Here is a 115,343-nt window from a genome sequence, read left to right on the forward strand (position 1 = left end):
ACCTTGAATAAAGGCTTTCTAGCACTTTTTACTTTTTCAACTGTCAAACTCGGGATAATTTTATGATATGCAACTATAATTTTAAAATTATTTTATTATGGTTTTATTATACTAGTAAAATAAAATAATCTTACCTATACATGAACAACTTCATTTGTACAATCTTTAAAGGAAAACAAACCCTATTAGAACATGAATCCGCCAAATGGCTATCTAAAGAAACTTTAGATTTAGTAGACTGGCTACCTGCAGATTTAGGATTAATAGCTAAATTAAAGAAAATATTATAATCCCATACAACATTTTATTCATACTAAAAACATCTATTTTTACTTTATATAATGCATATACAGCAATTTTCATACAATCCAACTGTCAAAAAAAGAATAGCTCAAACGAACTATCCTTTCTTTGGTTGAATCCAATATATACTTTCTGCGACACGAACCTTCAAGCCATCCATTATCATTTCTTTTTGTTGAAAGTTAGCCAAAACATTCAAACGATTCCAGAAAGTCCTTTCGCAAGTGGATTTCCCATCAATAAAACATTCCATTTTGCGTCTCCCTCGAGGACTATCATAGAATATTCTGAATCCGCTTACAAGTCTTGATTTTTTTTATTTTTATGATTCCTTATTTTACTGAAACAACTGTATATCCAGCATTTGTAACGGCATCAATCAACGTTTGATCTGTAACGTTTTCTGTACAATTTAATGTAGCTGTTTTTTCATCTAAACTAACCACTACATCACTGACACCCTCAATCTTACTTAGGGCATCCTTTACGTGTGCCACACAATGCATGCACATCATACCATCTACTGTTACTACTTTTTTCATTTTCTTTTCCTCCTTATATTCAACGGGAATATAACCCGCATCTTTAACCGCTTGCTTTAAAGCAACTTCATTAACACTTTGCACATGATCAATATCAGCTTTACCCAAGTTATAATCCACATGCACCTCTCTTACATTTGGAACTTTCTTTAAAGCATTCTCAACCAACCATGCACAATGACCACAAGACATACCATCAATATGCATTGTATACGATTCTAATTCTTCACTTTGAATGTTTGGCTTAAAGAAACGTAGTCTTAATGCGTTTGTGACAACACAAACACTACTCAAAGACATACACGCCGAACCAATCATTGGTGATAATCGAAGTCCAAATGCCGGATACAATAATCCTGCCGCAACTGGAATACCTAGAATGTTGTAGAAGAAAGCCCAGAATAGATTCATCTTAATATTCTTGATGACATCACTTGATAAATCAATGGCTGTAACGACATCTAACAAAGAACTCTTCATTAAAATGACATCTGCACTATCTAACGCAATATCCGTTCCGGCTCCAATTGCTACACCAATATCGGCACGCATTAAGGCAGGCGCATCATTGATACCATCACCCACCATCATAACCTTCTTACCTTGTTCTTGAAGCTTACGAATCACACTCTCTTTATCTTGCGGCAATACATCACTAATCACTTCATCCACACTTAAAGATTTACCAATCGCATTAGCCGTCTTTTGATTATCCCCCGTCAACATAACCACATGCATATTCTTCTTTTTAAACTGCTCTAAAGCAGTCTTGCTTGTAGAACGAACTGTATCTGCCACACTGACTAGTCCAATAACCTTGTTATCTTCGGCAAACAATAGTGGTGTCTGACCTATACTTGCATAGATATCTAAATCTGACAAGACTGTTTGATTCAGCTCGATACCATTCTCTTCAAACAATCTTTTATTACCTGCCAAATACGTATGGCCATTTAGCCTTGCCTGGATACCCCTACCAGAAATATTTGTGAAGTTTTCCGGTTGTTGAAGCTTACTATTTTTATCTTTTGCATACTCTACAATGGCCTGGCCTAAAGGATGTAAAGAACCACTCTCTAAGCTAGCCGTAATCGAAATAAAATCGTTTACACTTGTATTTGTATATAGCTTAATGCCTTGCACACTAGGCTTACCCGAAGTAATCGTACCCGTCTTATCCAATACAATCGTATCAATCGAATGTAACTGTTCTAAAATCGCAGCTGACTTAATTAAAATACCATTCTCAGCAGCCTTACCCGTACCTACCATAATCGCAACAGGTGTCGCTAAACCTAAAGCACAAGGACAAGAAATAACTAATACACTAATCGCATTGGACAAGGCAAACTGAATAGTTTGACCACTAATCAGCCATGCAATTCCTGTAATAACAGCTATTATAATAACAACCGGAACAAATACACCGCTCACTTTATCAGCCAATCTTGCGATTGGTGCTTTTGAATTTCCTGCATCATCCACCAATTGAATGATTTTCGCTAACGTAGTATCTTGACCTACCTTTTCAGCTTCAAACTGAAATGTACCATTCTCATTCATTGTCGCTGAGATAACAGAATCCCCTATATTCTTTTCCACAGGAAGACTCTCACCTGTAATAGCCGACTGATCCACATAACCCGTACCCGAAATCACTCTTCCATCTACAGGAATTCTTTGTCCCGGACGAATCAAGACAATATCATGTTTTTGAATACTTTCACTTGATACAACAACCTCTTTACCATCCTTTAAGATTGTTGCATTCTTCGGAGCCAAATCCACCAATTTATCTAAGGCATCACTCGTTTTCGCCTTGGATCTAGACTCTAAATACTTTCCAACACTGACCAAAGTCACAATTGTTGCAGCAGATTCAAAGTATAAAGAATGCATAGCCATATGTGCCATTTCCATATTTTGCACACCAAAATAATAGGCCATCTGATAAATACCAACTAAACCATACACAAAGCTTGCCCCCGAACCTATCGCAACTAAAGAATCCATATTGGGTGCTCTTTTTATCAAAGCCTTAAAGCCTGTAATAAAGAAATGTCGTTGAATAAACAAAATAAACAAACATAGAATCAACTGTGTTAAAGCTGAAACCATCATCCATTCCATACCCTCTAGAATAGGAAGTCCAACCATGGGTCCCATCGCAATCAACAGTAACGGAATCAATAACACTAAACTTAAAATCAATCTTTGTTTGGCATTTTTTTGATCCAATTCCACTCGATTCTGTCGATCCTGCCATTCCTTACGAAAACCAGCCTGCTCACTTTGACTAGCTCCATGTACGCTTGCTCCATAACCAATTTGATTCACCGCATCACAAATTGTCTGTTCATTCACTTTATCTTTATCAAATTCAACCTTCATCGAATTAGACAATAATGAAACATCACAACTTGTAACACCATCCAGCTTACTCACTGCTCGAGTTACATTGGCTTGACAAGCCGCACAGGTCATACCTGTCACATCAAATTTCTCTTCCATTAAAACCACCTACTTTAACTTCTTTACTAAATCCATAACCTCACTCATGATTTCTGCATTTCCATTCTGTACATCCTCAACAACACACGTATTCAAGTGTTCTTGCAAAACAATATATCCAAATGCCTGCAGAGCACTTTCTACCGCTGCTACCTGCACTAAGATATCGCCACAATAACGATTCTCCTTCAACATATTCTCAATTCCATTGAGTTGTCCAACCATACGATGAAGACGATTCGATAATTGCTTAATTTCCTGTTCACTTCTAGGTTGATGCTTTTTATGACAACACGCACTCATTGACCTCACCTCGAAATAATAATATACCCCCTATAGGTATATTTCAAGTGATATGATTTGTGGCATAATAAAAGAAAGGAAATAAGCATATGAAATATAATTATTACGTGTACCTGCCAAGAATTGGAACGGTTCTTGTGATGTTTTTAACGTGCTGTGCACTCTTCTCAAAAGAAATATTTTTCAATATAATCTATCTGATTTTTGTCGTGCTCTTTAGCCAAGTTTTATTTATATATGAAAAAAGACTATTAAAAAACAATGAACCACAATACGAAAAAATAAGTTTTCGCGATTCATTGTTGATGTATCCGATTCTATTAAAAATTGAACTATTCCTATTTGCGATTGTCAGCCTCTTTAGTGTACTGATTCTTCTATGCATCAATAAAACCATTATGGCATTGATCACATTTGGAGTTATCACAATTATTATTTCACTCTATCTAAACATGCGAAGACACTAGTCTTCCTTTTTTTCTGCCTGACGCAACATACGATATCCAACACCCACATGCGTCTGAATATATTTCGGATTCGAAGTATCCGGCTCAATCTTTTTACGTAAAGTTGCCATAAACACTCTTAAGCTTGGGGTCTCTGTACCCTGAACACTGCCCCATACTTCTTGCATGATATAATTATGTGTCAACACCTTATCTGTATTCTTTGCCAAAACACATAATAATTTGTATTCAATAGGTGTTAAGTGAATCTCACGTCCATTCTCATATACACAGCCTTGGGCATAATTGATTGTAAGATTTCCATTCTCATAAACACTCTTATTGACACTTGTGGTCTGGCTATTATTTAATCGACGAATCGTTACACGAAGTCTAGCTAACAATTCATCAACTGAAAAAGGTTTTGTCAAATAATCATCAGCACCAAGATCAAGAGCCTTTACCTTATCTTGATCTTCACTTCTTGCCGAAACCACAATAATTGGAATATTAGACCATGAACGAACCTTTTGAATCACTTCCAATCCATCCATATCTGGCAATCCTAAATCAAGAAGCATAATATCTGGATTGTAAGAAAGGACACTCATAATGCCTTGTTTAGCCGTCTTCGCCAAGCGAAACTGATAATTTTCCATTTCCAAAGTTGTCGTAATTAAATTTCCTACCGCAACATCATCTTCAATTACCAATATCTGAACTTTATTCATACAATTTCACCTCTACTGCTTCCAACAAGAATTTAAAACAAGCTCCATGCGGATTTACATTCTCTACCCATATTTGTCCACCATGCGCTAAGACTATCGACTTACACAAAGATAAACCTAGACCCATACCTCGTCTTGTATCTCCACTATGATTATTCTCCGTATAAAACATTTCAAACAATTGATCTGGATGTAAGACACCGTTTCCATCATCTTGGACCTCAATTAATATCTTATCTTTCATTCGCTCTGCACTTAAAGTAATATGCGAATTTTCTGGCGTATATTTGATCGCATTATTCATTAAATTGACTAAAACCTGAATAATTAAGCGCGCATCCATATTCGCCATCAACAAATCATCCTCTAGATGCATACTGATATGATGCTTACGTTTATTACGTCCCAAATGATGAATGGCCTCTCTAAAAATATCCTCAATCATTTCTGGCTGTTGATTTAACTGCATCGTTCCATTTTCAATACGTGTTATAAACAATAAATTTTCAACTAAATCATACAACCACATCGCATCATTATAAATATCTTGATATAATTCTTTCCTTTTTTCCGATGAGAACGCATTCTCATTTTCCATTAATAAACCTGCATTTCCAGAAATAGATGTCAATGGTGTTCTTAAATCATGTGAAATCATTCTTAATAAATCTGCACGTAAAGCTTCCTGTTTGGCTTGCTGCTCAATCTTTAGATTTTCTAAACGAATCATTTCCTTCTCTAAAGCCATACCACACTCATCTAATATCGCAATCCAAAGATTCTTTTCAAACTGATCGATCTTATCCTTTAACACAATACCCACAACACCCAAGACATCATGCATTCCATTAATAGGTAAATATAAACACATAGAATCTCCATGATAGCTTGTTGTTTTTCCAGCCTCCTGCTTATTTTCATATACCCAAGCCACTATATTTGTCTCGATAGGACACTGCCCTAATAAAATAGGTTCATCATTGTGCGGATATAATATTAAATCTGTATCTAACAACTTATGAAGTTGCTTCAACATGGAAACATAAATTGCGTTCATATCATTGGCCTTCTGCAGCATTTGCGACATCTCCAACAACACCTGTGTACGATAGACCTGTTTTGCATTTTCAAAAGATTGCTTCTTCACACGCATCGTTAATGTACTTGAGGATAAAGCCACTACAAACATAACAATATACGTTGTGATATAGCTTGGATCACTCAACAAAGAAAAGTAGGGGTGTGTAAAGAAAAAATTAAAACAAAGTACAGAAAATAAAGAAGCTAATAAGCTATAGATATATCCACTTGTCCAAATAGATACAATCACAATACCTAAAATATAAACCATAATGGACGTAGTAATCATAAACTGAAAGTGCATAAACATCTTACTGATCAATGTACAAACAACTAAAACGAATAATGTCTTGATTGTGTCCCTTACAGAAAAAGTAAAACGGCTCAAATCAAGATGGAAAATACGATGATAATCCTGGGGGTAATTCACAGAATAAATGTCAATATCATCTAATTTAGAAAATGCCTGCTTTGCAAGACTCTTTTCTAAAACCACACAGTTTACCTGAGATACATGAACATATTCTACAAGCTGACGAATAGGATCTTGTCCATAAAGGATTGTAACCTTGGCCCCTTTATCCTCGGCATATTTAATATTTTGTTGCAGCTGACGCTTCGAAGCCACACTCAAATTTTCATATTTAGCTGTCTGCACAAAAACAGCACTCATAGATGCATGATTTAACTTTGCGATTTGAGCTCCCCTTTCAATTACTCTAGAATTATATTGGGAAGCCGACAAATAAATTAATACATTAGCCATAAGGCTAGTATAACACATGCATATAAAGAATCATCCATCTTAACATTGTCTTAACATAGTGTTAAAATACTTTATGAAATCTTAACATAGTCTAGTGTAGAATGTTTTAAGATATAAGGATAGGAGCTAATTATGTTTAAAAAACGTATAAATCGCATCACACCTGGACAAATGATCATCCTCAGTTTTGCGACTATGATATTCATAGGTGCCTGCTTACTCATGCTTCCATTCTCTACAAACAATGGAAAGGGCGCCCCTTTTTTAGATGCTTTATTTACTTCAACTAGTGCTTCATGCGTTACTGGATTAATCATGCATGACACTTCACAATACTGGTCTCCATTTGGACAGTTCGTCATTTTAGCATTGATTCAAATCGGAGGTATGGGTGTTATCACAATGGCCATTCTGCTTTCTGTATTGGGAGGTAAAAAAATCGGCTTTAAACAAAGATATTTTATGCAACAATCCATTTCGGCACCAAAACTAGGTGGAATCATTCGAAATACAAAATGGATTCTAAAAGCAACGTTATTTGTCGAAGCATTCGGTGCTATTCTATTAAGCCTACGCTTCTTACCTCGCTTTGGACTGGTCAAAGGTTTATGGTATTCCATATTCCATTCGATTTCTGCCTTTTGTAACGCAGGCTTTGATTTAATGGGCACAAAACAAGCGTATTCATCTCTAACTGGATACGCAAATGACATCTTAGTATCCAACGTCATTGCCGCTCTTATCGTACTTGGTGGTCTAGGCTTCTTTGTTTGGAAAGATATTGTTCAACACAAGTATCATTTACATAAATATTCTTTACACTCTAAAGTTGTATTATTTACCACAGTCATTTTATTAGTATTAAGCACAATCTATTTTTATATCAATGATTTCAGCCATTGGAACATGAGCCTAGCTAATCAAATCAATGTTTCTATTTTTCAAGCCGTATCCCCAAGAACAGCCGGCTTTAATACCATTGATTTAAATCAAATGACACAAAGCAGCATATTATTTATGACCATTTTAATGTTAATTGGAGGAAGCCCACAGGGTACTGCCGGTGGTTTTAAAACAACTACACTTGCCGTATTGATATTAAGTATTCGTGCTGTATTCAATCATAAACAAAACCCACAATGTTTCGGAAGAAGAATTTCCATGGAAACATTAAATAATGCAACAGCTCTATTTATGTTGTTTATGGTTCTATTTGTCACTGGCGCTCTATTAATTTCAGCCTTTGATCAATTACCCATTCTTGACGCCCTATTTGAAGCGGCATCCGCCATTGGCACAGTCGGATTGACATTAGGTATTACACCAACTCTATCAACTGCTTCTCATTGTATTTTGATTTTTTTGATGTTCTTTGGAAGAGTCGGCGGCTTAACACTACTTCTCGCCATCTCTAAACATCAGGTTATCGCAAACGCAAATCTACCACAAGAAAATATCACAATTGGATAACAGGAGGAAAATATGAAATCTGTATTAATTATTGGGATGGGACGTTTTGGACGTCACATGGCACAAAAGCTATATGATTTAGGCCATGATGTTTTAGCCATTGATAAAAATGAAGCTAAAATCAATAAAGTTCTTTCTTATGTCACTAACGCACAAATTGGAGATTCTACCGATGATACCTTCATTGACTCTTTAGGTGTATCTAACTTTGATCTATGCGTCGTTGCGATTGGAGATGATTTTCAAAGCTCACTTGAAACAACCGCACTATTAAAGGATTATGGTGCTAAGCTAGTGGTTGCCAGAGCTGTACGCGATGTACATGCTAAATTCTTATTGCGTAATGGAGCAGATGAAGTTGTATATCCCGAAAAACAAATTGGTAACTGGGCTGCCGTACGTTTCTCAAGTGAAAACATCTTTGACTACGTACAGTTAACACCAGAATATTCTATTTATGAAATTGCCGTACCAACCGCATGGATTGGTAAATCTATGTTAGAACTGGATATTCGAAGAAAATACCACATCAACATTCTAGCCACAAAAATCAACGGAATTCTAGACCCTCTTCCTAGTGCTGAACATACTTTCCAGGAATCCGAAAACATTCTAATTCTTGCCCAGAATTCAGACGTTCAAAAATTCCTTCGTTTTTAATGAAATCTTAACATGACGCCTCATTCTTTAACACCGTTTGTACACAGAAAATTCTACAATAAAGGTGTAAGAAAGAGGCGATTATTTATGTTAGGAATTTTATCAATAGGATCCGTAATCTACATTTCTTTCTTAGTCCCACGACTTTTAAATCACATCTTAAATATCACTCACCATTAATGTATGCCACGAGCATACCAATTATCCCCATTTCTTTGATACAAATATATTTAGGAAAGGGGATTTTATTATTATGAAAACTTGGAAATTAGTCAGTGGAATCATTTCCATTGTATTAAGTGTATTTGTCGTATTCCAAAGTATGATGGCAGGCCTTGCCAATGCACTAGAAGCCAACGAACAATCCAGTGGAAGTGCTGGACTTGTCGTGAGTATATGCATGCTTTGTGGAGGAATTGTATCCATTGTATCTAGAAAGAACAATTCAAAAGGAACAAATATTACACTTATTATTCTATTTGGCTTAGCTACATTAACAGGCTTTGTACTTGCAGGAAACTATTCTGATCTATACATTTGGTCAGCATGGTGCTTAATCAATGCAGTACTTGCCTTCATCTCATTAAGAAAAGGTATCAGAAATTAAAACTGATACCTTTTAAAATTGATAACTAACACTAACGACTCCTCCCCGCAAAATGGTTTTATATTTTTATGACATGACTATTCTTCTATGATTTCGAATAAATCAGGCGGGTACAAATAATCATCATCTGAATCGTCGACTATACGATACCAATTTTTCTCTACTGATAAAACTTTATAAATTGCTCCTTCTGTCAAATCTATATCATCTAGATGCGCAATATATCTAACCACCCCATGACCTTAAATCAAACCTTTCAAACATTTTGGCATTAAACAGTTAATCACAATAAATCCTTTGTTTTTCGAACCAAGTATAACGGAAGATTTGTAAAGCCACCATCCTTACGATACCCACGCTTAGAAAAACGATATGCATGTTGAGGTGCATTATTTGCGACATATGTCTTAAAAGAATTGGCAGATCTATCCTCACTACCCTTTACTTCAATCGGAATAATTTCCATTTTATTTTGAACCACAAAATCAATCTCACCATTTTTATCCGAATAATATCTAGGTTCAACTTCAAATTGGCCTTGAAGTTGTTGTAAAACATAGTTTTCTGTCAACAATCCTTTAAATTGATAATCTGTTCTCAATAATATCGCACTATTATCCACGCCCGACATTTGTTTAAGAAGTCCTGTATCAAACACAAACAGTTTAAACTGATTCAATTTATCAAAAACAGATAATGGATGTTCCATCTTAGATACATTATATACACGATTCAACATACCAGCTGACACAAGCCATTCGATTGCTTCTTCAAAATCTCTAGCTCTAGCTCCTTTACGAACAGCACCATACATAAACTTCTCGTTGGGTTTCGCAAGTTGAGAAACAATACTTCTGAATACCATCAAAATACGTCCACTATTCACTTTTCCATTATGCTTAGAAAAGTCATTTTCATAAACCTCAATCAATTCTTTTTGTATCTTGGATACCATGGCAGGATCTTTATACTTGATCCATGAAGATACACATTCAAGCATACCACCAATAATAAGATAATAATTATAAGCATCTAATAAACGTTGATGGAAAATTTGTTCAATAACTTGTTCTTTTTGAATACTCTCATAATATGCATATAACCCAGAATCTATCGCATTTAAAAACTCATCAAACGTCAACGGATAAATATCTAAAAGATTAACCATACCTACAGGATATGATTTTTGCTTAGCCAATAATGTGCCTAAAAGACTACCTGCCGTTATCACATGATATTCATTCGCTTTTTCTTTAAAATATTTAAGCGTATTTAATGCTTCAGGACACTCCTGAATTTCATCAAATATAATCAAAGTTTTTTCAGGTTCAATTTTTTCATCACTGATCATAGAAAGAAGTTCGATAATACGATTTGGATTTTTATTAGTTTCAAAAATAGATTTTAGTTCATCCTCCTCATCAAAGTTAAAATAAACATAATTATCATAATAATTCTGACCAAATTCTTTCATCAACCAAGTCTTACCAACCTGTCTTGCTCCTCTTAATACCATAGGTTTTCTCTCAGGACTATTTTTCCATTGTCAGGACTATTTTTCCATTGAACTAGCTTTAAAATCGCATTCCGCTTCATGAAACCACCTCTTAAATTTAAGTTAACACATTTTTCTGTGATTTTAGGTACCTTTTTTACACATTTTTCCTCTGCATCAAAAAAGACAGCATTTAAGCTGCCTATCTTACCATATCACGAGTAATGTCTTTTAAACTCTTAGCCCCACACATCTCCATTGTATCTTGAAGTTCACTACCAAGTTTATCCACTAAGACTTGAATACCTTCTTCTTTTGCTCCATAAATCGCATTCACAAATGGACGAGCCACAATAACGGCATCGGCACCTAATGCCAAAGCCTTAAAGATATCAACACCATTGCGAAGTCCTCCATCGACAAAGATCTTCATACTGCCATCTACAGCTTTTACAATTTCTTCTAATACTTCCGCTGTTGCCGGACATTGATCTTGGACACGACCACCATGATTTGAAACCACGATTGCACTTGCTCCTGCTTCTTTTGCCTTTAAAGCCCCCTTAACCGTCATAACACCCTTCACAATAAATGGTACAGGTGTATTCGAAATAATTTCTTTTAACTGCTCTGTATTCATTCTTCCTGCAGGAGGTATACACCCCTTTAAGAAAGGAAGACCCGCTGCATCTACATCCATCGCAATCGCAAACGCATGACTATCAATAGCCAAGTTTAATTTTTCCAAATATGTCTCTAAGCTCCATGGCTTAACAGTTGGAATACCATGCCCATGATTTTCTTTAATAATACGCGTCGCATTGATCATAATACTTGGATCCTTGCCATCTCCTGTAAATGCACAAATACCCGCATCCATACATCCTTTAACTAAGACATCATTATAACTTGTATCATTAAATGCATCGGAATAGTGCATCGAAACCGCTCCAACTGGACCTGCAAAAATTGGATATTTAAATGTTTTTCCAAACAACTCTAATTCTGTACTCACAGGTTCATTATCTGTAATTGTATCCATATTCACACGAATATTTTTCCACGCATCATAGTTACGCATCGCAACATCTCCAATACCCTTAGCGCCAGGTCCTGGTACAGTGTTACGACAAGCTTTTCCATCACAAACAGGGCAAGACTTACAAAGCTTTGTTCCCATAACATCACGACTTTTTTCCATCAATTCCTTATAATTCATCTCAAATTCCTCCACTTGTTTATTCTAAAATAAGTTATATACAATTTCCAGTTTTCTTTTCCCAAAGATTCGCTATCAATAAGCCAAGCATTCCCGCCACTAATTTTACAACTACAAACCAAGTCACACTATTAGGGTTGACACTGGCAATAAAGCCTAACTGCCCTCCAAACACAAAAGCTCCACTCAACGAAAAGACAGCATTTAAAATCTTACCTTTTCTATTCATCTTTCCAAATAACGGCAACATCGCAATGCTTGTCCCAAAAGACAGAATAATTCCCATTACTGAATATTTATCAATATTTAATATTTGTCCAATTCTTTCAATCTGACTCGAAAACTTTCTTAATATAATCTCACAAAACACCAAAGAACCACACACAATAATGCTCATCTGAAATACAATGCGTAAAGCATCATTGATCAATGTTGCGTTTGTGAAGTTCATATTGAAAAAGAATGTTAGACATACTAAGAAAAAGAAAATATATCCGAGTATTTGTACGAGCTTAGAAAATAATGTCAATACGACAATCAACGTTTGAAAAGAAATAAAGAATAACCCAATCAAGATGGCACAAATAATGATAACCGGTAAAAATGACACAATAAAATTAGGAATCTGTAATACGATTCCTGCAACAATCAATACAGGGAGTAAGCCTAAAATTCCATAGATTATACCTTTTAAGTAGTGATTCAAATCGTCTTTATCAAGCTCATTTAAAAAGATGGGTAATTGAAAGCTAATCAAGCATCCTAAAGTAGACGTTAATAATACGCCACAGAAAATCAAGATATTATCTACATGCGTCATAGACTCTATAATAGAATATCCACCAAGATCTGGTGCCAACAAGCTAGAAATAATCATCTCTTTATTTTCAAAAAGATTGGCATGGCCATTCAAGAATGCGATGGCGATACAATAGAAACCTCCTACGCTCATCATAAAATCACCCATTGTGATAATGCCTCGATCAAACGAACTTGCCAGTCCTAAGCGGTTATTTAACATCTTATCAAGCAGGCCTAAAGCGGCAAAACATAATAATATAAAAATAATTGGATTCATGCCTTCATTCTATTATAAGAATTAAAAAAAGTCGAAGAAAATTCTTCGACTAATGTGCATTACTTGCTGCAACCTTAACTCGAGACCATAAATCTGCGATAATCTTACGTGTTGCTTCATCATATTGGAATACCTCATCTTTATCGTAACCAGCACGAGGTGTATATGCGTTAATACCATCATAATCTCCACCTTTGCCACCAAGTTCTTCCATAACTTCTTTATTTGGTGAAGTATATCCAACATAACTTGAATTATCCATAGCTGCATCATAGCTTGTAATATAACGAACAAATTCATTCGCAAGCTTAGGATTCTTAGCATTCTTTGGAATAACCATCGCATCTGACCATAGGTTTGTTCCACTCTTTGGCATATAGAATCCCATCTTATCATTTTCTGTCATGACATAAGCTGCATCTCCAGAATAAATCAATCCAAGAGCCTTTCTAGCCTGTGCCATATTATCAATGATTTCATCTGTAACAATTTCTGGATCCATTGTCTGAACACAATTTACTAACCAGTTATATGCCTCATTCAATTCTTCCTCACTTGTTGTATTCATAGAATATCCTAAGGCCTTTAAAGCCATCATAAATGAATCTCTTTCAGAATCATATAAATAGATGTCACCCTTATATTTTTGATCCAAGAAGATATTCCATCCTTCGTTTTCCAAGTCTTCTTCCGATACTTTTGTCTTATCATATACAATACCAACAGTACCCCAGAAATATGGAATTGAATATTCATTCTTTGGATCATAAGGAAGTCCTTTGATTGCATCTGTCAATTCACTCAAGCATTCCTTACGTGTTTCCGGCTCTAATTTTTGCAGCATCTTCTCCTGCATCATTCTTTGAATCATATAATCACTTGGAACTAATACATCATACGCATCCCCATTGGCAACCTTGATATACATCTGTTCATTTGAATCAAAGTTATCCATGATAACCTTAGCCCCTGTTAATTCTTCAAAGCCAGAAATAATATTTTCACCTGTATATTCACCCCAGTTATACACATGTAAAGTCTGTCCTGCATATGGTTGAGAACCCGCTGATCTATTAAGACCAAATAAAGAAGCCACTAAACCAACTACGACAACACCAACAACAGCCCATTTCCAAGGTTTGTTTTGTTTTGAAGGACTTGTCTTTTTACGAATAATAGGCAAGATATTCACAATTGTTAGTGTGATTGTGATCAACAACACGACCAATGTACTAATCGCATTCACACTCGGATTGATACGCTTAGACATTGTATATACCATAATACTCAAGTTTTTAACACCTTGACCCGTTACGAAATATGAAATAACAAAATCGTCAAATGACATAGTAAACGCAATCAAAGCACCCGAAACAATACCCGGCATAATCTGTGGCACAATAACCTTAATTAAAGCTTGCCAAGGAGTCGCCCCTAAATCCATTGCCGCATCAGCTAAGTTTGGATCTAAGGATTTGATTTTTGGCATAATACTTAAAATAACATAGGGAATACAGAAGGCAATGTGTGCCAATAATAATGTCACAAAACCTTTTTCAATTTGGAATGTGATAAATAGAAGCATCAAACCAATTGCGGTTACAATTTCAGGGTTCATAATTGGAAAATCATTGACCTGACTGACAAAAGCACGCAATACTTTTTTTGACTTTGATAAACCAATCGCTGTAATTGTACCAACGATTGTAGAAATTACAGTCGCCAATAAGGCAATCACAATTGTCACATACAAAGATTCCATCATACCGTGATTTTTAAGCATAGCCTCATACCAACATAATGAGAAACCTGTAAAGTGTGTTAATGATTTTGAACTATTGAAAGAGAATACAATCATGAATAAGATTGGTGCATAAAAGAACACCAATAATAAGGCCATGCCTACTTTACCTAATACTTTTTTATCCTTCGACATGTCTATTTCTCCTCCTTATTACGCTCTTCAAGCTTTCTTACAAGCATCATTAGAAGCATCATAATCATCGCCATGATCATTGAGATAGCTGAACCAAAATTCCATTCTCCAACGGTAATGAACTGATTTTCAATCACGTTACCAATTAAGAAGAATTGTCCTCCTCCCAATAATTTAGGAATGAAGAATGAACTTACGGCAGGTAAGAATACAAGTGTAATACCTGAAACAACACCCGGCAATGAAAGTGGGAAAATAACCTTCCAGAATGTCTGAAATTTATTTGCACCTAGATCCTGTGCTGCTTCCAATAAGGATTTATCCATTTTTGTCAAAGCTGTATTGATCTGTAAAATCATGAATGGCAAGAAGTTATATACCATACCAATCAATACGGCAGCTTCTGTATACAATAATTCTGTATGAATTCCAAACAATCCTAATAAACTGCTGATGATTCCATCACTCGATAAAATCCCAATCCATGCATAAGTTCTTACAAGCATATTGATCCATGTTGGAAGTGTAATCGCAAGAACTAGAATTTGTTGAATTTTAGGACTATTTTTCGAAATAAAATACGCAATAGGATATCCAATCAACAAACAAATAATTGTTGTCTTCACGGCAATCCATAGTGAACGCCATAAAATCAATAAGAAATCTTTGTCTGTAAAGAAACGAATATAGTTATCCAATGTAAGCTTAAAATGTACAATACTGTTGCCTTGCTGAATGATTGAATAAAACGCAATCAGCAACATCGGAAGCAACAACATGATACAAGCCCACACAATATAAGGGATTGCTAATTGTTGAAATTTTTTCATCGTCTAAAATCCCATCTTTTCCATGACATGAATATCTTCGGCAAAGAAAGTAAGTCCGACCTCTTTTCCTTCCTCTACATAATCTGTTGTATGAATTTTAAATTCGCGTCCTGTCGTCCAGAAAGTCACCTTATAAACACCTTCCGTAATTGTTTCAGGATCAAAATCATAATCCACATCCAAATCAACAGTTTCATTTTCATCATCCAATTTCCATCCCTGTGCATTAGCCCAAGTCTTTAAATCTGTATCAATTGCCATTGATTCCTTGATTTCATCGACTGTTTTAAAGAAGTTGAACGCAGATACGGCTTCATTTGCCTTTTTATTTTCAACAACTCTTTGATCAACAACCCAAATCTTACGTGTAATTGACGTTTTATTATTTGTAGAGAAAGTAACCGTATATTCTCCTACCTCTTGTTTCAAGTCTGTATCAATATCGTGGATAGAAATAAATTCATCTGTTTCAGGATTCCAAGCCTGTGCATCGGCACGCGCAATGATTTCCTTATCATCGATATCCTTCATATCTTCTAAGTCTAGATAGAAGTCGTTGGCAGAAATCTTTTCTTTTCCATCTTCACTTGTGATCGCATAGTTCTTGTTTACGTGCATATTTACCGTAACATGCGTACCAGGTACAGTTTCTACCATAATTTCATAGTGCACACCCTTAAACAATACACTTTCAACTTCACCTGTCATCTTACCATCTTTTACGTCTACAATATCAATGTCTTCTGGACGAATCACAACATCAACTGGTTCATTTTCTTTATAACCCACGTCTACACAATCAAATGTAATATCATCAAAACGTACTTTCTTATCGCAAATCATACGTGCAGGAATAATATTACTTTCCCCGATGAACTTCGCAACATATTGATTGACTGGCTCATTATAAATATCTTCTGGACTTCCAACCTGCTGAATTTCCCCATCCTTCATGATAACGATCTTATCAGACATTGTTAAGGCTTCTTCCTGATCATGTGTAACGAAAATAAATGTGATTCCAACTTCTTGTTGAATCTTTTTTAATTCATACTGCATCTCTTTACGAAGCTTTAAGTCTAATGCACTCAATGGTTCATCCAACAATAACACACTTGGCTCATTCACTAAGGCACGCGCAATCGCAACACGCTGCTGCTGACCACCAGACAATAAAGTAACATCTTTATTTTCAAAGCCTTCAAGCCCAATCAACTTCAACATCTTCATGACCTTCTGATCAATGACGTCCTTACTCATCTTTTTAATTTTTAATCCAAACGCAATGTTGTCATACACATTCATATGTGGAAATAATGCATACTTTTGAAAAACTGTATTCAATTCACGTTTATAGGCAGGCACCTCACAGATATCTTCTCCATTTAAGATAACTTGTCCTTCACTCGGTTCTAGAAAACCACCCAAAATACGTAATAACGTCGTTTTTCCACATCCACTAGGTCCTAGTAATGTGACAAACTCATTTTCATATATATCTAAATCAATACCCTTTAATACAACTTGTCCATCAAATTCTTTTACAATGTGACGAAATTGAATTAACTTTTTCTTTTCTTGTTCCATTTTGCTCTCTCCTCATGATTTAAAATACAGGCGGTGTAGAAACCCATAATATTTTGGCCTCTGCACTCGAAACATTCTCTAAATAATGCCCTTCCTTACCTGTTATATAGAAGGTTTCTTTTGATTTGACTTTTAGCCTTTTATTACCAACAACCAAAACAACACTTCCCTTTAAAACATAGCCAAACTCCTCACCCTCATGAGCCTTGACTTGTGCGGATTTAGCACCAGGTTTTAAAGTCAACAAAATAGGTTCCATCTGATTCTTTTGTGCATTTGGAATAATATATTCCGTTATATAGTCTTCTTGTTCATTCACAAAGAAATCCTGCACATGAAAAACAATTTGTTCTTCCTTACTTGACTGAAAGAAATCAGCTAAATTGGTTCCTAGAGCCTCTAATATATTTTCTAATGCCGAAATATTGGGACTCGTTAAATCTCGTTCTAATTGCGATAAAAAGCCTTTCGTCAATTCGCTACGATTCGCAAGTTCTTCCAAGGTCAACCCATTCTGGGTTCGAAGCTCTTTTAGTTTTTTGCCTATCTTCATCCAATCACCCCATTTGTTTTTTATACTAAACTTTTTGTTTCATTAAAAGAACAAATCTATTATATAGGAAACCTATAATTATGCAAGAAAAAAAGAGCATTTTTTATGCTCCATTTGTAAAATATTTTTATCATGCTTGTGTCGAATTATCCATCTGAATATTTTTGATTACTTCTGTTAAATCAGCTTCATTGATTGCTCCATCATAGAAATCATTCAACGTTTCAATCAAACCCTTATCATCTGGTAGAACCGTTTCAAATACTTCCTTCATATGTTGAGCTTCTTGATCAGACCCGGCAAATCTTACTGTCGCATGAATCAATGAAGTGTAAATGACATTCACCAACATCAAATGATACTTGTTGTTGTAGCCTTCATTACGATTATCAATCACTGTGTGCTCATCAATTAGAGCTGTACCTTGATATTGAGCTAGAGTAGGAAACTCCAAATAAAGCCCACGAACCATTTTGTACGTCATTAGCTTCAAGGCGTATACACACGCAAACTGTTCTAAATCACCTAACATATGTAAACGATTCTCGCTATCACAAACTTTTTTAAAGTTAATATCTAGTAGCCTTGAGATCACATCGCTTACACATTCAAGATTGGTTTTACACACCACTTCCTGACGACCATCTAAATCGGTTGTGATGACAAACAAATCGCCTTCTCGATCATAAAATATATTATCTGGATGTCTTAAATTTACCATTCAATCACCTTTTAACGAATAAAATTCGTACCCTTTCTCACTTCTTTTTCAGGTAAGCCATACGTTTCTTTACCTAAGGCAATACTCTTCATTAAAAACGTCATATTACGAGCTAAAGCACGCATTGTTTGTTTACCCTCTTCATCTTGATCAGCTTCTGATGCATTATTTCCATGAATCGAATTCCAATATTGACTGGATACAACTGGCATACCACTAATTGTAAAGTATTTATTTAATTCATCAAAAGTAGCACTTGCTCCACCACGACGGCAAGATACAACGCTTGCGCCAACTTTCATCGTCTTATCAAAACGAGTACTATAGAATAAACGATCTAATACCGCAATCAATGTGGCGTTTGCACTGGCATAATACACTGGACTTGATACAACCAAGCCATCTGCCTCTTCAAATTTAGGTGCAATCTCATTGACAATATCATCAAATATACATTTACCTAACTTAGCACATGCTCCACAAGCTGCACAACCTCGAACAGCTACATTTCCCACTTGTACAATTTCAGTTTCAACGCCATTTTCTTTAAACACAGCTTCCATTTCGCGTAAAGCCAAATCATTTACACCACTTGAATGTGGACTTCCATTTAACATTAAGACTTTCATTATTTTTCCTCCGAAAAACTCTATCTCTATTTTATCATTTGCGTCAACATGATAAAATGGTAGTTATGAAAAGAATAGTGACTGGAATATTAGCGCATGTCGATGCCGGAAAAACAACGTGCATTGAGAGCATGCTTTATACATCAAAAACCATACGAAAGCTAGGTCGTGTCGACCATCAGGACGCCTATCTAGATTATGATAATCAAGAAAGAGAAAGAGGCATCACAATTTATTCAAAAGAAGCCCATTTTCATTGGAAAGATAGTGAAATCTACTTAATTGATACGCCAGGACATGTCGATTTTTCAAGTGAAATGGAAAGAAGCCTACAAGTACTAGATTTAGCCATTCTTTTAATTAATGGCCAAGATGGCATTCAATCTCATACATCGACAATTTGGAAATGCTTAAAACACTACAAGATTCCTACATTGATTTTTATCAATAAGATGGATATTAGCTATAAGACAAAAGAAGAGCTCATGAACGATTTAAAAATGCATTTCTCATCGAACTGCATTGATTTTAAATGCAAAGATGCAGAAGATGAACTATCCACGTTGAATGAAGACATCATGAATCAATATCTAGAAACAGAAGAAATTGATACCTCCCTTCTTCAACAAGCCATTTTTAAAAGAGAATGCTTCCCTGTATTCTTTGGTTCCGCATTAAAAATCCAAGGTATTGAAGATTTAATGGATGCGATCACCAATTTATCCTTTACTCAGGAATATTCTAAGGAATTTGGTGCTCGTGTATACAAGATTTCAAGTGATGATCAAGGCAATCGACTAACGCACGTAAAAATTACGGGTGGGGTATTAAATGCCAAAGATAAAATTGACTCAGATGAAAAAGTAGATCAGATTCGTTTATATAATGGAAAACAATTTGAAATGATTCAAACTGCCTATCCAGGTATGATTTGTGCATTAAAAGGATTAAACAACTATGAAGTAGGACATGGCTTAGGTTTTGAGTCTGACACAACCAAGCCATTATTAAATGCCTATATGAACTATCAGCTGCTTCTACCCGATGGCGTCGATGCTCTTACTATGATGCGCTACTGTAGTGTACTTGCCCAAGAGGATCCACAGCTTCAGATTGAATATGATGAGCAGACGAAACAAATCTTTTTGCGTTTGATGGGATCTATTCAGATGGAAATTCTTCAAAAAGAAATCGAAAAGAGATCTAAGGTCAAAGTTGGTTTTACAACAGGCAAAGTCTTATTTAAAGAAACCATTCAGGATACAGTTATTGGTGTCGGTCACTTTGAACCTTTAAGACACTATGCCGAAGTCCATTTAAAGCTTGAACCATTACCCAGAGGAAAAGGACTTGTGTTCGAATCAAATTGTTCAAATGATGAACTAGCTTTAAACTGGCAAAATCTGATTTTAACGCATTTACAAGAAAAACAACACAAAGGCGTATTAACCGGATCTCCTATTACCGATATGAAGATTACTTTAGTTGCTGGTAAAGCCCACCTGAAACATACTGAAGGTGGTGATTTTCGACAAGCTACCTATCGTGCTGTAAGACAAGGCTTAAAGGAAGCACAATGTGTATTACTAGAGCCTTATTATAGTTTTGAATTGATCATTGAAAATCAATATGTTTCAAAAGCACTATTTGACTTAGAAAATAAGCATTGCACCTTTCAAATTGAAGAGGACATGAACAATCTTGTTCATATTAAAGGAAACGGTCCCGTACGTGAATTAATGGATTACCAAAAGGATGTTATTGCGTATACAAAAGGTAAAGGTCAATTTATTTGCGAATTAGAAGACTATCACGAATGTGTAGACCAAGACAAAATCATTGAAGAATCAAATTATGATAGTGAAGCCGATTTAAACAATCCAACCGGATCTATTTTCTGTGAACATGGAGCTGGTTATTTTGTGCCTTGGGATGAGGTCAAAGAACATATGCATATTCAAATCAAGGAAGCTAGCTCAACTTCCTATACTTCTTATATAAAACATACAGTTCGTGAAGAGGAATTAAAGAAGGTATTTAATTCTTTAGGTGGAAACAATAAGAAAGCTGAAAAGCCAATCAAGAAAAAAGCTAAAGTAGATTTAAATCTAAATCAAATTCATATTGAAGATAAAAAACCAGAATGCTTAATGATTGATGGATACAATATGATTTACGACTGGCAAGACCTAAAAGATATCGCCAAAGTGAATATTGAATCCGCTCGAGATGAATTGATCAGCCGCATCTCTAATTATCAGGGATATAAACGCATCAAAGTCATCTTAGTATTTGATGGATACCGCGTTAAAAACAATGTAGGCTCTCATTTTAACCAGGGGAACCTAGATATCATTTACACAAGATACAATCAAACAGCGGATAGCTATATTGAAAAAGCTGTCCATGATTTAAAGAAGAAATATGAATTATCGGTTGCGACAAGTGATGGCTTGATTCAAAATGCCATTCTTGCCAATGGCGCAAAAAGAATCTCAGCTCGCGAACTTGAGATTGCCGTAAAAAACGTAAACAAGCGTGCACTTTCATACCTAAAAAAATAGTTTATGATATAATAGCAAAAAAAGATGGAGGAATTTGATTTATGACAAGAAAGATTGCCATTATTGGAGCCGGTCCTGCTGGCTATACACTAGCTCAAGAATTAGTTAAGGCAAAGAATGATTATCAAATCGATATTTTTGATAAAGAAGCTGAAATTGGTGGAGCCATTTATACAGGCATTCCTGAATATCGTATGCCTAAAGCATTCTTAGAAAAAGCTTACAATGGATTAGTAGAAGCTGGTGTTCAATTCCATTTCAATACATTTGTAGATCAGGCTATGTTCAAAGAACTACAAGCAAACTATGATTATGTGGTTGTTGCCATTGGTGCTCAAATTGAAAACACTTTTGGTTTTGAAACTGGAAATGGTGTCGTAGCCGGATTAACATTACTTTATGATTTAAATATCAACCATAAACAAGAAGAATTTAAGAAATATAAAAAGGCTATCGTATGGGGTGGTGGAAACGTAGCGATGGATTGTGCAAGATCATTAGTTCGTATTATTAATGATGTGACAATCGTATATCGTAGATCCCTTCAAGAAATGCCAGCAAGTCCTGCAGAAATCAAGGCTTGTGAAAAAGAAGGTGTTAAGATTGCATTTTTAAACAACATCAAAAACATTTTAAAGGACGAAAATGGAAATGTATGTGGTGTTCAAGTTGCCAAGATGGAACTTGGAGAAATGGATGAATCAGGAAGAGCAAGCTGTCACGAAGTTAAAGATTCATTATTCACAATGGATTGTGATCTAGTTGCGATGGCCATTGGTCAAAAGGTAGATTTCACACCATTAAACAACGACTTAAAAACAACCGACACACACGCCTCTACATTAGATAATGTATTCATTATTGGAGATGCCTTTACAGGGCCAAAAACAATTGGTAGTGCTGTAATGGAAGGTAAAAAGATTGCCAAAGAAATCATAGGAGCGAACTAATCGTTCCTTTTTTTGTGTTTTAATGTCTTTTTCACATTGACCATTTAAAATAATAAAGCAGCAAGCATATGTATACTCCTGGGAATGGATTTATCATTGCATTTTAATGACAATCTTAGAGTGCGTATAAGAACCTCTAGCGTTATTAGGAGGTGGTAGTCATGAACAATTACGAAGTATTAATATTACTAATTTCAGTATTGGCAATATATACGACACTAATTGGTTTTGTGGTTCAGCTTTTGGTTGAATTAATCAAACAAAAATGAATAAACAAAATAAAAACTACCTACGCCAACTCTTCCAAAGTTTGTAGGTAGTTTTTACTACATCATAATCTCTTTTCAAATCCACCATCAATTTCCTGATCCTCACTAATCGTCACAAAGGCCTTTGGATCAATTTCATTGACAATCTTTTTGAAGTTACGAATTTCATACTTATTTACAGCACAAAATAAAATATACTGTTCTGTATCTGTATAAGCACCTTTCCCCATCCAATACGTTACTCCACGACCGGTTCTTTCCATGATTACATTCTTCATGTTCTCTTTCTTTGTGAAAATCAATACAGTCATATTGATATTCTGATAGTGGATACGATCACTAATAAAATAAAGAATAGCCACAAAGATAATAGAATATAGTGATGTCTGTAAATCAAAAATAAAGGCACAAATTGTAAATAAGATGGAATTAATAATAATCGATAGCTTTCCTACAGAAAAACCTGGTTTTATCTTTGATAAACAAACTCCGGCAATATCCATACCACCACAACATCCACTGCTCTGTAAGGCAAGTCCTACTCCAATACCACACATTAAGGCTCCAAAGATACAATTTGAAAGCATGTCTGGCATAATCACAAAGGATTGTTTTGGCAAAATAGATAATGTAATGGTTTGAACCACCAAACTAATGACAGTCTTCATACAAAACTCTTTATTCATGATTTTAAATCCCATCACAAATAAAGGAATATTAATCATAAAGTTGATGATACCCACCAAGTTCATATGCCCAAGACTTGGAATCATCTTTACAATAAAATACTCAATAATCTGCGCAATACCTATGGCACCTCCAAAATTGATTCCGTTGGGTGTCACAAATAAATAAATTCCTAAAGAAAGCAAGATACTTCCTATAATTAACTCAATATACTTTTGAATATTTTCTCTCATCTTAATAAATCCTCTAAACAATAGGCATTATATCATTTTTACATATTTTTCGAAGATATTTTCGATTAATATGCATATTTTTCTTATTTATCTGTAATTTGATAGTATAAATGACGAATTGCCATGACAGGATGATAAAACAACATTCTAGGTCCTGAAAAACGCATCACCTTACGAATCTCTTCTCTTTTATCTTTCTTGTAACAATGCACCTTGCATTGCGAACAAAACGTTTTCGTTTCCATAAATGGACATTTTTCAATGCGCATCTTGGCATATTCATATAATTCCAAGCATTCTGGACACAATTCTTTTTCTTTATGTTTCTTTCTACAATACAAGTGTATCATCTCATACACTGTACGCATTTCCTTTTCACACTTATCCATTAGCTGACTCTTTCAGATTCCATATGAATTATACGATCACAATGTGATAAAGTCGATTCTCGATGGGATACAAAAATAATTGTCTTATCTTTTCTTTCTTCATAAATTGATTTTAAGATAACTCCCTCATTTAAGCTATCCAAGTTGCTCGTAGGCTCATCCAATAAAACAAGTTTCGCATCATGTAAAAACATACGAGCCAATCCTATTCTTTGTCTTTCTCCACCAGATAATGAACTACCCAATTCTTCAACCATAGTTTTATATCCGTTTGGCAACGACTGGATATACTCATGAATATTCGCCTTCTTACAAGCAGATTGAATTTCTTCTTCACTCGCATTTTCTTTGGCAACTCTTATATTATTTTCAATCGTATCATGAAAAAGAATCGTTTCTTGCGTTACATATCCTTCATTCTTTCTCAAATTTGAAGTATTCAAAGATTGAATATTTAAATCATCCACTAAGATATTTCCTTTTGAAACATCCCAAAACCGCATCAACAATTTCAATAATGTACTTTTTCCACTTCCACTCTTACCCTGAATTCCAATCACTTCATTTTCTTGAATACTTAAATTCATATTCTTTAAGATTTGTTCCTCTTCATACGCAAAGTCCACAGAAGATACATCTACCATTTTAAAGTCTGTCTCTTTTCCATTATTTACTTCTTCAACCATAGGTGTCTCATCCAAAAGTGATATGACTCTTTGTCCAGCTCCAATTGTCTGTGATAAAGTTGAACCCAAGTTTGCCAATGCGATGACAGGACCAAAAGAAGAAATTTGCAGAACACTCGATACAATCATTGAATCCATCGAACTATTCAAATATAAATGAATCAAACACAACCCTAAAGATAGTAAAACCACACAAAAATTTGTCAAGGAAATCGTCTTCGCTTGAAAATACTTTAATTTCTTCTCTCGCTTGGCCAAAGAAGAAGTTTGTTTATTCAAACCCTCTAAACGACGATTCGTATCCATGTACTGCATACTTTCCTTTAAGCCACGCATACTCTCTAATACATAACTATTTAGATTAGCGGCTTCTTTACGATACTCTACACCAATCTGTCTTGATTGTTTGGAAATATAAATAGGTAAAACAACACCCACTGTAATATAAGCTAAAAATGAATAAAATCCATAAATCCATCCAAACTGCACTTGAATACTCACACAAATTAGACTTGTGATAAACGCAATACAAATTGGAGAAATCGTATGTGCATAGAACACTTCCAACAATTCAATATCGGAAGTAATTAAAGATATTAAGCTTCCCTTATCTTTGACCTCCAATTTTGCAGGGCACAATTTTCTTAATGCCCCAAACACTTGATCACGAATGCGAGCCAATAATTTAAAGGCAATATAATGATTACATGCCTGTTCTGCATAGCGTAAGATACCACGTAACAGTGCACACACAAATAATAAAATTATAATGGTATGAACACTTAAAAGTGTTTGATATCCCAGTAAAGAAACAAGTGCCATACTTGAAAGAACGGGTATAAAGATAGCACACAAAAAGCCAGCCACTCCCATTAGAATGGCACAAATCATATATACGGTTAAGGGAAATACGAGTTTAATTAAACGTGAAAATATTTGAACCGTACTCATATTAGACACCATATCTTTCTAATTCTTTTTGCGCATTGAATAAATCACAATATACTCCATCTTGTTGAATCAACTCTTCATGCGTTCCACTCTCTACAATATTTCCATCTCTCAAACAATAAATTTGATCGGCATTGATTAAATTGGCCAGACGATGCGAAATACAAAGTACAAGCTTTTCTTTTGACAATTCATATAAAACTTCCATGATTTTATTTTCACTCTCCACATCAATATTACTAGTAGCTTCATCCATGATATAGATGGGTGAGTTTTTCAGTAAAGCCCTGGCCAAAACCAAACGTTGTCTTTGTCCACCCGACAAGTTTTTTCCACCCTCTAAAATACGCATATCCAGTCCACCTTGTTCATTCACAAAATCTAAGATACCCACCTTTTCTAATACACGATTCATCTCTTGTTCTGATACTTCTTTAGCCATTCTCAAATTATCTTTAAGCGTCCCACTAAATAGATAACTTTCTAAAGAAACTAAAGTCATATATGGATAAATATTAATATCTTTAATGTCATAGTCAGATAGTTTTAATTCACCACTATAATTTGTATATTGGCCCATTAGTAAAGCTGCAATCGTACTCTTTCCGCTTCCACTTTCACCAACAAAACCAATCATTCCTTGCTTAGCTTCAAAATGAATACCATGTAAAACTTCCTGATTGGTATATCCAAAATGAAGATTCGATGCAGAAATCGAGTACTCATTTATATCCACATTTTGTTTTTCTTTCATATTCTTTTCTAATATCGCAAACAATTTATCGCTCGCAGCCATTCCATTCATCGCAATATGAAAATAAGATCCTAATTGTCGCATCGGAATAAAGAATTCAGCCGAAATCAAAATAATGAATAATGCTTGAAACAATGTGATTGTTCCTTTTTGAAATCCTGTCAACGCAAATACAATACCCAATGCGCTTCCTCCATAGGCAACTAAATCCATAACCGTAATTGAATTGAGCTGCATCGTCAAAACACGCATTGTGATTTTACGAAAATTTTCACTTTCCACATTCATCTTTTCATGATAACGGCCATCCGCTTCATAAATCTTAAGTGTAGTTAACCCCTGAAGATTCTCTAAAAAACTATCCCCCAGCTTTGTATATTGTCCCCAATAGCGATTTAATAATCTTTTCGCAAACTTTTGAACAAGAACAATCGACATCGGAATCAAAGGAACACAAACCAGTAAAACGAACGCTGCCTTTATGTCCATAAATGCAATTACAACAAATAATGTTACAGGGGCAATTAAAGAATAGAAAAACTGCGGAATGTAATTCGCAAAATATGTTTCTAATTGTTCAACACCTTCACTAGCTAGTTGTACAATTTCAGCTGTACTCCAATCATTTGTATAGCTATTTCCAATTTTAGATAACTTTTCGTATAAACAACTACGAAGTGTTTCCTTAACAATATGACTTGACTGATACGACATTTCAATTGCCTTCTTATTTACAATATATCGAAGTATTAAACATACAAAAATAACTAAAAATAAAACATATCGATTCACATCTGATTTTGTGATGAGCAAACATAAGCTTGCCGTTGAACATACGTTACAAACAAGTCCAATCCATTGATACATCACATTCTTTTTTATATATGGAATACTTTCTTTTACAGAAAATAATAACTTTTTATTAATCATAATTCACCTCAGTTAGTTGAAACAAATTGAGTTTACAATAACTAATTATGAATGTCAAACTAAAGTTTCATGTAACTAACCATGCAAAACAAAAACAACTAGATTCCTCTAGTCGTTAATTTCAGATACTTTAATTGTTTTAATGACAGGCTGCTTACTTTCAGCTATTGTACCATTATCATCCATCGGATCTGCATCTTCACAAATCTTGTCTACAACCTTCATACCCTTTGTGACATGTCCAAAGGCTGCATATTGACCATCTAAAGAGTCTTGGTCTTCTTGCATAATAAAGAATTGTGAGCTGGCCGAATCATAATCAGAGCTTCTTGCCATAGAAATAACACCACGCTTATGTTTAATATTATTCTTAACCCCATTATCTTTAAATTCACCCTTAATGGTTTTATCCGATCCGCCTGTACCATTCCCGTTAGGATCTCCACCTTGAATCATAAAGCCTTTAATAATACGATGAAATGTCAATCCATCATAGAACCCCGATTCGGCTAAATCCACAAAGTTTTGTACCGTAATAGGAGCTGTTTTTCCATCTAACTTAACCGTGATCGTACCATAATTCTTCACTTCAATTTTTGCGATATAATCTTTTGTTTCTTTTTGACATCCAAATAAAGATATACATAAGACTAAGGAACAAAGTATAGTTAATAACTTTTTCATCAAATTCACCTCATTTGTATTTTACCAACCCAGACAAAAAGGAGCAAGACTGCTCCTTAACGATTTGATTTTTCAATCCATTCCTTTGTCTTCATGACCTTATCTGGGAATGTTTTAAAATCCTTTAATTTCCAAGTCCAGTTTTTATTCGAAACTGTTCCTGGTGTGTTGATTCTAGCCTCTTCTTTAAATCCGCAAATATCCCAAATAGGAAGAATAACAGTATCGGCATTACTATCCAATGCATATTGACAAAGCATTTCATTAAAGGCCCGGCTTGAATATCCTTGATTTTTGAAGAAACGACGTAAACTAATACGTTTATTCGAATCATATGTATGATAATCCTCATTGCATGTCGCATTATCATGTGTTCCCGTATATAATACAGAATTCTTCTTTGCCTTTTTCTTTAATTGTTTAGCTTCCATTCTAAACAATAAAACATCCATACCTGGTATTCCATAATCTTCTTCAAGTTCAATAACTTCAGGACGAATCAAACCTAAATCTTCAGCAACAAGAACAATATGTGGACAAGCCTTTAAAATCGCATCAATCAACTTGTGGGCTGGACCTAGTATCCACTTGCCTTCAATTGCGGTAGGACAAGTTTCTGGAATCTTCCAGAATGTATCAAAAGCTCTAAAATGATCAATTCTTACCATGTCGTAACAGCGATTCATCCAGCTCATACGATTGCACCAGAAAAGATATCCATTTTTTTCCTGGGCATCAAAATCATAGATTGGCATTCCCCAGCGTTGTCCTGTTTCACTAAAGTAATCAGGCGGGCAACCCGCAATATATTCTGGCTTTCCTTCTTCATCTAATAAGAAAGCTTCGCGATTACACCAAACATCTGCACTATCCAAATCTACATAGAATGGTATATCACCCATGATTTTTAAATTTCTTGCGTGAGCATACATTTGAATTTCATCTAATTGTTTATAGAAAATAAACTGCAAAAATTTAATATAAAAGATTTCATCTTGATAATCATCTAAATCAATATCTCGGTTTTTAGGCCAATCCTTATATTCATCTTCCCACTCAAACCATGGAGCTCCATTATAAAAACCTTTGAATAAAGAATATGCTGCCCAGTCTTCTAACCAGAATGCATCGCGCTCAAATGCTTCATAATCCTCTTTAAAAGAGTTAAATTCCTTTTTAAAAACTTTAAAGGCCTTTTGAAAATAGGATTCCTTAAATTCACGAATCTTATCATATTCAACAAAGTCTTTAAACTTATTACAATTCACAATTGAACTTTGTGTTAACAACCCCATTTCACACAAACGATCCAAATTGATATAGATTGGGTCTCCGGCAAAACTAGAATATGTCTGGTATGGAGAATGTGTTGGGCCTGTCATTTGTAGAGGTAATATTTGCCAGATAGAATACCCCGTATCCGCAATAATATCAATCATTCGAATTGTTTTTTGCCCTAAATCACCAATCCCTTGATTTGCAGGGACAGAGAAAACAGGACATAAGATGCCTGCACTTCGATTCATTTTATCACCATTTGTAATCCCTTTCATTACTTCTATTTTAGCACATTTTTATAAAAAAAGGCTATATAATTCAAAAAATTATATAGCCTTATTCCATAGAAAATAAATCTTTAAGCTCCTCTTTGGATAAACTCGCAATTCCACCCTTTGAATTCTCTACAAATACATCGCTCATTTCCTTTTTTCGTTTTTGCATCTCGTAAATTTTCTCTTCAATCGTATTTTTCATCAATAATTGATAAACTAGAACATTCTTCGTTTGTCCAATACGATAAGCACGGTCTGTCGCCTGGTTTTGGGCACTGACATTCCACCATGGATCAAAATGAATTACAGCCTGTGCCTTCGTTAAATTTAAACCTGTCCCTCCTGCTTTTAGAGATATCAAGAACACATCTGAATCATCACTTTGGAAAGCATCTACCTCTTCTTTACGCTTCTTCTTATCGACAGCCCCTGTAATCATATGATATTTGATTCCTCTATGATTAAACTCCTCAATAAAGGAATCGAAAATACTTGTAAAACTAGAAAACAATAATACTTTTTTTCCATTTTCCTTTAATGTCTCAATCAAATCCAGACACATCGTAAATTTAGTACTTTCCCCTTGATAATTTTCATACAACATTCTTGGTTCGCAACATATTTGGCGAAGACGCGTCATCATCGCAATAATCAAAATAGAATCAACTTGTTCTAATTTCAACTGTTCCTGCAACTGTTCATTGACCTGTGCAAGATTCGCAAGATATAACTGCTTTTCATCTGGACTTAAATTTAGCCACATATCTTTTTCTACTTTATCTGGCAAATCCTTTAATACTTGTTTCTTTGTTCTACGAAGAATAAATGGAGATACTAACTTTTGAAGCTGAGACTGCCTGTCATCATCGCCCATCTGAATTGGTTTCTCAAAATTCTTTGTGAAATAATTCAAGCTATATAAATATCCCGGCAATAAGAAATCAAAAATACTCCATAACTCACTTAAACTATTCTCGATTGGTGTTCCCGTTAATGCCAAGCGATGTTTACTCTTCAAAGATTTGACACTTTGCGCATTCTTCGTCTTTGGATTTTTTATAAACTGCGCCTCATCCAATACAATATATTCAAACTCCATAGGCATATATAGCTCAACATCTCTACGCAAATAATCATAGGTTGTGATATATAATTCATGACTTTCTTGAATGATATCTTTACGAACTTCCTGCATTCCCGTAACACATACGGCATCCACACCAATATGGAACTTTTCAATTTCAGACATCCAGTTATACATCAAACTGCTTGGACAAACAATCAAACTTGGCTTATCTTTAGAAACATATTGTTCATAAAAGACAAGTACCTGCAAAGTTTTTCCAAGTCCCATATCATCCGCAAGAATACCATTCAAATTCATATTCTTTAAATCATATAGCCATTGAATTCCCTGTTGTTGATATGTTCGCAACAAAGATTTATGTTCCGATTTCAATTGAATCGTTTGTTTTTTTACCTTCATTAATCGATTTGTATATTCATTGACTGAATCATCATTTCGAACATCCAACTCCGAATCCACATCCATCAAATGAAAAGCTTGATAAGCTGGCTTTTCAATTGTTTCTTTTTTAAAATCTTTTGATGTCAAATTCATTGTAGAAGCAAGTTCATCCAATTGTTCCAAACCCGTATTCTCTAGATCAATCATTTCACCATTCTTTAATTGATAAAACTTTTTCTTTTTTCGATATGCATTTAAAATATGTGACAACTCATCCACATTGACATTACTATCCAGTTCCATTTTCAATAAATCATTTTGAATATAGACCTTTACACTTAAATTCATGCTACGACGATTCTTTAAACGTTTCAATTCCTCAGACACATATACATCTGCCTGTTTTTGAATCAAAGGAATTCCATGGTCTAAGAAATTATAAAGAGCATCACTTCGCCCTTTAAATACAGCTTTATTATCTTCAATCTTTACAGCATAATGCGTAATAATTGCTTCAATACTCGCAATTTGATTTGAGTCTGTATTTGTGAAAAAACTCTTCTTTTGATTATTCTCTAGATATGTACCCCATACGATCATATTTGCGTTTTCTAAATCTGAATACACACGAATATCCTCAATTACAGTCGCATATTTTTCTACATCTACATTCGTTTCTAATTTAATATAATCTGTATATGGCTGTATACACTGTAAGTAAAAAGCTCTAAAATCATTCTTTTTAATTAACCACCCATCACTCTGCTGCAAATTATAGGCTAGTGATGCGAGTAAGCCATCTGAGTCTAATTTAAATCGAATAATTTCTTTATAATCCACGACATAAAGATGTTTTTTTCCAATCAAAAAACTATCATCTAAATCTGTCGTTATTTCGAAACAATCCTCATGCTCTACCAATTTTAAAACCAGTTTAATATCTTTTTCAGATATTTTAAATTCTGTATATTCCTTTGGCAAAGATGCATTTAAATCATAAAAATCATCCATACATTCTGGATAGATTTCACCATCCTTTTGCCATTCTTTTGTGAATGCATATTTTAATAGGAAATCATAGATTTTTTTACTTGGCTCATCCAAATCATCTGGAGTTAGATAAATATTCACATTCTTACCAAAGCGTTCAAGTCTTTTTTCAAAGAATCCATGTAGTAAATCTTGGATGTTTTTTACCACATAAGCACGACTGACTTGAATCTTTAGTTTAAATGCAGCCTGATCATAATAATACGAATTTGTTTCATGCAGTGTCAAACGAATCAAACCCTCATTTTCTTTAAAGAAATTATTTACTTTATCGTCTTGTTTATCCTTTAAAAAATCAAAAGCAACCTGATTAAAATTATCAATTCTACGACGCTTGCGTTCTAATTCTTCCTGACGTTTCTTTTCCTCCATATACTGTTGATAATTTACGCGAAACGGAAAAACCTGAGGATTGATTGTATTGATGGCGCGAATCACACTCACTAAATGAACACATCCCGTATGTGGATTTTGCGTGCATGTACAGTTTGTAGTTAAAACAGTTCCATATTCATTCACTCTAAAATTTATAATTTCTTCATTCCAACGTGTCTGAATAACCGCCTTTACATCATAATATAAAATTTTATCATGCACTCTTTCAATTGAAATACGCTCGATTTTTCCTGCATAAAACGGATCATTCGCCTCATAATAGATCCATGAATTTTTTATAAAACGATTTAAAGATTCTTCATAAATATGCATATACTTCTCCACCTAACTTAACCATTATTATATCATATTTGACATTAGAATTCTGACTTGTTAAAGTATCAGAAAATAGAAAGAAGACATATTATGCATACAAAAACATATACTAACCTGCCACAAGAAGCGAAAGAAATACGTATCGAAGTGTTCATGAAAGAACAAGGATTTGAAAATGAATTTGATGATATTGATGATATAAGCCATCACATCGTAGTATTTGACAATCAAAAGCCAATTGGAACATGTCGATTCTTTTTAGAAGATAATCACTACACAATTGGAAGAGTTGCCATATTAAGTAAATATCGACACAAACATATCGGATATATGTTACTTCAAGCTGCTGAAAAAGAAATCCAAAAATTAAATGGAGACTTAATTGTAGTGCACGCACAAGTTCGAGTCAGTCCATTCTATGAAAAACAAGGCTATATTCAATTCGGTCAAATTGATGAGGATGAAGGAGTTCCACACAAATGGATGAAAAAAAAGATACAGCATTAAGCTACTGTATCTAAAATTTCCTTCATCTTTTTTGCGAGTCCCTTCGTCTTTTCAATTGATAAAGAACAAATCGCAACACGAATACCCAAATTTACTTTAACTGTAAAAATATTATTTTCCATCAATGCCTCATGGAACTTATCACGCGTTTCATTATCCATAGATAAAGTGACGAAGAATCCTTCTTTATAAGGATAATGCTTTAAACCTACTTCCTTAGCTTCCTTGACAAAGATATCTCCACGTTCTTTTAATAAATTCACATAGTGTAATCTTTCTTCATCATATGCAGCTCTATGATTGTCTAATACATCCACAAATGTAGCCATAGCCCCATTATTTATGTTTGACCAAGTTGCACGCGCATCCTTTTCAAACACAATCTTTACTTGTTGAACCGCTTCTTTTTCTTGTCCTAAAACAATGGCAGCTCCACAACGAAGTCCATAGCTTGTCATAGATTTTGATAGACTGAACGCTACAATTACGACAAAGTTCTTTTCAATTTGATCAAATTGCGCAAAATATTCCTTTGCCTTTTCTTGTCTAGAAGAAAAATCAATATACGCAATATCATCCAATAATACTACGGCATGTGTTTTTGAACACTCATTCAAGAACGTAATTACTTCTTTCCATTCCTCTTCACTTAAAGAATACCCTGTAGGATTGTGACAAGGATCATTGATCACAATGACTAAACGATTTTGTTTTTCCATCACATTTTTACATGCTGATTTAAAAGAGTTTAAATTAAAGTGATCTTCTTCAAATAAACTATATTTTTCCACATTCAAATTGTGCATCTGCGCCATTAGTGCATAAGATCCCCATGCGATTTCTGGCAAAACAACTGTCTGTCCTTCATCTAAACATTCCTGTAAAGTCATACCTACAGCACCTGTTCCACCTGGAGTTGCGATAACTTCATGTTCTAAATGTGAATTTCCATTTAACACCCAATCATATACTTTTTGTCTAAAGTCAGGATTCCCTGTAAAACTAGCTGCATAAGCTGCCAACACTTTATTATCCAAGTTTTTTAATGAACTAAATACACTATCTAACGCAACCAAAGTTCCCTCTTCATCATATAAAGATCCAATTGTCGCATCTACAACATTTTCAGCTCCAACCTTAGCCTTTGCCTCCTTTGCCTTGGCAACAATTGAGAATACAGTATCTACGATTGGTGTTTGGTTTACACTTTCCTTCACAAAATTCATACTTATTTTTCCTCCTTTAAAGTATATGCTCCCAATACTTTTACACTTTCACATACAGATTGAATCTGACGAATACAATCATCAGCCTTTGCCATATTTCCTTCAATTTCGACAAAGAAGAAATATTCAAAAGGCTTATTTTTCATCGGTCTAGACTGAATACTTTCCATATTCAACCCATTCTTGGCAATGCAGTCAATGATTTTGGCCAAAGCGCCACTCTCATGTTTAACAGATAAAACCATGCTAAAGCGATTGCCCGTTGTCTGTGGCTTTAATCCAATCACCAAAAAGCGAGTAGTATTTGATGCATTTTCCTGGATATTTGTAGCCAATACCTTTAATCCGTACAGTTCCGCATTTTCTTTAGCTCCAATCGCCGCTTTATGAATATCCTTCTGCGCTGATATATATTGAGCTGCCATAGCCGTATTAGGATAGGCTACCGTTTGAACATTTAATTCCTTTAAAAATTCTTTAGACTGTGAAAGTGCTTGATCCTTTGAATAGACCCACTCCACATCTTTTAATGTACTGCCCGGAATTCCAAGTAAACATTGTTCAATCTTTTGATCATAAATTGACTGAATATACACTGGATATTCCATTAATAAATCTAAGACTTCTCCAACCAATCCAGAATTCGTATTCTCAAAAGGAATCACACCATATTGTACATCTGAATGGACAACCATTTGAAAGACTTCCTCAAAACTAGAAACACCCACCTTTGGATTGGAAGGAAATAATTTTTCACTCACCATATGTCCAAAGGCACCTTCAACTCCACAATATCCAACTTTATCATGAGACTGCAACGTTCTTTGATAGGCTTTCGATTCTTTCATAATGAACTTTATAAAAGACTCATAATATTCTTTATAATCCGGATTTTGAATAAACTGCAGATTCTTTTCAATTACAACCTGCTCTCTACCTGAATCTAGAATTGGTAAATCATTTTCTATTTTATACGCAATCACATCCTTAACAGCATCCAATCGTGCTTCATACAGCTTGGCCATTTCACGATCGATCGCATCAATTTGTGTACGTGCTTGTTCTAACTTATTCATTAGTTCACCTCGTGAATATCATACCATAGTTTTCATATATTTTCTGAAAATGAATGTATCTTTATTAGATCCATATATTAAAATTAGAAAGTCAAACGACTTTCTAATTCATAATACTTTCAAATTCATCAATTAAAGAATCAAACAATTCAATCGCATCCTCCACAGGTTTTGGACTTGCCATATCGACACCGGCCATGCGTAATAATTCAACTGGAGACTTTGTACATCCTCCTTTTAAGAAGGACAAGTAAGCATCGATATCGGCTTGTGTTCCATGAAGCAATTTCTGTGATAGAGCCATAGCTGCACTAAATCCTGTCGCATATTGATATACATAGAAATTCATATAGAAATGCGGAATACGAGCCCATTCCATGCTGATTTCATCATCCACAATTACATCTTCACCATAATAGAACTTATTTAAATCTGCATATATCTGATTCAATGTATCACTTGTCAACACTTCATTATTGGCTGTTTTTTCATTGATGATCTTTTCAAATTCTGCAAACATACACTGTCTAAATAATGTCGTTCTAAATTGTTCCATAAAATGATTAATTAAATACGCTTGGAATTTAGGATCCGAATTTTGTTTGCGCAAATAATCCATCAATAAAGCTTCATTACATGTACTCGCAACTTCAGCCACAAATATTCTATAATGACGATCTAATGGAGCCTGGTATTTAGTTGACATATATGAATGCATCGCATGTCCCATTTCATGAGCTAAAGTAAATTCTGTATCTAGAGAATTCGCAAAGTTCATCAACACAAAAGGATGTACTCTTTGCCCACTAGAATATGCGCCTGATCGTTTTCCTTCATTCTCATATACATCGATCCAACGTGAATTCAAGCCGCGTTCATAAACCTTGGCATATTCTGTTCCATACAATTGAATTGAATGTAGAACATCTTCTTTTGCCTGCTCAAAAGAAACAGGAACATTACACTCATTGACCATTGGTACATATAAATCGTACATATGAAGCTTCTCTTTTTTCATCACTTCTTTACGTACTCGCATATACTTATGTAAAACATGAATATTTTTGTGTACCGTTTCAATCAATTGTTCATACACTCCTGGTGAAACATTATTCGCATCCACTGCACACTCTAAGCTTGATGCGTATTTGCGTGCTGTACTATTAAATTTCAATTGATTTGTCTGCCCATTCAAGCAAGCAGCCAATGTATGAATCATTGAACCATAGCCTGCATAGAAATTACGATAGGCACTCTCTCTTAACACTTCATCTTCCTGCTCTAACATATGGATAAATGTACCTGTTGTTAAGGTGTGTTTATTTCCTTTTGAATCAATCGTATCCGCAAATTTTAAATCTGCATTATTCAACATACCAAAAATAGAGTATGGCGTATCTGCCATCATAGAGCTAGATGCCATTAATTTTTCTTCACTCTCTGATAATACATGTTCTTTTAAACGACATACTTCTTCTAGATATACACGATATCTTTCTAAGATAGGTTCCGCCAAATAAAAAGCTTCTAAATCTTCAATACTCATGATTTGCACACCACTAAAAGAAAGCTGTGTAGAAATTTCTACAGCTATTGAATTGGCCTTCCCTTTTAATCCTTGATTATGTGCATTGGCAGTATCCTGATCTGATAATAATGAGGCATACCCTAAACAATCATCTAATAAACAAACTAATTTTTCATATCCCTTTAAGAATGATAATAAGTTTGCTGCATCATTTAATTTTCCATCATATACGCAAAGCTCATTCCCTAATTTTTTACATGTGTCTAAACAAGCTAAAAATGCAGCTTCATCTTTAAATATATCTTCTGTTTTCCAAGTATTTTCTACCTTTTGTTCATTACGTTTCACAATAAACAACCTCCATTAATACGTTTATTGTAGCACATATTTCCCCTTTTCAAGTCTTATGATTCTTTTATCCTCACAAAGTTTCTTTAACACTCTTTGTAGCTGTCTTCTACTACAATGCAGATTACGACAAGCTACGCTGACATTATCTAACGTGAGATGTAACTCCATATAATTCATGACCTTCTCTTCAACACTTTGATTCATAATTTCATTTGTGGACTTATTATGCAGTTTATCCACCAATGAATCCAACAAAAAATGAAGAAATTTCAGATCCTGGTTTAATCTCAATTGATTTTCCTCAATTGATAATGCGATCGTAAAAACTTTTGTATTGGCTTGGGCAAAATAAACAGGCTTTTCATGACGAACAAACTCCACATCTCCTAGTACACAAAGTGCATTGGTTTGTGACACAAAAAGCTGTTTTCCATTTGAATCAATGGAATAAATAGACACTTCGCCTTCTACTACAAACTGAATCTCTTTTGTGTCTTTCAATGGATGAATCATCATTTCTTCTTTTTCATATTCCATCAAATAAAAAGGATAAGAAAAATCAAAATAATCTTGTATGTGATATTGATTTACATATTTTTCTACATTTTTTGAATCATATACTCGTTTCATGGCTTTATTGTGCCATATGTCACAAGCATTTTCAAATGACTTTGGTATACTAGCTAAAGAAAGAAGGTAATATATGAACAATAATGAATTATTTGAAAATGCAAGCATCCCTAAAGCCTATTTCACAATGGCTTTACCAGTTGTCTTCAGCATGGTAATTTCTTTAGTATACAACATGGCAGATACATATTTTGTAGCTAAGACAATGAACACAAATCTTGTGGCCGGTGTCTCTTTATGTGCCCCCATCTTTACTTTCATGATCGCACTAGGTGACATCTTTGGCATTGGTGGCAGTTCTGTCATCTCTAGATTGTTTGGTCAACAAATGAATAAAAAAGCTAAGAATGTGAGTGGATTCTGTTTCTATGCATCCATTCTCTGTGGCATTGTTGTCACTACTTTTATGTTTATCCTGAAAGATCCTATGTTAAATTTTTTAGGTGTTAATAAAGAAACATGGTTATATGCAAATCAATACTACAATATAATTGCGCTAGGCTCCACCTTTATCATTCTTTCTTTAACTCCTAGTAACTTGATTCGTACGGAAGGCTTGGCAACCCTATCTATGGTTGGAACTGTCTTTGGTTCGATTCTAAACATCATTTTAGATCCCGTCTTTATCTTTAGCTTCCATATGGGTGCACAAGGCGCTGCCTTGGCATCTGTAATTGGATATATTATTTCCGATTTTCTTTTGATTTATTTCACAAAGACAAAGGCAAATCGTTTAAGTGTTTCCTTTAAAGATTGCCATGTAGAAAAAAAAGAGTTCTTAGATATCTTTACCATTGGAATTCCTGCTTCTATCACAAATTTAATGTCGAGTATTGGTATAGCTTTGACAAATCGCTATTTAGTTGTGTTTGGCAATGAAAATGTTGCCGCAATGGGAATCGCCCTAAAAGTGAATATGATCCTGTTATTGATCATGGTTGGATTTGCGTTTGGTGCACAGCCACTTTTAGGGTTTAATTATGGAGCCAAAAACACAGAGCGCCTACGTGCATTCATTAAGTTTGACATTTTTATCGAAGTCACATTTGCGCTCATTACTGCCATTATTCTAAGTATTTTTGCTCCATATATCATCCAATCCTTTATGAATGATGCACAAATTATTCAAACAGGAAGCCTTATGTTAAGACTGCTTGTTCTATCTAGTCCGTGTGTAGGTATAATTTTAGTCTTTACAACTCTATTTCAATCGGAAGGAAAAGCACTTCCTGCCTTAATTTTATCCATTTCTAGACAAGGTGTTATTTACGCAATCTGCATTGTCATATTGTCTAAATTATTCTCCTTCCATGGAATCTTGATTTCTCAGGCTGTAGCCGATGTAGTAACATCTATAATTTCGATTCTTATTTATTCAAAACAAAAGACTGTAACAAGATAAATTCACTTTGTTACAGTCTTTTCCACATTATTTAATACTATCAACTAATTTTTTTACCAACTCTACGTCCACTACATCATAATCATTTTCATGTGGACTTTCTAAGTAACTATAAGAAACGTCATTTTTAGTTGTCGTAGTATCCGTCTTATAGTTCTTACAAGAAGAATGTACCTGATATACCCCTGTATAATTCATCATTATTCTTGCATTCTCTGCATTCATTCCACTTCCTGGAAGAATCTGTATCTTTTCTCCATATTGATTATTCAATACCTTAATCAAATCAATACCTTCCATAGCTTTTTGTTTTTGTCCACTTGTTAGTACTCGATCTACACCTAATTCAATTAATGTTTCAATAGCTTCAAACGCATCCGGCGTTACATCAAAAGCTCTATGAAATACGGCTTCTTTTTGATAAGAATGCACCAAGTCTACCATTTCCTTTGTATATTCTTTATGGATTGAGCCATCATTTCGTAAGAAGCCAAACGAGATTCCATCTGCTCCATTTTCTAAAAGAATCTTAGCATCCTCAAAGATGATATCCACATCTTCTTTTTCGTAACAAAAACCAGCAGCACGTGGACGTACCATACAAATCACAGACAAGTCTGTTTCCTTTTTAACACGTACTAAACTAGCTACACTAGGTGTAAGCCCACCAACACTTAAAGCACTGTTTAATTCAACCCTCTTTGCCTTACCTTTATATGCCGCAATACAATCTTGGTAACTACCTGCACATATTTCAATTATTCTTTCCATTCGCCAACCTCACAATACTTAATGCGTATATTTTCGCATTTAAAATCAAATCACTACGATCCATCCACTCATTTGGGTTGTGACCAATACCTTTTTGACCAGGAAAACTAGGTCCAAAAGGAACAATATTCGGCATAATTTTCGCATACGTTCCTCCTGTAGTTGTAACGGGTGTACCATTCATTCCAGTCACATCTTCATAAGCAGATTGAAGTGTCTTACACAAGAAGCCATTCTTATCAAAATACACTGGATCATAATTATGTATACATTCTAAATGTAATTTTTTACTTAATTTTGATTTGATTGCCTTCTCTATTGTATCATTACTCACACTTGCAGGATAGCTAAATGAGAAATCAAATCCTAGTTTTCCGTTTAAATCCACCAATCGCTTATTATTTAACTGTATCCTTCCAAATTCAGGGTCCTCAATATTCAGTCCTAGCTTATTCGCATAACCATTATCCGATAATATGTAATCATTAATAAATTGATTGAATACGACCGAATTTTTAACATCCGTACTTATACGATAGGTGCTTCTTCCTCTTTCTGCATATACCACAGGATATTTACAATCGGGTGTCCATCCCATGATAGGTGGTTTTCTTACTTCAAGATAATGCTTTAAATCATTAAATCCTGTTTCTTCGTTCGTACCAAATAATATATGTACTGGATATTTCAATTCTATACCTAATTCTTTAATGGCATATAATGCATATAAACAAGATAGAGTTGGACCTTTATTGTCTAAGATACCTCTTGAATAAATTCTTCCATTCTCATCTTCATAAGCTGAAAATGGTGGATGATTCCATCCATCGCCAACAGGCACAACATCTAAATGTCCCATAATGCCAATATAGTCTTCACCTGTACCATACTTAGCAATTCCAACCATGTGATCAACATTTTCTGTTTCAAAACCTAGTTCACAAGCTAATTTCAATGTTTCTTCTAACGCCAAATTCACGCCTTCACCAAAAGGCATGCCAGGTTTAGCTTCACTTTGGACACTATCAATTTGAACAATTCTTTTGATTCCTGAAATCATCTCATCACTAATTTCATCGATTTTTTTCAATAATTCCTCTTCCATCTTATTTCCTTACTAATGGAGCTGTGCGCGTTGCCATATAATTGTCCATCCATTCTTTACTGGCAACTTCAAATGTACATTTACCTTCTTCATCATGATTGACTAAATATACTGTTGGAGCTTGTTTTTCAGTTGCTACCACAAAGCTAAAGCCTTCAATATTTGTAGCGCAGCCCCATTCTCCTTTATTATTCATCGCAATCAAAGACATATCTCCTGCTTTTCCTCTTCTTCGTTTCAAATCCAAATCAAAGTCATGTACAGCTTTTTCACATGCCTCTTGCGGGTGCATGCCATCTTTCATCAAACGAACAATTTCATAAGAAACACATCCCTTCATAACATCTTCACCCAAGCCTGTAGCACTCGCTCCTCCGACAAAGGAATCCACATAGAATCCTGAGCCACATACAGGTGAATCCCCTAAACGTCCTGGATGTTTCATAAATAAACCAGATGTACTTGTAGCACTCGTCATGTGTCCTCCACAATCTAGACAAACCATCCCAACTGTATCATGTCCAGAGTATGGCTTTAATTCTGTGTTCACAATTTCCTTTGTGCGATTGTGATAATGAATTTTTGCCCGATCAGTCAATATCGTTTTTCTTTCAAAACCATGTCTTGAAGCATATTTCTCAGCTCCAGTACCCACTAGAAAATTATTGACATCGTAGTGCATAAGACTGCGTGCAATACTAACTGGATTCGCAAAATCTTTAATGCCTCCTACACAGCCAAATTCTAATGTATCCCCATCCATAAAGGCTGCATCTAACTCTACTTCCATTTCTTCATTTGGAAGTCCTCCATAGCCTACACTTTTATAGTATTCAAAATCTTCAACAGCTTTGATAGCTTCTTCAATTGAATCAGCTGCATTTTCTTCATTTTTTAACATAGAATCTGCCTTTTGAATACCTTCTAATGCCATTCTCCATGTTGCGATAATTCCATACATACTAAATCTCCTTACTTTGTTAAATTAAAACTACACGTTACAAGTTCCATTACTTTTTCATCACTTATAGTATCGTCAAGTACGACCGATATCCACATTCTATGATTCATATGATAAGCAGGATAAATGCCCTTTATTTGATGTAATTCATCTCTTTTTGCCTCATCTATCTTTACATTCATAATGTTTAGCATATGACTATCTCCATTTTTTAACAGAACATCTAACGAAACATACATAATCAGTGAAAACCATTTATTATTGTCTAAATGACGAAACACTCCATTGTCATCCTTCCATGGAAAATCTGGTTTTATTCCATAGGTTTCATATATTAAATTTGTTATGCGATTAGCCTGATTACACGCAAAGAATACGTCTCTACAACATGCATCCGCAATTCTTTTTAATATATCCTTATATGCTTCACGAACTTTATAAACATACTCTCCATCATAGGATTCAATTCTTAATGGCATGTATTCTTCATTGCTAAAATTATCGATAACCTCTCCCTTTATAGTGCCTAAACTAGACACATATAGAATGGCTTTAAAATTTTCATTCATAAAGTCTTCACTATATACATATTTATCATTTTCAAAAGAAAAACCAATTGTTTTAAGTTTCTCAAAATCAAATTTCTTCTTTAAAAAAATTTCGTCTTCAATCTGTATCATAATGTATCTTCCCATTCAAAATTTGATTTTCCTGCTCCAAGTTCAAAAAAATATTTCCCTATACCTAAATCCACTTGAGAGAGAGTTCCATTTTTAACTTTTAAACTCACTTTATTTCCCTCACCATTTACTATATATGGCTGTCTATTTAATGCACTTGGTGCTAAAAGTAAAGCCTTGATTCCAGACGTAAACCATTCCGGAGCATCTCCTTTGTAATGGCTCACTTGATCAGCTGTCTTTGATTTATGTGGAACACCTTGCGTCTTTCCATATCCAATCGCAATCACACCATTCACTCTTACAGCTTTATTATCTAAATGTTTAAGAGCATTCTTACCATTAAACATGCCGCCACACCACCATGTATTTAGTCCAAGGCTTTGGGCATATAAGATCAAATCTGCACCACAATAGCCTATTTTTTTATCTAAATCTGAATTATCTTTACCAGCTAGAATGATATAGTTTTGTACGCTGTTATTTGACATCAGCCTAGCCAAACTAGAAAGCCCATCTGAGTTATTGGTAATAAGTTTAAATGTTAAATTATACACGCAATTATTTCGTTCAATACGATCATTCAACAAACCAATTAAATCCATATCTAATGGTTTATCTAAATATTTCCGTACTGTGTGTCTTTTTTCCATCATCATTTTTCTCCTAAAACAAATCTAACATTGTATCCAAATACATTTCTTCACGAACATGGATCTGATATTGTGGTTTTACCATATAATAAAGAATAAACTCTAATAATAGAGCATTTCCTAAGTCTCTTCCTTCGATTTTAAAGTTTGAAAATCCCACAGGAACATAAACTTTTAAAATATCGTCCAAACTAATAAATCCCGGACTTTCCATAACTCTAGAAAAACGATATCCTTCATTAGAATGAGGTGCTTTGCATATATAATCTGTACAATCGATGCCTAGGTTTTGTTTAGAAACAGTCTTATAACATTCTTTGCGATCTTTACAGCCATACCAGCAGCATTCATTACATAGAAATTCTACCTTTTGTTTATATACTTCAGAAAGTGAGTTTAACTTCTCAAATTGCTTATTCAAGCGAAAATCAGGTACTACATACTTAAAATCCGGATTTTCTACTTCTTTTTTAAAATCATTGAAATCGGTTAATACTTTTGTGGTTGAAGATACAAAATATAGATTCGGATATTTCCTTTTCAAATATTTCATCAACAAATCCGAATGAATAATGATTCCATTATTCTTATCTAAATCCAACAATCGACACAATTCATTGCATTTTATATCGGATAAGTGTTTTTCTTCAATCAAAGAATTACTAAATGTAAGACGCGAAGATATATTATATTCTTTCATCAAAGCGAATACATTTTCTGGTTCACTATCTTCGTAGCTAATGCGTCCTCCTGACCATATACAATTAGATGGCGAGCCATAAATAGAGCCAATCTTACACCAGTCATAGAAATATTCTCGTTTATTTTTAAATAGGGGCAAAAACTTTTTATAGAATTCATAGAATTCAAATAAGCCCGGTAAATGATAATATACATTCATATTTTTAACCTTATTCTTTAGAACGAATATATTCCATTGATGCATATAATGGAACATTTTCCATCCATCCTTGTTTCTTATAGCCTAACATTGAAAACCGTACAGGACATAACGCATGATCAGCATCATATACCGTTTTTAAACTTTTTGATTTAACATTCTCTTCTGCTTTTACTTCTATTGGATAAACCACATCTTTTTGAACAAGAAAATCAAGTTCTAGTGTAGAATTTTCTTTTGAATAATAGTACAAAGTCTCCTTATTCGCAATTAGTTCTTGTGCAACAAATTGTTCAGTAAATGCACCTTTATATTCAGAAAAAAAGTTTTCATCTGTTAGAACTTCTTTTGCGGATACGTTTGCCATAGCTTGCAACAAGCCTAAGTCTAACACAAACAATTTAAATGCATTAAAGTCCTCATAAAATTTCAATGGCTTTTCTATTTTATTCACGCGATTTACTTTATGTATTAATCCTGCATGAATCAACCAATCAATCGCATCCTCAAATTCTTTTGCACGACCACCCTTTTTTAATGCGCCATAAACAAATTTTTTATTCTCTTTTGATAATTGCGAAGGAATTGATCTCCAAACCATTCTTACTTTCGCTAAAAGAGCAGGCGGAATATGTTTAGCAAAGTCTTGTTCGTAATCTTCTAAAATTGTATTTTGTATACTTCTAACTTCTTTTAAATCATAGTTTAAAAAATAAGAATCTACCACTTCCGGCATTCCACCCACATAGTAGTATTGGCGCAATAAATCTGTATATGTAACAGATAATGATGAAATTGCTTCCCATCTATGCGACTCTAATAACTCTAAAAGGTGTACTTTACCAGATGCTTCAATAAATTCTGAAAAAGTCATCGGATACATTTTTAATCGATCTACCTTTCCTACCGGGAAACCAGTCCCTCCATGAAGACTAACTCCCAAAAGACTACCTGCAACTATGATATGATATTGCCTCGCTTCCTCACAAAAATATTTTAATGCGGTTATCGCGAGGGGCACTTCCTGTATTTCATCTAATACTATTAAAGTATCTTCTGGAACAATTGTTTCGTTTGTGATTGCACTAAAAGAACGAATCAATCTTTCTATATTAAAATCAAAAAACAATGACTTCATTTCTGCAATACGATCACAATTTATATACGCTACATTTTTATACTCATTTATACCAAATTCTTTAATAACCCAAGTTTTTCCAACTTGTCTTGCTCCATCAATAATAAGGGGTTTTCTCAATTTATTTCTTTTCCATTGCAATAAGTCTTTATATATGCTTCTTTTCATCTATATCACCATCCTTATTTTACATTTTTATGAGGGAATATTCAATTTTGATTACATTTTTATGAGGGAATAATTTAAATTAATTACACTTTTATGAGCGAATAATTTAAAATAATCACACTTTTATGAGCGAATACAGAAAAAAATCCAACCTTTCGATTGGATTTATTGAATCTGTGATTTTAAATACGCAAAGATGAATTCATCAAGATCACCATCTAATACCGATTGAACTTGACTTGTTTCAAATCCTGTACGCACATCTTTAACTAAGCTATATGGATGCATGACATAACTTCGAATCTGGCTACCCCATTCATTAGCGGACTGCACCCCTTTGATTTGGGCAATCTTCTTTTCCTGCTCTTCAATTTCTAATTGATATAAACGAGATTTCAAGACACGCAAACATTCTTCTCTATTTTCATGTTGACTGCGTCCATTCTGGCATGTAGCTACAATACCCGTAGGTTTATGTACCATACGAACTGCACTATCCGTTTTATTGATATGCTGTCCTCCAGCGCCTGAAGCACGTTTTGTTTCAACAATTAAATCTTCTGGTTTAATATCAATTTCAATTTCATCATTAAATTGAGGCATAACATCTAAGCTCGCAAAAGAAGTATGTCTTCTGGCTCCTGAATCAAATGGTGAAATACGTACTAAACGATGTACACCTTTTTCAGATTTCAAATATCCATATGCCTTATCTCCTTCGACAAGGAAAGTCACACTTTTAATACCAACTTCATCCCCTGGTAAATAGTCTAAAACTGTTACTTTAAAGCCATGCTTTTCTGCATATCTTGTATACATACGATAAAGCATACTTGCCCAGTCACAAGACTCGGTTCCACCGGCTCCTGGGTGAATTTCAAGAATCGCGTTATTTTGGTCATATTCATGACTTAATAAAACTTGAATCTCAAAATCTTCAAACTTTTTATCCATATCCGCATATTCTTCTTCAGCAATCATCATTAATTCTTCATCAAATTCCACCTTTAATTCATCTGCTGTTTCATTTAATGAAGTTAATTGTAAATCTAATTCTTCATATCGATCCACAATGTCCTTTAATGCGTTTTTGGCACGAATCACTTGTTGTGCTTTTTTCTGATCCTGCCAGAAATCCGGTTCTAAAGTTTGTTTATCATACTCTTCAATCTGCTTATTTTTACTAGATAAGTCAAAGTGACTCACCTAAAGAATGCAATTTCTCTAGGTGAGTACTCACTCCTTGTTTCAATTCATATAGTTCCATTACGCAGCATGCTCCTTATGAATACGTACCTTCAATAAGAAGAATGTAATTTCACGATCAATTCTTTGATTCATTTCTTCAAACATATCAAAACCTTCTTGAACATATTGTTGTAGAGGGTTGTTTTGAGCATAAGAACGCAAGTAAATACCGCTACGCAATTTATCCATCATATCAATGTGATTAATCCAGTTACGATCAATATTACGTAATACAACTGTTTTTTCAAATGGAAGGAATTGACGTTTAACATCTTTGATTTCTGCTTCATATTCATTCCAAATCTTATTTACACAATATTCTTTTGCTTCTTCATAAGATTTTCCTTCAAGCTCACTAGCTCGGATTGCCTTATCTTCAGCCATACCCATCATTTCAATTGATTTTACAACACCTGCAACATCGATTGTTTGTTTCTTTTGATCCGATAAATTCGCTTGTAAAGTTTGTTCAATTGTTTTTTCAAATACAACATGAACCATATCATGTACTTCATCTGCTTCTAGAATACGATTACGTTGTGCATAAATAATTTCACGTTGACGACGCAATACATCATCATAGTCTAACAATTGTTTACGCATATCAAAGTTATATCCTTCAACACGCTTTTGTGCCATTGTGATTGATTTCGTAACAGCCTTAGATTCGATTTGTTCATCACCCATTTTTTCAAATAGTTTTTGAAGCTTGTCACCACCAAAACGAACCATCAATGAATCTTCTAAAGATACATAGAAACGCGAGAATCCAGGATCCCCTTGACGACCAGAACGTCCACGCAACTGGTTATCAATACGGCGAGATTCGTGTCTTTCACTACCAAGCACAGCTAAACCACCTAATTTACGTGATTCTTCTGTTAATTTAATATCGGTACCACGACCAGCCATATTTGTCGCAATTGTGACTGATTTTGGACGACCTGCCTTTGCGATAATTTCGGCTTCGCGAGCATGGTTTTTCGCATTCAATACTTCATGAGGAATATGTTCCTTATTTAATAATTGAGAAATAACCTCACTTGTTTCAACCGCAATTGTACCAACCAATACTGGCTGTCCTGTTTCATATAAACGTTTTACTTCACGTACCAATGCAGCATATTTATCTTTTTTATGTGCATAAATTTCATCTGGTAAATCTTTACGAGCTACCGGACGGTTTGTAGGAATAACTACAACCTTCATGTTGTAAGTAGATAAGAATTCTTCTTCTTCAGTTTTCGCAGTACCAGTCATACCCGCTAACTTTTCATATAGACGGAAGAAGTTCTGGTATGTGATTGTTGCCAATGTAGAAGTTTCTTCTTTAATAGGAACGCCCTCTTTTGCTTCAATAGCCTGGTGTAAGCCATCTGAATATGCACGCCCCGGCATCATACGACCTGTAAATTGATCGACAATGACAATTTCCTTTTCATCACTAACAACATATTCAACTTCTCTCATCATAATATAGTTGGCTTTTAAAGCTTGGTTAATGTGGTGAACAAGTTGAGTATGTTCAATATCATATAAATTCTTGATTTTAAAGAATTTTTCTGCTTTATGAACACCATCTTCACTTAACATGATTTGACGTGTTTTTTCATCAATATCATAATCTCCAGAAATTAAAGTTTTTTCATGAGTAAACTTATCTGTTTCATATTCTGGAGCCACTAAAGTCTTCACAAAACGATCTGATTGAATATATAAATTTGCGGTTTGTTTTTTACCACCTGAAATAATCAATGGTGTACGACTCTCATCAATTAATACAGAGTCAACTTCATCAATTACTGCCATGTGAAGTCCACGCATTACACGATCTTCAACTTCTGTAACCATGTTATCACGCAAGTAATCAAATCCTAGCTCAGAGTTTGTAGTATATGTAATATCACATGCGTACGCATCACGTTTTTCTCTTGGTTTTAAATCACGTGTGTTTACACCTACTGTTAACCCTAAGAAACGATAGATTTCACCCATCCAAGCCGCATCACGACCAGCCAAATATTCGTTGACGGTAATGACATGAACGCCTTGTCCAGCAAGTGCATTTAAATATACACACATTGTGGCAGTCAAAGTCTTACCTTCACCTGTTTTCATTTCTGAGATATCACCTTTATGCATGGCAATAGATCCCATAATCTGAACTTTATAAGGTTTTTCGTTAATAACACGATATGCAGCTTCTCTTGCAGTCGCAAATGCCTCAGGAAGTAAATCGTCTACAGTTTCTCCATCCGCAATTCTTTTTCTATATTCATCTGTTTTTGCACGCAATTCATCATCTGAAAGTGCCTGCATTTCTGGTTCATATTTTAATACTTTATCTGCAATTTTTTCTAACGCAGATAATTCACGTTGTTCTTCTGAAAATAATTTTCCAAAAATTCCTGCCATAATATAAGTTCTCCTTTTTAAAGACTATACTATATTTTACCATAGAAACGACGCGATAAATAGGGCCTTACCGACAAAAAAAGAGAATTTTACATTCTCTTACACTATTTTTCTTTCGAACGGATCTGAACTCATACCCTTTTCTAAAATTTCTTTTGCCCATTCCTTAGCACCAAACAAAGAATGATCCTTATAATTTCCACATTCCTTTTCTTCTGTACCAGGAACATCTTCCCATTCTGTTGTTGTGATAAGTTCTAAAGCTTCTTTTACGGCAATCGCAACATCTTCACTTGAGTGTTTTCCCCATGCTAAAAGATGAAATCCTGTACGACATCCAAATGGTGAACAATCCAAATACCCTGAAATCCTTGGACGCAAATACAATGCGAATAAATGCTCTAATGTATGCATAACTCCGGTTGGAATTTCTTGTCGATTTGGTTGACACAAACGAACGTCAAAATTCGATACGATATCTCCATTCGGTCCTTTTTCCTCACTAATCAAACGAACATAAGGTGCTTTTACTTTTGTGTGATCTAAAGTAAAGCTTTCAATTTCTACTTTTTCCATAAATACTCCTTTACTTGTTTCAAAAACGGCATAAACGCACTTGGTAAAGCGATATGCTCTTCAATTTCCTTGACTGATTTATAATTTGAATCTTCCCTATCTACTATACACAACGTAGCAACCATATGCCACTCTACATGTGAAAAAATATGTATATAAGGCTCTAATTCAATACTTTCTATAATCTTCTCCGGTTTAATTTCATCAAAACCATAAAGTCCAGCTAACAAGCCTGTATCCGCTCTTTTAACTACATGGATCTTATCTTTATACACCAATATATATAAGTGCTTATATTCTATTCTTCGAGCTTTTTTCTTAACCTTGTAAGGCAGACTTCCAGGATCTTTGGCATCACAATACTTTTGAATCGGACACAGTTCACACCTAGGATTTTTAGGAATACAGACAAGTGCCCCTAATTCCATCAAAGCTTGATTATAATAAGAAATATCTTCTTTTGAAGGAAGACTTTCATCCACTAATTTCTCTATTTTCTTCTTTACACTTGTTTTAGTAACATCTTCATGAATATCATAAATTCTAGAAAAAACGCGAATCACATTTCCATCAACCGCACTCACTCTTTGTCCATACGCAATAGATGCGATAGCTCCCGCAGTGTAAGGTCCTATCCCTGGTAATTTTAATAATTCTTCTTTTGTATAAGGCAGTTTCCCACTATATTTTTCCACACATTCAACGGCACATTTCTTGATGTTCTTACATCGCGAATAATATCCAAGTCCTTGCCATAGCTTAGTTAGCTTTTCATCATCACAATTTGCAACACTATGAATATTGGGTAATTCCTTTATCCAACGTTTGTAATAGGGAAGCATAGCCTCAATACGCGTTTGTTGCGCCATAATCTCACTAATCCATATTTCATAAGGATCTTTTTTTAAACGAAATTCTAAAGGACGATGATTTTGGGCATACCAATTGATTAAATCTTTTTGAAATTCTTTCATAATCAAAAAATAAGCAGGGAATTAAACCCTGCTATAAATCCATTGGCAGTTTCCTGTAATCTTTACATCACCGCTATTCGCATCAACAAATACTGATTCGCCCTTATTTACTTCTAATGTTGTGCCTTCATTTTCAATTGTAGCACTACCTTCAATCAATAAAATTGATCCAAAGCTCTCATTATCCACATGAAGTGTTGTTGTACCATTCAATGTAGATTCATAAGTTGTAAAGTATTCACAAGATGCCAAGCGTACTGTATCACAATCTCCAACTTTTTCTTCAGGACCACAAGGCTTGAAATCCGATTCGATTGGAGTCAAGTTTGAAACATCAATTGCCTTTTGAATATGTAATTCACGAGGTTTTCCATCTTTTCCAACACGGCCAAAATCATACACACGATACGTTGTATTTGAGTTTTGTTGGATTTCACAAATCTGAATACCCGCACCAATCGCATGGATTGTACCAGACTTGATAAAGAAAACATCTCCTTTGTGAACAGGAACAGCCTTCAATACCTCTAATAATGTATTATCTTGAATACGACGTTCAAATTCTTCTTTTGAAATTTCTTTATTTACACCAAAATACAAGAATGAATCTGGCTCACAGTCTAAAATATACCACATTTCAGTTTTGCCATATTCATGCTCAACACGCAAAGCATATTCATTATCAGGGTGCACCTGAATAGATAATGGTTGTTTCGCATCAATAAATTTAATTAGTATTGGGAAGAATTCAAAAGTATTTCCTTTTGTTCCTAAAACACTCTTACCTTTTTTCTCAAGATATTCAGGAAAAGATAAGCCTTCATACTCACCACTCGCAACAATACTTGGTCCATCTGGATGTACAGACAATTCCCAACTTTCTGCAACTGGATCCATATCTGTCTTTTTACCATATTTTTCTTTTAATTTCGTTCCACCCCAAAGATAATCTTTAAAAGCAGGATTTAATTTAATAATTGACATACTTATGTACCTCTTTTCTAGATTTATTATAGCTAGCCACCCAACACTTGTCTACATTTGTGCAAGCAACAATTTTTGACTAATTACATGTCTATCCCAAATATTAAAAATAATCAGCTCTCATATCATTTATGCTTTCATCAATAGCTTTTTAATCGATTCTTCACTTACCGAGAAGATCGATGCGATAGCTGTAATTCCAAATCCCTTGTCCATCATTTTTTGATACATCTCAAGTTCTTTTTTCTCGCTGCCTTGTTCGATTCCTTGTTCGATTCCTTTTTTAATTCCTTCAGCTTCCCATTCCTTTGACTTTACTTCCAGCCATCTCTTTTCAGCTTCACACATCTCAATCTTCTCCTTTTCCTCTAATTCCTTTAAATCCAACCATTCTACATCCGTCAATGTCTTCACTACTTTTAATACACTGCTCTTTACAAGTCCAAAGCTATTACTCTTTCCTTCATAAATAGACTGATCATAAATACTTCGACATATGTAGAATAGATTATGCACGTCTTCTTCATTAAAATTATATGAAGTATTTCCTGTGATTTCAATCAAATTCATTTTGTAGTCATGGAAATAGGATTTGAACCTTTCATCCACCTCGACTAACTCAGAAAGCTGTCTAGCTGCATTCCATGGCTTTTCTCCTGTATAAAATACTAGAATGTGTACCATGGGTAGTTTTTCTTTAGCCTTATTCTTCTTTGACTTCTTTAACATTCTGTCATACGCTACATACTCATATGTTGCTGCTCTTACAACCATGGACATATCCACACGACTTTGATTCTCAATAATGAATGCACTATAAACATTTCCATCATTGTACTTACGAATCACATCCACATGCTTTTCTAGATCCATATTCGAATCATTCATCTCTGAATCAAGTTCCATACAGTTTTCAGGTTTAAGAACTCTTTCTCCATTAAAAAAGTACGCATTAAAGAAATCGACAAAATAGGCATTATTTTCTAGAAACTCCTTCATTGTTTTGTCTTTTAATTTCATCTTTTCTTTCCTCCATATTCTTAAACGCTTTTTGAGGAGGTTTTTTTAGAAAACATACACATTTTGATAATTTCACATAATTAATTCTGATTTCACAATATTTACCAAAGTTATACTAAATTTATGACAACATGGAATGTTATTCTATAGATGTCTTAAAGATAAGACAAATGAATATAGAAAATAAACCAATATTCATATCTCTCTCCTAAAAAAAATAATAATAAACAAAAGAGAAGCCATTCTAGACGCCAACACTAGAATGGTTTTCTTTTATGCTTCAAATTCTTTTGTATATTCATTATCAATCGCAAAGGAATGATCCATTGGACCAGAACCCTTACCTAAATCCAACATCGCATTCAATGCTCCGGAAATATAATCTTTTGCATGTTCTACAGAAGCATCTAAATCAAACCCCTTTGCAAGGTTTGATGCGATTGCACTCGATAAAGTACACCCTGTTCCATGTGTATTGGGATTATTAATACGCTTACCTTTAAACCATGTATATGAATTGTTTCTATACAATAGATCATTCGCATCATTAATTTGATGTCCGCCCTTAACTAAAGTAGCACATCCAAATGTTTCGCTTATCTTCTTAGCCGCTTCTACCATAGTCATTTCATCCGTGATTTTCATTTCAGAAAGTACTTCTGCCTCCGGAATATTTGGTGTAATCAATGTAGCTAAAGGCAACAATTCTTTTTTCAATGTTTCAATCGCTTCCTCACTAATCAATCTCGCCCCACTTGTAGCTACCATGACAGGATCCACCACAATATTTATCGCATCATATTCCCTTAACTTTTGTGCAATCACCTCAATTAATTTTGAGCTTGAAACCATTCCAATCTTTACCGCATTCGGATAAATATCCGTAAATACTGCATCTAGCTCTTGTACTAAAAATTCAGGTGTTACATCCATAATTCCGGTTACTCCTAATGTGTTTTGAGCTGTCAATGCTGTTATAGCACTTGTCGCAAATACATGGTTTGCGCACATCGTCTTGATATCTGCTTGAATACCAGCTCCTCCACTCGAATCACTTCCCGCAATCGTTAATGTACTTTTCATTTAAAACTCTCCAATCTTTTATTTTAATCACTTTAAATCCAGCTTTTTTTGCTGCACTTATACAATAGTCTGCATCTTCAAACACAAAAATGTTTTCTGGTTTTTGTTTCAAGATATCTGCACAAGCCAAATAAAAATCTGAATCGTCTTTTGCCTTATTTACTTTAGAACAAGTCACAACGGCTTCAAAATAATCTAGAACATCTAATCGCTTTAATGCCACTTTTACAAGTTCTTCATCACAGCTAGTCCCAATCACATTGACTGAATCATAATTTGAAATAAATGTTTTAAAGCCAGGCATTAACTGAACTTCAAACTTATAAAAATCTGATATTAGATCCAACACCTCTGAAATAATCATGTTCTCGGATTTATTAATTTTATAATGATTCTTCAAATACTTTGCACTCTGCTCTAAACTCATATCTGAAACAATTTGATTTAAATTTACCTCCGGAATCAAGCCAATACCTTGTATATATCGACTTGCCAAAGTATTCCACACTTCCATTGAATCAAGTATTGTTCCATCCACATCAAAAATAGAATAATTCATTTTCTCTCCATTAAAAAAAACTGCAGAAAACCAATCTGCAGCTCACTATCAAAAAAGATATTTTCCCTACGTTGGCATTATCCAAATCAGGTCATAGGGTCTAGGACAAACCTACTCTCAGCCTAAAAGCTCCCCTTTTTTAACAGTAATATTATAAGTCTTTCGTCGCAACTAAATCAACACCCGTACCACAAATATCCGAAACAATCACATCTTCACGATGTACTGGTGCCTTAACAACAACATGATTCAATTCTTTCATCACATCAAAAATCTTTTCTTTGGGAATATCCCCATTTGTCTTAACACTCAATCTTTCAATTTCCGCACCCACAATTTTCACAGTACTTGTAACAACACGAGTTGGATGTGTACACTCTTTTTTTCCATAAACAGCACCCCTAGGACAACCATTTCCTGTTACTTTATAATCCTTTTCTTCATCAACTCTTAAATGGCAACCTTTAGGACACGTTATACAAATTAACTCTCTCATTATGCACCCTCCTCAACAGAAACAACCAATTCTTTATTTGATTTTTCTAATAACATTTTAGGAATAGATACCTTCTCCATTTCACTAGGAATTACATGTTCTTTTTTGAATTTTGCAATGATTGTATCTCCATCCTTCACAACAATATTCACATTTTGCGTTGGTCTTCTTACACGGAATGAAAGCTCAACACTCTTTTCTACATTATCCTTACGAATATATTGAGGAACTACATACGAAATATTATTTCCATTTACCGTTCTAACAACATTCTCTTTAGATACTTCACCTTTTAAAATATATTGACCCGCACCCATGCCAGCCTTTTCACTTTCAGAACTTACAAAATCCACTAAATCATGCACATGCACTACATTGCCTGATGCGAATACGCCATCCATAGAAGTCTCCATATTTTCGTATACAACAGGGCCATGTGTTCTTGGATCCATTTCAATGCCTAATTCATTCGACAACTCATTTTCTGGAATCAATCCAACTGACAATAATACACAGTCACAATCAAATTCCATCTCCGTTCCTTCGATTGGATTTCGATTTTCATCCACCTTAGAAACCACAACCTTTTCCACTCTAGACTTACCCACAATATCCGTAATCGTATGACTCAAATACAAAGGAATATCATAATCGTTTAAACATTGTACAATATTCCGATTCAAACCATTTGAATACGGCATAACCTCTACAACAGCCAAAACTTTTGCGCCTTCTAAAGTCATTCTTCGAGCCATGATCAAACCAATATCACCACTACCCAAAATAACAACTCGTTTTCCAGGCATATACCCTTCAATATTCACATATCGTTGTGCTGCACCAGCCGTAAATACACCAGAAGCTCTAGTTCCTGGAATCGCAATTGCACCACGCGTTCTTTCACGACAGCCCATATTTAAAATAATAGATTTAGCCTGAATCATTAAATATCCATGAATACTACTTGAACAATACACCATTTTATCTGGCGTAATCTCAATTACCATTGTATCCAATAAAATATCAATATCTGTCTTATTTACTTCATCAATATATTTACCCGCATATTCAGGACCTGTTAATTCTTCTTTAAAATGATGTAACCCAAAGCCATTATGAATACATTGATTTAGAATACCACCTAATTCCTTATCTCGCTCAATAACCAAAACAGAATTTGCACCATTTTTCTTTGCCGCAATCGCACTGGCAAGACCAGCAGGACCACCGCCAATGATTACTACATCATAATTATTATTCATCGCCATTCTCCTTTGTTCTTCCGCACAAAATATAAGAACCATTCTTATCTAACATGATATCAAGTTGACTAACACCCAACTCTTTAGCTAGAATTTCCTGTACTCTAGGTCCACAGAACCCCGATTGACATCTTCCCATGCCTGCATTACATCTACGTTTGATTCCATCTAAACTAACTGGTTTGGGACTGCGATGAATCGCATCAATGATTTCTCCCTCACTGATAGTTTCACAACGACAAATAATACGACCGTATTCAGGATGCTTCTCAATATATTCTTTTCTTTGTTCATGTGACATTTTCTTAAAACGAACTACTTTTCTTGTAGAAACATAATCCTTTTTTAAATTTAAGAAATAATCTTTTTCCTGCATCATTCTAACAATATCTAAAGCCGCTGCACTTGCACTACTTAATCCTGGACTTGCCATACCTGCAATCGAGAAGAAATTGTGAACATCTTGATCTTCTCCAATAATAAAATCACCCGCATCACTTCGTGCTCGCAAGCCTGCAAATGTTCGAATATTTTCTTGAAACTTGATATTTGGCACAGATTTAACTGCATTTTCACGAATTATCTTTAATCCATATGCCGATGTTGAATAATCATCCGAAACTGTATTTGTACTTGTAGGACCCACAATCAGATTGCCATCCACTGTAGGAGCCACCAACACACCCTTACCAATCTTAGTTGGACATTGGAAAATTACGTGATGAACAAGATTTCCCTGTGATTTATCTAATAAATAATATTCTCCCTTATTTGGCGTGATTTTATAATCTGGATTTTTGACTAAACCAGCCACACGATCACACGTAACACCTGCACAATTGACTACCAATGGAGCTTTATATTTTTCATTCACAATAAAGATATCTCCATCTTTTTGAATACTTTTAACTTCTTCATTTAAATGAAGTTCTACACCATTTTTAATTGCCACTTCACTTAATGCGATTGCAAACTGCCAAGGATTAATAATACATGCACTTGGTGCATATAAAGCGCTTGTACAGTCTGGATTTAAATTAGGTTCCATAACAGATAGCTCTGGCTGTTTAATAATACGCTGATTCTCAACACCATTTTCTACACCGCGCTTATATAGCGTTTCAATGGTCTTATCATCCTCTTCACTAAATCCAACGACCAAAGAACCAATATTCTTACATGGAACATCTAAATCTTTACATAAAGTAGGAATGATTTTATTACCCCAAATATTATATTTTGCCATCAAAGTATTTGGCATTGGATCATAACCCGCATGAATAATGGCACTATTGGCTTTAGTAGTTTCGTCAGCCACATCATTATTCTTTTCCAGCCACAATACTTTTCCACTATATTTACTTAATTCAAACGCTAAAGAGCATCCACTAATTCCCGCTCCAATTATTATACAATCATACATAGTTCGCACCTCTTTCAAACTAACGATACGCTTATTTTTATTCCTTTTCAAACGCGCAAAAACTGGCAAAGTTATTAATCATAATATTGATTAATAACTAGACAACGAAATAAAATGGTGTAAGATTAAAATAGATATTGATTAATGCTTTGATTAGTAATCGATTTATTAATCAAAATAAATCAAAAGAGGTTTTATTATGGGAAAAAGAAATAAAGTAACTACACGTGATATTGCTCTGGCTACTCATGTTTCGCAATCTACCGTTTCAATGATTTTAAGCGACAACAAAAATGTTTCATTTAAAGAAGAAACAGTAAAGCTTGTAAAAAATACAGCGAAACAAATGGGATATAAAAAGCCTGTTGTAAAGAAAAGATATTCCAATTCAAAGAATACTATTGTCGTAATATGTGCTAACTTATCAAATTCATACTATTCTATGGTCGTATCCAGCATTATCCAGCAGGCTAGTAAAACGAAGACACAAATTCTGACCATCTCCACCCTGCGCAAAGATGAACTTGAAAAGCATGCCATAACACACTTGAAAACAATCAAACCTACTGGCATCATTCTTTTGTATCCTCCTAAATTTGTCGATGAATGGAATCAGCTTTCAAAACAAATTCCATGTATCATCATTGGTGACAAGCCAAAGAATTTAGATTGTGATTCCATTGAACTTAATAGTTTTAAATGTGGTAAACTTTTAGGTTCTCATTTAAAACAATTAGGACATAAAAAAATAGCTTACATCTCCAGTCCTTTAGATACAACTGAAATTGGCAGAAACGAACGATATGAAGGTGTGAAAAGTATTCTTCGTGACACTCAAGTATTCTTTAGTTCTTCTAAGCAATTTGAAATGTATGCCATTGAAAAAAGAGAATATGAAAATGGATACCATCTCACTAAACAAATTCTAGACAATCAATTTGATGCCTATATTGGAAATAACGATATGACGGCTCTAGGAATTTTAGCTTGTTTAAAAGACAATAACATCAAGGCAAGTGTGGCAGGTTTTGACAACATTCCAGAGGCCAACTTTCCTCAAATCCAATTAACAACTGTAGATCATGGTGGCTGTGAAAAAGGAATGGAAGCTGTAGATATTCTTTTAGAGCAAACAAAAAGCGAACGAAAACGTATCGTCCATATGGAATATGAACCACAGTTAATCATTCGCTTATCTACATTTAGTCGCAAGAAATCATCATCTCAATAATTTTATCATTGGTCTGAAGCATACCTTGAGAACCTAATGTTCCAATATTCTTAATTGTTTCATCGACACTATGAGCAACGATTCCATCTCCTGCATAGAATTGTTGCTTATTTTTATACATATAATATCCCATTATACCCGCATCTACACTAGATGCGATCTTTGCAGCACAGCTAGCCTTTGCCCCATCACAAATTGTTCCCGAAAGAATGGCTAACGCATTCACAATTGTATGTTGAATTTCTTTATAATCACCATTATGTAAATAAGCAATACCAGCGCCCGCTGCAGCTCCTGCACTTACAGCACCACAGAATGCGGATAAAGTACCAATACCCGTTTTTATATAAATAGCTGTTAAATTTGACAATACTAAAGCTCGATACAATTTTTCTTCTGAACAATTCAATTCTTTGGCATACACAACAACAGGAACACAACAAGTGATTCCTTGATTGCCACTACCTGAATTGATCACAACAGGTAACTCACAACCATTCATTCTCGCATCAGAACCTGCGGCAGCATAGGCTTTTGCCCTTGTCTTTACACAATCCGAATCCATATTTAAAATCACATGTCCAATATTTGCGCCATATGAATTATTAATGCCTTCATTAGCGATAGCCATATTGCAGGTAATTTGTTGGTCTAAAGTTGCCTTTACATCTTCAATATCTACAGTTTGTGAAAAATCCCAAATCTGTTTCATGATCAACGCACTATGATCTGCTTTATACTCTAAGTTCGTTGTCTTATCTTCATAGATAACTTCCCAGTTCTTTTCTATTTGAACAATGTTTGTATGTGTATCCACAATACGAACACTCGCATGTTCCTGTTCATAATATACATTGATTTCTAGGTCAAAGACATGTCCCTGTTCAAAATGTTGAACTGTTATATTGGTATTCTTGACATATTCAGGCAACGCTTCTATCTGCTCTTTTGTTGCAGTAGAAAGCACCTCAAGTTTGGCATCCGCATCCCCATATAATGCACCCGCTGCTGCTGCCACTTCAATTCCTTTTAAACCATTTGTATGAGGAACAATAACACTCTTTACATTTTTGATAATGCTGCCACTTGCCTTAACTACAATTCGATCAGGCAAATGATCTAAAACCTGCGTTGCCTTAGCACACGCATAACTAATCGCAATAGGTTCTGTACAGCCCATTGCCATAACTAATTCTTCTTTTAAGATTTGTACATAAATTGAATATAATGAATCTTCTTTATTCATGATCTTTCACCCATACACACACCAACTTATCGTCTTCCATTTGTGTCATACCAAAATACACTGTATCCTTTTCTTTTACACCAAAATCTTGATGTAGAGCCGTCAACACAGTACCATACATCTTCCCATCCTGCATTCCCTCAAGTCTTATCCAACATGCTTCTGGCTCTTTTCCTTCTTCTAGAAAATAAACCATAACATCATCTGGATATTCTAAATGTCTTGATGGATCTAATTCTTTATATAAACGCAATTCTTCTAATTCCTTTGATACTTGCGTTGCCTTTGCGACAATATCGATTTTATCTTGAAACAAATCCACATTCACATTATCTAAAATTTCAATATTCATTTCTTGCACATCAAATCGTGGGATTTTACAAGAAACCCCAATAGGAACAATACGATATTCAATATTTTGCTTTTTTGTTTCTAAAGCCATGATTTCAAATGTGAATCCCGCATTATGATCAATATACCCATACATTAAAGCTCCATATAAATGATCAAGCTTCAAGCCCATCTTTTCTAATAGTTTAACCATTTTCACACCGTGAATCTCCACCATTTTTTGGTTCATGTCACGAAAACTCATTTCATATACTTTCATTCCTATTCACCCTCATACACATCTTTTAATTCTATAAAATTATCTTCAAAATACTTATTCAGTTCTACGATATCTAAATCTTCATCTATTGGAAAATCCGATACTTCCATATCATTTGCCTCTACAAATTCTTTAAACAATTCCATTGACTGATAATAATAATCCTGAAACTCTTTAAAGATTTCCCATAACGAAAAGCCCCGACCATTGATAACTCTAGCCTCTTCTTCTATATCATTCACTTTTTCAACATGAATTTCAATTTCAAAAGGATCTTCTAAATCATACAACATTTTAAAAGTATCTCCCTCTTTGAAATCAGGTTGAATCAAGGATGCACAAGGCAAATGATTGAATTGTTCATCCTCACAATTTGGACATACAAAAGGAAGTCCATTGCTTTCAATCACAAAATCTAAATATTCTTCAGACAAATAAGATGCCAATGTATAATAAGCTAAATCCGCTAAAGAAATTGATTTAGGCAAACTCACATATCGATACATTAAATTATTATATCCTAATACTTCTGTATATATTTTTATCATGACTGACTTACCTCTACTGAATAATTGCCAAAATTAATATTTGCCTTTCCATACTCTTTTACAAGTTCATAACGAATCTTTGCGAGCATATCAAAACCATCTAAGCTTGTCTTGCTTGGAACCACCACTCGCAAATCAATACCCGTTGTTGAAAAATTAATAACCTTAACTTCGATAGGATCATCACTTTCAACTTCATATTCCTTCATTGTTTTTACAACTAGATTTTTTAATATATCAATCGCCATATCAATATCTGTTCCATAAGAAACTTCAATTTCCAAATAATTGTTTTTTCTTGTATCTTGAAAATAAGCATTCTCAATCGTTGCCGAATTCAATGTTGCATTCGGAACAATGATTCGATTACTTTCATACGTACGAATAATAGTATGGCGAAAACGTATACTTTCAACATACCCAATCAATTCACCTTGATTGACTTTGATTAAATCGCCTTCAACAAAGGGCTTAAATGTCAAAATCATCAATCCACTACATAGATTTCCAAACGCATCCTTAGCGGCAACACCTAGAACAAGGGCAACCACTCCACTGGATGCTGCTAAATACGACATAATAGGTTTTGTCTGTTCGAATTGTCCTAATATAACCATACAGTTGATAAAAACCAGAACATATTTTACCAATCTGGCAAAGCTCGTTTTGTTTGTGACATCCTTTTTAAATAAAACCTTACGAATCCCCTTGTAGATTACAATTGAAACTACAATCGAAACAACGGTTACAATAATAATCGATTTCATGCATATCATCTCCAATACAACTTTTTCTGTTCTTCCGTAGTCTGATTAATAAACTTCTTTTTTGTATATAAAAACTCCTCAAGATCCATATAAATATGTAGAAGCATAGCCCTAGACTCAAATTCAATTTGTGTCTTAGGGAGCTCTGCCCTTTGTTTATCTTTCAACATTTGATGAAGAGAAGTAATCTGTGGTTGCGGATCATTCTGTTCATGAATAAATGGAATTAGATACTCAATATATTTTGCCAATTCACCCGCCTCTTCAGGCATTTGACGAATCTTACGAATTTTATAATGAAGCATATGTAGAATATCACACTGCAAGGCACGCATTTCAAAATAACGAATATAGTAGTCTGGCAAGCTTGAAAAAGTATTGTCTTGATACTCCATCGCAATATGAATATATTTTTCAGCTTGTTCCTTAATATCTTCTAGTTCCTTCCAAATCGTCGTGTTTCTTTCTTCACTTTGAATATAATGAACAATTTGATACATCAAGCTTTGAATCTTATCTTCCATATATTGCATACAAGAATTCAAATATTCTTCTTCACCACTATAATCATGCACTAAGTTCAATAAAAATGCGATAATAGCACCAATCAATATTAAATAAAATTCATTCATCATAAAGTTCACACTAAAATCTAAATAACTCAAATAATGAACGGCAATCATCGCATTTACACTTAATGTATTCTGACATTTCATTTTCTCACTATACCCAACTAAACACGCAATCACAAGTCCAAACGCAACCCAATGACTCGATATGAGTTCAAAAAACAGAAAACAAAATAGAATCGTTACAAAAAACGTTGTAATTCTACGTAACACAAGCTTAACTGTCCCCCATTTTGTCGTCAATAAAGATAATAACGCAATGGTCCCTGCACTTGTTGGATTATCTAAATTAAAAACATTTGCAATAAAAATAGCTATTGCACTACCAATTCCTATTTTTAAAGCAAGTATAAATACTCTTTTCGTTTCTCTTTTCATATGCATACATTTTATGCGAAATTAAAAAAAAGGACAATAATAATTGTCACTTCTTATCTAATACATCCTTCACTTTTTGTTTACCACTCTTCAACAAACGAGCGACACCCTCTTCACTCATTTTTAATCGATTTGCGATATCCTTTTGTTTTAATTTTCCCAAACAATGCATGATTGTAACTGTCTTTTGATTTTCTGGCATGTCATTTAAACAATCGTCTACATCGGATTGTCGATATTGAGGCAATTCGCGTAAAGCCGTAGTCACACCTGAATTTTCTTTAGCACGCATATATTCACGAAGCTGTTTGTTCAACAGGACAGTAATCCATTTTTTAAAATTTGCATCATCAATTAGCTTGTCCATATTCATAAATGCATATGTATAGGTTGCCTGTAAAATATCATTAATTTCTTTTTCTTCTAGACCAATATAGCGCTTATAAATGGTCTGCACCAAATACTCTCGTGTCAATGAAATAAGCTCTTTTTTCGCATCCGCATTCTTATTTCGTACACCTTCTATTATTTTTAAATCAATATCCATATATTTTTATCCTTTATATAAGTTTTTTTTAGCATACAACACAACATTTGATAAATCAACAAGAAAAAGGCAATCCAAAGATTGCCTAAGCTCCATAATATTCATCTAAAGTTAAGTTGTTCTTATATAAATATGTAGCTAGATCCACACCAACATATCTTAAATGCCAGCTTTCAGGAGCTATTTTAGTCTTATCTTCCTTATCATCCGGATAACGTAAAATAAATCCATATTTATGCATATTTTTTAATAACCAACCATAATGTGAATTATATCGAACAGCATCTAAATCACTACAATCATTATCCATACGAATATCTACAGACAAACCGGATTGGTGCTCACTATATCCTGGTCTTGTCCAATAACGATCTGCATACTCTTCACCATAGCTTGCAGCTCCATTATTAAACAAATCCGTTTGGTAAGCGTAAGAACGATATGCCGAACAAGCATTCAAAATAAATCCTTCTTTTTCGGCTGCATCAATCAATTTATTAAATGCCTTTGCGGCAGGCTTACGCATACGCACATTCGCATTTTCTCCACTCGAAGGCACTTCAACCAAATCCTTTGGCTCATAATCTTCTGGCAATCCTGAATATTTATTTACAAGAATATAAATAGAATCCAAATCTGAAACCGTGATAGTATTCTCATAAGGCTCTTTGCTCTGATCGACCTTTGTCACTTTTGGCAAATTCGTTTCCGTATCTTCTTTTTTAGAAACCACTTCCTGTGTTTGTTGCGGCTGACTCACCTTATTATCATTCGTTCTTTTCATAATCAATGCCAATAATAACGCAATAATCATAATCAATACGATTATCACAAACACAAGAAATTTTCTTACTCTTCTTCTTTTCTTTTTCAAATCAAACACCTCTTTAAACTGGAATAAACAACACTTTATTATAGCCCCCACAAATCATGCCCAATGACGCACCCTTAGAATTGGATAAATTATAGTCTTTGATCATGACTTTTTTACATGCCCTCGCATCTAATATAGCTTCATATTCCACTTTTCCTCCACCTATTGTGTCAATAATTCCATCTTTATACACGAGCATCATACTTCCAACACCTCTTGGTGCCGAGCCTTTTTTCTCAATAATAATGCATAATGTTCCGTGAACATTGGATTCCAACAATTCTTTAGAAACACTCGAGCTAAACTTCGCATTCTTGATTTCAATCAATTGAGCCAAAATACTAATCGATATTTCAGCTGGCGTCTGTGCCCTGATATCTAAACCAATAGGTGCATGTACTTGGGATATTTTTTCTTTTGAATAGCCTTCTTCAATCAAAGCATCAAAAGTTTTTTTCACTTTCCCTTTACTGCCAATCATCCCTAAATATAAATGAGGTCGCCAAAGAACCTTTTCTAAACATAGACGATCATCCTTATGACCTCGAGTTACAATCACATAACATGTATTGTCTTCATTTGGCAATATTGAATCCATTTGATTATATTCCATACAATGAATTTCATTTGCGGTTGGAAAACACTCCTTATTCGCAAACTCTATGCGATTATCAATTACGATTGTATACAGTTCTAGAATACTGGCCATCTTGGCTAAATACTGACTTACATGCCCACACCCCAAAATCACCAGCTTAGGTTGTGTTTTAAACCAATCTTCACAAATGCAATCCACATCTATATCTTCTTCTAACAATGTTTTTAGACAACGCGTATATAGATTCGAATCCCCATTCACATGAATTTTAACAGGTTTATCTAGCTTCTTTAAATACACACGAATCAAATCCTGCATAATTTTAGGTGTAACCAATTCATTCGGATCAATATCCATTAACGTATATCGATGTATCACATTCTTTACAGGATTACCCAATCCTTTCAGATTGGAAATCAATACAATTTCATCCGAATCTAAATCAATGACAGGTTCCTTTTCATTCGGATATTTTAAAGGTAAATGTTTAGAACCATCCGCTTCTATCAAAATCACATCCACCATTTTTTTAAGTTGATTCAACAAGTTCAAATCTAAGGCACAAATTTTTTTATCATCACACAAATTTCCCGCATGACAATACCCATACTTTTCAATTTGATGCATTATTTCATCCAAACTAGGATTGACTAAAGTATCCTCTTCTATCAACATATGTGTCGTTGTACACATTAATACTGTTTTTCCCTGTGATACATATTTATCTTTTAATTCATGGATATATGTTGTTTTTCCACCTGAACCAATAACACTAATAATCATTTGAAATCTCCCGAATCGCACAAATTGCTAAATCTATATCTTCAATTGAATTTTGAAAAGATAATGATAAGCGAACTATTCCCTTTTCTTCTGTTTTTAAATGTTTATGCATAAGTGGTGCACAATGCGCACCACAACGCGTTATAATACCATACTTATAATTCAGTACATCACTCACATAAGCACTATCTTTATGTGGAATATTGAATGCCACAATCGAAGTAGAATTTTGTAAAGACGAATAAAATTCTACATATCCTTCTAAACCTGAATATAGTCTTTCTAATAAAAAACGTTCCTTTTCAATAATCTCTTTTTGATGCGAAGCAACATATTGAACACCTGCATTTAAAGCCGCAATTCCAACTAAATTCTGTGTTCCCGCCTCTAAATGCTCTGGATATGCATGGGGCATTTCTTGACTAAAAGAATCTATACCCGTTCCACCAGAAATCAAAGGTTTTACTTCAATGTCTTTTACACAAAAACCACCAATACCACCGATACCTAAAAGGCCTTTGTGTCCACTAAAACATAAGATATCTATGTTTTCTATAGACACAGGAATATGTCCTGCACTCTGTGCTGCATCTACCATCAATAACACACCATGTTCTTTACAATAGTGTCCAATTTCTTGCACATCAAAAATTTCTCCAGTCACATTTGAACTGTGAGTCATAACAACCATTCGTGTATTTAGCTGAAATTGATTTTTAATATCCTCTAGATAAGGCGAACAAATTGTTAGTGAAATGAACCCCTTCTTTTCTAACTCATATAAAGGGCGAAGAACACTATTATGCTCTGCATACGTCGTGATCACATGATCCTTTTCTTTTAAGATTCCTTTGATGCATGTATTTAAGCTTTCCGTATTTCCACTATTCAATATCACACGATGAAAATCTGGTATTTGAAAAAAATTAGCCACGTTTTTTCGTGTTTGAAAAATCAAACGCGAAGCATCCATATTCGCACTGCGATTGGCATTTCCAGCTACCTCCATAGCTTCTATGACAGCTTGCTTCACAGTATCAATTTTAGGAAAACTCGTTGCTGCCTGATCAAGATAAACCATGCAATATAGCCTCCAAGACGCCTCCTGCTATGCAGCGTGCTTTATCTGAAATCGTAAAACAATTCTGATATTCACCGATTCTTGGATCAATATCTGCCATTTTAAAGCCTGTCGTTACATAATATCCATCTTGAATCAAGCCCCGAAGTAGCCCTGACATGCTCGCATAAACAGGTGTCTTGTCTACATACGCAATAATTTCATTCTTTTCCACAATATCTGTAATCTTTTTTACATTGTGACAAGCACCCTCACAAGGCGAATGAATCACTCTTTCTTTAGAATATCCCTTAATATTTCCAGGTACACCCGTATTTGGCAATGCGCAACCATCGTAAATCAATCTTCCTAAATTATGTCCACGCATTGTTTCCACAACAACATGTACATCTTTGCCCGCACAAAAACCTGGGCCAAGACCAATTGTAATAGGCGCCATATCCATTGTTGTTCCTAAATTCTTTTTAGCTAGAATCGCATCCACTAAGGCCACATGTTCTATTTTCAAAATCATTTCTCCATTTGGATCCACCATCATTGCCACTTGATTCTTTGACATGACTTCTTTTGCTTCTTCAATTGTAGAAACTAAAATACACGTCATATCTTCAACAGAAAATTCACCTTCATATACAGCTTGGCAAAAAGCAACATTTCTTCGTATCGCGCTTGGCTTTTCGACTTCTAACACCAAGACTTGAAATCCACTCTTCACAAGCTTATAGATTGTTCCTGTCGCAATGTCTCCTCCACCACGCACAATTACACATTTATCCATAATCCTTACGGCTTGATAATTTTATCAGCCTTCTCCATTCTCTCTACAATATCATACATATTTGTGACAGATCCTACTTGTAACTCTTCTTTTAAGTGGAAGAAATCCAAACAAGTTCCGCAACTTACAATTTCAACTCCATTTGATTCCAAATATTTCAAATCCTCTAAAGTCTCATTCTTTGTTGTTGTGATTTTTACACCCTCATTATAAAAAATCATTTCATCTGGTAAAGCATCCTGCTTTGTCAAAGAAAAGATGAATGATTTCATTAATAAAGTGCCTAATTCCGGGTTTGATCCCATCACATTGCTTGCGCAAACCACTACCATTTTAGGTTTAGCACAACTACAATCTGCATATGTGTATTCCACTTCAAAATCAGCCTCTTCATCACCCTTTGAAATTTCAACAATATAATCCTTGCCCTCTTGTTTTGAACTTACCGAATAGTTCTTCACCTTCGCAAATTTAGTTAAGTTTTCAACCGCAATTTCATTATCTACAATTGTTGAAACTACATTCTCCTCTTTCAAAGCATCCTTGGTTTTTACGACTGGAAGTGGACACTCCAATCCTCTACAATCTAAAGTTTTCATCTCTCTACCTCACATATACATTATATTCATTTTTATCAATAACTTCACCCACAACATATAGCTCGAGATTGTTTTCTATAAAATTCTTTTTTATATCCATCAAATCTTCTTTAGATACACTTGCCAACAATCCACCACTGGTTTGTGGATCAAATAAAATCTCTTCCGTAAAGAAATCACAATCAAAATAAATCTTACCCTCTACGCTGTTTCGATTCGTCTGTGCAGCCCCACTCAAATAGAACTCTTCCACATATCTTTTACAATCATCAAAACAAGGAATCGAATCCTTGTAAATTATGGCACTGTTCTTGTCATCTAACATTTCATTTAAATGTACTAATAGTCCAAAACCAGTCACATCCGTTAAAGCATGCACATCATACTTTTTTAAAGCATCACACGCATACTTATTTAGCGTAGTCATGCTTTTAAAGACACGCTGCTGCATACTTTCTGAACAATCGTCCATGCGCAAAGCATTTAAAGTTAATCCTACTCCAAGTGGCTTTGTCAAAATTAAGACGTCTCCACTTTCAGTCCCATTATTTTTCTTTACGTCTTTCGGATTTACTAATCCTGTTACACTCAAGCCATATTTAATTGAATCATCACGAATAGAGTGGCCTCCTGCCAACGCACACCCAGCTTCAACCAGCTTAGAATTTCCTCCCTCAATGATTTTACCTAAAATATTCAAATCCTCATTATCCGGAAAACACACAATATTTAAAGCTGTTTTAGGCGTACCATTCATCGCATAAATATCGCTCAATGCATTCGTTGCCGCAATCTGGCCATATAGATATGGATCTTCTACCATAGGTGGAAAGAAATCCAACGTGGATACAAAGGCATGACTTTCATCAATTTGATACACAGCTGCATCATCCCTAGAATCAAAGCCAACCAACACATTATCATTTTTATAAGAATCAATTTTTTCTAAAATGTGGCTTAATTTTTTAGCCCCTAATTTAGCACTACATCCACCACTCTTACAATATATTTTCTCATTCATTAAAAATTCACCCTAACTATATCCTCATATGAAATGTTATTTTCCTCTAAAAAAACTCTCCACTTTTCAATATTTAGATCCTTAGACATAAAACACATACCACATCCAGCTTTAACACAGCTTGGAACAGGAATCATACGTCCATTCTTTGTGATGCTTTCTAGTTCTAATACATCTTGAATACTCTTAAAAGTAATAATCAACACTTTTTCTTTATTCATTTTCAAATATTTCCTTAAACACTTCGTCCGTATACATATCCACTTTTTCTTTGAATACTTTATATTTATGAACCAATATTTTCCCTTCCGGTGTTAAAAAAGAACCACCACCATGATTTCCTCCACTTATCGTATGAACTAGCTCATAGCCTAAATCCTCTTCAGCTCTTTTAATGATTTTCCAAGCCTTTGAATTTGACATTCCCATTTCTTTATAGGCCCTCGATAAAGAGCCATATTGATCGCATAAGTCTAAGAGTTCGACAACGCCTTTGCCAAAATCCATTTCTTGGTTGCCAATTTGAATCTTTAATTTATATCTCATTTTCCAAAACCACAATTTGGATATGTGCAAGCCTTACATCCTAAGCACAATCCACCTTCTCCTAAATCACATAACTCTTCATAGGTAACTACATCTTTTGCGAGTAAACGAGGAAGTATTAAATCAAACACCGTTCTTTTGGCATACATGACACAGCCTGGAAGCCCCACAATTGGTACTTCGCCTTTATAGGAAAGTAAAAACATAGCTCCAGGAAGAACAGGCGATCCATAACTAATTATATTGGCTCCGGTATTCTTGATTGCAAGTGGCGTTTTGTCGTCTGGATCCACACTCATTCCACCTGTACAAAGTACAATATCTACACCTTGTTTTAATGCTTCATTAATTTTTTTGGTCACCATTTTATCATCATCATCGCAAATTTCATGATAAACCATTTCACAACCAAACTCAGCTAATTTTTTCTGAATAACGGGTGTAAATGTATCTTTGATTCTTCCCTTATACACTTCACTTCCTGTTGTGATCACAGCTGCTTTTTTTAATACAAAAGGCTTAATTTCTAGAATTGGAGAAACAACTAAAGAACGGACTTTCTCCATTTTTTCCTTTTCAATCACCAAAGGAATAATACGCATACCTGCCAATTTATCTCCAGGATGAACCACCATATTTCCATGTCGAGTCGCAATCATCATTTGTCCAAATGAATTCACAGTAAACAAAGATTTACGATCCACTTTAAACAAACCATGGATGTCACTTTTTAATTCAATCTTACCCTCTTTGATTTCACCATACGACATATATTCATTTTTACACATGTCTAGCAAAACCATAGCTGCATCATTTTCATGCATCATACTCTCGTCATTTTCCCAAACATATAAATTTTCTTTCCCCACCGATAACAATAAAGGAATATCTTCTTCTGTCACGATATGACCCTTACGAAAAAGGGCATCTTTTGTGACACCCTTTATAATCTGCGTTATATCATGACAAAGTACATGCCCTACGGCATCCTCAGTTTTGATTAATTTCATATTACTCTCCTTTTTTGAATCCGTATTTCTTAAATACTTTTAATGCTTTATCGCTCTTTAAGAATTTAATTAATGAATCCGCTTCATCTTTGTGCTTTGTACTAGAAACACGACCTACTGGATATAGGACTGGTGTAGCTAATAATGAATTATCGCACTCTGCCACTACTTCTACTTTATCACTACTTGCCGCATCTGTCGCGTAAACCAAACCAACTTCTGCATTTCCTGCTTCAACCTGAGACAATACTTCAGTTACATTTCCAGCTAAACTTAGACGATCTTGAAGCAAATCCCATACACCTAAATTTGTCAAAGCCTCTTTTGCGTAGCTTCCTGCTGGCACAACCTCTGGATCTCCAATCGCAATCATAGAAGCAGCACTAATATTGTCAAATCCAGTTACTGTTGTATTGCTGCCTTTTCCTTTGATCAATACTAATTTATTTTCTAATACATTTGAAATAGAATCCGCATCTACTAAATTTTCATCTTTTAAAGCGTTCATCTGTGTTGTAGCTGCACTAAAGAAAACATCTGCATCTAAACCTTTTTCAATTTGAAGCTGTAGCTTTCCACTACTATCATACACACCTTCGATTGTCACATTTGAATACTCCTTTTCAAACATAGGAATCAATTCATCTTCAAATGCATTCTCTAAACTTGCCGCAGCTGCAATTGTTAGTTTTACTTCTTCTTTCGGTTTATTTGAACTACACCCAAATAAACTTGTGGCCATCACTCCAGCCAATAAAATACTTAAACCTTTTCTCATGTAATTTCTCCGTCTTTAATCTTATATTTTAGATCACACAAATAATTCACTTCTTCCTTATTGTGTGATACAAAAATAACGGGTTTTGAGATTCGAAGCTCGCTTTTAAGCTCCTTTAATAAATCTTCCTTTAAATCTTCATCCAAAGCACTAAACGGCTCATCGAGCAATAATACATCGGGCTCATACGCCATCAAACGAGCTAATGCCACTCTTTGTCTTTGTCCACCTGACAATTGTTTAGGATATCTTGGAGCAAGTTCACTAATTCTAAATTGTTTCATCACTCTTTTAACAACAAAATCCACATCGTTCACTTTTCTAGCTTTTAATCCCATACTAATATTTTCATATACATTCATATTAGGAAATAAAGCATAGCTTTGAAACATATACCCCACGTTGCGTTTTTGAATGGGAATATTGATTTTCTTTTCGGAATCAAATAAAACACGATTATTCAAAGTAATTCGCCCTTTATCTGGTGTTTCAATACCTGCAATACATTTTAATGTCATACTTTTACCTGAGCCTGAAGCCCCCATAAGGCCTAATATATTGTCTTCTACTTGAAATGAAATATCTAAATCAAACTCTGCAAGCTTTTTGTATATTTGTACTTCTAACATTTAGAAACTCCTTTTCTTCCGAACATACAATTGATATAGATTCAACAAGATTACAGCTGTAAAACAAATACCAATAATTACCCACACATAAAAGGCAGCAGAATCCATATCTCCACTCATCACTTCACTATAAACAGCAACCGGAAGTGTCCTTGTCTTTCCTATAATGTTTCCCGCAAGCATTGCCGTTGCCCCAAACTCACCTAGACCACGCGCAAAAGCAAGTACTCCACCACTAATAATTCCCGGCAAGGCATTGGGAATTAACACCTTTAAAAAGATGCTCCATTCACTCATTCCTAGAGTTCTTGCGACATAGACCAAATCCATATCCACCTGTTCAAAAGCCCCCCTGGCATTGCGGTACATAAGTGGAAAAGATATCACAACAGCTGCAATCACGGTAGCGCTAAAGCTAAATGCGATACGAACACCAAATGCATTCATAAAGAACTTGCCTACGGGTTGATTCACGCCAAAGATCATCAACAAGAAAAAGCCAGCTACTGTTGGTGGTAAAACCATAGGCAAAGTAAAGAGTCCATCAAATATCATTTTCAATGCTTCACTTTTTCGTGAATAGATCCACCATGCAGCTAGCAAACCAAGAATAAACGTAATCACAATTGTGATACTTGCCGTTTTTAGAGATATCCAGATAGGGGTTAAATCCAAGTTATTTCCTTGCACACTCTCTCGCTTCCCCTTTCATGATTTCTAAACCATGTTTTAATGGGCCTAAAATAATATCTAAGCTTTCCTTTACTGCCTTAGGACTTCCTGGTAAATTGATAATCAACGTTTGATTTCTTAATACACTTACACCACGTGACAACATAGCCTTGTTGGTATATTTCATCGATTCATAACGTAATGCCTCACTAATACCCGGAACATTGCGTGTCATAACTTTCATTGTGGCTTCCGGCGTCACATCACGAATACTTAACCCAGTTCCTCCGGTTGTAAGAATCAAATCATTTTGGCAACGATCACTTAAATTGATCAATTGCGAAATAATTTCATTTTCATCATCCGCAATTACCGTTACACTCGTCACATTGTATCCATGTTCTGTCATGATTTTTTTAATCAATGGACCACTCTCATCTTTTCTTTGTCCTACACTAGCCTTATCACTTAGTGTTAATACGGCTACGCGCATTCTAGAATCCTTATTTTCAATGACTTCAACTTTATTTCCAACACAAATATGTCCACCATGTATTACACGAGTAAACACCCCTAAATGAGGCATAATACACTGTCCTACTTGATGATAAATAGCGCAATGTGAATGACAGCTTTTTCCAATTTGAGTAAGTTCTAGTAATACGTCTCCAATCTTAAATTGTGTTCCTACAGGATAATCTGTGAATTCAATACCTGATACAAGTAAATTTTCACCAAAGGCTCCATCCTCTACATTGGCTCCTTTGGCCTTAAATTCTTCACGCTTTTCATATGATAATAAAGAAACCTGGCGATGCCACTTGCCTGCATGTGCATCATTTTCTAATCCATGATCTTCAATAATTTTAATATCTTGAACTGGATGTTTTTCCGTTCCTTTTTGTTTGCTGATACAAATAGCTTTAATTATTCCTTCCATACAAAATCCCCACTCTTTCCACCTGATTTAGAAACCAAATGTATATTCTTGATTTCCATATCTTTACTTATAGCTTTACACATGTCATAAATTGTCAGAAGACAAACATTCACACCTGTCAAGGCTTCCATTTCTACACCTGTTTTTCCATTACACTTAACTGTACAATAGGCGTAGATCAAACAATTCTCTTTATCGATTTCAAAATCAATATTTACTTTATTGATCATTAAAGGATGACACAAAGGAATCAAATCACTCGTCTTTTTTACACCCATGATTCCAGCTATTCGAGCTACACCTAGTACATCCCCTTTTTTCATATCGCTATGTTCGATTTTCTCAATAATCTCTTTATTCACTAATATACTTCCAACAGCACAGGCGCTTCTTGAAGTGATATCCTTTTCACTTACATCCACCATACGTGCGTTTCCTTGTTTATCAAAATGCGTTAATTCCATTTCATCCTCCAATTTCATTCATCACCGTCGATGAATTTTCCTTCTCAAAATGATGTTCCTTAGGCTTCTTGAATATCCACTCTCTCATCACTTTTTCTAATTCTGATAAATTATCTAAATATGGCTTTAAATCCACACCATCCATATGGAATAAACATAATTTCAATCGTCCTACACTACTTAAGCGTATACGATTACAGTCTTGACAAAACTTATTATGTAACGCTTCAATAAAACCAATATAGCCTTGATAATCTGTTATTTTATAATAGTGTGCCGGCCCATTTCCAAGCTTTTTATCGTACACATTTAATGTATAATTCTTTTGTACATATTCAATCAATTCATCCATTTTTGTGTTTCGATCACTATTCTTTAATGGCATCAGTTCAATAAATCGCAGCGCAATCTTTTTATCTTTGATGAGTTCCAACATAGATTCAAAGCGTGAAAATGAAAATAGATTATCCACAACACAATTCACTTTAACCGCAATTCCAATCTTATAAGCATATTCCAAATTCAAAAGAATTTTCTTCAAATTATTTATCTTACATATCTTTAAATATTCAGATTCATCTAATGTATCAATTGAAAAATTTATACAATCAATACCAATCTTTTTGAGTTCATCTAAATCAGAAAACGAAAATAAACTTCCATTGGTCGTTAGTGTTACTTGTTCAACACCATCTAATTCTTTCAATCTACGAATAAATCCAATATATCCTTTACGAAGTGTGGGTTCTCCACCCGTAATTTTAAATCGCGTGATTCCTAATAAAACGGCACATCTACAAATATCTAAAAGTTGTTCATACGTTAATATATCCGAATGACAAAGATGTTTTGCGATATCTGGCTTGCAGTAGTAACAAGCATAGTTACATCGGTCTGTTAATGAAATTCGCATATAATTTATGTTTCGTCCAAATGAATCTTGCATAATATCCTTCCCGTTATTCTCATGCGAGAATAACCAACTGATTCAATTTTATCATTGAATCTACATTTTATCTACTTTAAAATGGAATCATGAAACGATGTACGTGGTGTAATCTAAACAATCCAAAATATATTGAATATCATGATAACGAATGGGGAAAACTGAATACAGATGAAAAATATCTATTTGAAATGTTGATACTTGAATCTTTTCAGGCAGGACTAAGCTGGCAATGTATTCTAAATAAAAGAGAAGCTTTTAAAGAGGCTTATGAAGACTTTGACATTGATAAAGTGATTGAATTTGATGAAGAAAAAGTAGAACAATTAAGAAACAATCCTAATATCATTCGTAACAAATTAAAGATCAAAGCGAGTATTTCAAATGCGAAGATTTTTAAATCCATTCAAGAAGAGTATCAAACTTTTTATAATTATTTATGTACTTTTACACATGGGAAGATTAATTATGAAACAGGAAAAACCACATCGACTCTTTCGGATTCCATATCAAATGATTTAAAAAAAAGAGGCATGAAGTTTGTAGGAAGCACCATTATATACTCCTATCTTCAAGCCATTGGTGTTATTTATTCTCACGAAAAAGATTGTTTCTTATACAAAGACTAATCCCATGTTTTCCATACATTTGGTTCATAACCTACTGTCGCCAATTTGCCGTTACGCACGATTGGCGTTTTTAGTATGTGCTGGTTAAGATACACCTTTTCCTCTTTATTCGATAAATAATTCAACATCGTCAATAATTCTTTATCCTTCGCCTTTGGATCAATCATAGAATCAATTCCTACTTGTCTTAATACACTCTCAAATTCTTTCTTACTCATTTCTTTTTCATCTAAATTGATAAACTGAAACTTAATATTTCTTTCTTTAAAATAGCGTTGTGCTTTCTTTGTATCAAAGCACTTGTTCTTCCCAAAAATCTGTATATTCATCGCATTAACCTCTCTACCCTTTTTTGTACTTCATCATATAGTGTCTCAATCTCAAATCCTACATGAAAATGTCCATCTTCATATAGAATCTTTCCATTGACCATCGTATATTTTACATTGGATTTAGATCCGCTGTATACAATATTTTTTGCGACATTATTCATTGGCTGCATATTCGGTTGATGTAAATCTAAAACAATTAAATCTGCCAACTTTCCAGCTTCTAATACCCCACAATTTAAATTTAAAGCCTTGGCTGCATTGACTGTAGCCATTTTTAGTACTTCATATGCATCGACTGCAGAAGCATCCTTCTCTTTATATTTTGCCAATCCCGTCACTAAAAACATTTCTCTAAACATATCTAGACAATTATTACTTGCCGCACCATCCGTTCCTAGACATATGTTAATCTTTCGTTGAAGCATCGATTGGATTGGGGCTATACCACTGGCAAGCTTTAAATTGGATGCAGGATTCGTGATAACATTTAAGTGTTTTTCTTCAAATAACGCTAAATCGTGTTCACTCATATGCACACAATGAAAGGCTCCACCGCCATAGTCATATACACCTAGATCACATAAGTATTCAACAGGACTGCGTCCCGTCTTTTCTTTGCATGTATTAACTTCATATTCTGTTTCACTTAAATGTGTATAAACAGGTGCTTTATATTTATGAGATAATGCAGCTACTTGTTGAATTTTTTCTTTAGAATTAGTATATTCATGACTAAAACCTAGTATATAAGAAATCAAACTATTTTCTTGATTGTATTCATTGAAGCAACGCTCTACATCTTCTACAGATAGACAAAAGTCATTGACCGCACCACACAAAACTGTTCTATAATTCATATCAAGGCTTGCGTGTAAAATAGCTTCTGGATTAATATACATATCAAAATTGGAAGTGATGCCGCTGGTTAAATATTCTAATATAGCTAATTTTGAGAAATAATAAATATCTTCTTCTGAAAGCTTTGCCTCAATCGGAAATACTTTTTCATTCAGCCACTGCTGTAAAGGCATATCATCGGCCATGGATCTTAAAAATGTCATTCCAGAATGGGTATGCGCATTGATAAAGCCAGGCATAATTAGATTCTGGCGTACATCTATTTCTCGGTCAAAACAAAAAGTAGAAGCTTTCACTTTTCCTACATATATAATCTTATTATCTTCTATCCAGACTTCTCCTGAAAAAATATCAAAATCCTTCATCGTGAGGATTCGTGCATTATAGAATCGAATACGCATATGCATCCCTTCTTTCTAATCTAATCATCCCACAAATAGAATCAAAAAAAAAGAAATAACTTTTGATTATTTCTTCTTAAAAATCGATTTTATTAATTCGATAATCGCCACCACCAGCAGGAATATAAAGGACATCGCAAAATAACCGACTAAACCTGCCAAAATATCGTTAAAGTCCATTTCTCCCGTGTGCGAATACCATTGACCTATTTCAATCGCAAAGGTGATAACCACAAGTACGGTAAACACATAGAACCAGCTAATTAAAACTGTTAGATGTTTTTTTGCCATCCACTTAAATAGTGGATAAATCACTAGTAACATCGCAATTCCTAATAAACCAATAACTATGAAATGCAACTGCTTATCCGATAGTTGAGATTCATACGCATCATTCATACTTAAAATACGGCTATGTGTCTTATAGATGATGTCGATCAATATGTCGACAATCCTTTTTAAAGTTGAAGTATTATCCATCATGCGTGCATTATACATGATATCGTTCGATATTTCAAATTTCGAAAAATTATACTATTATTGTATCAAAGGAGAACTTATATTATGAAATACGATTTTACAACTCTTTTAAACCGAAAAGGACACGATGCCCTTGCCCTTGATGTTTTACCTATTAAAGATGCAGAAGTTGATCCAAACTTTACTCAAATCCCTATGTGGGTTGCAGATATGAACTTTCCTGTTTTTGAGAATATTCAAAGACAAATGATCAACAGAATCAACGAACCTCATTTTGGTTATTTTGAAATGCCAGAAGCCTATTATAAAGCCATTCAATTTTGGCAAAAAGAGACACATAACATGGATGTGGAAAAAGAAGCTATCGGATATGAAAATGGTGTTCTTGGTATTTTATCCAGTGCACTTGAGGCTTTTAGTGCTAGTGGCGAACCCATTTTAGTGCAGTCACCATGTTATATTGGATTTATTCATACATTGAATAATTTGGGTAGAAAAATCATTGATAGTCCATTAAAGAAGGATGATAATTGGTCTCTAGATTATGAGGATATTGAAAAGAAAATCATTGCCAACAATATTCATTTTGCGATATTCTGTTCTCCACACAATCCAACGGGAAGAGTATGGAAAAAAGAAGAAATACAAAAATTTATAGATATCTGTAAAAAACATGATGTTTTAGTATTTAGCGATGAAATCTGGTCCGATCTAGTACGTAAAGAAAACACACATATTCCTACACAATCCGTAAGTGAAGATGCCAAAAATAGAACCATTGCAGCATATGCCCCTAGTAAAACATTTAATCTTGCTGGTTTAGTCGGCTCTTATCATATTGTTTATGATAAATATCTTCGTGACCGATTAAATAAGCAGGCTTCTTTATCTCACTATAATTCACCAAATATTTTAAGTGTTCATGCCCTAATCGGTGCTTATTGTAAAGAGGGATTGGATTGGGTCAATGAATTAAATGAAGTGATTGCGAACAATGTAGATTATGCGATGGATTTTATCTGCACTCATTTCAAAGGTATTGAAGTCATTAAGCCAGAAGGCACTTATATGTTATATCTAGATTGCACAAAGTATTTAGATACACACAATATCACCATGGATGAACTTTTAAAGAAAGGGGTTCACTATGGTGTATGTTGGCAGGATGGCCGTCCATTTATGAATCCAAATACGATTCGTATAAATTTAGCTTTACCAACTTGTTTAGTAGAAGAAGCATTTTCTCGTTTAAAAGAATTTGTATTTAAGTAAAAGAAAGAGGAATCTGATTATGAAAAATACAACAAAAAAATTAGTATCCTGTGCTTTATGCATCGCCCTAGGCGTATTACTTCCAATGGCCTTTCACATGATTCCAAATGCTGGAAGTGTATTTTTACCTATGCACATTCCTGTATTGATTTGTGGATTATTTTGTGGTGCACCCTATGGTTTGGCATGTGGAATCATCACGCCCTTTCTTTCAAGTATGACAACAGGCATGCCTCCAGCTATGATTTTACCTCAAATGGTCATTGAACTTGGTGTATATGGTTTAGTTACTGGTTTATGTGAAAAACACATCAATTTCAAAAACGAAATGTCAAAATTATACATGAGTTTAATTATTGCGATGCTTGCAGGAAGAATTGTGAATGGTTTAGTAAATACATTTGTACTAAGTACACAAGGCTATACACCATCTGTATTTATGATGGCTAGCTTTATTACTTGTCTTCCAGGTATTATCATTCAATTAATTGTAGTTCCAATTTTAGTTCGTATATTAAACAAAACAGTAGCCTAGGCTACTGTTTATTTCATTTCAATCAATTCGTATTCTCGATTTCCCAAGCCAATCTTTTGGGCATGTTCTAAACAAGATTTCCATTCCGATTCAGGCGTCGAATTTGTGAAATGGTCATGATGATCACAGAAGTTTGGATCATGTAGATGTTTATCTAATTGTGATCCTGGCATCGGTTTTGCCTTCATACATAAATCTACACATGCTTGATCTAGGGCAAGCGGATCGAAAGATGCCAACATTCCAATGTTTGGTAAAATTGGTAAATCATTTTCGGGGTGGCAATCGCAGTTTGGTGAAACATCCACAATTAAAGAAATATGGAAGTTAGGGCGTCCATCCACAACGGCTTTTGTGTATTCAGCCATACGCTTATTTAATAATTCATTCGCATTGTAGTTATTAAATGAGATCGCATCAAAGTTACATGCACCTAAACAACGTCCACATCCAACACAATTTGTTTCATTGATATGCATCTTATGTGTTGTTTCATCATATTCCAATCCATTATTCGCACATTCTTTAAAGCATTGTTTACAACCACGGCACCGTTTTTCATCAACATGCGGAGTACCTGAACAGTGTTGTTCTTTTTTACCAGCACGCGAACCACATCCCATACCAATATTTTTTATGGTTCCACCAAAACCTGTTGATTCATGGCCTTTAAAATGTGTCAAAGAAATAAATACATCCGCATCCATAATAGCTCGACCAATCTTAGCTGTTTGACAATATTCTCCACCAACAACTGGCACTTCAATATCATCCGTTCCTTTTAGTCCATCTCCTATCAAAATTGGACATCCTACAGTTAATGGTGTAAAGCCATTTTGCCAGGCACACTCCAAGTGTTCCAAAGCATTTTTTCTTGATCCTGGATACATTGTATTACAATCGGTTAAGAATGGTTTCCCACCTAATTCTTTTACCACATCCACAATAGCACGTGCATAATTTGGGCGTAAATACGCAATGTTCCCTAATTCTCCAAAATGCATTTTAATTGCGACAAACTTTCCGTCTAGATCCAAATCGGCAATTCCTGCTTTTTTTGCCAACAATTGCAGTTTTGTCGGTAGACCCTCACCAAATTTACGGGCATGAAAATCCGTATAGTATACTTTAGATTTTTCCATCGAATATCACCTCAATTTTATTTTACAATTCATAAAAAAATGATACAATGCAAAAAATGAAAAAAGGAAGTGTGATTATGAAAGAATTATCAAAAAGAACCGAGACATTCACAGATTCTGTAATTCGTCGAATGACTCGAATCGCAAATGAATATGATGCGATCAATCTGTCGCAAGGATTTCCTGATTTTGATCCACCAAAAGAAATATTGAATCGACTAGAACAAGTTGCTCATGAAGATTATAATCAATATGCGATTACTTGGGGTGCCCAGAACTTTAGAGACGCCTTAGCTAAGAAACAATCAAAATATATGAATCTAGATTTAGATTCAAACAAAAACATCGTTGTCACTTGTGGAAGTACCGAAGCCATGATGAGTGTTTGTGATCCAAATGACAAAGTGATTGTCTTCTCTCCATTCTATGAAAACTATGGAGCAGATACCATTCTTTGTGGTGCTGATCCAATTTATGTTCCTTTACATCCACCTGTATTCAACTTTGATAAAGAAGAATTAGAGAATGCGTTTAAACAAAATCCGAAAGCTTTGATTTTGTGCAATCCAAGCAATCCTTGTGGAAAAGTCTTCTCAAAAGAAGAGTTGGAATATATCGCTAGTCTTGCCGTAAAATACGATACATATGTGATTACGGATGAAGTATATGAACACATTGTATATGCTCCATACACACATACATATTTTGCCTCTTTACCAGGTATGTTTGAAAGAACTATTTCTTGTAGCTCCCTATCTAAAACGTATTCCATTACTGGTTGGCGCTTAGGCTATTGTATTGCCCCAGAAAATATCATCGAACAAATCAAAAAAGTACATGACTTTTTAACCGTTGGTGCGGCAGCTCCACTTCAAGAAGCAGCTGTAGTAGGGCTTGAATTTAGTGATGCTTATTATGATGAACTACAAAAGCTATATACACATAAGAAAGATCTATTCATCAATGGCTTAAAAGAATTGAACATTCCACATACCGAACCGCAAGGAGCTTACTATGTCATGGTCGATATCAGTGAGTTTGGTTACGATTCAGATTTAGATTTCTGTGTGGATCTCATTAAAAACGTCGGTGTAGCTGCCGTTCCTGAATCTAGTTTCTTTAAAGAGAAGGAAAATCGCTATATTCGTTTCCACTTTGCGAAAAAAGATGAAACTTTACTTGCGGCATTAGAGCGATTAAAAGATATGCGTGCAAAAATGCCTTAGAACAAAAAGAAGCACCGACTGTCATAATCAGTGCTTCTGCTACATTTCTACTAAATATATTTTCTTAATTAGTGCCATTTTTTTTACATAGGCTTTTCCCATATTTTCTAAAAAACAAAATTCCTGTAACTGTTACTGCAATCAAATCCGCAAACGGTTCTGCCAAAAAAACAGCTTTCACCTGTCCTGGTAAGACGTGAGGCAGAATGAAAATAAGCGGTAACAGCAATATCACCTTTCTTAATAAAGCAAGAAAAATAGAAACTGTCGCATTTCCTAATGCAAGAAATGTATTCTGACAGGCATATTGCAATCCCATCATCCCTACTATCGCAAAATATATGCGAATCATTTTGATACTATATTCTGCTAATGAAGCATTTGAAGTAAAAAGTTTAATAAATGTATCGGGAAATAATAATATAATTCCCCATAACAGGCAGGCATATATCATGCTGACAGCAACTAACAACTTAAAGTTTTCTGAAACTCTATTCCAGTTTCCTGCCCCGAAATTATAACTTGTGATAGGCTGCGCTCCCTGTGAAAATCCCTGCAATGGCATGGTAACCATCTGCATAATAGTTGAAAAAATAGTCATACTTCCCACTGCCAGATCTCCTCCATACTGTAATAAGGAACGATTGAAAGCGATAGAAACAAAACTTTCTGTCGCAACCATAATACAAGGAGACAATCCTAATTTCATGGATGCGAATATCCTTTTTCTGTCGAAACGGATGTATTTCATTCTCATTTTGACAGAATTTTCGTGCCTCACAAGAAAAAGCAGAGCAATAAAAACCGATACCATTTGCGAAAAAACAGATGCCATTGCTGCTCCTTTTACTCCCATATTAAATCCAAATATCAGCAGCGGATCAAGAAATACATTTAGTATCGCTCCCGTCGTCACGGATACCATTGTAACAGCAGTAAAACCCTGTGCAGTGATAAATGCAGTCAGACCAATCGTTAGTTCAACAAAAATAGTACCTGCTAAATAAATGTTTAAATATTCTCTTGCATAAAAGATCGTATTGCTGCTTGCTCCAAAAAAGAACAGTATTTTTTCAGAAAATACCAGACCTGTGATTGTCAGCAACACACTGACAACAATCATCCCAAAACAACAGGTTCCTAAAATTCTTTCTGCTTCTTCTTTATCATTTCTGCCTAGAGCCATGGATGCAAGAGGTGCACCTCCTACACCTGTCAGCTGTGCAAATGCAGAAACAATCAATGTAACAGGCATACAGATTCCCACTCCTGTCAGCGCTGTGCTTCCGATGTCTGGTATATGTCCGATAAATATACGATCTACCATGTTATAGATCAATACAACTAACTGTGAGATTACAGAAGGAATTACCATTTTCATAAACAGACTGGATATTTTTCCTGTTCCAAGATTATCTGACATAAATTCTCTCTCCATCCTCCGGAATCAATAGTTTATCTGAAAAACCATTCTTCTTGGCAAATGCTTTCAATTCTTTTCTCGAAAGTACCCAGTGATTTTCAGCTTCCATGTGTGTGGCAATCAACTGTGCTGACGGAGCTTTCTGATGAACAAGGAGTACATCTTCTTTCCCCATGATCAGCTGTTTCTCCATAGCACTGTTAGCTCCTGCATTTACAATGATAACGGACGGTTTATATGACTCTATTGCATCCGAAACATCTTGATTCCATATGGTGTCTCCCGCAAGATAAATCGTTTTTTCTGAAACTGACCGAAATACAACACCACAGACATTTCCCAGCCGTTCCAGATCTTCTTTTCCTACATACCCATGCTGCTCCTTTGTTTTTGTAAGTATTACATCATGAAAATCTGTGTGTTTGTCGAGAATTCTGACATCCTGAAAACCATATTTTATGAGAGTTTCCTGATCTTCTGTGTTTTGTACAAATACAGGAATCTTTTTTTCTAAATGTAGTGCAGCTTCTTTATCAAAATGATCTCTATGCAGATGCGTGATGATTACAGCATCTGGATGACATATTTCTTCTATCGGAACCGGAAGATCTACCAGTGGGTTATATTCCTCTGCACGGAGCAGGCTCGGAAATGGAGGATACGTTGCTTTTTGAGCAAATACCGGATCAATTAAAAATTTCAAACCAGCATAATCTATAAACAGTGTGGCATTTCTTATCTGTCTGACAACCATAATAAAAATCTCCTTGCATAATTCTCTTACATGTTGTAAAGTTTATTTACATACTGTTAAGATTTTAATATATCTGTCCGGCAGTGTACACTACAAAATCGTTATAATTCAAACATTTTTTAACACAATTTCTAAAACTGTAAGGAATTTTATAGCAGAGGAGAATTTATTGGACTCATTAAAAAAACGAAAAACAGACAGAAGAACTCTATATACGCGGAAAGTTATAAAAGAAGCTCTTCTGGAGCTGTTAAATGAAAAAAAATTTGATAAAATATCTGTATCCCAATTATGCCAACAGGCTGAAATCACCAGAACCACTTTTTATTCTCATTATAATAATATTTCTGAAGTACTGGACTCACTCCTTGATGACGCACTTGAAATAGCATCCGAACATACCAGTGCAGATGCTCCTCTTCCTGTATGCCAGCGTCTTACAGAGCTTCCAGAATATCGTGTTCTTTTCCTGGATGAAACATTATTCAGCTACATTATCCAGAAGATATATCATTATGAAAAACCTTTTCTTATCCCGAAACTGATACAGAATGCTTCTCTTTCTGAAAAAGAGGCGGAGCTATTGTTCTGCTTTCTTCTGAACGGTTCCTTCGCCGTTAATAAAAATATCGGTTGGGAAAGAAACGAATTATGGAACACATTTCAGAGTATCCTGATAAAATTTATTCACGGTGGACTGGATCGACTGTCTGGGAAATAAAAAAATAATATAAAAATATTGGTAGTATTAGGAGGAAATCTGCCGGAGATGATGAACTGTATCATAATCCTGAGATTCCCCTTATACATAAATCAGTTCGTGTTTGATAATATCCGTGACCCGGTCACGGATATTGTTGCAGTGGCGTACCCATTCCATAGGATTCTGTCTCTTCAGTTCCTCGGTTACTCCCTCCGCACTTCTTATCTGTTCTTCAATCAATTCATACCATTCCTGCGCCTGTTCATTCAGGTCTGCCAGGTAACTGTCCAGTTTTCCAGTCAGCAGAAGATAAGAATACATGCCTGATTTATAGTTTTTCATATAATCTTTCCGAAGCATTCCCCAGTACCCAATTGGTCTGGTTTCATCTGGCAAGTCTATCATTGGCAGGTAATAATCTCCTACCAATACATAATCTAATCCATTCCTGTCATCATGTAGTATTTTTCTCTGATCGCTCATGTCCTTCTCCTCCATCAAATCTTTCTCTGCTCTCTCAGATATGCTTCAAATATACTTCTCCGAATCAACACTTTCTTCCCAATTTTATATACCGCCCCGGCTTCATGTGCCATACGGACAACGGTGATGTTAGCATATAAATAGGACTAGTCAAAAAGAGAAAATTTACACCAGTGGTACAATAGAAAGAGGATGATCTACAGACAAAGGAAGGCAAAAGAAAATGGCAAATAAAAAGAAACAGTTTGATCAAGAATTTAAACAAAATGTAGTCAATTATTGTTTAACACATCCAGATCTAAGTCGTAAAGAATGTGCGAAAAATTTAGGTATTGGAGAAAGTACTCTATATAGATGGAAGCAAGAAGCTAAAGCCAATAACAACCAGGCAACATTTACAGGTTCAGGAAATCTAACAGAGACCGAGCTTGAAAACAGGCGTTTAAAACGTGAATTAAAGGATACGCAAGATGCTCTTGAAATTCTAAAAAAAGCCCATCAAATCATGTAAAATGATTTGTATGGGCGCTTTTCATTTGCCAAGTCTTGTTTACATATCTATTTAATTCTATACTTCAATTATGGACACTACTTATCATTCAAACATTCCAATTGAAACTCTATCACTATTAGATTGTGATGTTCGAAACTTCGATTTCAATCACCCTATCAAGAATATCTTCTTCGATAATATTGAATACATTCGAAAATTAGATGCTTCCGGTAAAGCTCGTCCTTGTATTTTAGACAATGTAGAACGTTCATTACTTTGCCACACATGTTATCTTGGCTTTGATCAGTTTGAATGTCCCGATTGTGACAACTGGAATATCGTTCCTCATTCCTGTCATTCTAGATTTTGTAATGCCTGTGGTGTTAAATATGCCAAACAGCTTGCAGCCAAGGCTACTTCTTTTTGTCTTGACTGCCCTCATAGACACATCGTCTTTACTATTCCCGAAGAACTTAGAAACTGGTTCAGACAGGATCGTACTCGACTCAATCTATTGTTTGTTGCTTCTAGAAACACCATTTCCTTTCTCATCAATAAATCTCTTGCCGATAAACTCAAAAAGAAAAAGCTGTCTGATACCCACTATATATTCAAAGACATTCCTGTTCGTAATGAATTTGGCATGATTGCCACTCTACATACTTTTGGAAGAGACCTTAAATGGAATCCACACATCCATCGCCTTATTCCTGAATTGATCTATTCCTTTAAAAAAGATAAAATCAAAACATTTCATCATTTCAATTTTACTAAACTTAGAAAAACTTTTCAGTTTGAACTAATGCGACTCATCCAGGAAGTTGGTGGATTGAAGAAACCTGAAGAAAAGAACAGACTCTATAAGAATCATCCCAAAGGATTCTATGTCTATGCCAAATTCAAATCCAATGACAACGATTCAAACAATGCTTCATCTAATAAAAACAGTAAAGATATTCAAGGCTGCGTAAACTACTTCATTCGCTATGCCGGAAGGCCTGCCATGGCTGAAAACAGAATCACAGAATACAATAAAGAAACAAAGACTGTCAGCTGTTTCTACAATGATCATAAAGATGAGAAAAGATATGATGTCACAGATAATGTGATTGATTTTATAAACCGCCTTATTATACATATACCGGACTACCATTTCTTAACAACTCGATATTATGGATTCTATGCCAATGCTTCTAAGAAAACCCTAGATAAAGTACATGCACTTCTTGGAATCAAAAAGAATAAGGATTATTCTCGTGAAACAAGAACCAAAGCACTAAAAAACAAACTCGATAAATTCAAATACCGCACTCATTTAATAGATTCTTTTAATAGAGACACAATTCAATGTAAATGTGGTGCCATTATGCAGTATACTTATACATATAATCCATTGGAGGACAAGAGAAATGACAGAACATACAGAAAAAGATGTATTGATGAAATGTACAAAATGCGGTTACGAAGAAGAAGTACCTAGATGGTTGATCGACGAATTATTTCCAAATGAACCTGAAGAAAACTATATGATGCACTGCCCTGAATGTGATCATAAAATGATTGTAAAAATAATTCAACAACTAAAGATGAATACAAAATGTTGGCTATTTCAATAGTCCTTTTTGTCGTTCCTGATAATTCATATCTTGTGATGTTTTAGCACTATTTCACATGTCGTATTTCTCTGTTCCGAAGCCAAAATCTTAATATATAAGAAAACCGTTGGGTAGTAATCCAACGGTTTTGTCTTTTATCACAATTACTCACGAATTTTAAAAATGTTCAACACACGTATTTAACGAAATTCACAAATGTTTATCTGTATATTTTAACGAAAATGAGAAATGTTTCATTGAAACATTACGGTGATTCCATTGTGACTTTCAAAAAGCCAATTTCATTAAGCCGTGTATCGCATCAAGAGAACGCTAATTTCTTTCATTAAAAGTTTACTATTTTTCCTTTATTTATCATCACAAGAAGAAAAAAAGACTCACAGAAGTGAGCCATTTATTAAAATTGAGATTTAGGATTCTTTCCTTGAATAAAATCACGAATATCTGAACATAATTCATGAACATTATCTTCACCAAGATAAATCATGTGTCCACTTTGGTATCCTTTCCAGAATACACGGTCTTTTGGAAGTCCTGCATGATCCATTGTGTGCCATGCATATCCAAATTCAGTACATAGATCAAACCATCCATTCGCAAAGAATGCTCGCATTCCTGGTCTTCGCGTCATTGCATAACGCAATTCTTCTCCGGTTGTACCTTTCTTTTCTTCTTTATCCCAATGCATATAATAATCGGTTCCTGGAATAAAGTTACGATCTAATTTTACATTTAATTTTGGAAGTAGATCTCCTGTAAAAGCTGCATAGAAGAAGGTATCATAACGATCGGCTGTCGCATCATCCCACAATGCCTTTTTAATTTCATCTTGTTCTGGCTCTAATAAAGGACGAGTGACACGACCATCATAACGAGATACAGCTTTTCCTTTTGCCTTTAACACTTCTTGACGATAATCATCATCATCAATTTTTAAACCATGACGAATCAAGTATTCTCTAGAAACACCTGTATAATAACTTACCTTTTCTAAGATATGTTCTTTTTCTTCTTCTGAAATAGCTTCTCCTTTATAAAGTGCAAGCACATAATCATGATCAGCGAAAGCCTTAGCTTCTTTTACCCAGTCTTCTACACTTTGATCGGTTGGATGATTGTGATACCAGTTTACACCTGCATATGTAGGGAAACCTAAAACGCTTGTTTCAACCGGTAAGCCTTCACCAAAGTATTTACCTACAGTAACTGTATTTCCAATAAATACAATACCATCAAAGGCAATACCATAGCCTCTTTCTCTTCCCATAGTTGCGGCAATACCAGCGGCAACTGCACTACGAGTACATCCATAACTTTCACCACATAAATATTTTGGTGACAAGCCACGATTATAACGACGAACCCAAGCTTCAAGCACTGTCAATAAAGCTTCTACATCTTGTTCAATACCAAAGAAATCTTTCTTCTTACTTTCATCAATCAATACACCATATCCAGTTCCAACAGGATCAATCAATACGATATCGGCAATATCAATCAAGCAATCTGGATTATCAATGACTTTGTATGGTCCAAAAGCACTTTCACGATCCACCTCATCATACTGCATACGACGTGTTCCTAAAAAACCTGCATGTACATACATACAACTAGATCCAGGACCTCCATTATACGCAAAGATAACAGGACGATTGGATGTATCTTCTACATCACTTCTAAAATAGGCATAAGTAAAAATAGATGCGACTGGATTTCCATCCGGTCCATAGATAACATTGTCTTCACAAATTGTATGATATGGAATTTCTTTTCCTGACAATGTAATTTTTCCATCCGACTCAAAACGAGCTGGTTTAAAAGTATCTGGTTTAAAGCTTTCTGTTTTGTACATAATTCGTTTCCTCCACAATAATTCCATTATAGAACGTAGTGAAAAATAGTCAATGTAAATTATTACATTTTTGTAAATAAAAATGAAAAGAGAGAAACTATTCATTTCCCTCTTCATCATATGTATCTAAAAAATGATGTCTTGCGCTATCATCTTTATAGGCAATTACCGTTTTAAGACTTACATTTTCGACACTCTTAAATATATTCTGTTCTACAAACGGATTGACTTTCTTCAATTCCTTGATTAAGTTTTTCATTTCTAAACGCTTCGACTTAGACTGTGTTAAGCATGTTTCATTGGCACAAGCCTCAGTAAACTTGCATGCGCATTGAATGAAATACAGATTGTTATGTTTAGCCCAAGTCTTAATATCCTCTTCACGAATCAAATATAAAGGGCGAATGACTTCCATACCCTTAAAGTTATTTGAATGTAGCTTTGGCATCATCGTTTGGATTTGTCCACCATAAAGCATCGACATTAAAATGGTTTCAATCACATCATCATAGTGGTGTCCCAAAGCTATTTTATTACATCCCAAATTCTTGGCATAGTTATACAAATGACCTCTTCTCATTCTTGCACATATGTAACATGGATTTTTTTCTATATTAAAAACATTGTCAAAAATATCACTCTCAAAGATTTCCACTGGAATATTTAGCTTTTTGGCATTCTTTTCAATAACCTCACGATTCTCTTTTGAATAGCCTGGATCCATCACAATATATTTCACATCAAAATGAACAGGTGAATGTTTATGCAGTTCTTGAAAACATTTCGCCATCAACATCGAATCTTTTCCACCCGAAATACATACCGCAATACAATCGCCTTCTTTGACAAGCTCATAATCACGGATAGCCTTCGTAAATTTTGACCAAATCTTTCTTCGATACGTTTTAATAATACTTCTTTCGACTTGAGCACAAAAATCATCTGATACATTTGTGTTCATCTTATCCATAACAATCGAAACATACCCACCATCTACACTATATGCATCATATCCTTTTTCCTGTAATCTTTGTGCAACAATATCACTGACATAGCCTTGAGCGCAAACGACAATAATCTTCTTGGTTGAATCAAAGTCCGTTTCCAATGCACTTTCTCCACTTAATACAACACTGTTCTCGATTGGATTTTTAAAGGCTTCTTCGGCATCACGTATATCAATTAAGATATATTCTTCTTTATTTAATTGTTTTAATTGTTCTACTGAAATTTTCATGAAACCATTCTAACATATTATTGAAATTTTGGTTAAAAAAGCACAAAATAAAAGATAAATTAATAAAGGAAATTTGATTATGACACAAGATATGACACAAGGCAAAATCATGCCTATGCTAGTTCACTTTTCCATTCCCTTAGTTTTGGGCAATTTATTTCAATTAACATATAATGCCGTTGACAGTATTATTGTAGGGCACTTTGTAGGAAAAGAAGCTTTGGCCGCCGTTGGAATTTGTAATCCAATTACGACACTCTTCATCCTGTTCTTAAATGGACTTTGTATGGGCGCAAGCATATTGATTGGCATGTATTATGGGGCTAAAGAAGAAGAAAAACTTGCTCGTCAAATGAGCACAACTATGCTTGCAGGACTTGTATTTTCACTTGTATTAACACTAATCTGCATATTTTTTTCACCACAAATTCTTAAATTTATGCAGGTAGATCCATCCATTTTAAATATGACAACTACCTATCTTCAAATCATCTTTGCCGGTTTAGTCTTTACCTTTCTATACAACTTTTTTGCGAGTACACTACGCGCTTTAGGCGACAGTAAATCACCCCTATATTTCTTAATTATCAGTTCCATTCTAAATATCTTTGGAGACTTATTCTTTGTGGTTGTTTTACATGCAGGAAGTAAAGGATGTGCCATTTCTACTGTGATTAGCGAAGCTTTATGTTGCCTATTCTGCGTTCTATATATACAAAAGAAAGTGCCACTTCTACAACTTGGTAAAAAGTGGCTAGTATTTGACATTTCATTATTAAAACGCACCATTGCGTATGGCTGGGCAAGTGCTATGCAGCAGGCTACTGTGCAACTAGGAAAGCTTGGTATTCAAATGATTGTCAATACGATGGGTGTATCGGTTGTAGCTGCCTTTACAGCCGTCAATCGAATTGATGATTTTGCGTATACTCCTGAACAAAACATTGCCCACTCCATGACGGCTTTAATGGCACAAAATAAGGGCGCCGGAAATAACAATCGTATGCAGGAGGGATTTCGTTGTGGAATTGTTTTAGAAATCATCTACGGCATCTTTATCTTTCTAGTATGTTTTATCTTCGCAAAACCATTGATGTGTCTATTTGTACAAGATGAAGAAGTTATTATGCATGGAGTGACTTATCTTCATTTAATTTCCATCATGTATATTCTTCCAGCCTTCACCAATGGAATCCAAGGCTTCTTTAGAGGCATTGGCGATTTAAAAATCACCCTCATTTCAAGTCTAGTGAATATGACAGTTCGAGTTATCGTCGCTGCTCCACTCGTTTTAAATTTCCATCTTGGCATTGAAGCTTTACCATACTCATATCTAGCCGGATGGATTGGTATGTTGATGGCTGAACTTCCATTGCTTATTCGTACATACAAAGCTTATGAATAAGACTTGTGTATAATTGACACAAGTTTTTTGTTTTCCTTTTATATAAAGCATTTATTACAATTTGCACTATTTTTCCAACCCATATTTTTATATTTTATCCACTTTTCAAACCTTTTTTATGCCATTTTTAACAACTTTTCCAACTTTTTGATTCAATTATTTAGAAAACTTTAAGATTTATCACTAAAGAACCTTAATAATTATTCGTTATAGTAATCCTGGTGATAATTTATGACAAATAAAAATATACAAAACATAACAAACTTTGGATTTATCCTTATGATTCTTATTTGTGTTTATTTCTTTTCTCAAGGATACTTCACAAATCCACAACTTTTACAGGCTACACTGTCGAAAGTCGGAATTTTAGCACCCCTACTTTTTATTCTTCTACAAATCATTCAAGTGATTATTCCCATTATTCCGGGTGGTGCATCGAGCGCCTTGGGTATCACAGCTTTTGGAGCAATCAATGGATTCATATATAACTACATAGGTATTTGTATCGGATCCATATGTATCTTTTTACTTGTTCGTAAGTATGGTCAAAGAATCATTCTAAAATTATGTAAAAAGAAAGATTACGACAAATATATGAAGTATACATATGATCAAAACAAATTTGATACTTTCTTTATGTTAGCTATTTTCTTACCTTGTGCACCCGATGATCTCTTGTGTATGCTTGCAGGACTGACACATATGTCACTCAAAAAATTTGTCTGGATTATTCTTCTGGGTAAGCCCTTATCTTTGATTGCTTATTCTTATGGTCTTACGCAGTTGTTTCAAATTATCGAAAGGTGGTTATAATTATGTTATACATTGGAATACTATGTGCATGTATTGGATTTTATTTACATTATTAAATTAAAAGGAGAACTTTATGGAACATACAATATTAGTGGTAGAAGATGAACAAGGGATTCGTGAAGCCATTGGAATTTATATGAAGAATCAAGGATACAATGTGATTCTTGCCGCAAACGGAAAAGAAGGCTTAGAAAAGATTGAAACAAACGATATTCATTTAGCCATCGTAGATATTATGATGCCTGTTATGGATGGTATTTCTATGGTGATGGAAGCTCGAAAACAACATGATTTTCCGATTCTATTCTTAAGTGCGAAAAGTGAAGATATCGATAAGATCACAGGTTTAAATATTGGTGCCGATGACTATATCACAAAGCCATTTCAAAGTATGGAACTTGTCGCAAGAGTGCGTTCTCATTTAAGAAGGTACGAACAAATCTTAAATTTAAAGAATGAGACAAAGAACGAAGATGAATATGTGATTGGTGATCTTACATTGAGTAATACGACAAAAAGAGTGACACTCAATTCAAGGGATATTAAATTAACGCCAAAAGAATTTGATATTTTAAAACTATTGATTTCACATCCAGGACAAGTCTTTTCTAGTCAACAAATCTATGAATTAGTATGGAAAGAAGAAGCTATCAACACAGAAACGATCATGGTTCATATTCGTAAGTTACGTGAAAAGATTGAGGCCAATCCTAAAAAGCCTATTTATATCAAGGTGGTATGGGGTCAGGGCTATAAAATGGAGAATATACAATGAAAAAGAAGAATATTTTTTTAACAATATTATGTGCTTTATGCATCATTAGCTCTTGTGTAGTGACAAGCTTTTATCCAAATGTTTCTACGGCTACACCAACAAAGCTTCCTGAAACTTTAGAGCAGAATCTTACAGCTTTTATTATAGCTAAAAAATTGGAACAAGATCCAAAGTATGAATATATTACGTTCGAGAAAGATACACCGGAAGACATTCAGAAGGATATAAAAAAAGGATTAAACTTATCTTTATCTACCGCAAAAAATATTTTTGAGAATGATCCAAACTTCTTTTATACGTGTGATGTAAACAATAAAATCACTTCAAAACAATTTAATGTGAATGTAAAGAAAAAAGATACTAGATATTATGAAACATTAGACTCTAATACTCTAAATGCGACGGATGATATTGTGAATCTTATTAACTATAACAGTGAAAAGTATTATGAATACTGTGGTGGCACATATTATTGTGATGGAGAGCCATTTCCAGGCTATACACTTCATATGCCAAGTGATGTCGTATTAACATTCTATATTCCAGCTGTTTTAAATTATGATAATACAAGTCTAGTTGACTTCTTAGATTTAGATGCCGATCAATATACCTATTTCTTCATGACTTCCTTCTTGATTTGTAGCACTATTATTGCTCTATATGTCTTTCTTAATAAATATACATATGAAAAGGAAGCTTATATCTTTAGACATGTGAATAACTGGTTATTTGAACCTGCATTCCTATTATTTCTAACAATTGATGCACTGCTAGCCAGTGGTACATGTATATTAACTACCTATTCAATTGAGGGAACTTTCTTAAATATCTTGAATCGATATCATATTGAGTTTAGTCAACCTATCGTATATTTTACGAACATTCTTGCGTGGTTCATCACGCTATTCTTTATTGGATTATCTGTATATTGGCTAAAATGTCAATTTACGACATCTATAAGAGATTGGTTCTTCCATAGAACTTTGGTTGGTAAATTTATTCTTTATTTCTCAAATAAAGTAGAAGGAATTATTTCTACCGATTTATCAGATGAAATCCTTAAAAAATATATTATTTTCTCAACTTGTTTGATTGTGATCCTTGCATTTATATCCTTGTTGAACATTCCATTCTTCTCTTTCTTTATCGTTGTTGCAGCCTTAATTGGTATCAGCGTTGTGCTCTATAAGAAAATCAAGAATGTTCAAAATCAATATCAAGATATATTACATATGACAGAAGATCTATCGAGTGGTAATTTTGAAAATATCAAGCCTGCAGATTCTGGATTATTCCAATCTTTAAACAATAATATCTATCAAATTAAGGATGGTTTTGAACAAGCTGTAAAGGAACAAGTACAGTCACAAAATTTAAAGACCGAATTGATTTCAAATGTATCGCATGATTTAAAAACACCATTAACAGGTATTAAAAATTATGTAGAGTTATTAAATGATCCTAGTATTAGTGAGGAAGATAAAAAAGGTTATTTAGAACGATTGAATCAATATACAGATCGTTTAAGCATTCTAATCACAGACTTATTCGAGGTATCTAAAGCCAATAGTGGTAATATTGATTTAGAATATTCTGATATCAACATCATTGAATTTATTGAACAAGTTTGTGCTGAAAACGAAGAGCTTCTACAAGCTAAAAATCTTCAGCTTGTGACAAATCTTCCAGAAAAAGAAATTCATGTATGTTTGGATGGAAATAAGATGTATCGTATTTTTGAAAACTTATTCACGAATATTTCTAAGTATGCACTTGAAAACACACGTGTATTCTTGGATGTGAAAGATATAGGAAATTCAGTTGTGATCACAATGAAAAACACTTCGAAGGCACCGCTTGATTTTGATAGTGATATCACAGAACGTTTTGTGCGTGGCGATAAATCAAGGCATGAAACTGGCAGCGGTCTAGGTCTTGCGATTGTAAAGAGTTTTACCGAAGTACAGAATGGCACGTTTATGATTGAAACGGATGGTGATCTCTTCAAATCGATTCTTAGTTTCCATAAATCCTAAAAATAATTATAAATGAAATAAAGTGGTTAAAAATCCTAGATCAAAGGATTTCAGCCACTTTTTTAGTTTTGTAGTCAGAAAAAGTATAGAAATCCAAAAAATAATGATTAGAAAATTCATTATGTCTTAAACTGTTAATTAATTAGAATACGATACATGAATTCGTGTATAATAGAAGAAGTGGACTTTTGGAGGTTATTTATGATTTTAGAACAAATTGATAAAGACTTATTGAAAATGGCAGAGGAATCGGATGTCGTTTTAAAAGATATTTATAAAAAAATTGATGATGTATGTTTATACAATTCAGATCGTATCTTAGCTGCATTTATTGAGAACCACGTTTCTTATTCTGACTTTGCGGATATCAACGGATATGGTAACTATGATGAAGGTCGTGATAAAATCGAACGTATTTTTGCGACAGTACTCGGATGTGAAGATGCTTTGGTACGCCCTCAGATTATGAGTGGTACAAACGCTTTATACTTAACTTTATCTGCCCTATTAAAACATGGAGATACAATGATTTCCATTTCTGGTGCTCCTTATGATTCTTTGCAGGAGATGATTGGTTTATGTGGTGATTCTACACAATCCTTAAAAGCCAATGGTGTAAAGTATGAACAAATTGATTTAGTAAATGATGATTTTGATGATGATAAGATTGTTGAGCGTTTAAAAGAAAACAATGTAAAATTAGTGGAAATCCAAAGATCTAGAGGATATGCTCACCGTTTATCATTAACCATTTCAAAGCTTGAGCGTATCATCAAAAAGATTCGTGAAGTAAGCAAAGACGTTATTATCATGGTGGATAACTGCTATGGTGAACTTGTTGAAAAATTAGAACCAGGACATATTGGTGCTGATGTTGTGGTTGGATCTTTAATGAAAAACTTAGGTGGAGGAATTGCCTCTACTGGAGGATATGTAGCTGGTAATAAAGAATGGATCAATATGGTAGCTGAACGCTTAACGGCTCCTGGAATTGGTAAGGATTTGGGTGCAAACTTTAACTTAAACAACTCTTTCTTTAAAGGGATCTTCATGGCACCAAATGCTGTTAAGAGTGCTTTAAAGACAGCCGTTTTTACAGCCTATATGTTAGAAAAATTAGGTTATAAAAACGTATCTCCTGCTTATAATGATGAAAGAACGGATATCATTCAAACTTTAGAACTGGGTTCAAAAGAAAATCTTGTTAGCTTTACACAAGGCATTCAATCCACAAGTCCAATTGATTCATTTGTTCGTGTTATGGCTGCTCCAATGCCAGGCTATCCATTTGATGAAGTTATGGCTGCCGGAAGCTTTACACAAGGAAGTACCATTGAATTAAGTGCGGATGCTCCAGTCGTTGAACCCTATACTTTATATATGCAGGGTGGATTAACATTAGAATATGGAAAACTTTCTATTCTCCTTGCCCTAACAAATATGAAAAACAACTAAGATGCCAAGTGCATCTTTTTTCGTTTCAAACGATTGTTGAATCGTTGCATTATTTTGTGCAACGATAGTAGAATCGTCGCAAATTGATTCAAACGATACTTCAATCAATAAAGAATAAAAGTGGTCAACCCCCTTTAAATATAGGGATTTAACCACTTTTTTAACAGCTACCCATCTGTCCACCATCAATACGAATGATAGAATTGTTGATGAAGTTAGCTTCATCACTAATTAGAAAACGAACAAGATATGCCACTTCTTCTGGCTTTCCATAACGTTTCACCATGATTTTTTCTGTTTCTTCCTTTAAGAACTCTTCGTCATAGCCATCTAGTTCATTATCGGTTCCAATAAATCCGGGTGCAACACAATTCACATTGATATATGGTCCAAATTCAGCCGCAAGATTGTGTGTCATTGAAATCAAGGCTGCTTTTGAAGCATCATAATCGATACACATTGGATAATATGTGTTAATTCCATTGGTACTTGATATATTGATGATTCTTCCATATTCTTGATCCAACATGTGTTTATAGACTCTTTTACTACAGTTAAAAGCACCTACTACATTGACATCTAATGTTCTTTTAAATTCTTCGGCATTTTTTAAATGAAACAAATTAGAAAGATCTACAGCCGCATTATTAATTAATATATCTACGCCACCCATCTTCTCTTCAATTTCACTAACCATAATATTTACTTGATCTACATCCGATACATCAGCACATATAGTTAGGCAGTGAACATGATATTGAGATTCAATTTTTTCTTTTAATTCTTTGGCAGGCTGTTTCGAAGTTAAATAGTTAATGACAATATCATAACCATGCTTTGCGAGTTCCAATGCGATTGCACTTCCAATGCCACGAGCACCACCAGTAATTAAGACAACTTTATTCATAGTTAAAAAAAGAAGAGCGATTAAGCTCTTCCTGCATATTTTCCATCTGTTGAGAATACAACGATTTTTTCACCTGGTTCGATGAATTGTGGAACTCTTAATGTTAATCCAGTATCTGTTGTTGCATCTTTAGTTTGGTTAGATGGTGCACCTTTGATTGCTGGATCTGTTTCAGCTACTGTCAATTCAACTTTTTCTGGAACAGAAACAGATAATAATTCTCCTTCGAAGAACATCAAAGATACTTCAGCACCTTCAACAATGAAATATTTGTTGAAGTCAACTTGTTCAGCTGTTAATTCATAAGTATCGTATGTTTCTAAATCCATGAAGTAATATGTAGAATCTGCTTCATATGAGAATTGAGCTGCTTTTTTAGAAATGTTAGCTTGTTCAAATTTAGTTGAAGCATTGAAGTTTCTTTCTTGTGTATTACCTGTTTTTAAGTTTTTCATCTTAGTTTTTAAGATAGCCGCACCTTTACCAGGCTTAACATGTTGGAAATCTAATACTACCCAAGGATCACCATCAACGATTAAAGTTAATCCTGTTTTAAAATCACCTGCAGAAATTGCCATAATTTTTCACTCCTATTTTCTATAAATTTTTTTTACACGCTTTATTGTACCATATCCTCATCATTTTTAGAAGAATGAGTGTGATACTTTCACTCTACTTTATTCTCTTTAAATAATTTCATCATTTCATTCGTTAAACTAAATTCACCTGGTTGAAGAATAATTTCATCTCTTTGAACCCAATCTGCATATTTCAATTCATTCGTGTCCATGTTAATTTCATCATTTCCCTTCACATTACAGAAGAACCCTAACAAAATATCATTGGCGCTTCCCCAAGGCTGTGATTTGTAGTAACGAATATTATTCACTTTGATTCCAGCCTCTTCCATAACTTCACGTTTTACCGTTTCTTCTACGGTTTCACCAATTTCAGTAAAACCTGCAATCAAAGCATTATACTTAAATCCCGTACGATATTTTGTCAGCAACAACTTATCCCCGTTGATTACACCCACAATAACAGCTGGCATAATTCTTGGATACACTGTATTATGACACTCTGGGCAAACCATAGCTCTTTCCTTTGTTGAATGCACCATTTTATGTCCACATCTTCCACAGAATTTAGTATCTCGATACCAATCTGCCAAATGCTTCCCAGTGATTGCCGCAAATAAATTGTCTTTTGGGCCAATCCCTTCAATACGCAAACTTCTCTCTTCAACATAACCATATCCTGATGGAATCTGATTGTCTTCTAATCGCATATCACATAAGAAATATTTCGTACTATCAATTGAAAACAAATAACGATACTCTACATTTTCAACTTGTATATCACTTACTTTAGGAAAAACAACTTCCTTATTCTCAAAACAATTTAAATGAATTAAAATCTTTCCATTCACAACACACAACAATACATCCTTTTGTGTTGCCTGTATATTGGGATCAAATTCATTGTGTAATTTATGTGGATAAATATCTTGTACCATTTTTTCTACCTCGCGGATATCATTCTATCACATTTTTATTTTCCATTCTCTTTAATTCTGGCATGATTGTTACTAACATTGTTACGAAACAAAGAGTTCCACCAATCACATTCGATACAGGTTCAGCCAAGAATACACCATCTGTTCCCATATGAAGGTAGAGTGGCATAATATATGTAAGTGGCACGACAATAATGACTTTTCTTAGTATAGAGAAGAAGATGGCTTGTTTCTTTTTATTTAATGACTTAAATACATTTTGACCAATATACTGCAAATCCATGAATATGAAGGCCGCAAAATATTGTTTCAAAGCTGGCACTGTATTCCTTATTAATACAGGATCGGAACTAAAGACTTGAATCAATATATGTGGAATCAAAATAATAAAACTCCAAACTATAGCGGTATAGCCAAAGACAAGAATAGATATTACACAGATTGCCTTACGAATACGACTTGCTCTTCTAGCACCATAGTTGTAGCTTAAAACAGGAGAAGAACCATCATTGATCGCATGAATCGGTGTTTCCACTAATTGCCTTACACTTGAAATGATGGTCATCACCGAAATATAAATATCTCCTCCTGTAACAGATAATACGTTGTTGCAACAAATTGAAACCAAACTGTTTGTGAGTTGCATGATAAAACTACTGCTTCCTAAGCTAACAATATTTTGCGCATACCTTTTACAAACGATCCATTCCTCTTTTTTAAGTAATCTTACTTTTAATTCCGAACGATTCTTTAAAAACCAATACACAAATATAGCTGAAACACATTGAGAAATAACAGTTGCGATGGCAGCACCTTGAATGCCAAGTCCAAATAAGAAAATGAATATAGGATCTAACACTAAATTCATAATGGCACCAATCAAAACTGAACACATACCTGCTGTTGAATAGCCTTGTGCATTGATAAATGGATTCATCCCCAAAGTAAGCATGGAAGGTAGTGTTCCTATTAGATAAATCATCATATATGGATAGGCATATTTCATGGCTGATGAGGATGTTCCAAATAAGGTTAATATAGGCTTCAACAAAGGATAAAGAACAATCATTAAAACAATCGAGCACAATACTAACATCGTGAAGGATGTATTCATGACTAAGTTTGCCTTTGTACTATTCTTTTCTCCACGACTAATGGAGAATAATGGAGCTCCTCCACTGCCAAATAGATTTGCGAATGCATTTATTATCACAATTAAAGGAAAACATAAGCCAATAGCTCCTAATGCATATGTTCCAATATTTGGAATACGAGCAATATAAATACGATCCACAACGTTATATAACAAACTCATAATTTGTGCCACCAACAAAGGTAAAGCAGCATTTATAATATTTTTTGTCACTGTATCATTTTCAAAATCAATCCGTTTCATAAAAACCTCACTAACGACTAAGTATATCACTTAATTTAAGATAAGTTTAAGAATTTTATCATTGTTTACTTATGCTTTGAATGGTATAATCTGTGAACTACAAGGGAGAGAGCATATGTTTACTACAAAACATTTTATATGGATAGGAATTTGTATTCTATTTATCCTAATTATGAATCACTATGCGAAAAAAGAAGATTTCACGCTACAAAACGCTTGTTACTTCTTTATGTTTATATGTTTATTGAGCGAAGTCACAAAAATGATGTCAGATATGATTCCAAGTACACATGGGGGAATGCATTTAAATCCACAATCCCTTCCATTCCATATCTGCAGTATATTATTGTTTATTGCGGCCTACATTACTTTTGGAAAAGATGGCCCATTGAAACAAAAAATGATCAACTTCTTTGCGGTTGTTGGTACTTGCGGAGGAATCGCGGCTATCTTGATCCCAACGTATGGCGTTGAGTTTAACGTAGCCAATGTATATCAATGCTTCATGTACCATGCAGCACTTACATGGTTTTCTTTATATTTGATTCGTTTCAAACATGCAAACCTAGGTATGCAGGCATTTAAAGACAATTTAGTCGTGTTATTTGCGTTATTGATTTTTAACCTATATATGAATTCTATTTTGTCGGTCTATGATACAAACTTTATGTTTATTGTAAGACCACCATTAGAAGGACTTCCATTCCTTAACCTAAGTCATGGATACTATATCTATTTATTTAGAATCATCATGCTTGGAGTGATTGGACTTAGCCTATTCCATTTACCATTCATAGTAAAAGAAAGAAAAAGCTGTGAGACAGAAAGTGATTTTAACATCGCTTAGTCCACAGCTTTTCTTATACCAAGAAAAGCCTCCATTTTATGTAGGAGGCCTATATTATGAATCAATAATTGAATCCATATTAAATGTAGGAACTCACCTCATTGATGATGGATATGATGAATTCATTATGATTACAGCAGATCCACTACACATTTAGAGCGTACAACTGACTATCTGCACGCTTTAGAAACAAAAGGAAAAGAATGCAAAACCCACGTTGTAGCCGATGATGTAACAAGTGATACATTACGTGATTTACTATATAATGAATTGCGTTTTGGTGTTCGCACTCTAATCTTTGTAGCCAATTGCTTCTTATTACCACGTGTCTATTTGACATTAAAAGATTACCGTAACCTAATGCCAGATACAATTGGATTAATTGGCTTTGACAATACAGAATGGACTAACTTCTCAAGTCCAACTGTAACAACGATCGTACAGCCAGCCTATGATGAAGGCTATCAAGCTGCATCGATCTTAATTGATTCATTAAAAGGAACCAATGAACAGATTCCAAATCAAATCTTAAAGTGTTCTATAAACTGGAATAAATCAACCAAATAACACAATTAGAGATTTAAAATGATACCCATATTTTCTTATGTTTTTTTCTATCATCAAGAATTAAATTCGTATCTTTAATTTTTCGTTAGTTTTTACATTTTATCAGTTATATCTGATAAAATTATATTTTTTATACTAATTATCAGTTATAAACGTGATATACTATAGTTAACTACAAAAGGAGGCTTTAAATTATGATCAAACGTGAACTATATATGAGTCGTATCCGTCCATTCATAGGAACAGACTTAATCAAAGTCATAACTGGTATTCGTCGTTGCGGAAAGTCCGTCATGTTAAAGCTAATTCAACAAGAGCTCACGGAGTCTGGTATCAGTCCAAAACAATTTATCTCTATCAATTTTGAAGATATGAACTACTCCCACTTACAAACTGCACAAGCACTGCATGATGAAATCCTTGCAAAAGCCTCAGAAATGGAAGGCAAAGTTTATCTATTCTTTGATGAAATACAAGAAGTCAAGGACTGGGAAAAGTGTATCAACTCTTTTCGCGTATCATTAGATTGTGATATTTACATCACAGGCTCAAACGCAAATCTACTATCTAGTGAACTAGCAACTTATTTGGGTGGTCGATATGTAGAATTTGTGATATATCCATTTTCTTTTAAAGAGTTCATGGAACTATATCGTTCGATTACTCCTGACGCATCCATTCAGCAATGTTTTCAAAAATACCTTATTGTCGGAGGTATGCCTTACCTTTCAAACATTCGTTATGCAGAGGCTCCGTCTAAACAATATCTTCAAGATTTATTTAACTCTGTCCAGCTCAAAGACATCATGAAACGAAATAAAATTCGCGATGTTGATTTATTAGAACGAATCATTGCCTATGTGATTGCGAATGTGGGAACAACTTTTTCTGCATCCTCACTCGCAAAGTTTTTAAAAAACGAAAAGCGAACTGTATCTCCAGAAACGATTTTGAACTATATCAAGTACTGTTGTGAAGCTTATTTATTCTATCAAGTGAAACGAGAAGATTTGCAAGGTAAGCAAATTCTTTCTTCTAATGAAAAATATTATATTGCCGATCACGGTATCCGTGAGGCTATTTTCGGTGGTAATATGCGAGATATCAATCTTATTTTAGAAAATATCGTATATCTAGAATTATTGCGCCGGGGATTTGATGTAACTGTAGGAAGAAATGGCAATAAAGAAATAGATTTTGTATGCAACAAACAAGGCGAAAAAATATATGTTCAAGTCACTTATCTATTGGCATCCCAAGAAACAATTGATCGTGAATTTGGTGCTTATGATCGTATTAAAGATAATTTTCCAAAGTACGTTGTTTCTCTTGATGAGTTTAACATGAGCCAAAATGGCATCAAGCATCGAAACATACGTGATTTCCTACTAACAAATGAATGGAACTAAACACAAATCTAACTTTTAAAAGGTCTCAGTCAAATGTTGTCCGAGCCTAATCTCATCTACAAACCATTTTGGGGTATATGCCGCCCCTTAAATTCTTGGAGGGCAAATTCACCTAACCCCATCCATATTTATTGCGCCATTATAATATGAATCTTACGTCATAGAATACTCAGCCTAAGCCTTTGACTATGCCCTTAGCGGTCCATTTGCGAACTTGTTGTCACTTAGTTTCCACCAACCTAAGCTCTCTTTAGACACATTTTTTCGTTTGATCTCCGCTTCATCGGTTTTGTTGGGATTATAGTAATACAAATGAAAACGTTTTTAACCAATTTTACATTTTTACAATCTCATCGACAAATTATTAGATGAATTCTTTTCTAGTATAAAGTTGTTGTTCATACGAATAAAATGATATAATCTGATAGGTTGTGAGGTGTGTGAATATGTTATTTAAAGAAATAACTGAAACTGAATTTAAAACATTTTCTAAAGAATGGCCAGACAACAACTTCTGGCAAACTACAAATATGGCGCACATGAGAGAAAGAAGAGGTTGTACAACTTCTTATGTTGGAATTATGGACAACGACAAGCTAATTGCAGCTAGCATGTTGTCATTTGTTCCAGTTTTCTCTTCTTATACTTTCTGTCAGATTTTAAGAGGCCCATTATTAGATTATTCAAACTTAGATTTATTTACTTTCTTCCATGAAAATCTAGTTCAATTCTGTAAAAAGAAAAAATGTCTATATTTCCATATGGACCCTTATTTAATGTATAAAGAAAGAGATATTCATGGTGATATCGTAGAGGGTGGAATCGATAATTCTCCTATCTTTGATCACATTATGTCACTTGGGTATACACATGAAGGATTTACGCGTGGAATTGACAATGATAGAGAGCCTAGATGGATTTATACGATTGATACGGAAAATATCACAAAAGAAGAATTGTTAAAAAAGATGGAGCGTAAAGCTATGCGTTCGGTTCAACATGTTCAAAAGTACAATATTCAAGTTCATGAAATTGATGGCGATCATTTAAAGGTATATGAAGATATCATTCGTGATACATCTTCTCGTCGTGGCTTTGAATTTAGAAGTGATGATTACTATAAAAATGTATATGAATGTTTTCATGATGATGGGTATGCTCAATTCTTGTATGCTGACATGGATATGAATGACTATATCAAGAGCTTAGAGATTGATTTAAAGAAAAATCAAGATATTGTAGATCAATCGGCAAAGCGATTAGAGCAGCAAGAAAGTCCTAAGATCCGTAGAAAAATGGATTTAGCAAATGAGCGAATTCAGGGTATCAACAAAAAAATTGATCATGCACATGAAATCATTAAGGAGGATGGAGAAAAGATCATTTTAACTGCTGGCTTATTCTTCACATATGGACAAGAAGTATTATGTTTAATGAGTGGTGTATATGAAAAATATATGCAATTCTGCTCTCCATACGCTCTTCACTGGCACATGTTGAAGCATTGTATTGATAATGGATTCAAGCGCTATAATCTTTATGGTATTAGTGGAATCTTTGATGAAAGTGCTCCAGACTATGGTGTTTACTTATTCAAAAAAGGCTTCAATGGAAATGTCATTGAATTAATGGGTGACTTCGAATATGTTGTGGATTCAAAGATGTATAATGTTTATCAAACATTAAGAAAGATCAAGCATACAATCAAAAAATAGCTCGAACAAAGAATCAGTCTAATCACTGATTCTTTTTATTTAACTACATTATTTTATTTGGCGCTTACGATATTACTTAAAAAGTAAAGATGATTAATAAGATTAGGTAAGAAGAAGTTAGCCCAGACCCATCGGATTAAACTAGTGTCTTTACATCAGATAAATTCAGAGGAACTACTTTTTCCAGTAGTCTTTCTGTATCTGTATTATAGGTATTAATTTGGGCTTAATTTTTTAAAATTCATAACTTCATTTCATACACATTTCATAAATGATTGCTAATATAGTGTCGGATAAGGAGTTGGTTGTTTTGATACATAATGCTTATGCATATATCACAAGAAAAAAAGTAAGAACGGGTATCTTGTTTTTGATACTTATGGTTATTCTAATCAGTCTTTATGGATGTTTGAGTATACTTTCATACAACGCACAATTAGAACGGTCTTTATATTCTGCAAGTCATAGTTCGATTGTAGTACAAAAAAAGGATGGTTCTGAATTTGAACATACATCTTTTGAAAATTCTGTGTATGAATATGAATTTGTTTCTAAATTAAAAGAAGCTAAGGCTGTTTCTATTAAGCAGGGTGTAACACTGGATTCTTTGCCTGAAGAATATAAGAATGTGGTTTCAGTAGTTGGAACTAATAACACTTCAAAAAATGTTTTATTTCGTAGTGGCGTGTTTACTTTAACTTCCGGAAAAAATATTGATTCTAAGGATAGAAACTCTATTCTTATTCATTCGGATTTAGCTAAGAAGAATCATTTAAAAGTAGGGGATACAATAGTTTTAAATTCTCGTACTTATACCATTAAAGGCATCTTTGTAGGTAAGAAACATGAAACCTATACAGGTTTATCTTCCGATTTAAGTGAGAATACTATGTTTGTGGATTATAATTCTTTGGATACTAAGATGGTTACTAAATTGACTATAGATTCAAATCGTTTAAAACAAGTTCAATCCTTATATCCTTCAAGTGAATATATTGTGTCTAAAGATACGAAAGCCTATGAAGTGGCATTAGAATCAGTACAAAGTGTAAAACACATGATTCAAATTCTATCTTGTTTCATCATTGTGTGTGGACTTGTTGTCTTATCTTTAGTCTTAGTTCTATGGCTAAGAGATCGCATCCATGAAATTGGTATCTTGTTGTCTATAGGTAAAAGTAAGGTGGAAATCATTATCCAATTTATATTCGAACTTGTATTTATATCTATTCCATCAGGAATCATTCTATGTGCTTATAGTGTAATCAAACATAATGCGTTATGCTTCATATTAAGTTATGGCTTGCTGATGAGTATTATTATCGTTTCTGTACTAATTGCGAGTCTTATGATCATGATCAAAAAGCCAAGGGAAATATTATCAAAATTGAGTTAGGAGAAATAAATAATGAGTATATTAGAAATAAAAGATGTAACGTATGGTTACACAAAATTAGAACATATTTTATTTGAAGTGAATCAAAACTTTGAGTGCGGTAAATTTTATGCGATTATTGGAAAATCAGGAGCTGGTAAATCAACCTTATTATCTTTATTAGCTGGACTTGATGAGCCAGACTCTGGTGAAATTTTATTTGAAGGAGAAGATATTTCAAAAACGGGATATACAAATCATCGTAAGAATCATATTTGTCTTGTGTTTCAAAATTACAATTTGATTGATTATTTAACACCATTAGAAAATGTACGCTTAGTCAATTCTAAAGCTTCGCCTTCCATTCTTTTAGATTTAGGACTTGAACAATCCCAAATCAATCGTAGTGTAATGAAACTATCGGGAGGACAGCAACAAAGAGTTGCGATTGCCCGTGCCCTTACAAGCAGTGCACCTATTATCTTGGCAGATGAGCCAACGGGAAATCTAGATAGCGATACGGCTAGTGAAATTATTGATATCTTAAAGGCCCGTGCTAAAGAAAGAAATAAGTGTGTGATTGTAGTGACACATAGTAAAGAGGTAGCGGATGCTGCTGATGTTGTATATGAATTAAAAGATAAAAAGTTAAAGAAGAGGGGGAAATAGAATGTTTAAAAATGCATTTAAATATGTAACTCGAAAAAGTGTGAAGTCAATGATTCTATTTCTTGTTGTTCTAATTATGTCAAGCCTTTGTTTAGTCGGACTATCTATTAAAGATGCAACAAACAAAGCGTCCAATACATCATTAGGCTCGATTACCAATAGTTTTACAATGGAAATTAATCGTCAAGTCAATTTTGGCACACCTAGAGGTGCGGGCAATGTTAAGGGGAAGGACATTGAAAAGATTTGTGCTTCTAAAGACATTGACTCGTACGTGAAAAGAATCAATAGTGTAGCTGACTTAGTCAATCATGATATTGTTTTAACTTCGAATGAAAATAAAGAGCGTCTTTCTAAGTTTAAATCAACAGTGATGCTTACTGGAGTAAATGAATCAAAAAAAGAAACAAAGTTTGTATCGCAAGCCTATAAATTGGTCGAAGGCAAACATTTAAATAATAAAGATAAACATCAAATCTTGATGCATAAAGATTTAGCTAAAAAGAATCATTTAAAAGTTGGAGACAAGCTTTCTCTACGCTCAAATATCTATGATGCAGATAACGAAAAGGGTGCGGATGAAACAGTAGAAGTAACTATTAAGGGTTTATTTGATGGTCATAATCAAGGTGGTGTTACAGCTGCACAAGAATTATATGAAAACAATCTAATCACGGATTTGGATACGGCTGCCAAAGTCTATGGCAATACACCAAAAACTGCTGTATATCAAGATGCCACATTCTTTGTGAAAGGAAATAAAGATTTGGATCAAGTTATTAAAAATCTAGGAAAATTAGATATCAACTGGAATGAGTATGTATTGGTAAAAAGTACATCCAATTATCCGGCTCTACAAAAATCAATAAGTGGTATGTATAGTATCGCAAATAAAATGTTTATTGGATCTTTGATCTTTGCGGGTATCGTTGTTACTTTATTGTTGCTCATGTGGATGAATGCACGAAGAAAAGAAATCGCAATTTTAATGGCTTTAGGCATTTCTAAAACGAAGATTTTTATTCAGTTTGTTCTAGAACTATGTATGGTAACCATTCCTGCCTATATTTTTGCGTACTTTATCGCTAGTAAAACAGCATCAGGTCTAGGCACAAAAGCATTGAATCAAGTAAGCACTAGTGTTGCCAAACAAATCGCAAAAGAATCTGCCTCAAATCAACTTGGCGGTGGAGCTGAAGTGGATGGTTTTAATAAGATGTTGACGCATATTGATGCTACTGTTGAACCAAAATATATGGTGTATGTTATTATATTTATGTCAATTGTAATGTTAGTCGCACTTATTGTGGCTACAACACACTTGTTAAACAAGAACTGTAAAGAATTAATGAATGAGGAAGAATGATGAAAATATTGGTAGTGGAAGATGATACACTGATTCGCGAAGGATTAAGTGAATTTCTATCGGAGTCTGGATATAGTATTATCCAGGCAAAAGATGGTAAAGAGGCATTGGAAAAGTTTAATACAGATATTCATTTGGTGATATTGGATATTCAAATTCCATATATCAATGGATTGGATGTGTTAAAAGAAATTCGTAAAAAAAGTGATTTGCCCGTTTTAATCTTAACGGCTTTCAGCAATGAAGAATTCAAAATTGATGCCTATACAAACTTGGCTGATGGCTATATTGAAAAACCATTTTCACTACCCGTATTAAAAGCTCGTATTGACGCGCTTCTTCAGAAACAGGATATTTTTGCATATAAAAATGTTTGTGTGAACTTCAAAAGCTATACGGCTAAAATAGATGGTAAAACGATTGATATTAATGCCAAAGAACTAGAGATATTAAAATATCTTTTAGATAATGCAGGGATTGCCTTAACTAGAGCACAAATATTAGATCATGTTTGGAAAGATAGTGAAGAAGTTCCTTATGATCGAGTTATTGATGTATATATTAAAGAATTGCGTAAAAAACTAGGCTTAGATTGCATTACGACCATTCGTAATGTGGGCTATAAATTGGAGAAATAATGAAAAACTTAAAGATATTTCCTAAAATATGCATACAAACATTCAGTGTCATCGCTATTATTGTCTTATTTATCCATCTCTTTGTATATTTAATTTTTCCAAGAACCTATTTGGATGTAAGAAAAGAAGAAATCTATACTAAGGCCAATGAAATTACAGAAAACTTAAATGGCAAATCTGAAGACTATATTGAACAAGCTTTAGATTTCTATTCCAACACTAATGAAATCAAAGCGTTTATTAAAAAGAATACTTCATCAAATGAAGTAGAAATCAAGAATGATTTAAATGTCGATTTAAAGAGTTCTAATAACTCTTTAATTATTGAGGAAAGACAATTAAAGCTAGATACAGGAAAGACCATTCACCTCCAATTTGTTTCAACGGCAGACATGCAAAGCCAAGCCAAAAATCTAAGTTTACAATTTCTTCCTTACTCATTAATCATATCCCTATGCTTTTCGGCCATTGTCTCTTTGGTGTATGCCAAATCCATTAAAAATTATGTGGTTGAAATCAAGAGTGTAACCGATCAAATGATGGCATTAGATAAGAAGGCTCATCTAGAAATTGATTCGAATGATGAGATTGGTCAATTGAAGGCACAAATTAATGATTTGTATGAAACACTTCTTGATTCCATTTCCCATCTAGAATTGAAAAATAAAGAGATTCTAAGATTAGAGAAAATAAAATACGATTTCTTTAAAGGGGCCAGCCACGAATTAAAAACGCCTTTGGCAAGTCTTAAAATTATCTTAGAAAATATGAAATACAATGTGGGTAAATATAAAAATAGAGATTTTTATATTGATGACTGCATTGATTTAGTCGATCACTTAACGAAGAATATCCAACAAATTTTATCGGTATATTCCATTGAAAATCTAAAAGACGATGAAGAAATTGTTTGTATAAAGAATGAATTAAGTCGTGTACTTCAAAAATATGATGTATTGATTCACCAGAAGGAATTAAGAATTCAAAATGATGTAAAAGATGAAACAATGTATATTGGTAAGACGGCTCTAAATATAATTTTATCCAACTTAATTAGTAATGCGATCAACTATACGCATGAAAAGGGTATGATTCAAATTGGAATAAAACAAGACTATTTCTATATTCAAAACAAACTAGATCCAACCCAACCAAAAGGAAATGGTCTAGGATTATATATTGTTCGTAATCTATTAGATAACTATAAAATGAAATATGAAGCGATTGAAGGAGAAGACTTTATCTTCAAGATTCAATTTAAGCAATAGGTCTTTTAAATTTGTTGGATTTCTTTTATTACATTAATTTAAATTCTATACACCTGAATTGAATACAGGCAATCAGCACCTTTATCATTCCAATCAATATCCTCTTCATCATCAAACCAGAACAATTTCTCAATTACACTAAAACATTGTTCTTAAGTTAAATTCTTTTGTTTCAATCTATTGAATATTCCATGGTGGCGGAGCCCCCCCAATCCATGAAAATAGAGCCACCCTATCCATTTGTACAGAGCCATGCAGTCCATTGCTCAGAGCCACTAAATCTACGAAGAGAGTCACTTCAAACAAATCGTCTTATTCACATTCACTGATGGTTGTTAATAAGAATTCATCTAAAATTAATAGATCAACTTTGGAAAGTTTCTTCATATATTTTTTGTAATGCCCTTGCATCTTTGCTACTTCAATTTTCTGAAACAAGTCTGGCTGAATATTACGTATGGGCAAGTCCATCTAATACGAAAAAAAAGTCTAGTCGATACGGTGACTAAGTCCATTGAATCCGTTGTATAAGTCCACACTGCATTGTAGATATAAAATATTATCCTCCAGTTGTAAGATATTAACAGGTAAGTAAGTATACTTATCTAGTCTTGCAATCAGGTGTATAAATGGCTCTGATTAATGGATTAGGTGGCTCTCAGTGTGTGGAATACTCATCTATCTTCATTAAATTCAAAATACATCATCATAAGCGATACTCCTTCTTAAGATAATTCTATTTTATCATGGATCAGCCGACTTATATTTGAACAAGAGAAATAATAAAATGAGTACCTTTTACGTACCTCAAGGCATCAAAAAAACTAGAGTATGCTTTATATAAAGCACTTCTAGCATTTATTCTTTATTCGAACTCGATTTTGTGTGCTTTTAAATCCATGCTACATATACATTATATGGCCAATGCACATGGTTTGCTTGGGGAAGATTTTATGAGTTATATGGCTATGATCCTGGCTTTACTGGAAATGGATGGGATTGTGTAGATGAACTACTAAAAGCACATCCAAATAAATTTGAAAGATCCACTATTCCCAAAGCTGGAGCAGTATTTTCTGGTATTGGTAAAAACCATGTTGGTATTGTTTTAAAAGTAGATGGCAACAACATTACAATTCAAGATGGGAACTATGATGGCATTACCAATACGTTTGAAGATGCAAAAAAGGACTGGCAAACAAACACCTACACTCTTGACTACTATAGATCAAGAATGGGAGGTATTGTATTCGCTAATTCAAAATAAAAGGTGGAGGTGAAATCATCATTTCCACTTGTTTGCATTTTGATGTTGTTCAACAACATTCTTTGCCTCTTCTTCTGTACAATACAATTTACTTTCACGAACTCATGTTCCAGAAGTACCACAATTACCATCTGAAAATCGTATAAAGTCCACCAGCATTACGTATTACAGTAGCTTTCTTGATAAAGACAGAAGAGGATACAAAGTAAACAACATCTCCTTCATTAAATCGTTTTTTCATCTCTTTGTATATAATCATCATCTAATTGAGCTTGTTTACAAATTTTCTCATACATTTCATTGATTTTTTCTTGATCTTCTTCCTCAATATTATCAAATATAATTTGAGGCTTCTCATTAATAAACAGTTTTTTTATTAATTCAATATAATCAAAATCCATTAACGTACCATCATCATTTTCAAATTTAGTAACTATATCTTTATCTTCTTTAAAAACTCTAATTTTCATTGGATTCACCTTCTCTAAATGATTTTAAATTGTATTTTTTTACACGTTTTTTCACTGATGCTTTGCCACCATCTGTAATTTCTGCAATGCTATCTATATTTTTTTTGCCATCGATAGAATCTTCCATCGCACCAGAACGGATTAGAATTTTGCCATTTATATTTTTGCAAAGAATAATATTCTGAGCGTCTGCTAACATAGGAATAGTTGCATTATGGGAAATTATCAGTAATTGTTTTTTTTCTTTACACTTTTTTATAGCATTGACTAAATCACCATTAATGTAACTTGTCGCAAGATTATCTTCTGGTTGATCAATGAAAACTGGCGCGTTATCTTTCGAATAACCTAAAATCAAATCTAGTAATACTGCAGTTTTCCAACCTGGACTTAATGAGTCAAAATTCTTATTATCCTTGGTTGTAATTACATATTTTCTTTTGTTTTCTTTTTGAATCTTTTTATAAATTGAAGATGCAATATTTTTTTTCTTTCTTCCATCTATTTTACTGGTAAAAAGTGATTCTGGTTTCATTTCTGATAAATGAATGATTTTGTTATTGGATGAAAGTACAGAATTAATCGCATCCAAAATAATTGTTTCATTCAAAATAAAATTGCTTTCAATAGACAGTATATGTCCATTTGATTTGATTGGATCAGAAATATATCTAAATGAAAATTGTTTGATTTTCTGTAATGATTTTTCGAATAAAATATAGTTTTTCTTATAATCTGAAATAAGCGCTAATAATTGCTCAAATTCTTTTTTCTTACTAGCCGCATCGGTTTTTTCTTGACTTTCCTGTTTATCGAACTGGTCTTTATACATTCTTATAGTTTCAATAACATTATTTGATTTCTTTTCTTTTTTCTTTGCTAATATCAATTCTTCACGAATATTTTTTATTGATTGTTTAATCTTATAGTAATCGATAAACGGATTAGTTTCAGCTATTCTCAAAATTTGTTCAAATTGTTCGTCCCATGACTGCAAATCAACTTCATCAATAATTGTAATGTTTTGAACATTTTGACTAGGCATCCAAATATCAAAATAATTTGTTTTCAAATCTGATTTTGAAAGAAATCTAGGAAAGTGTTTTATGTTTCTTATATTTTTCTCGGTTAATTCAATATTTGAAACAGCATTAAATAAATCGTTTATTGTATCTTCTAGTTTTTTTAATTCTGAATTTGCTTTTTTATCAAGATTGTCTTTTGACAAAAATGTATTACGGATAATATCGATATTTTCTATACCTTCTTCACTATTTTCATCAATTAATTTAATTATATAATTTTGATTTATATAATGGGGTGTATTGCCAGCTGGATTATCAACTTTTATTAAATCTACATGAAATTTTTGATATGTATTATCTTGAGTAAAACTATTATTTATAGAATTATATATTGAGTCCATTAGCAATGTTTTACCACTAGAAGAGCCACCTATTATTACATTTAATCCAGGTGTTAAGTCAATATCAATATCTATTAGTTCGTTTTTCAATTCAACATGCTTGATATAATCTGCAATAAATTTTGGTTGCATTTTTTGATAATACAGACGTGTTTTTTCTGATAAAGCTAATCTTAATCCTTGAAATGTCGGCTTTGAGTTAATCCATGTAGGTAAAAAATCTTCAGTATTGCCATTTTTGGAAGCAGGATACTTATTCGGATCATAATTATCAGTACATGTTATTAAATTGATAAAACTACTAATTCCTAATTTTTTAAAATAACTTTCTGTTTCTTCGACACCTTCATTACTTCTTGAGGTAAAACCATCAAATTGATTATAATAAATATTTCTTTCTAATGCTGTATCAAAACTGATATCTTTATC

The 115,343-nt window shown here is 34.2% G+C and carries 112 protein-coding genes, 1 pseudogene and 1 riboswitch (1 of these 114 running past the window's edge); of the genes and pseudogenes, 32 read left to right on the forward strand and 81 right to left on the reverse strand.

Annotated elements, in window-relative coordinates:
• Nucleotides 1-140: 140 nt before the first annotated feature.
• The gene (locus DWY01_RS00005; protein WP_199519800.1) at nt 141-290 is read left to right on the forward strand and encodes a hypothetical protein; all 150 of its coding nucleotides are present in this window, start codon (nt 141-143) and stop codon (nt 288-290) included.
• Nucleotides 291-400: 110 nt separating this feature from the next.
• Here the strand turns inward: DWY01_RS00005 and DWY01_RS11460 are convergent, their stop codons facing one another.
• The 5 genes from DWY01_RS11460 to DWY01_RS00025 form a co-directional block, all read right to left on the reverse strand.
• Nucleotides 401-556 (reverse strand): hypothetical protein, encoded by a 156-nt coding sequence (locus DWY01_RS11460; protein ID WP_158551044.1) that lies wholly within the window; start codon nt 554-556, stop codon nt 401-403.
• A 79-nt stretch (nt 557-635) separates the two neighbouring features.
• Complete coding sequence (locus DWY01_RS00010; protein ID WP_117992307.1) at nt 636-3,356, reverse strand: heavy metal translocating P-type ATPase; 2,721 nt, start codon at nt 3,354-3,356, stop codon at nt 636-638.
• A 9-nt stretch (nt 3,357-3,365) separates the two neighbouring features.
• Nucleotides 3,366-3,659, reverse strand: a complete 294-nt coding sequence (locus tag DWY01_RS00015) for a metal-sensing transcriptional repressor (RefSeq protein ID WP_117992308.1) — start codon at nt 3,657-3,659, stop codon at nt 3,366-3,368.
• A 463-nt stretch (nt 3,660-4,122) separates the two neighbouring features.
• A complete protein-coding gene (locus DWY01_RS00020) occupies nt 4,123-4,836 on the reverse strand; it encodes a response regulator (protein WP_117992309.1) in 714 nt (237 codons plus the stop codon).
• Nucleotides 4,829-6,682, reverse strand: a complete 1,854-nt coding sequence (locus DWY01_RS00025; RefSeq protein WP_158553615.1) for a DUF4118 domain-containing protein — start codon at nt 6,680-6,682, stop codon at nt 4,829-4,831. Before DWY01_RS00025 ends, DWY01_RS00020 begins: the two co-directional genes overlap by 8 nt.
• 132 nt (nt 6,683-6,814) lie before the next feature.
• Here DWY01_RS00025 and DWY01_RS00030 point away from each other — a divergent pair, with 132 nt between their 5' ends.
• From DWY01_RS00030 to DWY01_RS00040, 3 genes are all read left to right on the forward strand, one after another.
• Nucleotides 6,815-8,152 carry a TrkH family potassium uptake protein gene (locus DWY01_RS00030; RefSeq protein WP_117992311.1) on the forward strand — a complete coding sequence of 446 codons (1,338 nt, stop codon included), beginning with the start codon at nt 6,815-6,817 and terminating at the stop codon, nt 8,150-8,152.
• Between the two features lie 12 nt (nt 8,153-8,164).
• A complete protein-coding gene (locus DWY01_RS00035) occupies nt 8,165-8,812 on the forward strand; it encodes a TrkA family potassium uptake protein (protein ID WP_117992312.1) in 648 nt (215 codons plus the stop codon).
• A 253-nt stretch (nt 8,813-9,065) separates the two neighbouring features.
• A complete protein-coding gene (locus DWY01_RS00040) occupies nt 9,066-9,419 on the forward strand; it encodes a hypothetical protein (RefSeq protein WP_117992313.1) in 354 nt (117 codons plus the stop codon).
• 283 nt (nt 9,420-9,702) lie between these two features.
• On the opposite strand, the gene DWY01_RS00045 is transcribed toward DWY01_RS00040, so the two are convergent.
• The 9 genes and pseudogenes from DWY01_RS00045 to DWY01_RS00085 form a co-directional block, all read right to left on the reverse strand.
• Nucleotides 9,703-10,935 (reverse strand): ATP-binding protein, encoded by a 1,233-nt coding sequence (locus tag DWY01_RS00045; RefSeq protein ID WP_117992314.1) that lies wholly within the window; start codon nt 10,933-10,935, stop codon nt 9,703-9,705.
• Between the two features lie 181 nt (nt 10,936-11,116).
• Entirely contained in the window at nt 11,117-12,133 is a 1,017-nt protein-coding gene (locus DWY01_RS00050) for an alpha-hydroxy-acid oxidizing protein (protein ID WP_117992315.1), read from the reverse strand.
• 34 nt (nt 12,134-12,167) lie between these two features.
• Nucleotides 12,168-13,211 carry an ethanolamine utilization protein EutH gene (gene eutH, locus DWY01_RS00055; protein ID WP_117992316.1) on the reverse strand — a complete coding sequence of 348 codons (1,044 nt, stop codon included), beginning with the start codon at nt 13,209-13,211 and terminating at the stop codon, nt 12,168-12,170.
• A gap of 49 nt (nt 13,212-13,260) precedes the next feature.
• On the reverse strand, nt 13,261-15,147 hold the full coding sequence (locus DWY01_RS00060; RefSeq protein WP_117992317.1) for an extracellular solute-binding protein: 1,887 nt from the start codon (nt 15,145-15,147) through the stop codon (nt 13,261-13,263).
• A 2-nt stretch (nt 15,148-15,149) separates the two neighbouring features.
• Nucleotides 15,150-15,977: an ABC transporter permease gene (locus tag DWY01_RS00065; RefSeq protein ID WP_117992318.1), complete on the reverse strand. Its 828-nt coding sequence runs from the start codon at nt 15,975-15,977 to the stop codon at nt 15,150-15,152.
• A gap of 513 nt (nt 15,978-16,490) precedes the next feature.
• Nucleotides 16,491-17,564 (reverse strand): annotated as a pseudogene (locus DWY01_RS11735) (ABC transporter ATP-binding protein); the annotation flags it as partial.
• A gap of 19 nt (nt 17,565-17,583) precedes the next feature.
• Nucleotides 17,584-18,117 carry a helix-turn-helix domain-containing protein gene (locus DWY01_RS00075; RefSeq protein WP_117992320.1) on the reverse strand — a complete coding sequence of 178 codons (534 nt, stop codon included), beginning with the start codon at nt 18,115-18,117 and terminating at the stop codon, nt 17,584-17,586.
• Between the two features lie 130 nt (nt 18,118-18,247).
• Nucleotides 18,248-18,838: a hypothetical protein gene (locus DWY01_RS00080; protein ID WP_117992321.1), complete on the reverse strand. Its 591-nt coding sequence runs from the start codon at nt 18,836-18,838 to the stop codon at nt 18,248-18,250.
• Nucleotides 18,839-18,849: 11 nt separating this feature from the next.
• Nucleotides 18,850-19,467, reverse strand: a complete 618-nt coding sequence (locus tag DWY01_RS00085; RefSeq protein WP_117992322.1) for a flavodoxin family protein — start codon at nt 19,465-19,467, stop codon at nt 18,850-18,852.
• A gap of 65 nt (nt 19,468-19,532) precedes the next feature.
• Between DWY01_RS00085 and DWY01_RS00090 the strand changes: the two genes are divergently transcribed.
• Both DWY01_RS00090 and DWY01_RS00095 read left to right on the forward strand, forming a co-directional pair.
• On the forward strand, nt 19,533-22,031 hold the full coding sequence (locus DWY01_RS00090) for a translation factor GTPase family protein (protein ID WP_117992323.1): 2,499 nt from the start codon (nt 19,533-19,535) through the stop codon (nt 22,029-22,031).
• A gap of 41 nt (nt 22,032-22,072) precedes the next feature.
• Nucleotides 22,073-22,981, forward strand: a complete 909-nt coding sequence (locus DWY01_RS00095; protein WP_117992324.1) for an FAD-dependent oxidoreductase — start codon at nt 22,073-22,075, stop codon at nt 22,979-22,981.
• A gap of 331 nt (nt 22,982-23,312) precedes the next feature.
• Here the strand turns inward: DWY01_RS00095 and DWY01_RS00100 are convergent, their stop codons facing one another.
• The 7 genes from DWY01_RS00100 to DWY01_RS00130 all read right to left on the reverse strand — a co-directional run bounded on the left by DWY01_RS00100 (nt 23,313) and on the right by DWY01_RS00130 (nt 33,343).
• Complete coding sequence (locus DWY01_RS00100) at nt 23,313-24,170, reverse strand: YitT family protein (protein WP_117992325.1); 858 nt, start codon at nt 24,168-24,170, stop codon at nt 23,313-23,315.
• Nucleotides 24,171-24,253: 83 nt separating this feature from the next.
• Nucleotides 24,254-24,559, reverse strand: a complete 306-nt coding sequence (locus DWY01_RS00105) for a nitrous oxide-stimulated promoter family protein (protein WP_117992326.1) — start codon at nt 24,557-24,559, stop codon at nt 24,254-24,256.
• Nucleotides 24,559-26,196, reverse strand: a complete 1,638-nt coding sequence (locus DWY01_RS00110) for an amino acid ABC transporter ATP-binding/permease protein (RefSeq protein WP_243001921.1) — start codon at nt 26,194-26,196, stop codon at nt 24,559-24,561. Before DWY01_RS00110 ends, DWY01_RS00105 begins: the two co-directional genes overlap by 1 nt.
• Nucleotide 26,197: 1 nt before the next feature.
• Nucleotides 26,198-27,880 (reverse strand): ABC transporter ATP-binding protein/permease, encoded by a 1,683-nt coding sequence (locus DWY01_RS00115; RefSeq protein WP_117992327.1) that lies wholly within the window; start codon nt 27,878-27,880, stop codon nt 26,198-26,200.
• A 108-nt stretch (nt 27,881-27,988) separates the two neighbouring features.
• A complete protein-coding gene (locus tag DWY01_RS00120) occupies nt 27,989-28,573 on the reverse strand; it encodes a peptidylprolyl isomerase (RefSeq protein ID WP_371412804.1) in 585 nt (194 codons plus the stop codon).
• A gap of 47 nt (nt 28,574-28,620) precedes the next feature.
• The gene (gene malQ / locus DWY01_RS00125) at nt 28,621-30,117 is read right to left on the reverse strand and encodes a 4-alpha-glucanotransferase (RefSeq protein WP_243001922.1); all 1,497 of its coding nucleotides are present in this window, start codon (nt 30,115-30,117) and stop codon (nt 28,621-28,623) included.
• 61 nt (nt 30,118-30,178) lie between these two features.
• On the reverse strand, nt 30,179-33,343 hold the full coding sequence (locus DWY01_RS00130; RefSeq protein ID WP_117992329.1) for a DEAD/DEAH box helicase: 3,165 nt from the start codon (nt 33,341-33,343) through the stop codon (nt 30,179-30,181).
• A gap of 93 nt (nt 33,344-33,436) precedes the next feature.
• Here DWY01_RS00130 and DWY01_RS00135 point away from each other — a divergent pair, with 93 nt between their 5' ends.
• Nucleotides 33,437-33,853, forward strand: a complete 417-nt coding sequence (locus tag DWY01_RS00135; protein WP_117992330.1) for a GNAT family N-acetyltransferase — start codon at nt 33,437-33,439, stop codon at nt 33,851-33,853.
• On the opposite strand, the gene DWY01_RS00140 is transcribed toward DWY01_RS00135, so the two are convergent.
• The 4 genes from DWY01_RS00140 to DWY01_RS00155 all read right to left on the reverse strand — a co-directional run bounded on the left by DWY01_RS00140 (nt 33,850) and on the right by DWY01_RS00155 (nt 38,664).
• A complete protein-coding gene (locus tag DWY01_RS00140) occupies nt 33,850-35,079 on the reverse strand; it encodes a pyridoxal phosphate-dependent aminotransferase (RefSeq protein WP_117992331.1) in 1,230 nt (409 codons plus the stop codon). The genes DWY01_RS00135 and DWY01_RS00140 overlap by 4 nt on opposite strands.
• Before the next feature lie 2 nt (nt 35,080-35,081).
• Nucleotides 35,082-36,155, reverse strand: coding sequence for a chorismate mutase (locus DWY01_RS00145; protein WP_117992332.1), 1,074 nt, complete (start codon nt 36,153-36,155; stop codon nt 35,082-35,084).
• A gap of 103 nt (nt 36,156-36,258) precedes the next feature.
• A complete protein-coding gene (gene pepF, locus DWY01_RS00150; protein ID WP_158553616.1) occupies nt 36,259-38,031 on the reverse strand; it encodes an oligoendopeptidase F in 1,773 nt (590 codons plus the stop codon).
• 24 nt (nt 38,032-38,055) lie between these two features.
• A complete protein-coding gene (locus DWY01_RS00155) occupies nt 38,056-38,664 on the reverse strand; it encodes a cyclic nucleotide-binding domain-containing protein (RefSeq protein ID WP_117992334.1) in 609 nt (202 codons plus the stop codon).
• A gap of 73 nt (nt 38,665-38,737) precedes the next feature.
• Between DWY01_RS00155 and DWY01_RS00160 the strand changes: the two genes are divergently transcribed.
• On the forward strand, nt 38,738-40,066 hold the full coding sequence (locus DWY01_RS00160; protein WP_199519802.1) for an MATE family efflux transporter: 1,329 nt from the start codon (nt 38,738-38,740) through the stop codon (nt 40,064-40,066).
• A gap of 27 nt (nt 40,067-40,093) precedes the next feature.
• Here DWY01_RS00160 and DWY01_RS00165 read toward each other — a convergent pair whose 3' ends face one another.
• The 18 genes from DWY01_RS00165 to DWY01_RS00250 form a co-directional block, all read right to left on the reverse strand.
• The gene (locus tag DWY01_RS00165) at nt 40,094-40,837 is read right to left on the reverse strand and encodes a copper homeostasis protein CutC (RefSeq protein ID WP_371412805.1); all 744 of its coding nucleotides are present in this window, start codon (nt 40,835-40,837) and stop codon (nt 40,094-40,096) included.
• Nucleotides 40,821-41,942 carry a Sapep family Mn(2+)-dependent dipeptidase gene (locus tag DWY01_RS00170; protein WP_117992335.1) on the reverse strand — a complete coding sequence of 374 codons (1,122 nt, stop codon included), beginning with the start codon at nt 41,940-41,942 and terminating at the stop codon, nt 40,821-40,823. Before DWY01_RS00170 ends, DWY01_RS00165 begins: the two co-directional genes overlap by 17 nt.
• Before the next feature lies 1 nt (nt 41,943).
• Nucleotides 41,944-42,903, reverse strand: coding sequence for a N(4)-(beta-N-acetylglucosaminyl)-L-asparaginase (locus DWY01_RS00175; RefSeq protein WP_117992336.1), 960 nt, complete (start codon nt 42,901-42,903; stop codon nt 41,944-41,946).
• Between the two features lie 11 nt (nt 42,904-42,914).
• Nucleotides 42,915-43,583, reverse strand: coding sequence for an MmcQ/YjbR family DNA-binding protein (locus DWY01_RS00180; protein WP_158553617.1), 669 nt, complete (start codon nt 43,581-43,583; stop codon nt 42,915-42,917).
• Nucleotides 43,580-44,236 carry a nitroreductase family protein gene (locus DWY01_RS00185; RefSeq protein WP_243001923.1) on the reverse strand — a complete coding sequence of 219 codons (657 nt, stop codon included), beginning with the start codon at nt 44,234-44,236 and terminating at the stop codon, nt 43,580-43,582. The genes DWY01_RS00180 and DWY01_RS00185 overlap by 4 nt, the downstream gene beginning before the upstream one ends.
• 13 nt (nt 44,237-44,249) lie before the next feature.
• Nucleotides 44,250-45,137, reverse strand: coding sequence for a hypothetical protein (locus DWY01_RS00190; RefSeq protein WP_117992475.1), 888 nt, complete (start codon nt 45,135-45,137; stop codon nt 44,250-44,252).
• 10 nt (nt 45,138-45,147) lie between these two features.
• A complete protein-coding gene (locus tag DWY01_RS00195; RefSeq protein WP_117992339.1) occupies nt 45,148-46,443 on the reverse strand; it encodes an ATP-binding protein in 1,296 nt (431 codons plus the stop codon).
• Nucleotides 46,444-46,608: 165 nt separating this feature from the next.
• A protein-coding gene (gene prfB / locus DWY01_RS00200) for a peptide chain release factor 2 (protein WP_243001924.1) occupies nt 46,609-47,710 on the reverse strand; the annotation gives its coding sequence in 2 pieces (ribosomal slippage) (nt 46,609-47,637 and nt 47,639-47,710; 1,101 coding nt in all).
• Nucleotides 47,710-50,106: a preprotein translocase subunit SecA gene (gene secA / locus DWY01_RS00205; RefSeq protein ID WP_117992341.1), complete on the reverse strand. Its 2,397-nt coding sequence runs from the start codon at nt 50,104-50,106 to the stop codon at nt 47,710-47,712. Before secA ends, prfB begins: the two co-directional genes overlap by 1 nt.
• Before the next feature lie 99 nt (nt 50,107-50,205).
• Nucleotides 50,206-50,682, reverse strand: a complete 477-nt coding sequence (locus tag DWY01_RS00210; RefSeq protein ID WP_117992342.1) for an S-ribosylhomocysteine lyase — start codon at nt 50,680-50,682, stop codon at nt 50,206-50,208.
• Nucleotides 50,670-51,656 carry an A/G-specific adenine glycosylase gene (mutY, locus tag DWY01_RS00215; protein WP_117992343.1) on the reverse strand — a complete coding sequence of 329 codons (987 nt, stop codon included), beginning with the start codon at nt 51,654-51,656 and terminating at the stop codon, nt 50,670-50,672. The genes DWY01_RS00210 and mutY overlap by 13 nt, the downstream gene beginning before the upstream one ends.
• Nucleotides 51,657-51,677: 21 nt before the next feature.
• Nucleotides 51,678-52,640 carry a type I phosphomannose isomerase catalytic subunit gene (locus DWY01_RS00220; RefSeq protein WP_117992344.1) on the reverse strand — a complete coding sequence of 321 codons (963 nt, stop codon included), beginning with the start codon at nt 52,638-52,640 and terminating at the stop codon, nt 51,678-51,680.
• Between the two features lie 129 nt (nt 52,641-52,769).
• Complete coding sequence (locus DWY01_RS00225) at nt 52,770-53,660, reverse strand: Rpn family recombination-promoting nuclease/putative transposase (RefSeq protein ID WP_117992345.1); 891 nt, start codon at nt 53,658-53,660, stop codon at nt 52,770-52,772.
• Between the two features lie 273 nt (nt 53,661-53,933).
• Nucleotides 53,934-54,743, reverse strand: coding sequence for a bifunctional hydroxymethylpyrimidine kinase/phosphomethylpyrimidine kinase (gene thiD, locus DWY01_RS00230; RefSeq protein ID WP_117992346.1), 810 nt, complete (start codon nt 54,741-54,743; stop codon nt 53,934-53,936).
• Nucleotides 54,712-55,302, reverse strand: a complete 591-nt coding sequence (locus tag DWY01_RS00235; protein WP_117992347.1) for an HAD family phosphatase — start codon at nt 55,300-55,302, stop codon at nt 54,712-54,714. Before DWY01_RS00235 ends, thiD begins: the two co-directional genes overlap by 32 nt.
• A 45-nt stretch (nt 55,303-55,347) precedes the next feature.
• Nucleotides 55,348-55,448, reverse strand: a riboswitch (TPP riboswitch).
• Between the two features lie 5 nt (nt 55,449-55,453).
• Complete coding sequence (locus tag DWY01_RS00240) at nt 55,454-55,798, reverse strand: DUF1667 domain-containing protein (protein WP_117992348.1); 345 nt, start codon at nt 55,796-55,798, stop codon at nt 55,454-55,456.
• Nucleotides 55,798-57,060 (reverse strand): NAD(P)/FAD-dependent oxidoreductase, encoded by a 1,263-nt coding sequence (locus DWY01_RS00245; protein ID WP_199519804.1) that lies wholly within the window; start codon nt 57,058-57,060, stop codon nt 55,798-55,800. Before DWY01_RS00245 ends, DWY01_RS00240 begins: the two co-directional genes overlap by 1 nt.
• On the reverse strand, nt 57,053-58,483 hold the full coding sequence (locus DWY01_RS00250) for an NAD(P)/FAD-dependent oxidoreductase (protein WP_117992350.1): 1,431 nt from the start codon (nt 58,481-58,483) through the stop codon (nt 57,053-57,055). The genes DWY01_RS00245 and DWY01_RS00250 overlap by 8 nt, the downstream gene beginning before the upstream one ends.
• A gap of 199 nt (nt 58,484-58,682) precedes the next feature.
• Between DWY01_RS00250 and DWY01_RS00255 the strand changes: the two genes are divergently transcribed.
• On the forward strand, nt 58,683-59,714 hold the full coding sequence (locus tag DWY01_RS00255; RefSeq protein ID WP_117992351.1) for a LacI family DNA-binding transcriptional regulator: 1,032 nt from the start codon (nt 58,683-58,685) through the stop codon (nt 59,712-59,714).
• Here DWY01_RS00255 and DWY01_RS00260 read toward each other — a convergent pair.
• The 21 genes from DWY01_RS00260 to moaA form a co-directional block, all read right to left on the reverse strand.
• The gene (locus DWY01_RS00260; protein ID WP_117992352.1) at nt 59,686-60,960 is read right to left on the reverse strand and encodes a serine dehydratase subunit alpha family protein; all 1,275 of its coding nucleotides are present in this window, start codon (nt 60,958-60,960) and stop codon (nt 59,686-59,688) included. The two genes, DWY01_RS00255 and DWY01_RS00260, sit on opposite strands and share 29 nt — an antisense overlap.
• The gene (locus tag DWY01_RS00265; protein ID WP_117992353.1) at nt 60,953-61,570 is read right to left on the reverse strand and encodes a hypothetical protein; all 618 of its coding nucleotides are present in this window, start codon (nt 61,568-61,570) and stop codon (nt 60,953-60,955) included. The genes DWY01_RS00260 and DWY01_RS00265 overlap by 8 nt, the downstream gene beginning before the upstream one ends.
• Nucleotides 61,571-61,572: 2 nt before the next feature.
• Complete coding sequence (locus tag DWY01_RS00270) at nt 61,573-62,118, reverse strand: hypothetical protein (RefSeq protein ID WP_117992354.1); 546 nt, start codon at nt 62,116-62,118, stop codon at nt 61,573-61,575.
• Nucleotides 62,115-62,885, reverse strand: a complete 771-nt coding sequence (locus tag DWY01_RS00275; RefSeq protein WP_158553618.1) for a mechanosensitive ion channel family protein — start codon at nt 62,883-62,885, stop codon at nt 62,115-62,117. The genes DWY01_RS00270 and DWY01_RS00275 overlap by 4 nt, the downstream gene beginning before the upstream one ends.
• 5 nt (nt 62,886-62,890) lie before the next feature.
• On the reverse strand, nt 62,891-63,892 hold the full coding sequence (locus tag DWY01_RS00280; RefSeq protein ID WP_158553619.1) for an aromatic acid exporter family protein: 1,002 nt from the start codon (nt 63,890-63,892) through the stop codon (nt 62,891-62,893).
• A gap of 46 nt (nt 63,893-63,938) precedes the next feature.
• Complete coding sequence (locus DWY01_RS00285) at nt 63,939-64,439, reverse strand: sigma-70 family RNA polymerase sigma factor (protein WP_117992357.1); 501 nt, start codon at nt 64,437-64,439, stop codon at nt 63,939-63,941.
• A gap of 85 nt (nt 64,440-64,524) precedes the next feature.
• Complete coding sequence (locus tag DWY01_RS00290) at nt 64,525-65,313, reverse strand: D-alanyl-D-alanine carboxypeptidase family protein (protein WP_117992358.1); 789 nt, start codon at nt 65,311-65,313, stop codon at nt 64,525-64,527.
• A 13-nt stretch (nt 65,314-65,326) separates the two neighbouring features.
• Entirely contained in the window at nt 65,327-66,694 is a 1,368-nt protein-coding gene (gene yqeC / locus DWY01_RS00295; protein WP_117992359.1) for a selenium cofactor biosynthesis protein YqeC, read from the reverse strand.
• Entirely contained in the window at nt 66,684-67,775 is a 1,092-nt protein-coding gene (locus tag DWY01_RS11620; protein WP_199519805.1) for an aminotransferase class V-fold PLP-dependent enzyme, read from the reverse strand. Before DWY01_RS11620 ends, yqeC begins: the two co-directional genes overlap by 11 nt.
• Entirely contained in the window at nt 67,762-68,553 is a 792-nt protein-coding gene (gene yqeB, locus DWY01_RS11625) for a selenium-dependent molybdenum cofactor biosynthesis protein YqeB (RefSeq protein ID WP_199519806.1), read from the reverse strand. Before yqeB ends, DWY01_RS11620 begins: the two co-directional genes overlap by 14 nt.
• A 5-nt stretch (nt 68,554-68,558) precedes the next feature.
• The gene (yedF, locus tag DWY01_RS00305) at nt 68,559-69,152 is read right to left on the reverse strand and encodes a sulfurtransferase-like selenium metabolism protein YedF (RefSeq protein WP_117992360.1); all 594 of its coding nucleotides are present in this window, start codon (nt 69,150-69,152) and stop codon (nt 68,559-68,561) included.
• A 4-nt stretch (nt 69,153-69,156) separates the two neighbouring features.
• Nucleotides 69,157-70,173 (reverse strand): selenide, water dikinase SelD, encoded by a 1,017-nt coding sequence (selD, locus tag DWY01_RS00310; RefSeq protein WP_117992361.1) that lies wholly within the window; start codon nt 70,171-70,173, stop codon nt 69,157-69,159.
• Nucleotides 70,173-70,394, reverse strand: coding sequence for a DUF3343 domain-containing protein (locus tag DWY01_RS00315; RefSeq protein ID WP_117992362.1), 222 nt, complete (start codon nt 70,392-70,394; stop codon nt 70,173-70,175). The genes selD and DWY01_RS00315 overlap by 1 nt, the downstream gene beginning before the upstream one ends.
• On the reverse strand, nt 70,387-70,719 hold the full coding sequence (locus tag DWY01_RS00320) for a winged helix-turn-helix domain-containing protein (RefSeq protein WP_117992363.1): 333 nt from the start codon (nt 70,717-70,719) through the stop codon (nt 70,387-70,389). The genes DWY01_RS00315 and DWY01_RS00320 overlap by 8 nt, the downstream gene beginning before the upstream one ends.
• Nucleotides 70,716-71,729, reverse strand: a complete 1,014-nt coding sequence (locus tag DWY01_RS00325; RefSeq protein WP_117992364.1) for a molybdopterin-binding protein — start codon at nt 71,727-71,729, stop codon at nt 70,716-70,718. The genes DWY01_RS00320 and DWY01_RS00325 overlap by 4 nt, the downstream gene beginning before the upstream one ends.
• Nucleotide 71,730: 1 nt before the next feature.
• Complete coding sequence (modA, locus tag DWY01_RS00330) at nt 71,731-72,507, reverse strand: molybdate ABC transporter substrate-binding protein (protein WP_117992365.1); 777 nt, start codon at nt 72,505-72,507, stop codon at nt 71,731-71,733.
• A complete protein-coding gene (locus DWY01_RS00335; protein ID WP_117992366.1) occupies nt 72,504-73,136 on the reverse strand; it encodes a sulfate/molybdate ABC transporter ATP-binding protein in 633 nt (210 codons plus the stop codon). Before DWY01_RS00335 ends, modA begins: the two co-directional genes overlap by 4 nt.
• Complete coding sequence (gene modB / locus DWY01_RS00340; RefSeq protein ID WP_117992476.1) at nt 73,137-73,811, reverse strand: molybdate ABC transporter permease subunit; 675 nt, start codon at nt 73,809-73,811, stop codon at nt 73,137-73,139.
• Nucleotide 73,812: 1 nt separating this feature from the next.
• Nucleotides 73,813-74,748, reverse strand: a complete 936-nt coding sequence (locus DWY01_RS00345; protein WP_117992367.1) for an MOSC domain-containing protein — start codon at nt 74,746-74,748, stop codon at nt 73,813-73,815.
• The gene (gene moaC, locus DWY01_RS00350) at nt 74,736-75,212 is read right to left on the reverse strand and encodes a cyclic pyranopterin monophosphate synthase MoaC (protein ID WP_199519807.1); all 477 of its coding nucleotides are present in this window, start codon (nt 75,210-75,212) and stop codon (nt 74,736-74,738) included. Before moaC ends, DWY01_RS00345 begins: the two co-directional genes overlap by 13 nt.
• A 1-nt stretch (nt 75,213) precedes the next feature.
• Entirely contained in the window at nt 75,214-76,158 is a 945-nt protein-coding gene (moaA, locus tag DWY01_RS00355; protein WP_117992369.1) for a GTP 3',8-cyclase MoaA, read from the reverse strand.
• Between the two features lie 89 nt (nt 76,159-76,247).
• On the opposite strand from moaA, the gene DWY01_RS00360 reads away from it, so the two are divergent.
• Entirely contained in the window at nt 76,248-76,787 is a 540-nt protein-coding gene (locus DWY01_RS00360; RefSeq protein WP_117992370.1) for a DNA-3-methyladenine glycosylase I, read from the forward strand.
• Here the strand turns inward: DWY01_RS00360 and DWY01_RS00365 are convergent.
• From DWY01_RS00365 to DWY01_RS00375, 3 genes are all read right to left on the reverse strand, one after another.
• Entirely contained in the window at nt 76,784-77,116 is a 333-nt protein-coding gene (locus DWY01_RS00365) for an arsenate reductase family protein (protein ID WP_117992371.1), read from the reverse strand. The two genes, DWY01_RS00360 and DWY01_RS00365, sit on opposite strands and share 4 nt — an antisense overlap.
• A complete protein-coding gene (locus DWY01_RS00370; protein ID WP_117992372.1) occupies nt 77,113-78,378 on the reverse strand; it encodes an amidohydrolase in 1,266 nt (421 codons plus the stop codon). Before DWY01_RS00370 ends, DWY01_RS00365 begins: the two co-directional genes overlap by 4 nt.
• A gap of 66 nt (nt 78,379-78,444) precedes the next feature.
• Entirely contained in the window at nt 78,445-78,876 is a 432-nt protein-coding gene (locus tag DWY01_RS00375; protein ID WP_243001925.1) for a hypothetical protein, read from the reverse strand.
• Nucleotides 78,877-78,942: 66 nt separating this feature from the next.
• On the opposite strand from DWY01_RS00375, the gene DWY01_RS00380 reads away from it, so the two are divergent.
• Together DWY01_RS00380 and DWY01_RS00385 are read left to right on the forward strand one after the other, a co-directional pair.
• Nucleotides 78,943-80,130 carry a MalY/PatB family protein gene (locus DWY01_RS00380; protein WP_117992373.1) on the forward strand — a complete coding sequence of 396 codons (1,188 nt, stop codon included), beginning with the start codon at nt 78,943-78,945 and terminating at the stop codon, nt 80,128-80,130.
• Between the two features lie 19 nt (nt 80,131-80,149).
• Nucleotides 80,150-80,665 carry an ECF transporter S component gene (locus DWY01_RS00385; RefSeq protein WP_199519808.1) on the forward strand — a complete coding sequence of 172 codons (516 nt, stop codon included), beginning with the start codon at nt 80,150-80,152 and terminating at the stop codon, nt 80,663-80,665.
• A gap of 8 nt (nt 80,666-80,673) precedes the next feature.
• On the opposite strand, the gene DWY01_RS00390 is transcribed toward DWY01_RS00385, so the two are convergent.
• Nucleotides 80,674-81,807 carry a DUF362 domain-containing protein gene (locus DWY01_RS00390; protein ID WP_117992374.1) on the reverse strand — a complete coding sequence of 378 codons (1,134 nt, stop codon included), beginning with the start codon at nt 81,805-81,807 and terminating at the stop codon, nt 80,674-80,676.
• 77 nt (nt 81,808-81,884) lie between these two features.
• Between DWY01_RS00390 and DWY01_RS00395 the strand changes: the two genes are divergently transcribed.
• Nucleotides 81,885-83,033 carry a pyridoxal phosphate-dependent aminotransferase gene (locus DWY01_RS00395; protein WP_117992375.1) on the forward strand — a complete coding sequence of 383 codons (1,149 nt, stop codon included), beginning with the start codon at nt 81,885-81,887 and terminating at the stop codon, nt 83,031-83,033.
• Nucleotides 83,034-83,097: 64 nt separating this feature from the next.
• Here the strand turns inward: DWY01_RS00395 and DWY01_RS00400 are convergent, their stop codons facing one another.
• Both DWY01_RS00400 and DWY01_RS00405 read right to left on the reverse strand, forming a co-directional pair.
• A complete protein-coding gene (locus DWY01_RS00400) occupies nt 83,098-84,456 on the reverse strand; it encodes an MATE family efflux transporter (protein WP_243001926.1) in 1,359 nt (452 codons plus the stop codon).
• Nucleotides 84,446-85,210: an MBL fold metallo-hydrolase gene (locus tag DWY01_RS00405; RefSeq protein ID WP_117992377.1), complete on the reverse strand. Its 765-nt coding sequence runs from the start codon at nt 85,208-85,210 to the stop codon at nt 84,446-84,448. Before DWY01_RS00405 ends, DWY01_RS00400 begins: the two co-directional genes overlap by 11 nt.
• 169 nt (nt 85,211-85,379) lie before the next feature.
• Here DWY01_RS00405 and DWY01_RS11740 point away from each other — a divergent pair, with 169 nt between their 5' ends.
• Entirely contained in the window at nt 85,380-85,931 is a 552-nt protein-coding gene (locus tag DWY01_RS11740) for a TetR/AcrR family transcriptional regulator (RefSeq protein WP_117992378.1), read from the forward strand.
• An 81-nt stretch (nt 85,932-86,012) separates the two neighbouring features.
• Here the strand turns inward: DWY01_RS11740 and DWY01_RS00415 are convergent, their stop codons facing one another.
• Both DWY01_RS00415 and DWY01_RS11745 read right to left on the reverse strand, forming a co-directional pair.
• Nucleotides 86,013-86,396: a TnpV protein gene (locus DWY01_RS00415; protein WP_117992379.1), complete on the reverse strand. Its 384-nt coding sequence runs from the start codon at nt 86,394-86,396 to the stop codon at nt 86,013-86,015.
• A 14-nt stretch (nt 86,397-86,410) separates the two neighbouring features.
• The gene (locus tag DWY01_RS11745) at nt 86,411-86,509 is read right to left on the reverse strand and encodes a DUF6462 family protein (RefSeq protein ID WP_243001927.1); all 99 of its coding nucleotides are present in this window, start codon (nt 86,507-86,509) and stop codon (nt 86,411-86,413) included.
• A gap of 110 nt (nt 86,510-86,619) precedes the next feature.
• On the opposite strand from DWY01_RS11745, the gene DWY01_RS00425 reads away from it, so the two are divergent.
• From DWY01_RS00425 to DWY01_RS00435, 3 genes are all read left to right on the forward strand, one after another.
• A complete protein-coding gene (locus DWY01_RS00425; protein WP_117992380.1) occupies nt 86,620-86,907 on the forward strand; it encodes a transposase in 288 nt (95 codons plus the stop codon).
• Nucleotides 86,908-86,977: 70 nt separating this feature from the next.
• A complete protein-coding gene (locus tag DWY01_RS00430; protein WP_117992381.1) occupies nt 86,978-88,369 on the forward strand; it encodes a transposase in 1,392 nt (463 codons plus the stop codon).
• Entirely contained in the window at nt 88,299-88,505 is a 207-nt protein-coding gene (locus DWY01_RS00435; protein ID WP_117992382.1) for a hypothetical protein, read from the forward strand. Before DWY01_RS00430 ends, DWY01_RS00435 begins: the two co-directional genes overlap by 71 nt.
• A gap of 397 nt (nt 88,506-88,902) precedes the next feature.
• Here DWY01_RS00435 and DWY01_RS00440 read toward each other — a convergent pair whose 3' ends face one another.
• Both DWY01_RS00440 and DWY01_RS00445 read right to left on the reverse strand, forming a co-directional pair.
• On the reverse strand, nt 88,903-90,357 hold the full coding sequence (locus tag DWY01_RS00440; protein ID WP_158553620.1) for a S10 family peptidase: 1,455 nt from the start codon (nt 90,355-90,357) through the stop codon (nt 88,903-88,905).
• Nucleotides 90,358-90,454: 97 nt separating this feature from the next.
• Nucleotides 90,455-91,594 (reverse strand): ATP-binding protein, encoded by a 1,140-nt coding sequence (locus DWY01_RS00445; protein WP_117992384.1) that lies wholly within the window; start codon nt 91,592-91,594, stop codon nt 90,455-90,457.
• A 79-nt stretch (nt 91,595-91,673) separates the two neighbouring features.
• On the opposite strand from DWY01_RS00445, the gene DWY01_RS00450 reads away from it, so the two are divergent.
• The 5 genes from DWY01_RS00450 to DWY01_RS00470 all read left to right on the forward strand — a co-directional run bounded on the left by DWY01_RS00450 (nt 91,674) and on the right by DWY01_RS00470 (nt 98,078).
• Nucleotides 91,674-92,999, forward strand: coding sequence for an MATE family efflux transporter (locus DWY01_RS00450; protein WP_117992385.1), 1,326 nt, complete (start codon nt 91,674-91,676; stop codon nt 92,997-92,999).
• Nucleotides 93,000-93,230: 231 nt separating this feature from the next.
• Nucleotides 93,231-93,812 carry a VTT domain-containing protein gene (locus tag DWY01_RS00455; RefSeq protein ID WP_117992386.1) on the forward strand — a complete coding sequence of 194 codons (582 nt, stop codon included), beginning with the start codon at nt 93,231-93,233 and terminating at the stop codon, nt 93,810-93,812.
• A gap of 73 nt (nt 93,813-93,885) precedes the next feature.
• On the forward strand, nt 93,886-94,587 hold the full coding sequence (locus DWY01_RS00460; protein WP_117992387.1) for a response regulator transcription factor: 702 nt from the start codon (nt 93,886-93,888) through the stop codon (nt 94,585-94,587).
• Nucleotides 94,584-96,623 carry an MFS domain-containing histidine kinase gene (locus DWY01_RS00465; protein WP_117992388.1) on the forward strand — a complete coding sequence of 680 codons (2,040 nt, stop codon included), beginning with the start codon at nt 94,584-94,586 and terminating at the stop codon, nt 96,621-96,623. Before DWY01_RS00460 ends, DWY01_RS00465 begins: the two co-directional genes overlap by 4 nt.
• A gap of 201 nt (nt 96,624-96,824) precedes the next feature.
• A complete protein-coding gene (locus tag DWY01_RS00470) occupies nt 96,825-98,078 on the forward strand; it encodes a methionine gamma-lyase family protein (protein ID WP_117992389.1) in 1,254 nt (417 codons plus the stop codon).
• On the opposite strand, the gene DWY01_RS00475 is transcribed toward DWY01_RS00470, so the two are convergent.
• The 5 genes from DWY01_RS00475 to DWY01_RS00495 all read right to left on the reverse strand — a co-directional run bounded on the left by DWY01_RS00475 (nt 98,055) and on the right by DWY01_RS00495 (nt 101,927).
• Nucleotides 98,055-98,234, reverse strand: coding sequence for a hypothetical protein (locus DWY01_RS00475; RefSeq protein WP_117992390.1), 180 nt, complete (start codon nt 98,232-98,234; stop codon nt 98,055-98,057). The genes DWY01_RS00470 and DWY01_RS00475 overlap by 24 nt on opposite strands.
• Nucleotides 98,235-98,238: 4 nt before the next feature.
• Nucleotides 98,239-98,985, reverse strand: coding sequence for an SDR family NAD(P)-dependent oxidoreductase (locus DWY01_RS00480; protein WP_117992391.1), 747 nt, complete (start codon nt 98,983-98,985; stop codon nt 98,239-98,241).
• Nucleotides 98,986-99,005: 20 nt separating this feature from the next.
• On the reverse strand, nt 99,006-99,563 hold the full coding sequence (gene efp / locus DWY01_RS00485; protein ID WP_117573532.1) for an elongation factor P: 558 nt from the start codon (nt 99,561-99,563) through the stop codon (nt 99,006-99,008).
• Between the two features lie 89 nt (nt 99,564-99,652).
• Entirely contained in the window at nt 99,653-100,501 is an 849-nt protein-coding gene (gene nudC / locus DWY01_RS00490) for an NAD(+) diphosphatase (protein ID WP_117992392.1), read from the reverse strand.
• 19 nt (nt 100,502-100,520) lie between these two features.
• A complete protein-coding gene (locus DWY01_RS00495; RefSeq protein WP_371412806.1) occupies nt 100,521-101,927 on the reverse strand; it encodes an MATE family efflux transporter in 1,407 nt (468 codons plus the stop codon).
• A gap of 85 nt (nt 101,928-102,012) precedes the next feature.
• On the opposite strand from DWY01_RS00495, the gene DWY01_RS00500 reads away from it, so the two are divergent.
• From DWY01_RS00500 to DWY01_RS11930, 10 genes are all read left to right on the forward strand, one after another.
• A complete protein-coding gene (locus DWY01_RS00500) occupies nt 102,013-102,744 on the forward strand; it encodes a YwaF family protein (RefSeq protein ID WP_117992394.1) in 732 nt (243 codons plus the stop codon).
• 120 nt (nt 102,745-102,864) lie between these two features.
• Complete coding sequence (locus DWY01_RS00505) at nt 102,865-103,311, forward strand: substrate-binding domain-containing protein (RefSeq protein WP_199519812.1); 447 nt, start codon at nt 102,865-102,867, stop codon at nt 103,309-103,311.
• 194 nt (nt 103,312-103,505) lie between these two features.
• On the forward strand, nt 103,506-104,720 hold the full coding sequence (locus DWY01_RS00510) for an ATP-binding protein (protein WP_117992395.1): 1,215 nt from the start codon (nt 103,506-103,508) through the stop codon (nt 104,718-104,720).
• 446 nt (nt 104,721-105,166) lie between these two features.
• Nucleotides 105,167-106,435 carry a peptidoglycan bridge formation glycyltransferase FemA/FemB family protein gene (locus tag DWY01_RS00515; protein WP_117992396.1) on the forward strand — a complete coding sequence of 423 codons (1,269 nt, stop codon included), beginning with the start codon at nt 105,167-105,169 and terminating at the stop codon, nt 106,433-106,435.
• 310 nt (nt 106,436-106,745) lie between these two features.
• Nucleotides 106,746-107,831: an ABC transporter permease gene (locus DWY01_RS00520; protein ID WP_117992397.1), complete on the forward strand. Its 1,086-nt coding sequence runs from the start codon at nt 106,746-106,748 to the stop codon at nt 107,829-107,831.
• A 12-nt stretch (nt 107,832-107,843) separates the two neighbouring features.
• A complete protein-coding gene (locus DWY01_RS00525) occupies nt 107,844-108,479 on the forward strand; it encodes an ABC transporter ATP-binding protein (RefSeq protein ID WP_117992398.1) in 636 nt (211 codons plus the stop codon).
• 1 nt (nt 108,480) lies between these two features.
• The gene (locus DWY01_RS00530; protein ID WP_117992399.1) at nt 108,481-109,845 is read left to right on the forward strand and encodes an ABC transporter permease; all 1,365 of its coding nucleotides are present in this window, start codon (nt 108,481-108,483) and stop codon (nt 109,843-109,845) included.
• The gene (locus tag DWY01_RS00535; RefSeq protein WP_117992400.1) at nt 109,845-110,483 is read left to right on the forward strand and encodes a response regulator transcription factor; all 639 of its coding nucleotides are present in this window, start codon (nt 109,845-109,847) and stop codon (nt 110,481-110,483) included. Before DWY01_RS00530 ends, DWY01_RS00535 begins: the two co-directional genes overlap by 1 nt.
• A complete protein-coding gene (locus DWY01_RS00540) occupies nt 110,483-111,751 on the forward strand; it encodes a HAMP domain-containing sensor histidine kinase (RefSeq protein ID WP_117992401.1) in 1,269 nt (422 codons plus the stop codon). Before DWY01_RS00535 ends, DWY01_RS00540 begins: the two co-directional genes overlap by 1 nt.
• A gap of 895 nt (nt 111,752-112,646) precedes the next feature.
• Complete coding sequence (locus DWY01_RS11930; protein ID WP_199519813.1) at nt 112,647-113,018, forward strand: CHAP domain-containing protein; 372 nt, start codon at nt 112,647-112,649, stop codon at nt 113,016-113,018.
• Nucleotides 113,019-113,242: 224 nt separating this feature from the next.
• On the opposite strand, the gene DWY01_RS00560 is transcribed toward DWY01_RS11930, so the two are convergent.
• A complete protein-coding gene (locus DWY01_RS00560) occupies nt 113,243-113,488 on the reverse strand; it encodes a hypothetical protein (RefSeq protein ID WP_117992403.1) in 246 nt (81 codons plus the stop codon).
• Nucleotides 113,478-115,343, reverse strand: partial view of an ATPase gene (locus tag DWY01_RS00565; RefSeq protein WP_117992404.1) — the 3' portion only. Its footprint extends 480 nt past the window's final position; only the last 1,866 of its 2,346 coding nucleotides appear in the window; its start codon lies off the right edge, out of view; the stop codon is at nt 113,478-113,480. Before DWY01_RS00565 ends, DWY01_RS00560 begins: the two co-directional genes overlap by 11 nt.

Source organism: Eubacterium sp. AF22-8LB (assembly GCF_003458715.1).
Lineage (GTDB): Bacteria > Bacillota_I > Bacilli_A > Erysipelotrichales > Erysipelotrichaceae > Holdemanella.

Excerpts from the sequence above, each read along its gene's own strand:
- DWY01_RS00005 (WP_199519800.1), top strand. The coding sequence starts at position 141 with ATGAACAACTTCATTTGTACAATCTTTAAAGGAAAACAAACCCTATTA.
- DWY01_RS11460 (WP_158551044.1), bottom strand. The coding sequence starts at position 556 with ATGGAATGTTTTATTGATGGGAAATCCACTTGCGAAAGGACTTTCTGG.
- DWY01_RS00010 (WP_117992307.1), bottom strand. The coding sequence starts at position 3,356 with ATGGAAGAGAAATTTGATGTGACAGGTATGACCTGTGCGGCTTGTCAA.
- DWY01_RS00015 (WP_117992308.1), bottom strand. The coding sequence starts at position 3,659 with ATGAGTGCGTGTTGTCATAAAAAGCATCAACCTAGAAGTGAACAGGAA.
- DWY01_RS00020 (WP_117992309.1), bottom strand. The coding sequence starts at position 4,836 with ATGAATAAAGTTCAGATATTGGTAATTGAAGATGATGTTGCGGTAGGA.
- DWY01_RS00025 (WP_158553615.1), bottom strand. The coding sequence starts at position 6,682 with ATGGCTAATGTATTAATTTATTTGTCGGCTTCCCAATATAATTCTAGA.
- DWY01_RS00030 (WP_117992311.1), top strand. The coding sequence starts at position 6,815 with ATGTTTAAAAAACGTATAAATCGCATCACACCTGGACAAATGATCATC.
- DWY01_RS00035 (WP_117992312.1), top strand. The coding sequence starts at position 8,165 with ATGAAATCTGTATTAATTATTGGGATGGGACGTTTTGGACGTCACATG.
- DWY01_RS00040 (WP_117992313.1), top strand. The coding sequence starts at position 9,066 with ATGAAAACTTGGAAATTAGTCAGTGGAATCATTTCCATTGTATTAAGT.
- DWY01_RS00045 (WP_117992314.1), bottom strand. The coding sequence starts at position 10,935 with ATGGTATTAAGAGGAGCAAGACAGGTTGGTAAGACTTGGTTGATGAAA.
- DWY01_RS00050 (WP_117992315.1), bottom strand. The coding sequence starts at position 12,133 with ATGAATTATAAGGAATTGATGGAAAAAAGTCGTGATGTTATGGGAACA.
- eutH (WP_117992316.1), bottom strand. The coding sequence starts at position 13,211 with ATGAATCCAATTATTTTTATATTATTATGTTTTGCCGCTTTAGGCCTG.
- DWY01_RS00060 (WP_117992317.1), bottom strand. The coding sequence starts at position 15,147 with ATGTCGAAGGATAAAAAAGTATTAGGTAAAGTAGGCATGGCCTTATTA.
- DWY01_RS00065 (WP_117992318.1), bottom strand. The coding sequence starts at position 15,977 with ATGAAAAAATTTCAACAATTAGCAATCCCTTATATTGTGTGGGCTTGT.
- DWY01_RS00075 (WP_117992320.1), bottom strand. The coding sequence starts at position 18,117 with ATGAAGATAGGCAAAAAACTAAAAGAGCTTCGAACCCAGAATGGGTTG.
- DWY01_RS00080 (WP_117992321.1), bottom strand. The coding sequence starts at position 18,838 with ATGGTAAATTTAAGACATCCAGATAATATATTTTATGATCGAGAAGGC.
- DWY01_RS00085 (WP_117992322.1), bottom strand. The coding sequence starts at position 19,467 with ATGAAAGTCTTAATGTTAAATGGAAGTCCACATTCAAGTGGTGTAAAT.
- DWY01_RS00090 (WP_117992323.1), top strand. The coding sequence starts at position 19,533 with ATGAAAAGAATAGTGACTGGAATATTAGCGCATGTCGATGCCGGAAAA.
- DWY01_RS00095 (WP_117992324.1), top strand. The coding sequence starts at position 22,073 with ATGACAAGAAAGATTGCCATTATTGGAGCCGGTCCTGCTGGCTATACA.
- DWY01_RS00100 (WP_117992325.1), bottom strand. The coding sequence starts at position 24,170 with ATGAGAGAAAATATTCAAAAGTATATTGAGTTAATTATAGGAAGTATC.
- DWY01_RS00105 (WP_117992326.1), bottom strand. The coding sequence starts at position 24,559 with ATGGATAAGTGTGAAAAGGAAATGCGTACAGTGTATGAGATGATACAC.
- DWY01_RS00110 (WP_243001921.1), bottom strand. The coding sequence starts at position 26,196 with ATGAGTACGGTTCAAATATTTTCACGTTTAATTAAACTCGTATTTCCC.
- DWY01_RS00115 (WP_117992327.1), bottom strand. The coding sequence starts at position 27,880 with ATGATTAATAAAAAGTTATTATTTTCTGTAAAAGAAAGTATTCCATAT.
- malQ (WP_243001922.1), bottom strand. The coding sequence starts at position 30,117 with ATGAAAGGGATTACAAATGGTGATAAAATGAATCGAAGTGCAGGCATC.
- DWY01_RS00130 (WP_117992329.1), bottom strand. The coding sequence starts at position 33,343 with ATGCATATTTATGAAGAATCTTTAAATCGTTTTATAAAAAATTCATGG.
- DWY01_RS00135 (WP_117992330.1), top strand. The coding sequence starts at position 33,437 with ATGCATACAAAAACATATACTAACCTGCCACAAGAAGCGAAAGAAATA.
- DWY01_RS00140 (WP_117992331.1), bottom strand. The coding sequence starts at position 35,079 with ATGAATTTTGTGAAGGAAAGTGTAAACCAAACACCAATCGTAGATACT.
- DWY01_RS00145 (WP_117992332.1), bottom strand. The coding sequence starts at position 36,155 with ATGAATAAGTTAGAACAAGCACGTACACAAATTGATGCGATCGATCGT.
- DWY01_RS00155 (WP_117992334.1), bottom strand. The coding sequence starts at position 38,664 with ATGAAACGAGTATATGATTCAAAAAATGTAGAAAAATATGTAAATCAA.
- DWY01_RS00160 (WP_199519802.1), top strand. The coding sequence starts at position 38,738 with ATGAACAATAATGAATTATTTGAAAATGCAAGCATCCCTAAAGCCTAT.
- DWY01_RS00165 (WP_371412805.1), bottom strand. The coding sequence starts at position 40,837 with ATGGAAAGAATAATTGAAATATGTGCAGGTAGTTACCAAGATTGTATT.
- DWY01_RS00170 (WP_117992335.1), bottom strand. The coding sequence starts at position 41,942 with ATGGAAGAGGAATTATTGAAAAAAATCGATGAAATTAGTGATGAGATG.
- DWY01_RS00175 (WP_117992336.1), bottom strand. The coding sequence starts at position 42,903 with ATGTATGGAATTATCGCAACATGGAGAATGGCATTAGAAGGTATTCAA.
- DWY01_RS00180 (WP_158553617.1), bottom strand. The coding sequence starts at position 43,583 with ATGATACAGATTGAAGACGAAATTTTTTTAAAGAAGAAATTTGATTTT.
- DWY01_RS00185 (WP_243001923.1), bottom strand. The coding sequence starts at position 44,236 with ATGGAAAAAAGACACACAGTACGGAAATATTTAGATAAACCATTAGAT.
- DWY01_RS00190 (WP_117992475.1), bottom strand. The coding sequence starts at position 45,137 with ATGAATGTATATTATCATTTACCGGGCTTATTTGAATTCTATGAATTC.
- DWY01_RS00195 (WP_117992339.1), bottom strand. The coding sequence starts at position 46,443 with ATGAAAAGAAGCATATATAAAGACTTATTGCAATGGAAAAGAAATAAA.
- secA (WP_117992341.1), bottom strand. The coding sequence starts at position 50,106 with ATGGCAGGAATTTTTGGAAAATTATTTTCAGAAGAACAACGTGAATTA.
- DWY01_RS00210 (WP_117992342.1), bottom strand. The coding sequence starts at position 50,682 with ATGGAAAAAGTAGAAATTGAAAGCTTTACTTTAGATCACACAAAAGTA.
- mutY (WP_117992343.1), bottom strand. The coding sequence starts at position 51,656 with ATGAAAGAATTTCAAAAAGATTTAATCAATTGGTATGCCCAAAATCAT.
- DWY01_RS00220 (WP_117992344.1), bottom strand. The coding sequence starts at position 52,640 with ATGTCAATTATTAAATTAAATCCTGCTTTTAAAGATTATCTTTGGGGT.
- DWY01_RS00225 (WP_117992345.1), bottom strand. The coding sequence starts at position 53,660 with ATGAAATTAAAAGACAAAACAATGAAGGAGTTTCTAGAAAATAATGCC.
- thiD (WP_117992346.1), bottom strand. The coding sequence starts at position 54,743 with ATGAAAAGTACATTAACGATTGCGGGAAGTGATTCGAGTGGAGGAGCT.
- DWY01_RS00235 (WP_117992347.1), bottom strand. The coding sequence starts at position 55,302 with ATGAATTATTCTATTTTTGATGTGGATGGAACAATACTTGATTCAATG.
- DWY01_RS00240 (WP_117992348.1), bottom strand. The coding sequence starts at position 55,798 with ATGAGAGAGTTAATTTGTATAACGTGTCCTAAAGGTTGCCATTTAAGA.
- DWY01_RS00245 (WP_199519804.1), bottom strand. The coding sequence starts at position 57,060 with ATGAATAATAATTATGATGTAGTAATCATTGGCGGTGGTCCTGCTGGT.
- DWY01_RS00250 (WP_117992350.1), bottom strand. The coding sequence starts at position 58,483 with ATGTATGATTGTATAATAATTGGAGCGGGAATTAGTGGATGCTCTTTA.
- DWY01_RS00255 (WP_117992351.1), top strand. The coding sequence starts at position 58,683 with ATGGGAAAAAGAAATAAAGTAACTACACGTGATATTGCTCTGGCTACT.
- DWY01_RS00260 (WP_117992352.1), bottom strand. The coding sequence starts at position 60,960 with ATGAATAAAGAAGATTCATTATATTCAATTTATGTACAAATCTTAAAA.
- DWY01_RS00265 (WP_117992353.1), bottom strand. The coding sequence starts at position 61,570 with ATGAAAGTATATGAAATGAGTTTTCGTGACATGAACCAAAAAATGGTG.
- DWY01_RS00270 (WP_117992354.1), bottom strand. The coding sequence starts at position 62,118 with ATGATAAAAATATATACAGAAGTATTAGGATATAATAATTTAATGTAT.
- DWY01_RS00275 (WP_158553618.1), bottom strand. The coding sequence starts at position 62,885 with ATGAAATCGATTATTATTGTAACCGTTGTTTCGATTGTAGTTTCAATT.
- DWY01_RS00280 (WP_158553619.1), bottom strand. The coding sequence starts at position 63,892 with ATGAAAAGAGAAACGAAAAGAGTATTTATACTTGCTTTAAAAATAGGA.
- DWY01_RS00285 (WP_117992357.1), bottom strand. The coding sequence starts at position 64,439 with ATGGATATTGATTTAAAAATAATAGAAGGTGTACGAAATAAGAATGCG.
- yqeC (WP_117992359.1), bottom strand. The coding sequence starts at position 66,694 with ATGATTATTAGTGTTATTGGTTCAGGTGGAAAAACAACATATATCCAT.
- DWY01_RS11620 (WP_199519805.1), bottom strand. The coding sequence starts at position 67,775 with ATGGTTTATCTTGATCAGGCAGCAACGAGTTTTCCTAAAATTGATACT.
- yqeB (WP_199519806.1), bottom strand. The coding sequence starts at position 68,553 with ATGGATAAATGTGTAATTGTGCGTGGTGGAGGAGACATTGCGACAGGA.
- yedF (WP_117992360.1), bottom strand. The coding sequence starts at position 69,152 with ATGAAAACTTTAGATTGTAGAGGATTGGAGTGTCCACTTCCAGTCGTA.
- selD (WP_117992361.1), bottom strand. The coding sequence starts at position 70,173 with ATGAATGAGAAAATATATTGTAAGAGTGGTGGATGTAGTGCTAAATTA.
- DWY01_RS00315 (WP_117992362.1), bottom strand. The coding sequence starts at position 70,394 with ATGAATAAAGAAAAAGTGTTGATTATTACTTTTAAGAGTATTCAAGAT.
- DWY01_RS00320 (WP_117992363.1), bottom strand. The coding sequence starts at position 70,719 with ATGAGATATAAATTAAAGATTCAAATTGGCAACCAAGAAATGGATTTT.
- DWY01_RS00325 (WP_117992364.1), bottom strand. The coding sequence starts at position 71,729 with ATGAAATTAATCAAAACTGAGGATGCCGTAGGGCATGTACTTTGTCAT.
- modA (WP_117992365.1), bottom strand. The coding sequence starts at position 72,507 with ATGAGAAAAGGTTTAAGTATTTTATTGGCTGGAGTGATGGCCACAAGT.
- DWY01_RS00335 (WP_117992366.1), bottom strand. The coding sequence starts at position 73,136 with ATGTTAGAAGTACAAATATACAAAAAGCTTGCAGAGTTTGATTTAGAT.
- DWY01_RS00345 (WP_117992367.1), bottom strand. The coding sequence starts at position 74,748 with ATGGAAGGAATAATTAAAGCTATTTGTATCAGCAAACAAAAAGGAACG.
- moaC (WP_199519807.1), bottom strand. The coding sequence starts at position 75,212 with ATGGAATTAACGCATTTTGATAAACAAGGAAACGCACGTATGGTGGAT.
- moaA (WP_117992369.1), bottom strand. The coding sequence starts at position 76,158 with ATGCAAGATTCATTTGGACGAAACATAAATTATATGCGAATTTCATTA.
- DWY01_RS00360 (WP_117992370.1), top strand. The coding sequence starts at position 76,248 with ATGAAACGATGTACGTGGTGTAATCTAAACAATCCAAAATATATTGAA.
- DWY01_RS00365 (WP_117992371.1), bottom strand. The coding sequence starts at position 77,116 with ATGAATATACAGATTTTTGGGAAGAACAAGTGCTTTGATACAAAGAAA.
- DWY01_RS00370 (WP_117992372.1), bottom strand. The coding sequence starts at position 78,378 with ATGCGTATTCGATTCTATAATGCACGAATCCTCACGATGAAGGATTTT.
- DWY01_RS00375 (WP_243001925.1), bottom strand. The coding sequence starts at position 78,876 with ATGTATAATGCACGCATGATGGATAATACTTCAACTTTAAAAAGGATT.
- DWY01_RS00380 (WP_117992373.1), top strand. The coding sequence starts at position 78,943 with ATGAAATACGATTTTACAACTCTTTTAAACCGAAAAGGACACGATGCC.
- DWY01_RS00385 (WP_199519808.1), top strand. The coding sequence starts at position 80,150 with ATGAAAAATACAACAAAAAAATTAGTATCCTGTGCTTTATGCATCGCC.
- DWY01_RS00390 (WP_117992374.1), bottom strand. The coding sequence starts at position 81,807 with ATGGAAAAATCTAAAGTATACTATACGGATTTTCATGCCCGTAAATTT.
- DWY01_RS00395 (WP_117992375.1), top strand. The coding sequence starts at position 81,885 with ATGAAAGAATTATCAAAAAGAACCGAGACATTCACAGATTCTGTAATT.
- DWY01_RS00400 (WP_243001926.1), bottom strand. The coding sequence starts at position 84,456 with ATGTCAGATAATCTTGGAACAGGAAAAATATCCAGTCTGTTTATGAAA.
- DWY01_RS00405 (WP_117992377.1), bottom strand. The coding sequence starts at position 85,210 with ATGGTTGTCAGACAGATAAGAAATGCCACACTGTTTATAGATTATGCT.
- DWY01_RS00415 (WP_117992379.1), bottom strand. The coding sequence starts at position 86,396 with ATGAGCGATCAGAGAAAAATACTACATGATGACAGGAATGGATTAGAT.
- DWY01_RS11745 (WP_243001927.1), bottom strand. The coding sequence starts at position 86,509 with ATGGCACATGAAGCCGGGGCGGTATATAAAATTGGGAAGAAAGTGTTG.
- DWY01_RS00425 (WP_117992380.1), top strand. The coding sequence starts at position 86,620 with ATGGCAAATAAAAAGAAACAGTTTGATCAAGAATTTAAACAAAATGTA.
- DWY01_RS00430 (WP_117992381.1), top strand. The coding sequence starts at position 86,978 with ATGGACACTACTTATCATTCAAACATTCCAATTGAAACTCTATCACTA.
- DWY01_RS00435 (WP_117992382.1), top strand. The coding sequence starts at position 88,299 with ATGACAGAACATACAGAAAAAGATGTATTGATGAAATGTACAAAATGC.
- DWY01_RS00440 (WP_158553620.1), bottom strand. The coding sequence starts at position 90,357 with ATGTACAAAACAGAAAGCTTTAAACCAGATACTTTTAAACCAGCTCGT.
- DWY01_RS00445 (WP_117992384.1), bottom strand. The coding sequence starts at position 91,594 with ATGAAAATTTCAGTAGAACAATTAAAACAATTAAATAAAGAAGAATAT.
- DWY01_RS00450 (WP_117992385.1), top strand. The coding sequence starts at position 91,674 with ATGACACAAGATATGACACAAGGCAAAATCATGCCTATGCTAGTTCAC.
- DWY01_RS00455 (WP_117992386.1), top strand. The coding sequence starts at position 93,231 with ATGACAAATAAAAATATACAAAACATAACAAACTTTGGATTTATCCTT.
- DWY01_RS00460 (WP_117992387.1), top strand. The coding sequence starts at position 93,886 with ATGGAACATACAATATTAGTGGTAGAAGATGAACAAGGGATTCGTGAA.
- DWY01_RS00465 (WP_117992388.1), top strand. The coding sequence starts at position 94,584 with ATGAAAAAGAAGAATATTTTTTTAACAATATTATGTGCTTTATGCATC.
- DWY01_RS00470 (WP_117992389.1), top strand. The coding sequence starts at position 96,825 with ATGATTTTAGAACAAATTGATAAAGACTTATTGAAAATGGCAGAGGAA.
- DWY01_RS00480 (WP_117992391.1), bottom strand. The coding sequence starts at position 98,985 with ATGAATAAAGTTGTCTTAATTACTGGTGGTGCTCGTGGCATTGGAAGT.
- efp (WP_117573532.1), bottom strand. The coding sequence starts at position 99,563 with ATGGCAATTTCTGCAGGTGATTTTAAAACAGGATTAACTTTAATCGTT.
- nudC (WP_117992392.1), bottom strand. The coding sequence starts at position 100,501 with ATGGTACAAGATATTTATCCACATAAATTACACAATGAATTTGATCCC.
- DWY01_RS00500 (WP_117992394.1), top strand. The coding sequence starts at position 102,013 with ATGTTTACTACAAAACATTTTATATGGATAGGAATTTGTATTCTATTT.
- DWY01_RS00510 (WP_117992395.1), top strand. The coding sequence starts at position 103,506 with ATGATCAAACGTGAACTATATATGAGTCGTATCCGTCCATTCATAGGA.
- DWY01_RS00515 (WP_117992396.1), top strand. The coding sequence starts at position 105,167 with ATGTTATTTAAAGAAATAACTGAAACTGAATTTAAAACATTTTCTAAA.
- DWY01_RS00525 (WP_117992398.1), top strand. The coding sequence starts at position 107,844 with ATGAGTATATTAGAAATAAAAGATGTAACGTATGGTTACACAAAATTA.
- DWY01_RS00530 (WP_117992399.1), top strand. The coding sequence starts at position 108,481 with ATGTTTAAAAATGCATTTAAATATGTAACTCGAAAAAGTGTGAAGTCA.
- DWY01_RS00535 (WP_117992400.1), top strand. The coding sequence starts at position 109,845 with ATGAAAATATTGGTAGTGGAAGATGATACACTGATTCGCGAAGGATTA.
- DWY01_RS00540 (WP_117992401.1), top strand. The coding sequence starts at position 110,483 with ATGAAAAACTTAAAGATATTTCCTAAAATATGCATACAAACATTCAGT.
- DWY01_RS00560 (WP_117992403.1), bottom strand. The coding sequence starts at position 113,488 with ATGAAAATTAGAGTTTTTAAAGAAGATAAAGATATAGTTACTAAATTT.